Raw genomic sequence first — 115,343 nt, 5'->3', positions numbered from 1 at the left:
ACTGACACCTATTCGGCGGAGGTGTCTCTTTTCATTTGCAGCCGATATGAAGTGCCTCTTTCAGGCACATTCAATCTTTGACACTACACACTCAACACCATTCCCTTGTATCAGGCTGCTTTAGCAGTCTTTTACTCTACATACTTCAAAAAAAAGAGAGCTCAGCTCCCTTTTCCCGCCTTATAAAATACCCCTTTTTCAGCATAGCGATATTCATCATCAGCTAAAGTAATTTTCCCATCCAGTTTGAGTTCATCTAATAGTCTTGATAAATAAAATTGATGTAACATTTTTTTAGTGAATTTTCCTTCATGATGCGAAACGATATGTTCTTGAATATCTAACAATGATATTGGCTTATCTTGCTCTATCATATATTCATAAACTGTACTACGCAGTTTTACGTATTTTTCGAGTGTCACAGTACTTCGCAACCCCTTTCTTCTTATTATATGTTTTCGTAATCGGTTTTTTTGCAACAAAAAAACCTCTCCGATAAGAAGAAGTTACGTATATCTTCGTCTTATCTCCCAGAACAAATATGTTCTGCTGGAATTAGCACCTGCATCGCGGTTGCTGGGTTTCATCGGGCCAGTCCCTCCACCTCTCTGGATAAGAAAATATTCACTTTAAATTTAACTATACGTAATTTTATTATAATTGTCAAATAAATATAAAAAATTATATTTTCTTCTTTATTGTTCATACTACAAAAAGATGTACAAAAGGAGGCTACTACTTTGAAAAAGAATGCTCGTGGATACGTACAAGATTCTTTTCATTCCTTACAAGAAGCGAAACATTGTTTAGAAGATGCATTACAAACTGTTGAAGAAGATTTTAATCGCGCACGTATTGAACAATCCCTTTACGCTGTAGAGCAAGCTCTTCAACGTTGCGATTACACCGTTCACATTTTAGAACAAGAATGAAAACTTCCCATCAAAAGATGGGAAGTTTTTTTCAAATGGCATACTTCATCATTATTACCGTTATTATTAAAAAATATACAGAATTAACAATTTCTAAAATCCCTACTTTTAATATAGAAATCTTTTTGCCATACAACATAATGGCCCGAATTACACTTGGTACCAATATGAGTGAACACCATGGATTTATAGCAAATACAATTACCGTTAATACAATATGGTATCCCCAAGATATAAAACGATACTTCGGATTATTTTTTTCACGAATCATCGTTTTTACATAAAACGTACTTCCTAAAAAATATAGAAATGAAATAAGCGCAATGAATAATGCTGTTTTATCTATGAATTTCACGGAGAAATAATAACTGATTAAACCACCTATACAAAACACTATAATCGCACAAACATCATTTAGTAATGCTCGTTCATTTTTTTGACGAGCGTAATACATATTTACAATAAACAATGGAATCATTAATACTGCGAATAAAAGAATTCGCCATTCATATAATAAAGAAATCATCCCAAATACAAATGCAATGATAAAATAAATAATTGCAGCGTGTAGAAATTCTTTTTTTCGTCTTTGCCTTATGTACATGAGAAATGGATAAGTAGCTAGATAGATAAAGAACCAGGCTAAAAACAATGGGATATGATAAAAAGTAGGTTTACCAAGTAATACACTTAATAGAAATGGTATGACAAGCATCGCCCATGCTCCATGTTGCTTCGGAATAACTAACTTCATTAACTATACACCTCCCTCTTGAAAATAGTTCTCACCTACTATTATACAAATAAACTCATATAATAACGGACATATATTGAATCTATTTTTTGACAATAAAAAATGCTCCTTACAATATGTAAGAAGCATGAAAGAGGCAAACGAATATGTAAGTCGCGACCCTACCTTATATGAGTATGCTTTTCTATGTCACGTTATGCTCATCTAATATACCGTATTTCTTTTTAAATCTTGTGAGGATCGTAATCCATGACGTACTAAATAGCAGAAGGAAAATAACATTCGATATCGCGTGACTCAGATCAAAGTAAAAACTTGCGACATAGTAAGCAATAACTGTTTCCCACGTTGCTTCCTGTATAAAACCAAGAAGACCCCAAAAATTCATAATCCAGCCAAATAGAAATCCAACGGCAAATCCGTACAACAGTCTTCCCCACAGTTTTTTCATTAAAAATGTATTACGTAATAGTCCTGCTATAAACCCGATCATGCCCCAAGAGAACATTTGCCACGGCGTCCACGGACCTTGTCCTAAAAAAATATTAGATACAATAGCCGCCGTTGCCCCAATCATAAAGCCAGTTTCACTCCCAAAAACAATTGCAGAAACGATAATGACAAAAGAAGTCGGTTGTACACTTGGTAAAATAGAAAATGGTACCCGGCTAACCGCTGCAATCGCCGCTAACACTGCAACGATAACAATTTCACGTGAAACAAACGCCTTCCTTTCAAAACGAACATAGAAAGGTAACATAATGACAGCTAATAAAAACAAACTACTTACCATGTAATACCCGTCCATAATAAAAGTCGTAAAGAGTAGTGTACATATTACAACAGCAAAAATAAATATTATGAATGCAACATATCGTTTGGACACGCTTCGTACACATCCTCCCACGTTAATGCAAATGGCAACTCTCTACGGATGAATCGATTAATAGATGTTGTATAAAAGAAGTTACCACTAAAGAACTCTTTCGGTGCATCATTCATAATGACTTTCCCGTCAAATAACATCATGCACTGATCAACGTATTTCGCTGCAAACTCAATATCATGCGTTGCCATTACAATTGTTGTACCTTCTTTTTGCAACTGTTTAAATAGCTCTCCTACTCTTTCCTTTTTCCATGGATCTAGTCCCTTTGTCGGCTCATCAAGTAATAATAAAGTTGGCTTTGATAATAACGTTGTACATAATGCGAGTAATTGTTGCTCTCCGCCGCTACAATCATGTGGATGGCGCTCTTTAAGTGAATCTAACCAGAACTTTTTCAACATTTCTTCTGCTATTGTTTTTCCCTCTTCACCATATAATTCACGCGCACGCTCATAAACCTCTTCCCATACTGTATCAAAAGTAAAATGATAGTACGGATATTGCGATACGTACCCTATACTTTTAAATCGTTCTTTCGAATCAATTTTATGTACCACTTTCCCATTCCACTTTACCTTACCTCTTCTAGCTTTTTGCAATCCTGCTAAAATCGTTAACAGTGTAGACTTCCCTGTTCCGTTTTTCCCAACTAGAGCTGTCCATTTTCCCTTTTCGATGTTCACTGTTAAATCTCGTAAAATAAGTGGACTATTTTTTTCATATTGAAAAGATATATGTTCTGCACTTAAAATTACATCTCGCTTTTCACATTGTTCTACTTGCCCATTCCTATATGATATCGCTGAAAAATCATTCATTTTCATTTGTGCTTCTCGCACTGTAAATGGAATCTCTTTCACATTCCACTCTAAAAACAATCTTGGAATTTGCGGAATGAATGGACGAAACTTTTCTACTTCCCACATGTTCACTATCACACTTTTAGAAGTACCATCATAAATGATTCTGCCATTATCCATACAAACAACGCGTGTTGCGAGCGGTATAACTTCATCTAAACGATGTTCACTTAAAATAATCGTAATTCCAAGTTCTTCATTAATACGTTTTAATAATCCTAAAAACTCTTTCGCAGCAATCGGATCTAGTTGTGCTGTCGGTTCATCCAGTAATAATAGTTTCGGCTGCATGACTAACACCGCAGCTAAATTTACAAGTTGTTTTTGACCACCAGATAAAGTATGAACAGATTGATGTAACAAATCTTGAAATCCTAAAAAGCTAATGAGTTCCGCTATTCTTTGTTGAATAATATGTGATGGTAATCCGATATTTTCTAAAGAGAATGCTAATTCTTGAATAACGGTATCCATTACGATCTGATTTTCTGGATTTTGAAATACCATACCAATTTCTTGGGCAGATAATAAATCTGGTACTTCTTCTAATAAAGCACCATCATAATATGTATGTCCAGAACGCGTGCCAATTGGAAGTAACTCCTTTTTAAAATGTTTTAATAAAGTTGTCTTCCCAGAACCTGAACCGCCAGCAAGTACTATAAATTCTCCTTTTTGAACAGAAAGAGAAATATGCTGTAACGCTTCTTCATTTTCATCAATATATATAAATGATAAATTCTTCATTTCTGCATGCGCCACCATATCCATTCCCTTCCTTCCATCATAATTGGTAAACTAACAAACATCATAAATAATATAAACATAATTCCATCGTATTGCTGGAACAGTATTGATTCCACTTTCGGATAGATAATCAATTTCCCTCCGCCATAATAACTAAATATAAATGAAGTTATTAATAGAAAAACTAAATAACTTAGCGTATACAAATCACGTCTTTCCATTCTATATCGAATATATGTCGTACGTTTCGTTACACCAAACCCACGAGCTTGCATAGAATCTGCTGTTTGTAGTGCATCATCTAACGAACAAACTAATAACACTTGCAGTAATTTCATTCCATTTTTTATACGCTCAATGAGTGAACCTGAATCTAATTGCACACCTTTCGTTTTTTGGACGAGTGTAATTTTCTTTAACCGCCTAATAAACAAAGGAACAAACCTCACTGTAATCATCGTTAACAATGCTACTTTCGGTGAAATTCTTGAAAATAAATATAAAAATTTATGACTCGAAATAATATCGTTATAAGAAGCAAACGTAAACATAATCGCAACTAATAATAAACCCATAACAAGTCCATACATACAGGCCTCAAGCTTAATCCGGCTATCTCCTAAATAAAATAACATAGTCGCTCCTCTATGCGTTAATAAAGAGTTAAATAAAATAACCATCAAAAAGAATACGATAGTACTAGGTAGCATCTTTCTTATTTTCTCACCATTTCCCTGTACTATATTTAAGATTATAATTAGTATAATCGCTCCAATTAAAAAAAGAGGATGAAGACACATCATACATAGTATCATCACCCCAATATAATAGAAAAAATTAACAAAAGGATGTAAAGAAGAAAAGCTTATTTTCATAGTCCTTTACCGAAGATCCTTTCCTATTTTAATACAAACACCCACTCGATTGTATCGCCTGGTTTTACTTTAACTACACCAGCACTATAGTTTGGAAAAGCACCGTTCACACGATATTTCCAGCCACTAGTAGCAGTAATATCTTTCTCGTATAAATTATTAATACCTTTTACATAAATATCACCTTTAGAGCCCATTGCATCAATCTCTAATCCTGTGCCCGTGAGCACACTGTAAACTGTGTCGCCTTCTTGTACATCAACCTTTTTCGCACCTAATAAGTACCCTTCATTTCCTTTTACGGAGATAGTAACTTGTTTTGCTTTAGGTACTGGTACTGGTACTGGTACTACATCTGGTGGTACCGGTGTTGGCGGAGCTGGTAGATTATTGTTCTCTTCTGGATTTTTCTTTTGCTCCTGCTTCGGTGTTTCTTTGGGCTGATTCACAACCTTTGCTTCTTCTTTTACTTCAGGTGCTTTCGGCTGCTGGGGTTTCTCTTCTTGTACTTTTTGTTGCTCTGGTTGTTTATTTGCAGCAGGCTGTTCCTTTGGTTTCTCTTCTTTCTTTACTTCAGGTTGTTCCTGCGCTTTTTCTTCTTTCGGTTTCTCTTCTACTTTTTGTTCTTGTTTATCTTTCTGCTCTTCTTGTTGTTTCTGTTCCGGTTCAGCTTGCTTCTCTTCTGGTTTCGGTACATCTTTTTGTTCTTCCTGTTTCGCTACTTCTTTTTGCTCTTCTTGCTTCGGTTCTGCCTTCTTCTCAGGTTTTACAGCCGTTTCTTCACATCCGGCTAATAATCCCAATGAAAGAACTAAAGAAATGAACCATTTCATCTTACTCATGCTGTCCCTCACCTTTCATATTAAAGTGAAACTTTAATGAGTGGAGATTTTGTTCATCCCCACTCATTATTAGCCCTCACTTTTATAATAAAATTAGGAGCAAATGATTGCTCCTAATTTTTGTTAAGCTGCTTTACGTCTCCATAATACATATGCAGAAGCGATACATAATACACCCATACCTACTTGTGTAGCTGCACTATGAGAAGACGCTCCTGTTTGTGGTAATTGATTCTTATTCTTGTTTGTTTCTTTATTAACTCGTTCGTTATCTACAACAACTTTTAGATTTTCATCTTTTGGTTGTTTTTGTAACTCTTCTTGTTGTTTCGGCTGTTCTACAACTTCTTTTTCTTCTACAGTTGTCTCTGGCTCTACAATTGGTTTCGTATCAATTTCATTCTCTACTACATTTGACCAATCATAAATCGATTTCCCAAGATCTTTAAACTGAAGTAAAGCTAAAAATGCTTGCTCTGTAGCCATTCCGCTACCTTTTTGATCACTTGGTAACCATTTGAACTCACCATTTGGAAGTTGGTATGACATTAAATTTTGTACTGCTTTATTAAGACGAGCTTGATCTACATCTTTAACTAGCGATAGTCCAATAATTGCTTGTGCAGTACTATTAGAATTCTCTTGTCCATCAGCGACAAAACCACCATTACCTAGCTGCTGCTTGTATAAATAATCAACAGCTTTTTGAATAGCTGGCTTTACATCTGCTTGATCTTGATAAGGAGCTAACGCTGCTAATACCATACTTGTTACATCAACGTTACTAGCACTTTCTTTACTACTTGAACTATCATATGTCCAGCCACCGTCTGTATGCTGCGCTTGTAAAAGTGCTTGTACTAAAGCAGCTCGGTTCCATTTTGCTTCGGCCGGAATCTCATATTTCTTTGTATCTAATGCAAGTAATGTAAATGCGTATCCTGTAACGGAATTCACTTTATCTGATTCAAATAAATTTTGTACTAAATTTTGTCCCTCTACCTTTGTAGGATCGACATTCATTGCATTCATCATAATAATCGTTCTAGCTAAATCTGTTGCTGAAAAACGATTTAAACGCTTCTTAACCTTTTCAGCTACTGGCTTAACATAGTTTATTTTCGTTTCAAGCGGAACATTTACACCTGAACGAGCAAGTCCAATCGCAACCCAATCACTACCAATTCCATCTTGTAACATCTTTTCTGACGTTTTAGAAATCGCTTCGTTTAATTGTGCTGCTGGAATTTCGACTTTCTCTTGCTTTGGTTGTTCTGTTACTTTATCTTCTCGTTTACCATCTGGTTTTTCTGTTTTCGGTTCCTCTGGTTTACCATCTGGCTTTTCTGTTTTCGGTTCTTCTGGCTTACCATCTGGTTTTTCTGTTTTCGATTCCTCTGGTTTACCATCTGGCTTTTCTGTTTTCGGTTCCTCTGGTTTTGGCTCTTCTACAGTTTTACAAGTGCCAAATTTATCTAACGTTTGTTGCAACGTTTGTTGACTCATATTGCTCCAGTCTGCAACGTAACGAAATGCAACAACATCCCCAGACTCTAATTTATAACTATCCGCCCCAACTTCTGCAGATTTATCATTTACATCATACAACCAACCGCTCGTTGCTCCGGCCATTAATCCATCGATGCCCTTTATATACGTTCCAAATGACATACTTTCAGATGTTACTTTGTCACCCATAACTTTTTGTAGCAAACTAAAAGCTGTTTCTCCATCTTCAATGGAAACTTCTTTCGGACATAACATAATTCCTTTTTGTGATTCACCAATAATTGCAAGTTTCGCTGTCTTTCCTTCAGCAAACGTAATATGTACTGTATTCGCAAAAGAAACAAATACAAGTGCCACTGCCATTAATGATGTAAGCAGCCATTTCTTTAACATTGCCATCCCAAAATTCCCTCCCTTTACTAACATTCACACAAAAAAAGACCCTTTAAGGGTATGCGGTTGACACTCTCTTTTTGTAAGTGTCGAACAAAAATGTACAACACCTCCTACCCGCATTAACGAGCAGTAAGACCCCCACCTCAAATTCAACGAAAGCAAAGAAGTTAGGTAGGGATCAACTGCCCGTAAATGCCCGATTGGTGAAGGCTAATAATCAGTGGGATGAACAAAATCCCCACTGATTAAAATTTCACTTTATCGTAAATACGATAAACCTATACATTCTACAAATTTTGATTTTCTGTATTATTTTACTATTGACAAAGAATTTTGTCCATGCTTTATCGGATTTATTTTCTAAGAATAATAGCTTAATAGCCTTCCATTATTAGAAGTCATCCCTCACTATGTAAGCTTTTATCACTAACAATAATTCCATCTTCATCTACATAAACATATTCATTCGGTTTCCATTCAACTTCACCAAATTGCACCGGAATATTTCGCTCTCCTTTTCCTTCTTTTACACTTCTATTTGGCATCGTCCCTAACGCTAAAATACCAATATTAATATTTTTTAATTCACTAGAATCACGAACATATCCATTTACAATAATTCCTGCTAAGTTTCTTTCTTCCGCAATAGCTGCTAAATTATCACCGAGTAACGCGCAATTTTTAGAAGCTCCGCTATCAACAACTAATACTGTTCCTTCTGGCAGTGTTTGTAACCCCTCTTTTACTAGTACATTATCATCCTTCACTTTTACCGTTGCGATTTTTCCATAGAATTGTTCTTTCTTCCCATAAGATTGAAAAGACTGGCGACATATTTGTAATTCCTTTTCAAATTCATCACATAGATCCGTAGTTTTCCACATCTCTTTCCCTCTTTTCTTTTCCTTTTATATTACATATTCTTGGATTTTTTTCGTTTCCCTGTCTAATGTTGCAACAATTTGTATGTGTAAGAAAAGGACAGAAAAACTATTGCCTTAAGAAGCCACCTTTATTATAATCTATTTCACAGATAAATTTCAGAATATTAAAAATTAACCAAGTGAAAAAGGAGGGGTTTTATGCAATTACAGACCGAGGCAAAAAAACAGCCTAGTAAACGAAAGTTTAAAATGCCTGACGCGTACGTACTACTATTTTTTATTGCTTTACTTTGTGCAATAGCTACATATTTCGTTCCTGCTGGAGAATTTAAAAGAGTCACAAACGGTACTGTTACAACGACAATACCAGGAAGTTATCATTCTGTTCCACAATCGCCGGTAGGGTTTGTTTCTTTTTTTACCGCTATTGAAAAAGGAATGACACTTGCTGCTCCTATCATCTTCTTAATTTTATTTACAGGTGGAGCCATTGCAATTCTTGAAAAAACAGGTGCTCTTGACGGTTTAATCTATCATGTAATTAACAAATTTCGGAATCAGCAATTACTTTTCATTTGTATTGTCGCCGCACTCTTTTCTATTCTCGGAACGACTGGTATTATCGTGAACTCAGTTATCGGCTTTATCCCCATCGGCATCATCGTTGCACGCACATTAAAATGGGACGCTATCGTCGGCGTAGCAATTATTTATTTAGGCACTTATGCTGGTTTTAATGCTACTATTTTATCTCCCTCACCTTTAGGCATTTCACAAAAAATCGCAGAACTCCCGATGTTTTCAGGAATTGGTTTACGTACGGCAATTTATATCTCTTTTTTAATTGCTACCATTTTGTATATTAATTGGTATGTAAAACGCTTAAAAAAATCGAATAAAGGAAGCATACTCGGAGATAACTGGTTTCCAAGTAATGCTCTTTCAAGTGAGAAAGAAACAGAGAAAACAGAAGTTCCTTGGACAATACGTCATAAATTAATTTTACTCGTTTCAGCTTTATCATTAATTGCATTTTTAATAGGCGCTTTTCGTCTACATTGGACGGACGCAGAAATGACCGCTACTTTTATATTCATAGCAATTACAGCGGGAATAATAGGTGGTATGAAAGCAAACGATATCGCTTCTACTTTTCTAGCAGGCTGCCAAAATCTCATATACGGTGCTTTGATCGTCGGAATGGCTCGTTGTATTTCAGTCATTTTAGAACAAGGCAAATTACTTGATACAATCGTTAATCAACTCGCACAGTCTCTCGAAGGACATAGCCCTGTATTTGGCGTTCTCGGCATGTATGTAAGTAGTGCCGCATTACATTTCCTCATTTCATCCGGGACAGGAGAATCTGTTATTTTCATTCCGATATTAGCTCCATTAGCCGATTTCATGCATATTACACGCCAAGTTACAGTACAGGCTGTTATGCTTGGAGAAGGTGTAGTGAACTGCCTCAATCCAACTTCCGGTGTTTTAATGGGCGTTCTCGCAGCGAGCGGCATTTCTTATGGAAAATGGATTCGCTTCATGGCTCCACTTGCATTCATTTGGTTTATCATTGGACTTATTTTTCTTATTGTTGGCGTGAATATTGAGTGGGGACCGTATTAAAAGACTCATATTATACTTAACTTAATAAAATATCTATTCTATTCTCCAATCCTATAAAAATCACTTATTCTAGTATAGATATAAACAGGGATTGATCATAGTGATCAATCCCTTCTCTCAAAGCAAAATACCTTTAAATATTTTAATTCCAAATTTTATTTACCCATTCTGGATGATCAATAAAAGGATTACGATTATGTTGATATTTCGTAAAAATCACTTCATTACGCTTTCGCTCTAAATCATCTACCGGATCTTGTTCATTCCATTTTAGTAAAACGGATAGTTTACCCATGTATGGATCTTTATTGTTATTCACCTTTTCATTTAATTCTAAGTCTATTTCGCCGTTGTCTCCTTCATAACGAACAGCCATGTAAAATAGCATTCTAGCGATATCTCCTTTTACACTATCACGAGGTTCCCAAGAATCACTATCGTACTTACATTCTGTCGCTTCTGAATGATTCACACCACCATTATCAAAATCCAGATTTCCACGTGAGCTATTTACAGATACATCCGTCGCTCTTAAATGATGCAAATCTGTTCCAGCTCCTGCAGTCGTTCCAAAATCACCGTGAGATTTTGCCCAAACATGCTCTCGGTTCCAATTATCAACTCCTGAACCATTCGTAAGTTTCCCTTGCGAACGCCCAGTATATAAGAGTAGCACATTGTTTTTATTATTTGGATCTTCATCAGTATCTCTTAGTGCTTCCCAAACCGCACTGTATGATAACTTTGTATGATCATCAATAATATTATGAAGTTCCTTCTTTAATTCTAAACCCATTTTTCCTATTGCATTATTATAATATGTATCGTCATAGCTTTTTACAATAATCTCTTGTGGTGATGCAGAAGCTACTTCACCGTGTATGATATCTGTGAATGATAGAGATGCAGTACCTAAAATAAAAAATGAAGATAGTGTAACCATAGCAAGCCTTGTATTTCTAAACTTCATATACCCATTTCCCCTTTAAAATATAATTTGAAGCTATTAACTAAAAAATGCTTTCTAGCCCCCAAAAACTTTTAGAAAGCCATACCCATCCTTTTCTTTTTATTTAATACAAAACTCTATTGAGTCTGTATTATTTCCACACTTTTTGTTTATCTACTTTTCACAAGGAATATCCTTCTCTAGTAAAGATTATTAAAATATTCTTTACAATTAAAAAGTAGTTTAATGTTAACTTATAAATTTCAATTTTTTTATGCAATTATGCATATTTGATAAATCGTTCGACTTTTCTTTTTTCTATAACTGTCTTTATTTTTTGTGTAAAACCCTTCTTCCTCTGTAGAATAAGTACAAAAATAGATTGGATACCATGTAAGGCACCAATCTATTTTAATTAAAGAAACTTTGGTAATTCTGAGTTCACAACACATTGTGCAGTAATGATAACATTTTTATATTGAGACAGAACTACTACTATTTATTTGGTATCGAATCTATATACTTTTTAACTACTTCATATACATATTCTTGATTTGCCGCTGCGGTATTTGGGTTGTATTTTCCGCCGTTTGTTTTATTGTTAGATAATACGCGAATCCCTAAGAATGGTACGTCATAAGCTTTTGCGATTTGCGCTGCTGCTGCACCTTCCATTTCTTCTACAGATGTACCGTATTTTGTATGGAACCATTTAATTCTATCAACTTCATTATTCCAAACGTCTGCTGAACCTATAGTACCTTCCACCACTTTACCTTTTGTATATTTATCTTTCACTGCATTAGCTGCTGCAAGTAAATCCTTATCTCCCTCATAGTATCGGATTTTCTCAGCATTTGGATCTTCTCCTGCACTTCCTTCAGAAGCCATTAAGTCCATAGATATCCATTTTGCCGGTTCAATCCCTTGGTTCTCATCCATATTTGTTGTTTTTAATGACCCTATATTCGCGACTTGTTTTCCTAAAACAATATCAAATACGTTTAAATTAGGATCATGTCCACCTGATGTTCCTTGGTTAATAATCGCTATAGGCTTATATTTTTCAATAGCCACTGCTGTAGCGGCTGCTGTATTTTCCATTCCTTTACCTGTTTTCGCAACGATTACAGGATAATTGTCTACAGTTCCTTTATAAAAGGTAAAAGTTCCAGATTTTTCTTCTTTCACATTTTTTAACCTTTTTGCAAATTTTTCAGCTTCTATTGGCATTGGACCTTGAATTAAGATTGGTTTTTGATTACTTTTTGCCTCAACTTGTTTTGGACCCGCATTACATCCCGCAAGTATTGAGAATGACAATGCAACAGTAGTTACTAGGGCAGCACATTTTTTCAACGTATTCTTCTTCATAAATAATCTCCTCTTTCTCTTGTTGTTTTCTATACTCGATGTTTTGGTCCAAAGAAAAAAGCTCTAGAAATTGTAGAAAAATCTCTACTTTCTAGAACTACGGTAGTCAAAGTTAATTAAGCAAAAGATAAGGCCATTGCTAAATTATAGAACGGTAGCGGCTCAATACACCGAATGACCGAATACTTTAACCCGTAGTCCAGTTCTTTCATTGGGAACTAGGTAGAAACGCTCGGACCATATTACCGAGTATATACGAGTGATGTTATTTAAAATTATTATATTGATAATATAACAAACTTTTAGTGTATACACAATCTAAAAGTGAACACTTTTAATAAAAATAATAAAAATGTTCGTTTTTACAACTTAAATAGTTAGGATTCATCATTCCTAAATGGATAACGACGCTAAAAAACTCATAACCCATATACTAAACTAGATTAACCTACAACAACCGATCTTTTACAGACAATTACTCTACCTTTTCAGCGTTTGAGGCATTTACTACTACATAATTCGGTATTGTCGCAACGAGTTGTATTAAATGTTGGTACATACTAATTTGCATCATTTCATTCGCCTTCTCAGTATTTCCAAGCATTTGATACGCTTGTGCGATTAAATCTTCCTCTGGAAAATTAGGTCGTATCGTTTCGCCAAGTAATTGAAGCACCTCATTTGGTCTATTGAGTATAAGATAGCAAGTTGCTTGAAAAGATGCCGCCTCTTTCACAAGAGAAACATCTTCACTTTCTCCCTGCACTCGGCTAAAGAGATACATTGCCTCTTCTAAAATTTCAATTCTTCTATCCATATCCTCTGTTAACATGTGGTGATTAATAAAAAGTAGCCCCATTTGAATTAATAATGGAAAACAAGAATAATATTTTTTTGTCACTTCCCTGCACTCCATCATTACTTCATCAAACGGTTCTTCACTAAAAGCTTCCGCTAGTCTATGATATAAATTTTTAATATCTTCCTGTTCCATTTGCGGTGTATAACAGATTAATTCATCTATACTTATGTTAAAGTACGATGCTAACAGTGGCAAAAATGTAATATCCGGATAACTCTGCCCAGTCTCCCATTTGGAAACAGATGCTTTCGTAATACCGATATACGCCACTAACTCTTCCTGTGTAATTCCTTTTTCTTTTCTCTTATCCGCAATGATTTTATGAATATGAATTTCTCTCACTGTATCACCTCATACTTTTATTATATGTACTTTATTTCACACAAAATATAGATTTAAAGTCGACTTTCGTTAACAAAATCAACTGTTAGGAAACATCTCTCTAAAATAAAAGAAGCTCCAAATTTTATTATATTTAGGTCATAGATATTAAACTTAATAAAATCAAAGGCAGGAACATATTTGATATGTTCCTGCCTTTTTATTGTGGGGTACCGATACATAGCCATCTAGCTAAGATTTTGAAGTGCTTCAAAATCAAAAATTTCATCTCACCACAGTTTTCTATGAGAATCCAGTGAACAACTTATTTGCATAGTTTTCGAAAGTGGAAGTAAATTTAAGTTATTTTTAAAGTAGGTATACCTAGTACAAATTCTTGAATTGCGCCCGTTTGTTGAATATTAATTTTCATTATACTTTTTGTACTGAGTCCAGTGCTTTTTTTAATTCGTCTGGTTTTTGAGTGCCGATTACTACTGTGTTATATTGCAACTTTAACTCTATACCTTTATTTCCATTCATGTTATAGGCTTTTTCATTCTTAAGGTTAAAACGAATTCCCCATCCCCCAAATCGTTTTAGTGGACTGTAAGTAATGCATTCATAATGATGTATATTTTTGAAAAGGTACTGCTTATATTGAAAATGAAAAGGAACAAAACGAACATAAAGACCTTTTTCACGGACCTCAATGATCAGTTTCAATACTCCAAGCATTAATACAGGAAAGGCAATCCCGAAAAACAACCACATAACAATTAATACACCATTAGGAGCCGGTTTATCTCCAAACGGGATATCAAGAATAATTTGTTGAATAAATCCATACCACATCAGTATGGAAATCCCTAATATGAGTATCCATACCCAAATTTGGGATCGCTGAACCTCACGAAAGATAACTTGTTCTTGTTGTTTCATTAATGATTGTCACCTCCTAAATGGTTTATTTTTTCTCACTAATTTTAAGCCGTTTTGCACTTCCGAAAAATGCGCTCCCAATTATGAATATAATGGAAGAAAGATACATTGTTATCCCTGAATATTTATTTTCAAATATTGTAGTATTAAGTAAATTAATAAACATTATTAATATAAGTGATATGTATAATCCATTAATATATTTCATTTATACCCCTCCCTTATTTTTTCTTCCATCTCCTTTTTCCCTATTTTACCATATGAGAGAAGTGATATATTGTTTGATTTTGGTTGTATATTGTATGCATACTTGGTTAACATAACGTCTCATTATCAGTAGCAAGGAAAAAGAAGAACCCTGCTCTCACAAGGGAACCTTCTTTTTTAGTTCTATGAATCTATACATTTTTTTATACATTCCTATCCTGGCACGGTTTTAGGGTTCTTGTTTGTTACTGGATTAGCCAAAAAACTGTATAAAATCTTGCATACTCTTAGCGTGGGGTTTTCCAAAATACTGGCATCCCCCAATATGTGCTTTCTTATGGGTATTTCTTGAACCCTCATTAAAACACTTTCCCGTCCTTTGTCTATCTTTAAAAGTAACTCTGCTTGTTTATTTAAAGTCCTTGAAACGAGGCATTGTACTCCTCCTAAAGCCAAACAAATGATTAAAATTACACATCCATATTATACTTATTAAACTAAAAATTCAATCTCTTTTTATTTCATTCATTATGTAAATAAAAAAGGATAATCCGCCCTCATAATGGACTAATTATCCTATAAATCTTTATCTAAATTTAATAAAATTAGAACTTCTTTTCCTATGTATACTTATTTCGTTATCTCACCAAACTGCGCTCTCGTCACTTTCATCAAATCTTCAACTTTAAGCTCAATTTGCACGCCGATTTTCCCGCCGCTTACAATGATTGTTTCAAGTGATTGGGCACTTTCATCAATACATGTAGAAAATAATTTCTTCATTCCTACTGGTGAACAACCACCGCGAATATACCCTGAAACTTTCGTAATATCTTTAACAGGAATCATTTCTATCTTCTTTTCACCGACCGCCTTTGCGGCTGCTTTTAAATTTAGTTCCTCATCTACTGGGATAATGAACACATGATAATCCTTACTATTCCCTTGAGCGACAAGTGTTTTATATACTTCTCTCACTTCTCTACCAATTTTCCCAGCAACTGATACGCCATCAATTTTCCCATCGTCCGGATCATATGACATCATCGAATATTCAATTTTTTCTTTTTTTAATATTCGCATCGCATTTGTTTTATCTTTTTTCATAGTGTTCTCCTTAAAAAGTTATTTCATATTATTAAATTTTCTTTTATTATACACTCTTTTCAATTTCTCCTACATAACTTCACGTATTCTTCAAAACTGAAAATATTGATATTTCCAAATTCATCTGATATAATTTGGAAAAACTTATGTTAAGGAGAGATTTTAATGCGAACTTTTAATACGTCTTTCCAACTTCATCATCATACGTAACGCCGTGTATCCGAAGAAAAATTTTTCTTCGTGGGTACAGGGCTTTTCCTGTTGACCCACGAAGCGTTCATAAAGCTATGTGGGTATTTTTATACCCGCATAGCTTTTTTTAATTTAAAAGAGGAGTGATTATGGTGGAAATGAAAAATGTAAAAGGGACAAAAGACTATTTACCAGAGGAACAAGTACTACGAAATAAAATTAAAAGAGCTTGTGAAGATACGTTTGAACGTTATGGCTGTAAACCGTTAGAGACACCAACGTTAAATATGTATGAGCTTATGTCTTACAAGTACGGTGGTGGCGATGAAATTTTAAAAGAAATATATACACTTAAGGATCAAGGAAAACGCGATCTTGCCTTACGTTATGATTTAACAATTCCATTCGCAAAAGTCGTGGCGATGAATCCGAACATCCGCCTACCCTTTAAACGCTATGAAATTGGGAAAGTATTTCGAGATGGGCCAATTAAACAAGGAAGATTCCGTGAGTTCATTCAATGTGACGTTGATATAGTCGGTGTAGAATCAGTCATGGCGGAAGCTGAACTCATGAGCATGGCGTTTGAGCTGTTCCGAACGTTAAACTTAGAAGTAACGATCCAATATAATAACCGAAAATTGTTAAACGGTATTCTCCAGTCTATTAACATCCCTACTGAACTAACGAGTGACGTAATTTTATCATTGGATAAAATCGAAAAGATTGGGATTGATGGTGTACGAAAAGATGTATTGGAGCGCGGGATTACTGTAGAAATGGCCGATACAATATGTAATACTGTTTTATCTTGCCTAAAGCTCCCTATAGCCGACTTTAAAGACACTTTCAATAATACACTTGTCGCCGATGGAGTAGAGGAACTACAACAACTACAGCAATACTTACTCGCTCTCGGAATAAATGAAAATACGATATTCAATCCGTTTTTAGCAAGAGGACTCACAATGTATACAGGCACTGTGTATGAAATCTTTCTAAAAGATGGCACGATTACATCTAGCATCGGTAGCGGTGGTCGATACGATAATATTATCGGAGCATTCCGTGGTGATAATATGAACTATCCAACAGTCGGTATTTCATTCGGTTTAGACGTTATTTATACAGCACTATCACAGAAAGAAACCATATCATCTACAGCGGATTTATTTATCATCCCACTCGGGACAGAATTACAATGCTTACAAATTGCCCAGCAATTGCGCTCTACTACTTCTTTAAAAGTCGAACTTGAACTAGCCGGACGTAAATTGAAACGTGCCCTTAATTATGCAAATAAAGAAAATATCCCGTATGTGCTAATAATTGGTGAAGAGGAACTATCTACAGAAACAGTTGTATTGCGTAATATGAAGGAAGGTACTGAAGTGAAGATTCCCCTCTCTTCCTTGGAAAATAACACATTTAATAACTATATATAATAAGCGCCACCCTCATTCGGGTGGTTTTTCTAGTGCATAAATAAAGCGTCATTCAGTTTACATAATATAATTATTGATTTCTATAAATGTAATTTTCAACCATATAAAAAAAAGAGGGCAGATATGCATCTCCCTCTTTTTTCTAACTCTTTTTATTATTATTCTTGTTCTTGCTCGTCCATAATCTTCTCGAACGCCGCAGATACTTTTTCAAATTCCTCGTCATTCTCTATGTATGAGAATTCATTATCTTCTTCTACTTTTAAAAAGAAGATATCAATGTCTTCCTCAGTTTCTGTTTGAATGTCTTCTACAAAGGCAACCGCAATGTATTCTGCACCTTCGACATCCATCGCTCCAAGTACTTCAACTTCCTGTTCTTCATTATTCTCATCGGTAAGACTAAAAATTTCGCCTACTTCAATTGCTTCCATATTCATTCTCCTCCTATCATACTCTAAAAAATAAAACGTTCAAATTGCACACTTACTAACATATCTTTCCATAAAAAAGTTGAATTCATACAGAAAGAACAACAAATTCTTGCTGATTCAGCAAAAGTATTCAACTATAAGGATATCATTTATGAATAGGAATGAACATATTTTAAATGAGATAATTGGATTAATTAATTTAAAATCCTTCTTTAGATTTCCGAAAGACCTCCATGTTCCATAATGGTTCTTTCATATAGGCAGCTGGAATGCCACCTTTCAATCTGTAAGTAAATACTAAAATAGCACCTCCTATCCTGATTCCTTTCCGTACGTTTTTAGGATGAGAGATAAATCCTTCTATATAAACTAAAGAGACTTATGCAGCAATTCCAATACATCTTTCATCGCAAAAGGACCGTCTTTTTTTACATGCTCAGCGAATTCAGAAACGAGACGTAACGTTTTCACACTTTCGATTGGATGATCTCCTGACGCACTTTCAGCAGAAAGCATAACAGCATTCGTCCCGTCCAATACAGCTTGAAATACATCTGTCACCTCAGCTCTTGTAGGAATAGAATGATCTACCATAGATTGAAGCATTTGTGTCGCTGTAATGACATATGTATTCGTTCGATTGCACTCACGAATCATCATTTTTTGTAACAGTGGAATAAATTGATACGGCAATTCCACACCTAAATCTCCCCTTGCGATCATAATGCCATCCGCTTCTTTGCATATGTCTTGAAAATTCTCGATTGCTTCCATCGTTTCTATTTTTGCAATTAAATTTGGGGAAGTTTCTTTATGTTCATGTATAAAACTTCGTATTTCCTTTATATGACTAGGTTTTCGAACGAAAGAACACGCAATAAAATCAACTTCCTCTTCTAGAAGAAATTGAATATCTTTTTTATCTTTCTCCGTAATAGCTGGCAAACTAACAATTGTACCTGGTAAGTTCACCCCTTTATGAGAGGAAATATTGCCACCTGTTTTTATTCTCGTTTCTATTTTTTCCGAACTTATCTTTTCAACGATTAACTCAACTTCTCCATCATTAATAAGAATTCTACTTCCAACTTTTACGTCATTCGCAATCCCCACATAATCAACACTTGCTTCTTCTTTATTCCCTTGCACTGGATTGGTATATAAAGTAAATAACTCCCCTGCTTCAAGTGTAATTTGTTCTTCTTTCATTTCACCCAATCTTATTTTAGGACCTTGTACATCCCCTAGAATTTTAATAGAATCGTCTAACGATTTTACTAAACGAATGATGTCTTTATGACTTTCATGCGTACCATGTGATAAATTTAACCGAACAATTTTCATACCATTGTTTATTAACTGCGCTAACGTTTCTTCATTATTACTCGCTGGCCCAATTGTACAAACTCGATCAATTGTCATGTCCCCACCATCCTTTTTTAAATGTTTCCCATAAAATAAAGAGAAGATTCTTTTTATAGGAAAGACCGTGTAACTAAGGGTGCAAAGAGGTTTTATATGAAGAGAATATTTTGCTGAAGAAATAGCTTTAATTTAACTTTTTGTGCCCAACATTTTGACTCAATCGTTATTGTTAGTTTCGTTGCAATGGGGTACTACTAATAATAAATCTTGTTTACATACGAACGTTAGATTGGGATATCGAAAACGACCTATGGAGGAACCACAATGAATACTCTTCGAAAAAAAATAATGGGACTAACATTAGCGGGAACGGTAGCACTATTTACATTAGCAACAGGAATCATAATGAACGATAATGAGGTAAAAGCTGAGGTAAAAAAAGCAGGAAAGCAACCTAAAAATGTGATTTTCATGGTTATAGATGGGACAAGTTCTTCTGCTACAACATTAGCCCGGTGGTACAAAGGTTCACCTCTTGCGCTAGATCAAATTGTATCCGGAGGTGTTCGTACATACTCAGCAGAATCGGCTATTACGGACTCTGCACCAGCAGCCACAGCTTTAGCGACAGGAAATAAATCAAATTCAGGCTACGTGGGCGTATTACCTTCTGTTGTGAATTCACCTGGCTTAGAACCAGTGAAAGAAGAATGCAAGTTTCGTCCAGTTGCCAACGTCTTAGAAGGCGCAAAACGTTCCGGCCGCGCGACAGGAATCATTGCTACATCAGAAATTCAACATGCTACTCCGGCTAGTTTCTCTGCCCACCACGTTAACCGTAAAGATTTCGAAGTACTTGGTGAACAGCAAGTGTATCAAAATATAGAAGTTGTATTAGGTGGTGGAAAAGCAGCACTTCAGCCTATGACAAGCAACGGAATTCGTAAAGACAACGAAGATTTAGTAAAAGTGATTCAAGACAAAGGGTACGACTTTGTCGAAACAAAAGATGCGTTATTAAACTCCAAATCAAATAAAATCTGGGGTTCTTTCTCTAATACTGCCCTTGCGTTCGATATGGATCGTAGAATAACCAATCCTAAGCAGCCAACTCTTTCCCAGATGACGAGAAAAGCAATTCAAACATTATCAAAAGATAAAGATGGTTTCTTCTTATTTGTAGAAGGTAGTAAGGCAGATTGGGCAGCACATGCAAATGATCCAATCGGGATGATTAGCGATGTATTGGCATTTGATGTTGCAGTTACAGAAGCATTAGAATTTGCGAAGAAAGACGGTAACACTATGGTCATTGCTTTAGCGGATCATGGTAATAGCGGTATTTCCATTGGTAACAGCAATACCACAAAAGGCTATGATACTACACCAGTATCAGCTTACATTGCCCCACTGAAAAAGGCGAAAATGACACTTGAAGGTGCTACAAATAAACTAAAAGATGATTTATCTAATATAAAAGAGGTCGCTGCACTTTACGGTTTAGACGACCTAACTGATAATGAAAAAGAGCTGTTAAAAGCTGCACAAAAGAAAACTGATGTAGGTCCAATCCTTACTAAATTATTGGCCAACCGTGCGAACATCGGTTTTACAACTGGTGGTCATACGGGTGAAGATGTATTCTTATACTCTTACGGTCCTCAAAAGCCATACGGTTTAGTCCAAAATACAGACATTGCGAAAATAATGGCCAAAGCAATGGGCTTTCAATTAGGAGAATTATCTAAGAAATTATTCTTAGATGCTGAAACATCCTTTAAACAAATTGGTGCAACTGTAACGATTGACAAAAAAGATGCACGAAACCCGGTGCTTGTAGTAAAACGCAATAATACGGAGGCCAAATTGTTTGTTAATAAAAGCATTATATATATTGGTGGGAAAGATTATGAATTAGGAGGCATCGTTGTAGAAAGCAACGAGAAATTCTATGTACCTGAAAAAGCACTTCAACTATTCACAAAGCATTCTCGCTAAATTTAAAAACAGACATAAAAAAACGCTATCCTTTCTATAGAAAGGGTAGCGTTTTTTTCGTTATATGGATACAAATTTATCTTATTAAATCCATTCAACAATAGTATCCATAGTTTGTCTTGTTTTATTAAATTTTGGTTCTCCTTTACGGTATCCAAATGCAACCATAACTGATACCTCAAGATTATCATCTTTTAAAATTCCTTCTTGACGAAGTAAAGAATCTACTTTTTCTTTATCGAATCCTTCCATTGGACAAGAATCAATACCGATTTGAGCTGCACTAGTCATCATATTAGCTAAAGCAATATAAGATTGCTTTGATGACCAATCAAATACAGCACGTTCGGAGTCTAACAATTTAAAATCCGATTCTTGGAATTTTTTGAAGAATTCATATCTCATTTGTTGGGCTTCTTCAGGCAATCCAATAATATCTTTCATCATGTGCTGAATATATTCTGCATCATAGTGCATATCTTTGATGTTTCTTGAAAGAACAATGACAAAATGACTTGCTGTTGAAAGTTGCCCACCTGCTCCCCATGAATATGGTAATAGTTTTTCTCTTAATTCTTTATTTTGTACCACAATAAATTTCCAAGGCTCATATCCAAAAGAAGAAGGAGATAATCTTCCTGTTTCTAAAATAAATTTAAAATCATCTTCTGAAATTTTCTTCATAGGATCAAATTCTTTACATGCATGTCTAAAGTTAAAAGCCTCAATAATTTTTTGTTTTGTATTTTGTTTTATGTTAGTCATAAAAGATCCCCTTTTCATTAAATTATTATTTAACCAAATTATATTTTTAAAGTAACAATGATACAAGTACGCACATTTATGTGCTATAGTATCAAAAAAGATACTATTGTTAAGGGAGAGTCTTTTTATGATTAGTTCAAAAGAAGATGATGTAAATTATCCATTTTTAAATAAATATTCTTGTCCAGTAGAAGCTATGGTCGAGGTTATTGGCGGAAAATGGAAAGGTGTTATTCTTTATCATTTATTAGATGGTAAGAAACGATTTAATGAATTAAAAAGATTAAAACCTAATATCACCCAAAGAATGTTAACACTTCAACTTAGAGAACTTGAAGCAGATGGCATCGTACATCGGGAGGTATATCGTGAAGTGCCCCCTAAAGTAGAATATTCGTTAACTGAACTTGGCGAGTCATTACGTCCAATTATCCTTTTAATGATGGAATGGGCGACTAATAATATGGAGCAGGTTTTGGAAAGTAGAAATAACACTAAATAGTATTTAAAACCTGTAATTAGCCATTACAAACAACTCAAAAAAGATTGCCTCTTAGTATACAGGCGATTTTTTTTTGAGTAAAAGGATTATTTGGGTCAGATTCTGGAAAAGTGTTAATATTCTTCATAAAGGAGGTCTACTGATGAAAAATTTATGGAAGAAAGTTTCTTTAATTGCTTTCATAGTAATTGTCCTTTTAATAATTTTATATTTTTGTGGTATGTCACTTTTCTGGAACCAACCCTAAATTACATTTAAAAATAAGCCCCCCTTGAATAAAATTCAATATTCCGTCAATGCTATACATGACATTAGATTTTCTCCTTGTTCCCCCTTGGAGAGTCGGGCAGCTAGCTTTTGTTAGCTGCTTTTTTATTTTCGAATCATTGCCGTCATTACTACTGGTGGTCCATTTGTTCCGTATTTCATAATTTGAGCAATTGATTGTAACTGCTGAATGCCTTCTTCTTCATTATGTTCTCCCTGAACAATTGCTGACGAACAATATAATGGTTGAACAGCCACTGTATGGAGACTCTTCCGCTAAATAAAATTGTGCGACCATTGGAAGTTCTTCTCGTTTTACATATTTCTAGGATTTTCTGCGATACTGGTGCAATTTCTTCATCATAAACTTCCTCTTTATCGTACATATCAATCCATTCCCCTTTTCTACAAAATGAAATTTTTGTAGAAAATAATGAACTTTAAAAACTACTAAATTGCAAATATAAATACAAGGGAGCGTTTTATATGACTTCCTATCAAAAAATATCTTTAATAGTTATCACTCTTTTTTATCATTGTGATGTTCCTTTTAAATGAAGTCTTTATTTCTTAACACCCAACAAGAATGTACAACAAACTAAAAAGGCCTACTCACACGAGTAGGCTTTTGAAACTATGAAAGCTTCGTTAATAATTGATTTAAATCTTTTTTCGTTTTCGTCGTTAATGACTTCATTTTATTAATATCGATCTTTTCTTTCTCCGCTCCTACAATTAACGGATACATACTTTGGCCAATTGTTTTATATTCAGTCGGATGTGATGCTTCTAACTCTTTTTCAATGACATCCCACTTCTCATTAATTTGTTTTCCAAGTTTATTAACTGTTTCTAATTTAGGATTTGCAGCTAATTGCTTGTCCAAGCTTTCAATTAATGTAACGACTTCTTTTACATTTGTTTTCACAGCGACGCTTTTCTTCGGATCTTTCGTTGTTTTTCCGTTATTGTTTGTACTTGTACTTTGATCTGTTGTTTTTCCGTTGTTGTTTGTACTTGTACTTTGATCTGTTGTTTTCCCGCTAGTAGTTTGATCATTCGTTTTTCCTGTCGTTTCTTTTTCTTTTGTTGTTTTACCGTTACTTTCTGTTCCTGATGATTCCTTTGTATTTTTTGCATCCTTATCTGTTTTTTCATTCGAAGAAGTATTTGTGTCTTTTTCAGTATCTTTCGTTGTTTTTGACGCTTCATCTGCACTTGTCGTTTTCGATTGCTCTTCATTTTGTGCAGTTGCCTGATCCTTCTTCGCTGCATCTTTATCTGTGGAGGTACTACAAGCTGCCATTGTAAGCATTGTACCAATTGCTACTGATGCGATAGCGACCTTTTTCATTTTCATAAAAATCCCCCTATGTTTACAATTTTATCCTTCTCTTTACGATTCTATTTCCCCTTAAAAAATCCCTTTTCATACGAATCACCATCTTTCCGACAGTAATCTTCATAATAATACGTACAAAAAACGATAAATTCATTTTAATATTCGAGTTTTTTCTACTACATTTTCCTCCTCTGTAGCAAAAGAAAAAGAGTATGTTGTCACATGAAGATTTACAATCTACAAATGACAACATACTCCCCTATCAATTTTTTATCTTTCTTGACATTTTATTTATACAAAAAACAAAATAATTACTAATTTTTTTATTTCTCAACAATTGTTAACATAATATTTTTATGAATAACCACCGTTCGAATGAATGACTTGCCCAGTAACCCACTTCGCTTCTTCACTTACTAAAAAAGCAATTAAGCGTGCCGCATCCACCGGTTCTCCAACTCTTCCTTGCGGGAATTTCCATACTAAATGATGCTGTAATTCCTCTGTAATCCATCCTGTATTCGTCGGTCCTGGATCAACAGCATTGACTGTAATCCCCTTCTCCATAGCAACTGGTGCAACTGACTTTGTAAATGCTTCTATTGCTCCTTTCGTTGCTACGTATGCTAGTTCATCTGGCATCGGACCTAATGACTGCCCAGAAGTAAGATTTATAATACTTCCACTCGTTTTAAGTGAAAAATGTTTAATAAATAATGAACTTAATAGCATAGGAGCACGAACATTAACCGTATAATGTTTATCTAGCTGTTCTACATCTAACTCTTCAATTTTCGTAGGAGTAGAATACGCCGCATTATTAATAAGAATAGATGGATCCCCTAAACGTTCTGATACCATATACAATACACGATTAGGCGAATAAGACTGCGATAAGTTTATTTCTGCCATTTCACATCGAACGCCGTAACTTTCAATTTCCTTTTTCAACAAAAAGGGCTCTTGATCATTCATTCCCCATGGCATCGCTTTATCATACCGAGGCCAATACGTGAAAAAAATGTCTATCCCATTTTGAGCAAGCACCTTGCATACAGCTGCACCAATTCCATTCAGACGAGTTGCCCCTGTTACAATTGCTATTTTCTTCACCTTTTCTCCTCCATCTATGGATAAATCCCCTGCACGAATACAGAGGATCTACCTTTTTAATTAATATTTGACAATATACGCTCAGCGCCTAATTTTAAAATTTTAATAAAGATATAATTTACAATCGTAAACATTACAAATAAAACGATAAACATAATCCAAAGTCCTACTTGAAGGAAGAAGTATAATACACTTACACCCGCTACAATAACTAAAGCTATTAAAATATTAGCTAAAAAATTCCACAAAGTTGTATATCGACTTTTAAATAATTTCTGTTCTGTATCCCAATGAATATCTGCAGTTTGTGCATCCCAGCGTGTACCGATTAAATTGATTAACAATAAACCGTTCGCACTTAGTAAGAACCAAAGTATCATGAAGACTGGCGAAATACCTGCTACAAATGCCATTGTAATACCGAATACTCCTAAAATGACTACATTAATTAACCAGGCCGTTATCGCTTTCGCAAAAAAGATATCCGAAGCCTTTACTGGTAAGTAACGATTCACAAACCAAGAGCTTCCATCTCGTGAGAATGACGTTGTTGCAATAACGTTACTCCCCATTAAAAATAAGGATGCACAAAGGCCCACACCAATTGCGAAACCTGCTGATTCTGGATTATCAATATACCCTGTAATCCATTTTAAATTTCCATCTTGTACAAACAACACAAAGAACAGCATAATTGGCATAACGAAAGTTTGCACAATACAATTTAAGAAAAATTGTGGCGTACGGAATAACGTTTTAAATTCTTTTTTCACATATGCTTTTAAATGAGAACTTTGTACTGTTGATTTCTGTAAACCTTCTGCTGAAATTACCTCTTTCTTTGCTGTACTCGTTGAAAGTCCAATAACCCCTTTTAAATATGTACGCTCTGCAATGTAATAAAACAAACCGAAAAATGCGATAGAAATAAGAATATATATTAGTACGTATAATATTCCTTTCCACGATGCATTTTCTACTAATCCCATTGCACCAAAATATGTAGTCGGAAAATAATTTGTCATTTGTATAAAAAGGGAGGATTGATTATTTGTAAGATAATTCGCAACCGAATCTCCAGCTCCAGATACTGCACTTTTATTTCTCCATTGCATAAATACATTGATTCCGACGATAAATAGTATACTTACGATTCCAATAAATATACTTCCTCGATCTTTATTTTTCGCTATATTCGTATACCTCATAATAATTGTCATAATTAACGAAGCTAAAACTAGCGGAATGATCGGGAAGAATAAGTAAATGACAATCATATAAATGTAATATGTAATGAAAGCCCCACTCTTTAAACCGTAAGTAATAAAGATAGGCAATAAAATAAACGAGCTCATTACGTATTGTGTAATTAACACTGTAAAGAACTTTGCCGAAATAATTTGCGCTGGTTTTAACGGTAACGGTAGCAACATTTCAACATCATTACTATAGTAAAACACTGTTAAAATGTTCATAATACTCATCAAAAATACCCATATACTAGCAACTGCTAATCCCATCGCAATAACAATTCCTGGATCCTGTCCGAGGTGTATCATTCCTTCATATATTCCATGGGTCATCGAACCAAATATTAAAAAACCTACAAATAAAATGGCTGCAAATGAAAATAAATACGCCCATCTTTTCTTTTTATCTGTTATGAAATCTGCATAATTTAATTTCAATAATACTTTCGTTAACGTCCAAATTTTACTCATTGCCCGTCATCTCCAAGAACATTTTTTCAAGTGATTCATTGGATTCAAAATGATCTCTCATTTCATTTAAATTCCCTTTAAACTGAAGATTTCCCTTATTAATAATCGCGACGCGGTCACATATTTTTTCAGCTACTTCTAATACGTGTGTCGAGAAAAATACAATCTTCCCTTTATCAGCATGTTCTCTCATCATTTCTTTTAAAATATATGCAGATTTCGGATCAAGACCTGTTAACGGTTCATCTAAAATCCATACATCTGGTTCATGTACGAGCACACCGATAATAACAATCTTTTGTCTCATACCGTGTGAATAACTTTGAATTTGATCAGATAAAGCATTGTACAGATCAAACTTCTTCGCTAATGACTCTATTCGTTCTTGTCTTACTTCCTTCGGTACTTCATACATATCAGCCATAAAGTTTAAATATTCAATCCCTTTTAATCGTAAAAACATATCCGGGCTATCTGGAACATAGCCAAATGTTTTCTTCGCTTCCATCGGATTTTTCATAATATCTTTACCGTTGATTGTAATGGTTCCTTTGTCCACCCCATGAATACCAGTAATCATCTTAATTGTCGTTGATTTACCCGCACCATTCGGTCCTAAAAACCCAAAGATTTCTCCGCTCGGTACAGATAAACTTAAATCTTTTACTGCATAGGTAGATCCATTATAACTTTTTGACACATTCAAAATTTCGATCATTACATCCAATCCTTTCCTTAATTACCAATTAACTATATTAACATTATAGCATACTTATATTTATAGATTTTTACATTTTTCAGTTTTTTTAACCTTTAAAATAAATATAAACTCCTAATCCAACAATTAAAACAACAGCTAGTATTATATAAATCATCGTAAGTCGTTTAATATTTCCTTTTGTCGCTTTACTATAATTCGCATCACCATTTCGCCCAATTAACACCGTTCCAATTACAGTAATAACTACAAGTAATATAACGATCATTATCCCAGTTAACATTTCGTCCTCCCCCTCCTTACATCCATTTTACGATATTTCCCTTTTTATTTTACAGAATATTTAACCTTTTTTACTATTATTATGAAATAAATTGCAAAACTATTATTACTATGAATTTCCATATGTGATATATTTATAACATATAGTGATTTATCCCGCATTAACTGGCAGTAAGACTCCCACCTCAAATTTCGGCTGGAGCAAAGAAGTTAGGTGGGAGCCCTGCTGCCCGTAAACGCCCGATTGGTGAAGGCTAATAATCAGTGGGGGATGAACACCCCCCACTGATTAAAGTTTCACTTTATTTCTAACATCGAAAGGAGAATCTATCATGAAAACGACTTGGATAAAATATTTAGGATTTCTCGGTTTCTTTGGGTTTCTCGGATTTTTTTATGAAAAAGGATTGTTTACTATGTTTTGTTTCTTCTCCTTTTTCACGACGTATAGAAAAGTTCAACACGATGAACTATTTGAACAAATCGTCAATAAATCTTGCCGCAACGCCTTTATCATTACGTTATTAACTACCGCTATCATTATCTTTATTGAAATGTTATTTCCGAATCCTACACTACAAGAGATTGATATTGCTCTTATTTTCAGCACACTCATTCTTACATTCGGATTCTCTACCTTCTTTTACGATAAACCAGTTGATGAAATGGAAGATGGACCATGGCGTTCGTAACGAAGATAAAAGAATACCGTGCCAAAGTACATATGACGCAGGAAGATTTAGCGAAAAAGGTTGGTGTACGTCGTGAAACGATTAGCCATCTTGAAAAAGGAAAGTATAACCCTTCTTTACAGCTTGCTCATGATATAGCGAGGGCACTACATAGTACGATTGATGAGGTTTTTATTTTTGAGGATTAATAAAGGGCACCAAGTTTAATATATAATACTGAATCGTGAGCGGAAAACATATCAACAAAACCACAGCCTAGATGCATAGTGCTCTCCTTTCAAATTTGATAGGTTCTTCTCTTATCTAGTTTACTTTTTACACATTAAAAAAGAGCGAATCTACATTCGCTCTTTTCCACATATTTATGGCGTAAAGCTTATCATCCAACCTAACATAAATCCAAATACAGCAAACAGTAACATAAAAACAAATAAACTACATGCCCACAATGCATATTTTCGACTTTTGCTTTTTGTGAGCATGCCTACGACTGAACACATCAATCCAGCTCCAACTATTTCTCGAAAACCTTCGCCTATAAATGTTTCTTGAATAAGCAATGTAATGTTCAAATACAATAACGCTAGAAAGGCAATAATTAATGAAATAATACCCATCCACGTTTCCTGTTTATAAATACGATTCTTTCTTTTTTTTAAGAATGCCAATTCCATAACCTCGCTTCACCTACTTTCAATTTTCTAACTTTTTCGTGTCTCATCAATTTTTCAACTTCTACTTTAGGCCCAGTTACAACCATCCCGTATGTTTTTACCCCATTTTTTTCAAGGAAAGATATACGCTTTGACAACTCTAATACTTTTGCTCTAGATAGCTTCACTGCTAAATTTTCATGCTTCTGTAATGACTTTAAAACATCAATAAATTGTTCCTCATGAGGTGAATCACTTAAAAAAGGACCACTTGGACTTGAAATCATATCTGCTGGAAAGCCAATCGGGGCAACATACATACCCTCATCATTCATTTGCTTCTCCTCTAATCCTGTATTAACTGCATACCAAACGATATCAATAGTAGGAAACGTATCCGTTACCTCTTGCACACTTAATAATTCCCTAAAAGATACAAATGCTTCTACAACAGATTCTTGTGGAAGACCCTTTAATATCTGCGCTTCTTCGCCACTATTATAGGACGCATTATAATTATTAGGATGAGACAACACTTCGTTATCTATATACGGGATTTCTGGGATTTTTTCATCTGTTGTATATTCACGGCTTACTTTCGTTGCTTTACTTAATAAATAATCTGTTTTCTCTTCTCCTATTCGAATATCTTTCTTTCCTACCCTTTTATACAAATCAAAATGCAATTGTAAACTAAGCGGTAACAATGTTTGCTCCATGTCCCTTTCTTTCATAAATACATTAGGTTCTGTTACACTTAATGTTTGATTTACTACATTCCGTATCTCCATCGCGTTTGTAGGTGCCAATGTATAATATAAAAGTGTAGATATATATAAAATAGGTTGAATAAGTAATAAAAAAGTAAATACAATCAACACATTCGTAATTCGAGCTCTTTTTTTACCTATTTTCAACACTTGCTGCTGTTTTCCATCAGGAAGTGAATCTGGTCTTTGATGAAGAGCTTCTTGTAACAATTCTTTATAATCATCTTGTTCAGAATGAGGTTTATCATTTGTCATTTTGACTCTTTTCCTCCTTTAACAATTCTTTTAATCTCTTTCTCCCACGAAATATGTGACTTTTATAAGTATTTACCTTTAAATCTAATACAGTAGCACCCTCTTCGTACGTTAATTGATGTACGTCACATAATAAAATAGCTTGTGCCTCTACCACTGGTAAAGTATGAATAATCTGAATTAATTTTTCATAACTATTTTTTGCGACTACATACTCTTCTGTAGATTCCCCTGCTTGTATTGTCTCTAATTCCTCCGTTCCTACAAAAGCTACTTTTTTCTCTTTCCTTACAAAATCAATAAACGTATGATATGCCACTTTAAAAAGCCATGATTTTACCTTTTGGTTTTCATAGTCTTCTAGATAAAGATACGCCCGATAAAAAGTCTCCTGCATCAAGTCCTCCGCTACGTGATGGCTACGAGAAAGGGAAAATAAATACCGGTACACATCGTTTATATAAACCTTATATATTTCTTCAATTTCCATCCCCTCCTCCTTTCATATATAACACGAATAAGCGTGTTATAAAGTTGCATTATTTTTCCTTTTTATATTTTTTATTTATTAAAAAAGAAATAACATTTATACATTTTAATAACTATTTACAATTATAAACAAAATATGAGATGTTATAACTGTAAATTCCTAAAAAAAGAAAAGCGACAAAATGCAATCTTCACACCAGAACCACATAAAAAATACCGGTATCCTTCCCATGAAGAATACCAGTACTTTTCATTTATCACCCATATAAAACAGCATGAAATACACCTAACAGTAAGTATTGATCCTCTATATAATCCTCATCATATACATCCATCTCGATATAATACATATCTTCCTCAAGACGAATATTCCAATCTGCGATTACATAGCCGTTTCGTAATAATTTTCCAAGCCCAATTGAAGTTTTGTGAACAACATATTCTTCTGTCTTATATGTAAAAGTAAATAAGAAATTTGCATCTAATAACTTTCCGTCACATACAAGTATTTCATGCTCTGCATCATTATTATCGATGTACGTTACTAAAATCCTTCTTTGACGCTGCCTACTTACATCCTTTGCAATGACGCGAATATTGTTCTTACTATCCTTTATTTCATAAATGATATTACTACCGACTTTCGGAATGAAGTCTAGCACTTTCATCAACGTATTTTTATAATAGCCCCGTACTGCGCCTACTCCTTCGCTTCCATTGTAAACCTCTATCGAAGTCGTATCCGCTTTACTATCACACAGTCGTTTATAAGAAAGCTGCATCATTCGCTCTCCTCTTAAGTACTGATCAAACGTCACAGGATATCCTATCGCGCGCAGTTCCTTATTTAGCTCATATAAATAGCGTTGAACGCTCTCTACTAATGTTGTAGTTGATATACGCTCTTGAAGTTCAAATTGCTGCCAACTGGAAAAAACTCTCCACTGATCTTCCTCTTCATATACGAATCCGAGAATTACTTCCTCACGGTCACTCGTTTCATAATTCAATTGTTCTTTCTGCCCATGTTGCACTTGTTCCATCCACTGTCCTAAATAAATGCCAAGCTCTGCAACCTTCATGCATGACTTCTGAAAAAATACGCTGTCACTCACGCGAATTGTTAAATCCCCTTCAATAAAGCCATTTGCATAAGCGGCATACCGTGGCTCATCCTTCTGCGGGATAGCCTTGTCTAACTCAAATAAAAACGTTAACACCTTTCACTCACCTCTAGTTGTTACACAGCTCATACATGACATCGCATCACTCTGAGAAACTATGTATATATGAACATTTAATTATCGCATTATAACACGTGAAAGACCTTAGTATAGTAGCGCTATTTTTGCTTCGCGAACTCCCTCATAATAGAATAACTATCCTTTTATTATTTTTTTCTTGACTTAGAGTTCACTCTAATTATTATAATCAACTCATAGTTCATTCACAATAAAATCAATTGGATAAAATTCAGGAGGGATCGGAAAAGCTAAAATCAAAAGTGGCTGACATTAACGCAGACCTGAATGTTGTCATTCGAACCTTTGATTTATCTGTTAATACAATTGTACATTAAGGTACTAATCAAATAAAAACCTACGATTTCCTGTACGTTAAGAAGTCAGTGATTCTTGCCTTATTTTACTTTCTCTTAATAGTCGTAAAGCTTCTATAATTTATTTAGTACATATAAAAAAGACGGAATCATAAAATCAGCAAATTAGAAAATAAAACAAGATGGGAGTCAGTTATTATGGAGCAATCAAATAAAGCGTTTAGCCAGGCATTAGTAAAATCGTTAAGAGGAGAACGAGGACATCTTCCCATCAAGAATGCTTTGTCGGATATAGACGTGGCGCTTGCGGGAAAACGCAGAGAGGTACTGCCTTATTCTATTTATCAATTAGTGAAACACATGACCTATTGGCAAGATTTTCTCTTATTATCCGCTCAGGGGAAGAAGCCTGCATTGCCTGCCCATGTAAAAGAGAGCTGGCCTGAAGAAGAATGCCCTGGCAGTGAGGAAGAGTGGCAACAGATTATTCAGTATTTTCTTCAAGGGATTGAACAGGCATGCACGATCGCCCAAACTGTTCAATTGGACAAAACATTGGAGGAATGGCCTGGTGAAACCCCTGGCGGTGTTCTACGGAATATTGCATCTCATAACTCCTACCATTTAGGAGAAATTGTGCTGATTCGCAGATTATTTAGTGCTTGGCCACCGCCAACAGGCGGATATCCGGTCTAAACAAGGAAAGGGTTCCACCCCATGCCCATTAACTTAAGATTTTGAATTACACCCAAAACGAAATTTTTACCACTTTACAGTTATTTATGAGAATTAAATTCATTTTTTTCATTACTGGGGAACAAGCATTTTTTAAACTTGATGGAGATAGGGTATAAAAATACAAATTTCATCTCCGAAAAAAATAAAAAAACGATTGCTTGGATCCTAAGAGGCAATCGTTTTTTTTAGCTGTTTGTAATGACCAATTACAAACAGCTAAATATATTATTTAGTGTTATTTCTGTTTTCTTTCAGTAAAATTTTTTTGACTTGGTACCATCTTTTTTTGTTCCATACCTTAGTATATGAAATTATATGAACGATTTTTCAAATATATCTACCGTAACTTAATATATATCAATTAATCGAAAAATCTTAACTCTATTAAAATGAAGCTACCTTTTCTTCCGCCACTTCCGCAATTTCTAAAATTTGTAGCAGGCTCTCCACTTCATAGGTCGGCTTAACACCTGCCGTATTTTCTTTCAGACTCGGATTATACCAACACGTATCAATACCGTAATCTTCTCCGCCTTTCATATCAGAAGTTAGCGAATCTCCAACCATTAGTACACTTGATTTATCAGTAATCCCAAACTTCTCAAAAGCATAATCAAAAATCTCACGCGCTGGTTTTTGATGGCCGACTTCTTCAGAAATAATAATATGATCAAAGAAGTTACATAAAGGCGAATTTCCAATTCTAGATTGTTGCACTTTTGTATATCCATTCGTAATGATACCTAACTTACAATCTTGAAGATTCTCACATAGTTTCACTGCACCATCTATAAGATGTACTTCTTTTCCTAAGTTTTCAAGGTATACGTCACTAAAATGCTGCGCGTCTACTTCTATATTATGAAGAGCAAATAATTGTCTAAATCGATCTACCGCTAATTCACTTAGCGTAATCATTTTATTCTCTAAATCTCTCCATAATCCATTACTAATCTCTTTATAACTTGCAAGATAATCATTATATCCTGTAGGCATGCCAAATTGTACAAACGCGTTATGTAATGCGTTTCTTTCTGTTTCAGGGAAATCTAATAATGTATCGTCTACGTCGAATAGTATTACTTTGTATTTCATGATGTTCGCCTCAATTCCTATATTCTCATAGCTTAATTATAGCAACAATAATAAAAGGAGGCTAATCCAATCAGCCTCCCTCCTCATTATTTATCCCGCATTAACGGGCAGTCCGATTGGTGAAGGCTAATAATCAGTGGGGATGCCCCCACACTGATTAAAGTTTCACTTTATCTTCTAGCAATAACACTTTCATTTCCTCTAACGATTCTTTCGTAAAGCCAAGAGCTTTTTCAGCGTATGCTTCCACTGATCCATATTGCTTTTTAACTTCATCAATCGCAGCTTGTAAATACTCAGCACGTGCTTCAAACATTGCACCTAATATTGCTCTACTTTCGTCGTTCTGTAATTTCGCACCTAAAAAGGCCATCATTTTTTCATTTAACTTTTCACGGAAACCGTTACTTAGTAAGTAGTCTTCCATTACTGTTTTTTCCGGTACACCTAGTAAAAGTAATAATAATGCAGAGCCAAATCCTGTACGGTCTTTTCCAGCTGTACAGTGGTTTACTAACGGTAAGTTTTCCGGGTTTTGCGCCAGTTTTAAGAAGCTCACGAATGCTTCATTACCACTTACGAAATCTTGATTCATTTTCACAAGATACTCGCCTGGTTTCCCTAACATAGAAAGGTCACCAACTTGGAAAAATTCATTTATATTCAAGTCTTTCGCCAAGTCTTGCATAACTGGTAAGCACACTTGACGAGCACCTGTAACACTTGGGTTCGGCTTATGCTTCACTTCAAAATCTGTACGGTAGTCACAAATTAATTTTAAGCTAGACTTCTGTAAATACTCGATATCCCATTCTGTTAATCCTGCTAATTCTTCAGAACGATACAATTTACCCCATTTTACTTTACGGCCTTCAGTCGTTTCATATCCTCCCATATCACGGAAGTTAAACGCACCTTGTAATGGTAATCTACGCTCAGCTACTGTCACTGCTTGTCCATTACTTCCTACTAACCTAAAATATGGACGCTCATTTTCACTCGGGTTTTCAATTGTACATGCTGAATCCCCACTTACTGTTACAAGTAATTCTCCATTTTCTTCAATATGATTTGGTGAAGTACTCCAATAAATACGAACTTCTTCTATATTATTTTCCCACTTTATATGTAACGTATTATCTTCATTTCGTTCTACAGTTGCTTGTAGCCAATTTCTTTGTTGCTTCATACTTTCACCAACGCTTTCTTCGTATAGTCTAATCCTTCTCTATTGTATTATAGGAACGCTTACTTTGTCGTTTCGATTTTTCTTTTTATCTTACAAACATGCAAAAAGTTCTTTTACTTGTTCATAAGTTGTACACGGATTCCCGCTAAATGAGTTCGAGAGAGTAAGCCATCCATCCTTCTAAAACCTTCTCACATATCGCTCAGTAGAGCTCAGCTGCTGACATCCGTTCTTTTCAAAGACATCCTTCATCCACTCGTTTTGTACATTTGTCTCGCCAATATAATAAGATGCGCCTATTTCTTTTAAGACAAACATTGCCCCTGTAAAGAATGCTGCTTCATACCCTTTATTTCGCATATTTGGAGCGACTGCGAAATACATAAGTTTTCCTTCTTCTAACGTACCTCTTTCAATATGCGGGATTACAATTCCTATTGGCTCTTCATCGATACTTGCTGTTAAACAATGTTCTTTCCATTGCCCACCTATTTCTTGTAGCATCGTATTTACAAATTGATCATAATCGATTTGTTCTCCCGTCACTTCATTCCACAGTGAATAAAAAGCGTCTTCGCCCATCTCTTCAATAAGCTTAAAATCAATATCACTTTTTATATCTTCCACTTCATATATATCCTTAAATACAATCATGTTTTCAGTAATATATTCAAATGAATACGTTTCGAAACATTTCTTATACACATCATAATTTGGGCTTTTTGAAGAAATCTCAAATTGAAATTCTTCTATTCCATCTTTTTCAGCTTCAGCAACGCAATATTGCATTATCTCTTCTAATTGCTCTTCTGTAAAAACCTCTGCATCATTTTCTTTTATCATTATAGAAGAAGCATTTTTTCTTATTTTAAAATGTTTTTCTAACTGTTCTATAGTCATCATATACTTCCCTCATCTATGTCATACTCGAATTTCTACTTGTTCTCCTTGCATGAGCAGGATTGTCCTTGAATATATAGAATACTAGAAAACATCGCATCTTTAAAGTGCGGAGGAGGTTCTCCATTGGATATTACAGCGCTGCAACAACAGTTAGAGCTTATACAACAAAATGACTATACGCAACTGCAACATATAGATATTAATGAGTTAACGCTCAATATGCTTCAGTATATCGGAACAACTGATAGTTACGTTCGTTACCAACTTATATATAAATGTTTTGCACATTTCATTCATCATGAATTCCTTATGGATGATCAGTTGAAATTACTTCTACAAACTTGTTTAAGTGATGAGTATTTATATTGTGACATTCACTCCCCACTTACAGATGGGGTTTTCACACGTTCTTATACTGTTTCGTTACTTGCATTAATACTCCAATTCGCTAACTCGCACTACTTTTTTACAGAGGAGGATATCGAAGAAATAAAAAACAAACTCATTACATACACAAACTTAGAAATGGATTTTCGAGGCTATATTGAAAATAAAGGATGGGCTCATTGTCTTGCCCACGTATCTGATGCCTTTTCTGAAATTGTTCACAATTCCTATACGACCTTTGAATGGTACGAGGAATTAATTCATTGTTTATTAAATAAAATTTTCATCCCATCGGATCTTTTTCATAATAATGAAGATGAACGAATTGTTACACCGTTACTATCTATGCTATATCATGACTTCCCGCAAGATGAGTTAATTTCAATTATTTATAAAAAAATAAAAAGGCTTCCTCAAATTAGAAAACGCCTTTCCCTTAATGAGTATTGTATTTTATGCGCAAACATTAAAATCTTTTTACGCACATTATTTTTTAGAACAAAAGATGATCATAACTTAGCATTTACAGCACGTAAAACAGAAAAAATGTTAAAAGAACTGCCTAATTATTATTAAATATAAGGAGAAGAATTATGGGCTATATTGAAGACATGAGAAATCTAGTAGGAAATCATCCACTCATTTTAATCGGATCACACGCCATTATATTAAATGAGAAAAATGAAATATTATTGCAGCTCCGTACAGATTTTAATCGCTGGGGCATTATTGGTGGCGCCTTAGAATATAACGAAACGTTAGAAGACGCTTTACAACGAGAAGTATATGAAGAAACTGGACTTATCATTAAAAATCCAGAACTATTCCGTACATACTCAGGACCTGATTTCTTTCAAATCTATCCAAACGGCGATCAAGTACATGGTGTACTCGTTGTTTATATTTGCCGAGAATTCCACGGTCAGCTTATATGTGATCAAACTGAGTCAAAAGAATTACGCTTCTTTCCGCTTGATGAGTTACCTATTACTCTTCATCCAGTTATTGAACGTATTATTAGGGAGTTTCAGCACTCCAATTAAAAAACATTACATATTGTATATAGAAATAAAACAACCTCATTTCCCGTCATGATAACGCGAAATGAGGTTGTTATCGTTCAGCATAAATCCCTATTCCCCCAAAAATAACCAAATGATATTAACGTTCACTTTCTACAGCTGTATATCCCCTTACAAATAAGAGTGTTATATAAGAAGTAATGAATGAAAAAATAGTATACATGCCCACCCAAAAGAAAAATGATGGATCATACAATGTAACATTTAACATAAGAAAAATAAGAAATATTACCATTGGCATCACATAAAATGCACCTAATTTATATGTCCCAGCTATTGAAAAAATAAAAATAAGCAATGGATATATACAGAAAATAAAAATGAATTTACTCACTGTTATGTCCCCCTTTCTGAAGAAATAATAGGTTTCTCGTAAACATTTTGGGGAACAACAAAGTTTTATTTTTTATCAGTTATTAATAAATATAATGTTAGATTGTTATCTCAATCTGATTTCCTTCAGGATCACTTACTACACTTTCATAGTAACCATCCCCTGTAGTACGCGGGCCGTTTAACACAGGGTATCCTGCTTCTCTTAATGTATTAGTTAATTCGTTCACTTTTTCTTTACTACCTACAGAAAAAGCAATATGCACATATCCTATTGTTTGTACTTGTGTTTTACCGTCTATCCCTACTTGTCTCATAAGTTCTAGACGCGCTCCACCTTCAAAAGTTATAAAATAAGATTCAAACTGCTTTTTCGAATTGTGATATAAGCTATTTTCTTCACCACCAAAGTACTGTTTATAGAAATCACGCATTCCTTCTAAATCATTTACCCAAATTGCTACATGTTCAATTTTCATAATCGACACCTTTTCTTTTACAGTATTCAACCAACAATTTGATATTTAATTTTCTTTGCTTGTTCTTGTTATCATCAGATCAAGTCCAAGACTTTTTAATCCATATAAATAATCTTCTTTCCAATCGCTCACTGTTATTTTCGGAATATGTTCTGCCGGAATGTACTTCGGACAAGTTTTTACAATTTGATCTATTACGAATTGATTCAATTCATCATCACAGAAGATAAAGGCATGAGGGTTAATAATAGCTATACATGTAGCTATTAAACGAGTAATGGCATCTATATTATATTGCTCTGGATTATTTGAATCTCTTACTGCATCTTCACTTCTCAAAGATTGTAAGAAGTTTTTATTATCATACTGTGGAACGAAAGATATCTCCCCTGAGAAAAAGGTACTCCCTCGTACCACATCTCCATTTATCATAATTCCCGCCCCTGGGCCGTTTTGACCTGAATACAAATATACAAGAGATGATTTATCATTATTTCCAGTATTTTTATAATAGCCAAGGACTGCGGCATTCATATCATTTTCTATTACTACAGGTATAGAAAACAGATCCTCCAAATGACTTTTCAAATTAAAATTTTGGAACTTTTCATAACCAGGTATATAAAAAATACGACCATTATCAACCGAACCAGGCACACCAATTGATATAGAGCTTATTTTCGGGAATGTAGCTATAAGACTTTCAATATGTTTAGATAATAGATTTACGCCAGTATCAATTAATACACTTGAAGTACTTCCTTGTTCTTTTACTTCCCCTAAACAGTTGAAAATTGTATAGTTTGTCTCATTTTTTTCTAAAAATATCGCTAGACCTAACATATATTCCGGATTATACGCATATCGTTTCGCTCTTCTTCCGCCACTTGAATCATCTAAACCGACTAGAGTGATTTCTCCGTCTTGTTTCATTTTTTCTATAAATTTACTCACAGTTGGAAAACTGATTTCTAATGTATTACTAAGTTCAACTTTCGTTGCACTACCTTGCTCTAGAAGAGCTGTACGAATGCCGCGAAGGATCGTCTCTTTAATCGATTTTTGAGTAACAAATTGTTCACTCAAATCGCTCACCACCTTAATCAACATACTTATTAAACACTTTTAATAAGTTGCGTTGACAATATATCATACATCATTTTCTAAAGCAATAGAGATGATACATTTCCGCTGGCATGCACTCCTTATTTAGCTCGATTTATTCTCTCTCGTAACAGACGATACAATTCCAGACAAGAGAACAAATAATAAAACAGCTAACAAGGCATTGCGTATCCCGAATGCTTCCCCCAGTATACCTAAGAATGGTGGTCCGACTAAAAATGCTGTATAACCGATTATAGAAACTGCAGCAACATTAGAAGTCGCATTTTCACGGTCATCTCCAGCAGCTGACAGACCAATTGGGAACCCTAGCGCTGCACCAATCCCCCACAGTACTACACCAAATGCTAGAAAATACGAATTACTCCCAAATATTACGATTGAAATTCCTAGAATCGCCATCATAATGGTGGCACGTACGACAGCGACACGACCGAATCGATCAAGGAAATAGCTGCTACACATACGAGTTAACGTCATTGCTAATACAAAAATTGTGTACATAATAGAACCTGCCACTATACTTTGCTCGTGTCCATCTACCATCACGATAGGTAGCCAATCATTTGCACTACCTTCTGCAAATGCCATTCCGAGTACAAAAAGACCAATTAAAAGCACCTTTTTTTCCATACGTAAGGTCGTATGCTTCTCTCTCCTTTTGTTCCACGATTTCTCCTTCTTTCCTGTTCCATGCGGAAGAAAACGATACACCATACATACAAGTAATACAAACACGACCGAAATCGCAAGAAACTGATACAGAATCGGGATGTGAAGCGACGCTGCGACAGAACCACTGAGCGCGCCTACTAAAGTTCCTACACTAAAAAAGCCATGGAATTTCGGAAGAAGAGTTGTTCCTACTTTCTGCTCAATGGAAGAACCTTCTACATTCAATGCGACTTCCGCCAATCCGTAGCCTACTCCAAATACTAGTAAGCTACTAAAAGCCCCCATACTAGAAACAAAATAAATATTTATACCTAAACAAATCAATCCAACAATCATAAAAAACATACTGCCTATAATAACGTCTCTAGCTCCCTTACAGTCAATAAAGCGGCTTGCACTCAGTAAACCAATTATTGAACCGACAGATAGTCCGAATAAAATCCAGCCCATTTCTGCATTTGACACTGCTAACATATCTCGAGTAGCTGCTGTTCTTGAAATCCATGTAGCAAACGCGACACCTGGCAAAGCAAATAAGAGAAAAAGAGCATTTCGAGAGGCAAGTAATGTCTTTGTATGATTATACGCACTATTTTTCTTCATATGAAACACCTTTCACATTGTCTATACGATACGACACCAGTTTATTCATGCATCCGTGAAAAATGATTTCTATAAGTCTATCATTTTCATAACTTTGGCTGGATTACCACCAACTACTACATTATTAGGTACATCTTTTGTCACAACTGCCCCTGAAGCAATTACAGCGTTGTCTCCAATTGAAATACCAGGGTTAATAATAGCTCCCCCACCAACCCAAACATTGTTACCAATCTTTACAGGCTTTCCATATTCTTTTCCAGAATTCCGCTCTACCGGATGTAAAGGATGAGTGGCCGTATAAATATGGACACCAGGTGCAAACATACAATTATCACCGATTCGAACTTCACAAACGTCCAAAATAACACAATTGAAATTTGCGAAAAAGCTCTTTCCAATGTGGATATTGTAGCCGTAATCACAACGAAAATCAGGATTAATGTGGGTTTTTCCGTCAGCTGAAGAACCTAAAAGCTGCTCTAACAAGGTAAAGCGGCTTTCATCACCAGTCTCCATCGCCTCGTTATAAAGGCGTGTTAAACGTTTTGCCTCAATCCTATCAGCTACTAATTCTTCGTCATCCGCAATATACATTTCTCCCGCCAACATCTTTTCTTTCTCAGTTTTCATCTAATCATCTCCTTCGTTATCGAATGAATCAAACTTATTAAATTAGTTTAATAAGTGACTTTAATGTTACTTATTAAACATGTTTAATAAGTAACCCTATATTAACATATTTTTATTAATATGCAATTAATAAATTCAGTAAAAAATGCGAATCCCTCATTTTACATGCAGATAAAACGAATAAATAATTAAGATTCACATAGAAAAAAACAAGGGAGCGCTCAGCGTCCCCTCTCAAATCCAATCTGTTTTTTAATTTCCACCAAATTCACCTTCGCAATAGCCCGCGCCCTCTCAGCACCTTTTTCTAATGCTTCATATAGTAAATGTGGATCATTCATATAATTTCCGTATTTTCCCCTAGGTCCTGAGAGTTCACGATTTACAACGCGGAATAACTCTTTTTTCACATCGCCCCATCCGATTCCAGTCTCATACTTTTCGCGTAACGCCTGAATTTCGTCTTCCTTCGCAAATTCTTTATATATCATAAATAACGTTTCTAGTTCTTTCGGTACATTCGGAAGTGAGGAATCTGTTTTTATTTTAAATATTAACTTTCTAAGTTTTTCTTGCTCTGCAAATAATGGGATAACATTTCCGTAACTTTTACTCATCTTTCTTCCATCAAGTCCCGGTAAAATTGCCCCTTCTTCTTGTATGACATACTCTGGAAGCGTAAATGTCATACAAAATGTATGATTAAAGTACGTCGCAATGTCACGAGCAATTTCAATATGCTGAATTTGATCTTTTCCGACAGGTACATGAGTAGCTTGAAATAATAATATATCAGCCGCCATTAAAATCGGGTACGTATATAATCCCATATTCACACCTGCATCAATTTCTAATCCCGCTTCTTTATTTTGCTCTACCTTCGCTTTATATGCATGGGCACGATTCATAAGTCCTTTCGGAGTTAGACAAGCTAATATCCAAGCTAATTCTAGAATCTCTGGCACTTCTGTTTGTCGATAGAAAATAACATCTTCTCCAAGTCCGAGTGATAACCATGTAGCTGCTACCTCTTTCGTGTAACTACTGAACTTTGCTGGATCATGCACAGCATTTAACGCATGATAGTCTGCTATGAAATATAACGCTTTTCCTTCTTTGTTTTTTGACATTTGTAATGCAGGTTTAATCGCACCAATATAATTGCCTAAATGCGGGTAACCTGTTGGTTTAATTCCTGTTAACATAATTTTCTCGCTCATCCTAACTCCTCCTTTCTCAAAATAAAAAGAGCACCTCATCCTAAAAAAAGGACGAGAGACTCCCGCGGTACCACCTTAATTAGCTATATTATAGCTCACTTCAACTTCTTAACGTGAAGTAACCGTCTTCGCCTACTCATTTAAGCTAGAAGCTCCAGAGCCCATTCCATATTCATCACTTACTGATTCCCACCAAATATCAGCTCTCTGAAAAGTTTTGAATATGTACTCTTCTCTTTCATTGCTTTTTAGTTTTTTTTACAGTTTATCACATTTCCTTTCCAATTAAACCCTAATTTTCTGTTTTATATAGCAGGAATTTCCACCTTAATTGTCTAATAATATATAGGTTTGCAGAAATACTCGAAACAACTTTGGAGGTTTTTTCATGGTAAAATATATATCCATTTTAGGTTCAACAGGATCCATTGGCACATCTGCATTAGATGTCGTTTCCGCTCATCCTGAACATTTTAAAATCGTCGGTTTAACCGCAAATTATAATATCGATCTTCTCGAAAAACAAATCGAATCTTTTCAGCCTCGTATTGTAAGCGTAGCGACAAAAGAATTAGCGGACACATTACGTTCTCGTATTTCAACAAATACAAAAATTACATATGGAACTGATGGTTTACTTGAAGTATCTACCCATCCTGATACAAATCTTGTATTAATTTCAGTTGTCGGTGTTTCAGGTTTACTCCCAACAATTGAAGCATTAAAGGCGAAGAAAGATATCGCTATCGCTAACAAAGAAACTTTAGTTGCAGCTGGACATATCGTCACCGAACTAGCGAAACAAAACGGATGCCGCCTAATTCCAGTTGATAGTGAACATTCAGCCATTTTCCAATGTTTAAATGGGGAAAATAATAAGGAAATCGAAAAATTAATTGTTACAGCTTCTGGCGGCGCTTTTCGTGATAAAACACGTGAAGAAATGAAAATATTACAAGCGAAGGATGCTTTAAAACACCCAAACTGGTTAATGGGCGCAAAACTAACGATAGATTCTGCCACGTTAATGAATAAAGGGTTTGAAGTGATGGAAGCTAAGTGGCTATTCGATATTCCTTATGAAAAAATTGATGTTATGATTCATAAAGAAAGCATCATTCACTCTTTAGTGGAATTTATTGATGGATCAGTCATGGCACAGCTCGGTGCTCCTGATATGAGAATGCCGATTCAATATGCGTTTCACTACCCTACTCGACTACCTTCATCCTATGAAAAATTAAATTTATTAGAAATTGGTAGTTTGCATTTTGAAAAACCAAATTTAGAGAAGTTCCCCTGTCTACAATATGCATTTGAATGTGGAAAAATCGGCGGTACAACTCCAGCCGTATTAAATGCAGCGAACGAAATTGCAAATGCACTATTTCTTAAAAATGAAATTGCATTTTTCGATATCGAAAAAACAATTTACAATACAGTTGAAGCTCATCATAACGTAAAAGATCCTTCACTCGATGATATATTAGAAGCTGATCAATGGGCACGCCAATACACAAATCAATTGTTAATGAAAAAGAGCTAAAACAGGTTTCTCTGTTTTAGCTCTTTTTTCACGTATTCAACTTCACAAATCTATAACCGTGCGTAACTAAAACTTTTAATATCGCATACCCTGGAATTGCTAAAATAATCCCCATAATTCCAAATAAATTCCCCGCAGTTAAAATGATAAATATAATAGTAATCGGGTGAATATCTAACTTTTTCCCCATGACTTGCGGAGAAATAAATTTACCTTCTGCTAATTGTACAATCATCATAACGATAATTACTTTTAACACCATTGATGGCGAGTCGATAAATGCGATAATTAAAGCTGGTGTAATTGCAATGATTGGTCCTACGTACGGAACGATATTTACAATCATCGCTAAAATAGCAAGTAGTACCGCATATTTAATACCAATAATAAGATAACCGATTAATAGCATAATACCGATAAATAAACTAACAATAATTTGTCCTCTAATATACGAACTAATCGCATAATGCATATCATCTAGTATTCTCTTCGCAGCTGGTTGTCTTTGCTCAGATATAAACTTTAAAAAATGATTCGGTAATTGCTCACCATCTTTTAAAAGATAGAACAAAATAAATGGAACCATTACAAATGTTAAAACAACTTCAGTAATTGTACTTAAAAATCCAGTTACATTTCCTGTTACTGATGATAATGATTTTGTAAAGTTCATTGTAGAATCTTTTACAATATTAGCAAAATCAACATTTAAACTTTCCTGCATTCTACCAATTACATTACTTTCTCCAAATTTACGTGCTGCCCTTTCGATTTCATGCCCGAAATATGGCAAGTTATCTATTAAAGCATTTACTTGATCTTTAATAATTGGAATAACCGTGACCGCAAGAAAAACAAATAATCCAAGAACAATTATATATATCGAGGCAATTGACACAATTCTCGACACACCTTTTCTTTCTAAAAGAGAAACGAATGGATGCAATATATAAAATAGTACTCCCGCTAATAATACTGGGAAAAAGATTGTTTTTAAAAATACGACGAACGGTGTAAAGACGAATGATATTTTTGTAAGTAATAATATATTTACAAACAGCAACGCGAATCCAAGTAGTACAGCTAAATAATTTTGTTCTTTAAAAAACTTTTTCAACTTATCTCTTTTTCTTATATTTACTTTCTCCAAATGTACCACCTCTCTAATTAGGAAAAGCCCTAAAAGGGCTTTATAAAACAATCAGTAATAACCTTTATTTTCTTGCAACTTTTACTACAAATGATACAATAAGAATTAACACAATTGCACCTAATAATGCTGGCACGACATGAATCCCACCAAATGATGGCCCAAAAGATCCAAATAATCTACTACCTAACCAAGCTCCTAGTAAACCAGCAATTATATTTCCAAACATACCAGCCGGAAAATTTTTACCCGTTATAGAACTAGCAATTATACCTATAATAGCACCAACTATTAATGTAATAATCCATCCCATTTTTAGTCCCTCATTTCTATTATAGTTTGTATTATCAAATACAAGAGTAGCTAAACTCTTATATAAGATTACGTATTTATCTACGCTAACCATATCCTACTATAGAAATATACCTACGAACATTTTATGTATGGAGATACATATATTATATGCAAAAAAGAAAAAAATTGTCAAACTTACCCACAAATCAATTATATTAATATATCATATTTAAAGGAGGCGTTATTATCTATGATTCATAAATTACTTCCCACTTCTTATGAAGTAGCAACATCCATTTTAAATGTTCAACTTCCAGCTTATAAAATTGAAGCAGACTTTTTAAACAGTACTGCAATACCTCGTTTATATGATACTGTAAACGATATTCAAAATTGTGATGAAACATTCTATGGATATTTCTCTGAAAATAAACTCGTCGGCTTTATTTCTTTTATACAAGAAGAAGAACTAATCGATATCCACAGATTAGTTGTATCGCCCAATTTTTTTCAAAAAGGAATCGCAACGAAACTGCTACTTTATATATTTAACATGTTCTCGTCTTCAATGACATACATTGTACAAACAGGTAAAGCCAATACTCCAGCTCTCGCATTATATAAAAAACACAGCTTCATTGAAGTAACAGATACAACACTACCTGATGGCATGATCCTTACGCAACTAAAAAGACAGAAAACACAAAATAGTTTGACTTAATTATTTATTTATGTTATTTTTTACTTTATACAACCTTTTGCTGAATCCAAATTTTGGAGCGGGGGAACCATTTTTGTAGCTATGCTACTTGGGGCGAATCTTTTTTAAGTAGGGAAACTCTCACTTCCCGAGTCCGACAGCTAACCTCGTAAGCGTAATGGGAGAGGAAGGTGCTTTTTGCCTATGTTACACACTTTGCCTCCTTAGTTATAAATATGGAATCGATATCAATCAGAAAACTATATTTATAGAAAAGGAGACTGGTACAATGTTACGTTTATCAGATCACGCAATAAAAATGATGGAGCAAAGACTTCGACTCGAACAACACCGCACATATCAAGCAAATAAAGTTGTAGATAACTTACATCACAAATACTTCTTTCAGCATATTTTTCAACCGAAAAGATAAAGAAAATGTTTATTTAATATTAAAAAACACAAGGTGTGTCTATAAAGACATTCCTTGTGTTTTTTATATTCCCTATACTTTTTATAATATCCTCACTACATTTAAACTTGCTGTAATCGTGCCTGCTATAGTGGTCACATGCCCAACACCTAATGGGCCATTTTGTAATATTAACGTTGAATTTGCGCTCGCGACATTCACAAGAAGTGTATTTGAAATAGCTGGTTCGATTACTACAGTTGATGTCGTTACATTTTGTATAAAACTCCCTGTTACTTGAGTTCCATTTAATAGCAATCTGACAGATACTGTCTCATTCCCACCACTTGCATCCCCTTGGAAATAGTAGCTTACTAAATATATTCCTGGTGTGGATACTGTGACAGTTGTAGCACTAGTTAAAGATACACCAGTTCCATATACAGTAGATCCTGAATTAATTGGAATGTTGGCATTTGCTACAATTGTACTTGTTGATGTAGAAAAGAAATACCCACCACCTGTTGATATAGCAGATGATCCAGTTGCTCCGGTTGAGCCCGTTAGGCCAGTCGCACCTGTTGGACCCGTTACTCCGGTTGAACCGGTTGCACCGGTTACTCCGGTTACTCCTCTTATTCCTTGTATCCCTGTCGGTCCAGTCGCACCTGTTGAACCAGTCGATCCAGTTGCTCCAGTCGATCCGGTCACTCCTTGTGGACCTTGCACTCCTTGAATTCCTTGAGAACCTGTTACTCCAGTTGCCCCGGTTGTTCCGGTTGCTCCCGTGGCACCTTGTGGACCTTGAATTCCTTGTGGACCTGTTACTCCCGTCGATCCAGTTGCTCCTGCCTGCCCCGTTATCCCTTGTGGACCTTGGATTCCTTGAATACCTTGAGGACCTTGTGGACCAGTTGCTCCTCTAGGTCCAGTGATTCCCGGAGGCCCGACCGGACCTTCATGCCCTCCAGTTGGGCCTGTTGGACCACTGTTACCAGTAGGGCCAGTTGCTCCTTCAAGCGGAAGAGGCAGTGCCACTCCAAATTTTTTGCACTTTCTATGATGACGCACAACAATCCCCCTTCCCCAAAATAATTACACTTTTTATATGAAATGCATTTTTATATGAAAAGTACATCTTTGACCTCATTTTTTAAAAATAAAGAAGCCTATCATTTCATTTATTTGAAATGATAGGCTTCTTTTTATAAAGCATTTTACTTCCTCGCCTTAATAATAAAAGTAGTTGGTACCATTCTAGCTTTATATAAAGAATAATATTTCGTAGAAGGTGTAGCTACTTCTTCATCAAATACACGAGACGGTTCAGGCTCTTCTATTCTCTCAATTGTAAATCCCACTCTATTTAACTCATTTATGTATGTACTTATTTTTCTCTTATATAATGTCGCTTGTACATTTTCTCCTTTAAATGTTTCAAACGTAATAGGAGTTTCCTCATGATAAGAAGACTTAAAAGCAATTTCTTCTGTACCATATTGTAAATTTGAATATACCGGATGCTCCCAACTAAAAACAAAGCTTCCTCCTGGCTTTACATATGAATGAATCAGTTCCAACGTTTTTCCTAAATCTGAAGTCCAACCTAATGCATAAATGGAATATACAATATCAAAATACCCTTTCGGAATATCCACTTCCTCTTCCATTGCTTCCTCATATTCATTTTGTTCAAACATTTCAATTGCCTTCTTGTTAATGTTCAAGTAACTACCTCCGAAGTGAATGAATTCATCTATTCCCTATCATTATTTTAATATGTAAAAATTGTAATTTCTATAAAAATAAGATTGCTTCGTATTAAGCTCTTTCTCCTGTCTACATTTCATCATATATTTGGATATCCAATTCGTAATGATTTTATCAACACCGCTTTGTAAAGAAAATAAATACCTACTGTAAAAATACTGATTCTCAACAATAAGTAAACTTTTCAATCTCCCTTAAATTGGATATATAACCTATATTAATTTACATATTATGGTACAATAAAAAGTGCTAGCTAAACATTTACGTTCCACACTAGCAGTCTAGCAATACCAAAATCAAAAATCACTTGAAATTGGGGGATGTTATGAAAAAAAAATTAATTGTTCTTCTATTCATCGGAATCATTTTATCCGGATGTTCAACTATAGTAGAAAATTCTTTAGAAACCGGAAGCGGCAGTATTGAATTATTAACACCAACGATTACAACAAAAGATAATGAATTAGAAATTAAGACTGAAGGTATTGATGAAAATAAAGTAACTTTTATTTATGTTGCCAATAAAAAAGTATTGGAAAAAAAAATAAATAATGGTGAATCCTACAAACTTAACATTAAAGATATCGAGCACGCTCATAGGACAGACTACAAGCCAAGAGTTCAACTTTTGCAAACGAAAGATGATAACGAAGATGGAGACATGGCAACCTTTAAACAAGTTAGATATACAGTTGAAAAAAAGTAGTTTTATAGTTATTTCATTTAAATATAACAACCGAAAATATACTTTTAACAGAGGGTAAATATAAGAGGTGCTAATATGAAAAGACGATGGATTTTTTGGTGGATTGGTAACATATTTTGGATTACCATTTTTGGGATATTGGCAGCTATCATTTGGCTAAGAGAGGTTGATGGTGCTGCTGTTACTCAAACACCAGAGCTTAAATTAGTGGCATTTATCGTTTTATTAATTGCATTTATATTACCACTAATTATTCAAGTTGTATGGTTAATTGTTAATCTGAGAAAAAGCAGAAAAAAGAGAGGAATCTTTTTCAATATAGATTCCTCTCTTTTTTCTATGGGGATTATGCCGTGCTTTTAAAGCTGCACTACTCCCTTTTCTTTACGATGCATGTTCATCTTTCTTCTTCTTCAACAATGCTCTCTTTTTCATCGCCTTCGTTAAATATCCACCTTTAAACGAACGGATTTCATAAGAAGACATAAACGCTTTCGGTGCAATTTCATTAATAATTTCTAACAGTTCTTTTTCTCTAGAACGCTTTGCAACGATATCTAAGCGATAACGTATAGAATTTATTCCTTCACCTTCAAATACTGTAACGCCAAATCCAAAATGGCGTAATTCATTTACTAATTCATTACAACGGTCTAGCAAACTAACTTGATACGTAATATATCCAATTGCTAATTTATTTTCTATATAACCGCCTAATAATAGTCCCGCACTAAAGCCGATGACATAGGCAACAATGTTCATCCAATTTGATAAATCTTGAAACACAATACCTAAACTGACAATGTAAATAGCCCCTTCTAACAATCCTACACCTGCAGCGGATCTTGTTTGATTCTTTACAAGCAAAATCGTACGGATTGTTAAAGTTGGAACGTAAATAATTTGAAGCACAAAAATAAGTAAAGCTTGTAACATTGGTATCCACCTCTTTCGCAAATTCTTTTGTCATGATAACATACATAAGCTTTAGAAATCGATGGGTTTTTTAATTTTTTTTAATTTTTTTTCATACTATTGAAATGCCCCAAAAATAAGCGTATTATGTTTGGCATAAATTCGATAAGTACCAGTAAATCATTCGTATTATATCATTTATTTTTAAAAGCAAAAAAGGAACCTGATTAGGTCCCTTTCATCAGAGTTCTATGTTTTTCGAAGCATTTTCCTTTTGCTTCTCTTCTTCTTTTACTAGCTGCATATTTGCATAGGCTAAATTCGCAATCATTAAAAAGTGTCCACCCAATATTCCAGTACCGAATGCCCACATTTCCATTTCATGCTCAATTTCAAACATAATGATAGCCCCTAATATTGCGGCTGCAAATCGGTTTAGAACTCCTAATCCAGGAGCCTTTTCTTTCATCACGATACTTCTTCCTAATTTCTCCACTCTGCGAGCTAATAGCCAAAGACAATATGCGCTAACTGCTAAACCGATACCGAACCCTGTCACTTGTTTCCCAAACGGAGTAACCGCCCACATTAGTAGTAAACCACTAAAGATCGTATACAATTGTAATCGATATACACGTAAGGCTACTTGAATCAAAATATCCGCTCCTAATTTCACATTTTATTATGTGTCAGAAGAAAAGCAGCAACTTACACAGTTGCTGCTTTCTCTTGTTCTTGTTCCATTTTTTGAATTTCAACACGTTTAATTTGATAAGCATCTTTTTCTAACACTTTAAATTCATAGCCTTCTGCTTCAACGTATTGTCCTTCTTCGATTTCATGATTTTGCATCATAATCCATCCACCGATTGTATCCACATCGTCTTCTTCAATGTGTAATCCAAACAAATCTTTTACTTCTGAGATAAGCACTTTTCCATCAACAATTTTATGATACTCGTTCACATGTTGAATTGGTGGTGCTTCATCTTCATCATATTCATCACGAATTTCGCCGACGATTTCCTCCAATATATCTTCAAGCGTTACAATTCCAGCTGTTCCTCCGTACTCATCATATAAAACAGCCATTGGAATTCGCTTCTTCTGCATTTGCAGTAATAAATCATGAATTGGAGTCGTTTCCATAACTTCAATAATCGGACGCATATACGTGCGAATCGATGATAAATCTTCTTGATCGTTGTTCATATATCGAATAAAGAAATCTTTTACGTTGACCATACCGATAATATCATCTTTATCTTCTCCAAAAATCGGATAACGTGTGTATCGTTCATTTTGGATTACTTTCATGTGTTCTTCTACTGAATCTTCAAGATAGAAACCAACGATTTCTGTACGCGGTACCATGATTTCTTTCGCAATGCGATTATCAAATTCAAAGATATTATTTACATACTTGTATTCAGCTTGATTAATTTCGCCACTTTCATAGCTATCCGAAAGAATAAGACGTAATTCTTCTTCTGTATGAGCTACTTCATGTTCAGAAGCTGGTTTCAAACCGAATAAACCAGTTATAACACGAGCTGAACCGTTCAATACCCAAATAAATGGATACATGATTTTATAGAACATCATTAACGGAGTTGCCAATAACAACGTTACTTTTTCAGCCTTTTGAATTGCCAGCGTTTTCGGAGCTAATTCCCCTACTACAACGTGTAAATATGTCATTAGCATAAAAGCAAGACCAAAAGTTAATACTGATGAAATAGAAGGATTTATGTTCCATTTCTCAAATAACGGGTGTAATAACTTTTCGATTGTCGGTTCACCTAACCAACCTAATCCCATAGCTGTAACTGTAATACCTAATTGACAAGCAGATAAATATTCATCTAAATTTGTTGTTACCTTTTTCGCTGCTAACGCACCGCGTTTCCCTTCCGCAACAAGCTGATCAATGCGACTTGAACGTATCTTAACAATCGCAAACTCTGCTGCTACGAAAAATCCAGTAAATGCGATTAAAATCGCAACCATGACTAAATTAAATATTTCCAATGAATCCCCTTAGTTAAAAAACTAAGGTGTCCACCTCCTGTATACTATAATGTTTTCTTATTTGTTCGTTAGAAAACATAGCCCGATACAAAAATTAAAGAGGTCGGATTTCACTTATTCTATAATAATAGAGCAAGTGTCTGTATTAAAGCTGTCGTTTGACCAGATAAAGATTTCGATATTTTTTCACGTTGTGAATCAGTCAATTCATCTAAAAGAGGCTTTAACTCTGTTAGTTCTGCTTCTAATCTATGAATATGGTCTGTCACTTCATTCACATGTTTCGAAACGTGTTCATTGATACCGAGCAGCTTCTTCTCCTCGATCTTCTCTTTAATCTCACAAAGCGGCATATGCATTTCTTTGCACTTCTCAATAAATTGTAATGTCTCAAATGCTGTTTCGTCGTAATAGCGATAATTAGATTGAGATCGCTCCGCTTTTAAGATACCTAGATTCGTATAATAATCAATCGTTCGTTTCGACACGTGAGCCATGAGAGCCAACTGTCCGATTCGATACACCTTCCCAACGATCTTCCCCCCTTGTTTATATTACTATTATCATACAATACATAAACTGTACAGTCAAACGTGATGGTTATCATTCACAAATTTCTAAATTTCATCCTTTATTAATAAAAACAATTAATCTATAACTATACAGCTTTTTCCTTTCAACCTTTCTTATTTAACAGCATACCTTACTAATAACGATTGCTTGTATAGGAGGAGATTAATATTAAAAAAACTATCATTTCTCATTTTTATAATGAAGAATACCTACTTCCATGGTGGCTTATGCATCATACAAAAATATTTGATCACGGCATATTAATTAATAGAGGTTCTACTGATCGTTCCGTAGAGATTTGTAAATTATTCGCACCCCACTGGGAAGTGCGAGATTCCAGATTTCTTGAGTTTGATCCAACAAATACTGATATTGAAGTGATGGGAATTGAAAGAGAAATTTCAGGTTGGAAAATCGTTTTAAATACTACTGAATTCTTTTGTTGTAATAATACAGAAGAGTTTTTCTCATCTCTTCATGCACTAGGACAAAATATGTATGCGATTAGAATGATTTTAATGATAGATAGCCATAAGTACAATTATTCAAAGCCAAGATACTCTATCCCATTAGTAGAACAACGATACCACGGCGTCTTCCCTTATAACCCAAAACTCGGATGTGCCTGGAGATTTATTCACAATCATCTAGATGGTGCATATTTACCTGGTAGACATTATTCGCGGCACGGGAATATAGTTTATGACTATCCTTCATTTATTTTAAAATTTTATTTTAGCCCTTGGAATGAACAGTCAAAGGCAAGAAAATTACAAATTACACCTACCCTTTCAAAAATAGGTGTTCAAATGGGACTCCAAACACATTACGGTCAATCTCCTGAAGAACTGGAAACACGTTTTTTAGAGCTTAGTAACGTAACTCAAGACCTCCGTAATAATCCTGAATATCAAGAATTATTTCCAAAGTTTAAACCATAATGTTTTTTGCATGGTCATCACCTCACACCATTTCATCCGCTTAATCAAAAACAATCTCATTTGCATAAAATATGAATACTGTATATATTATAAATTTTTATTTTAGGAGGAAAAAATGAAAGCTGTTATTCTTGCTGGTGGATACGGTACAAGAATTGGGGAAGAAACACATTTAAAACCAAAACCTATGATTGAGATTGGAACAAAACCTATTCTATGGCACATTATGAGTTTGTTTAGCCATTATGGGATCACTGAGTTTATTATTTGCTTAGGCTATAAAGGATATGCAATTAAAGAGTTTTTTCTAAATTACAACTTACACATGTCAGATTTCACAATACATTTAAGCGATAACACAATTACTAGCCATTCTCATCCTATAGAACCATGGAAAGTTACATTAATTGATACTGGTCTAAATACCGAAACAGGTGGACGAGTTAAAAAGATAAAAAATTATGTTGGAGACGAACCTTTCTGTCTCACTTATGGTGATGGATTAAGTAATGTAAATATAAAAGAACTTATTGCATTTCATAAAAAACACGGAAAAATGGCTACTGTTACAGCCGTACAACCTCCTGGTAGATTTGGTTCTCTCGTTTTAGATAAACAATCTGTCACATCCTTTCAAGAAAAACCACTAGGTGATGGTGGATGGGTTAACGGTGGATTTTTTGTTTTAAATCATGATATTTTCAATTACATTAGTGGAGATAAGTCTGTTTTGGAAACCGAAACTTTAGTTCAGTTAGTAAACAAAAATGAACTGGCAGCATTTCAGCATACTGGTTTTTGGCATCCCATGGATACATTGCGCGATAAAAATAAATTAGTCGAGCTATGGGAAAATAATGACGCTCCATGGAAGGTCTGGTAATATGACTTCATCATCTTTTTGGAATAAGAAAAAAGTATTTATTACAGGACATACTGGCTTTAAAGGCTCATGGCTCACCCTTTTTTTAACTTCTTTAGGTGTAGAAGTAATCGGCTACTCTTCTCACCCTCCCTCAACTCCTAACCTTTTTGAACAATGTAACGCAGCAAAAGAGTGCATTACAATTGAAGGAGACATTACAGATTACGATTCTTTATTCCATGCCATAAAACAGCACAAACCTGATATGATATTTCATTTAGCAGCTCAACCAATCGTCACCACTTCATACAAAGATCCTATTGATACATTTAAAACAAACGTCTTAGGCACTGTTCACGTATTAGAAGCAGCAAAGTACGTCGAAAGCGTACGTCTCATTATTAATGTTACGAGTGATAAATGTTATGCGAATGATGGGAGCGGTAATCGAGCATTTGTAGAATCCGACCGTTTAGGGGGCTATGATCCATACAGTGCTAGTAAGGCTTGCGCTGAATTAGTTGCAACATCATATCAAAAATCTTTTTTTCACACGAACACCCTTTCACTCGCCTCAGTAAGAGCAGGCAATGTCATCGGTGGTGGTGATTGGGCAGAAAATCGCTTATTCCCAGATATCATTCGTGCATATTTACAAGACCGTCCTTTAAGTATTCGAAACAAAAATGCTATCCGACCGTGGCAACATGTTTTGGATCCTTTACATGGATATATCCTTTTAGCTGAGAAACTTTGGAAGCATAAAGAGTATGCAGAAGCATGGAATTTCGGACCAATTAACGAGGCTAACAGAACCGTCCATGATGTCATTCAATCTGTAATAAAATTATGGAATAAACCATTAACAATACTTTCTCCCACTATAAATACTCCTTATGAATCACCTATTTTAACACTCGATAGTACAAAAGCAGTAAATAAACTGGACTGGACTCCTAAGCTATCCACAGAAAATGCTATCGCTTGGACCGTTGAATGGTACGAAAAATATGCATCCGGTGAAAATATAGAATCATTCACACGACAACAAATCGATGCATTCAAAAATTTATAAGGGGGCTATAAAATGGAACAGAAAAAATGCCGTTTTTGCCATTCATTACTCACAAATACTTTTTTAGATTTAGGCGTTTCTCCTCTCGCTAACTCATTTGTAGCTCCAGAACACTCATATAAAATGGAGCCATTTTATCCGCTGCACACGTTTGTTTGTAACTCTTGTTTACTTGTACAATTAGATGAATTTGAATCTCCGCACAATATTTTTCATGACTATTTATACTTTAGCTCTTATTCCTCCAGTTGGCTACTACACGCTAAGCAATATGTAGAAATGGCGATTAAGCGTTTCAACTTAACAAACCATTCGAAAGTGATTGAAATCGCAAGTAACGATGGATACTTATTACAATACTTCCAAAAAGAAAACATCAATACTACTGGAATTGAACCAGCGAAAAACGTAGCAGAAATCGCTATCCAAAAAGGAATTCCTACTGAAGTGAATTTTTTCAGCAATGACTTAGCAAAAAAGTTACCACAAGCTGATTTAATCGTCGCAAATAACGTATTAGCACATGTTCCAAACTTGCATGATTTTGTCGCCGGTTTAAAAACGTTATTAAAGCAAGATGGCACGATAACAATTGAATTCCCTCACTTATTAAACCTCATATCCTTTAAACAGTTTGACACAATCTATCATGAGCACTTCTCTTACTTCTCTCTTATAAGTCTTCAAAAAGTTTTAGCTTATCATCATTTGAAAATTGTTGATGTAGAAGAGCTTTCAACGCACGGTGGTTCCTTGCGTATTTTTATAAACCATCATAATGCCTCATCCACTATCCATTGCAATGTTACAAAATTAATCCAAAAAGAAGTAGATCACGGGCTAGATACATTAGATTGCTATCTCCTTTTTTCTGAACGCATAGAACAATTGAAAATAAGTATTTTAAAGTTTTTTATCGAAACAAAAGCTTTAAACAAACAAATTATCGGTTACGGCGCTCCCGCTAAAGGAAACACCCTTTTAAATTATTGTGGAATCGGAAAAGAATTTCTATCTTATACGGTAGACAAAAATCCTTATAAACAAAATCTCCTTTTGCCAGGAACTCGTATTCCTATAAAATCCCCAGAAGAAATTAAACGGACAAAACCTGATTATATTCTCATATTACCTTGGAATTTAAAGGAGGAAATTATGAAAGAATGCTCCTTCATCCGTGAATGGGGCGGCAAATTTTTAGTGATGATCCCAGAAGTAGACGTGATCGAACCATGAAAAAAATCCTTGTAACAGGCGGTAGTGGATGGATTGGTAAATATGTTGTACATTCACTTATACAAAAGGGTTATGAAGTTCACGCCACTTACAATAAAAATAAGCCTTCTCACCTTTCCTGCCATTGGCATAAAGTAAACTTACTTCGCGATGAAGAAATAAAAAAACTCATTTACGAAATTAAACCTACTTACCTTTTTCATTTAGCTTGGGAAGCAGTGCCGCCCAAATGCTATGTATCCATCAATAATTATTATTGGCTCCAGTCCAGTATTTCTTTAATCCAACACTTCACAACATGTGGTGGAAAACGAGTAGTTGTAGCAGGTACCGGTGCTGAGTACGAGTGGTTTAACGGTGTATTATTTGAAGATTCACCGCTTCTTTCCTATAAAACACCTTATTCATTATGTAAAAATGCATTGCACTCCTGGTTACAATCGTACGCAAAACAAACCGGCCTCAGCATGTGTTGGGGCCGAATTTTTCATATGTATGGCCCTTACGAACATGGTAATCGACTTGTATCTAACATTATCACTTCATTATTAAAAAACGAGGAAGCACTATGTACACATGGAAATCAATCTCGAGATTTTCTCCATGTGAGTGATGTCGCTGACGCTCTTGTGACCTTATTACAGTGTAACGTTACAGGTACGATAAATATCGCTTCTGGTCACTCTGTACAAATTAAAGAATTAGCTTCTATCATTGCCAAAAAGATAGGAAAAGAAAATTTAATTAAACTAGGTGCTATCCCTTTTCCTAAAGATGAACCTTTATTTGTCGGCGTTAATGTGGAACGTTTAAAAACTGAAGTAAAGTGGCTACCAACTTACGATCTAAACACAGGAATTGAGGAAACTATTTTTTGGTGGGAATCATTTATAAAAAAGCATAACGATATGCATCACTGAAACGCAGATCCTTTGTTCCTCCCGCTAGTTCTCTATACCATGTTTCTAATCTTTCAGGTGTAATAATATGATGCGTCCCCATTCCCGCATGTATACTACCTTGAGAAAGAGTTGGCCCGATTTGTAATTTGCGCCTTTTGATCGCATCATTCCACGGACTAAATCCAAACCATACAATACATGCAAGAGGTGGGTAATTCATAGACTCATGCATAGTTAAATGTCTTCCAGCCGTATAACTTCCATATTCGTGATTGTGAATGAACCTCCCTCTTCTCCACAGCTCCCAATCTCCAGGCAAGTAACCGTGAAATCGCTGTTTCATTAGAGAAATACTATACCTAAGTTTTGGATAATTATAGTTTGGATTTTCTACCATTATAAGGCCTTCTAACCAGTACATCCTCCCTCCTAAGTCTTTTAGTGATTTCCAGAACTGCTCTTTATCTTGTACACAAAGAAACTCAGTCGTATTTAAAATTATTTTCCACCCTTCTACCTCTTGTTCAACCCCCATTACTTCACGATCTGTTGCTAGTGCATCAAATTCTGGATTTTCAGAATCTCGCACTTCCCAATGCGGTGCGAACTTTTTGCAAATTTCCACAGAGCGATCTGTAGAACCTTTATTAATTAAAATACCATGATCAAACAGTTTCGTATGATGCATAAGCCACCACGGTAATAAATACTCTTCATTGTAAAAATGAGAAATAACGGTTGTAGTTATAATAATCTCCTCCTCTTTCTCTATTAATCTACTTTTTCATCCTACTCTTAATATACTTATCAGTTATGTAATTGGTTTCTTTTATTTTTAAAATATGTTTTTCTACCATATACTATGCTTTCTTCGACAACCACCATTTTCTAAAGAATCAACTCCGTACAATTAACATCCCAATAAACTGAAAATTAAGTTATAATATCATTATAAAATTATGAAGGAGGAATGCGCTCATGTACTACAACACTTCATTCGAAAACGATCAACCTGTAGTCCGTCTATAATCTAAGACGGGCATTCATATAACAAGTGCACCATGCCTCGTCTTAGGGAATAAATCATAACCCTAAAAATAGACGGAGGTCATTCAAATGAAACAAACCATTTTAGGAGCTATATGTTTATCACTAGCAGCAAGTATTTGGGGCGGTATGTACGTCGTTAGTAAATACGTACTCGACTTTATCCCGCCGCTTACACTCGTTTGGCTACGCTTTATTATCGCTTTTGTTGTTTTATATGTGATTTTGAAAACAACTGAAAAAAAGCAAAAGAAAAACGTAACCATACACAAAAAAGATTGGCTATTATTCGCTTGGATCGGATTCGTAGGTTATTTCATTTCGATCACATGTCAATTTATCGGAACGAAATTATCCGATGCTCATACAGGCTCCTTAGTGACATCAGCTACACCTGCATTTATGGTTATATTTGCAGCGCTCATTTTAAAAGAGAAACTAACTGCTCGTAGACTTTTATCAACTATAATAGCGACAATCGGTGTCGTTATCGTTATCGGATGGGATTTTGAAATCGGCTCCTATTTTATCGGTACAATCATTTTAGTTGGGGCCGCTATTACGTGGGCTTTACTGTCCATTTATGTAAAAATCGCTTCCGCTCGATTTTCATCTTTAGTTATTACAACGTACGCAATATTTTTTTCACTCTTTTTCATTACACCTTTTATGGTATGGGAATTCCAAACAAATCCTATTGAACATATGAACATGTATGTAGTATTAGGCGTACTCTATTTAGGAATCATCTCAACCGCAGGTGCATTTTTTCTTTGGAATAAAGGATTAGAATTAATGGATGCTAGCATCGGCTCATTATTTTTCTTCTTTCAACCTATCGTTGGATCATTACTTGGTTGGTTCTTATTAAATGAGACGTTAAGCAGTAACTTTTTTATTGGTGGTATCCTTATTATATGTAGTGTTATAATTACTACTTTTGAAAAGCGAAAATAGTATAAAAAACAGGCAGAGACTTAGTCTCTGCCTGTTCGTATAATTGGGTCTTGATCATGGAACCCTATACAAATTGGTATATTACTTTGTACTCCACTACATGCAATTTACGCAGTCCAATGTGCTGGACGAGACAACACTTTCGGCAATTTCGTATGTTTGTCCCCTCTCGCCGCATTAATTTGAACTTGCGTAAGAAAAACACTATTTGTAAAATCTGTCCCGCGAATGTCTGCATCTCGCAAGTCTGCTCCGATGAGATCCGCTCCCCTTAAATTTGCATCTCGTAAATTAGCCGCAATAAGGTACGCCCCTCTTAAATTTGCTCCTTGTAAATCTTTCTTTTTCAGATTCGCTCCCATAAGGTCTGCTCCGCGGTGACTGATTCGTTTTTTACGTGCAACATTCATTTCCTTCCATACTAATTCACTCGTCTCTAAAAGGAGAATGTTCACTTCTGCACGGTGTAATGGCACATTTACTTCCATTAACTCATCTGGACTTAAATTAGAAAGACGCTCTGTCTCTTCAATTGCTTCCTTCAGCTCTTTATGAATTGTTTGCGTCGACTTTAATAGAATAGCCTCATTCAAATACCACAGCATTTCATGAAGCTGATGCATAACTGGAAAAGCATCATACATTTTTCTCGCATGCTGAGCATCTTTCCGCCAATCAATTCCTTTAAACGTAACTTGAGAAATCTTTTGTCCAGCACCGAAACATTCAAATACTGTACAACCTTTATACCCTTTTCCTCTAAGATCTCTATGTATACTACATTTATAATCTGATTGTAAATTTGTACAAGGTTTACCACCATCTTTATTCACCGCAAAATCTATTGATGCTGCAAACGGTAATGCTACACAACATAATCCAAAACATTTTTCACAATCCGCTTTTAAACTATTGTAATTTACATCCTCTTCTACACGAAAATAGTCGTTATGATTAGTCAAAATATATACCCCCTGTTGTCTTTTGACTATTTCATAATATTCCAACTGCACTAAATAATCAATTTTAAAACAAATGGACCTATTTCATTTCAAACAACAACATAATCCGTCTATTTCTTTTCATTTAAAAAGGACACCCACTACAACATTAATTATAATTAAATTAAGAACTTTCAAATAACGAGGAGGATTACGATGGCATTAGAAATGAAAACAAACTGTCAAATTTGCGACCATTCCCTTCAGCCTGATTCTGAAGCATACATATGCGTGTATGAATGTACATTTTGTGCACCATGTACAGAGGAAAGACAAAACGTTTGCCCAAATTGTGGCGGCGAGTTAGTACGTAGACCGAAGAAGAAATAGAAAAAAGCAAAGCGATATCGCTTTGCTTTTTTCTGTTTCTGGGGTATATAGAAATTCTACCAATCACAAATTAAACATTTAAAAACTTAACACAAACAGGCTCTGGTACAACAACATCAGATTGTAACAGTGTTAACTTCCCTGTCGTTTCATTTCTTGAAAATAGCACAAGATTATGTGACTTTTCATTTGTAGCAATAAGAAATTTTCCAGTAGGATCTAACACAAAGTCCCTCGGCCAATTTCCTTCTGTAGATGTATGTGCAACAAATGTAAGTTCACCTGAGTTTTGATTTACACTGAAAACAGCGATACTATTATACCCACGATTCGCCGCATATACAAAACGGCCATCAGAAGAAATATGAATAGCACTTCCTTGACTATTTCCATCAAATTCTTTTGGAACTGTAGAAATATACTGCAACTCTGTAAAGGATCCTTCTTCCGGATAATATGTTAACACAATGACTTCCGAACTAAGTTCAGTCATCACATAAGCGTACTTTCCATTTGGATGAAAAGCAATATGTCTCGGACCGCTTCCTGGGTTCACAGACAAGCTATTCACTTCTTTTAATGTACTATCTTTTATTCCATATGTAATTATTTTATCAATCCCTAAATCAACACCTACCACATATTTTTCATCAGGAGTATATCCCGCGTAATGTGCATGTGGTTTTTCTTGTCTTTCTTTATTTGGACCTAAACCTTCATGTGCCATAATAGATGAAGCAGGATTTACAGTTCCATTTTCTTCATCTACTTCAAAAGACTCAATCGTTCCTTTATGGTAATTCGCTGTAACTACCGTTTGATTTCCACTATCCACACTAATATGACAAGGAGAAGCCCCTTCTACTACTTGTCTATTTTGTTCCTCTAGCTCTCCAGTATGACTATTAATCAAATAAGCAGCTACACCACCAGCTTCTCCTTCTTTTACAACAGAATAGAGATATTGATTATTTTTGCTAATCGTTACATATGTAGGGTTATCCAGCTTAGCCGCAAGTGTTACATTACTAACTTTTTGCGCTTCCGTATGTAAAGTAAAAGTATATATTCCTTCACTATTTTCTTTCGTGTAAGTTCCAACATATCCAATAAACTCTTTGTTATCCGTCATTTTCATAACCCTCTCCCTATAGTTTTTGTTCATCACACTTCTTACTAAGCAACCTAAAACTATTATTCATTGAAAGAATATCCTAAAAAATCGGAGTACCTCTTTATACGCTACCATATTTTTCTGCCAAATAGCCTCTAAACCCACTTTTTCTGAAAAGCTGCTATACTTTCATATTCTTCTTCCAAGTGACGGGCCAAACGAATATAGATCGGTGTTAAATCTTTATATTTCTCCACACTTTCCATGTTTGGCTCATGATAAAAATTGGCACCTACCATATTAGAAACTACATGTAATGTATCTACTTCACCTAAGCTATATAAACCGAGGATTGCCGCTCCTAGGCAAGAGCTTTCGAAACTTTCAGGAACGTATACGTCTTGATGAAAAATATCTGCCATCATCTGTCTCCAAAGTTCTGACCTTGCAAAACCACCTGTCGCTTGAATTTTTTTCGGTTCGCCAATTAGTTCTTTTAACGCAAGAAGAACTGTATACAAGTTATAAATGATTCCCTCTAAAACAGCACGTATAAGATGCTCTTTCTTATGATGTAGTCCAAGCCCAAAGAAAGATCCCCGCGCATTTGCATTCCATAAAGGAGCTCTTTCGCCTGCTAAATACGGATGAAATAATAAACCATCAGATCCAGGATTCACTTTTGCCGCTATTTCCGTAAGCACTTCATATGGATCTTTTCCTAAACGCTTCCCATGCTCAACTTCTAACGTACATAATTGGTCGCGAACCCACCTAAAAATCATACCACCATTATTAACCGGTCCACCAATTACCCAAAGGTCCTCAGTTAACGCATAACAAAAAGTCCTACCTTTCGGATCCGTTACAGGATGATTTGTGACAACTCGCACTGCACCGCTCGTACCAATTGTAATAGCAACTACTCCAGGTTCTATTGCATTTACACCTAAATTCGATAGTACCCCATCACTCGCACCGATTATAAAAGGAGTAGTAACAAGTACATTCATCTCTCTTGCAAGTTCTTCATTTATCCCTATTAAACTGTGCGTCGTTGGAACAACTGTAGATAGCTTTTTATCGGTAATTCCTGCGACACGAAGAGCTGCCTCATCCCATTTTAAAAATTTCAAATTGAACATTCCTGTTGCTGATGCAATAGAATAATCAATTACATATTCCTTAAATAACTTATAGAAAACATACTCTTTAATAGAGATGAATTTATAGCTTTTTGCAAACAACTCATCATGTTCATTCTTAAGCCAAACTAATTTCGAAAGTGGTGACATAGGATGGATTGGTGTTCCAGTACGAAGGTAAATTTCATGACCATTCATATCATTCTTTATTTTTTCTGCCCAGCTTGCGCTTCTATTATCTGCCCAAGTGATACATCTCGTTAACGGCTTCCCTGCTTCGTCTACAGCAATGACACTATGCATTGCCGAACTAAAAGAAATACAAAGAATATCAACTGGCTGCACATTACTTGATTGTATAGTTTCTTTAATCGTATGTATGACCGCTTGAAAAATCTCTTCTGGATCTTGTTCTGCTGTTTCTGGTGCGGGAGAATATAAAGGATATTCAATCCCATGACTTGCAATAACTGATCCATCAATCGAAAACAAAACTGATTTTGTACTAGTTGTCCCAATATCTACACCAATCATATATTTCGAGCTCACTATGTAACCCCTTTCAAATTATTCCTATAACAAAAGAGCACCATGATGTATACAAAAAAGACGCTCCCTTATGAGAGCTACGTTTTAATAAACTTCTCTCTCATAAGGAGGTCCTTTTCATAACTATAGTGCTATTTTGAAAAGTGAAATCTTCATTTCATTATAACTTAGGCGCTTTCGCCCAATCCGCAGCAAACTTTTCAATACCTTGATCTGTTAATGGGTGCATAGCAAGTTGTTCAATGACTTTATAAGGAATTGTTGCAATGTGAGCACCTGCCATCGCTACACGAGTGACATGGTCTGGGTGTCTGACAGAAGCCGCAATAATTTGTGTATCTAATTGATGAACATCGAATAATTCAGCAATTTTAGCAACTAATAATACGCCATCTTCAGAAATATCATCTAAGCGTCCTAAAAATGGAGAGACGTACGTTGCACCTGCTCGAGCAGCTAAAAGAGCTTGGTTCACAGTGAAAATAAGTGTAACGTTCGTTTTCACACCTTTTTCAGTAAGGTAGCGGCAAGCTTCTAATCCTGCTAGTGTCATCGGAAGTTTTATCGTGATGTTTTTATCACCACCGTTAATTTTAATTAGTTCTTCTGCTTGAGAGATCATTTCTTCAGCTGCAACAACATCTGGAGTTACTTCTGCCGAAACAGATTCAACGTTAGGTACTGCCTGACAAATTTCTGCAATACGGTCTTCAAACTTAATGCCCTCTTTCGCTACTAAAGAAGGATTCGTTGTAACGCCAGCTAAAACCCCTAGTTTATATGCCTTTTTTATGTCCTCAAGATTTGCAGTATCAATAAAAAACTTCATGATTCATTCCCTCCATTTTTTAAACGCTAACGAGTTATAATTTTAAAATTTTTATTTCTTTTCTACTGCATGTCCGCCAAATTCATTGCGCAGTGCTGCTACAACTTTTCCTGTAAATGTATCATTGTCTAATGAGCGGTAGCGCATTAATAGAGACATTGCGATAACAGGAGTTGCTGTTTGAAGGTCTAATGCTGTTTCTACTGTCCATTTTCCTTCACCAGAAGAATGCATAACGCCCTTAATTTCATCCAGTTTTGCATCTTTAGAAAATGCATTTTCAGTTAATTCCATTAACCATGAACGAATGACTGAACCGTTGTTCCATACTCTTGATACTTTTTCATAATCGTAGTCAAATTCACTCTTCTCTAAAACCTCAAATCCTTCACCAATGGCAGCCATCATTCCGTATTCAATTCCGTTGTGAATCATTTTTAAAAAGTGACCACTACCAGCTTTTCCTGCATATAAGAATCCATTTTCTACAGCTGTATCTCGGAAAATAGGTTCAACGATGTCCCAAGCTTCTTGATCTCCTCCGATCATGTAACAAGCACCATTACGAGCACCTTCCATTCCGCCAGAAGTTCCTGCATCCATAAAGTGAATGCCATCTGTCTTTAGTTGCTCATATCGGCGAATAGACTCTTTATAATGTGAATTCCCAGCTTCAATTAAAATATCTCCTTTTGATAACAGCGGTGTAACCTCATTAATAACAGAATCAACAACAGCGTGCGGAACCATAACCCATAGAATTCTTGGTGATTCTAATGATTGAACAAGTTCGTTTAAACTAGACGTACCTGTAGCCCCATACGCTTTCATTTCTTCCACTGCACTCGTATTTAAATCGAATGCAGCTACTTCATGTTTATGATCAATTAAATTCTTCCCTAAATTTAATCCCATTTTACCTAAACCAATTAATCCTACTCTCATAATACAATTCCTCCTTGAATTACCTTTCATCATAAATACATGTTAATAAAATGATGAATATCTTTTGTCATATTGCTTTACTTATAAGAATGTACTTATTTTTTCAATCCCTCATCTAACCACCATTTAAATTCACTTTCTTGTAATAGAGCATGAGCAGCATCCGGACCATACGAGCCAGACTCATATTCATGAAAAGGTAACAAGTTTTCTTCGAACGCTTCAAGGATTGGCTGCACCCATTCCCATGACAATTCAACCTCTCTCCAGTGTGCAAAGAATGTAGAATCTCCACATACAGCATCATAGATAAGCCTTTCGTAGGCTTCAGGTATTCCCACTCCTGTTTGCTCACAAGTAAAATGAATACGGATCGGTTCTAGCTCTCCATTGTTCAATGGATTTTTACTATTTAATTGGAGTGAAACATTTTCATTTGGGCTAATTTCAATGATTAACAAATTAGACTCTGCATTTGGATTACTATCTTGATATTGCTGTTTTAATGTATTTTTAAACTCAATTACAATACGAGTAGACTTTTCTTTCATTCTTTTTCCTGTTCGTATGTAAAAAGGAACATCAGTCCAAAATGGGTTATCAATCCATAAGCGAGCCGCAACATATGTATCTGTTTGAGAAGAAGGATTTACTCCTGGTTCCTCTCTATACGCTACAACTTGTTGTCCTTTTATCTCTCCTGAAGCATACTGTCCGCGAATGATATGGTTCTGAACGTCTTCTTTTTTCACTTTACGAAGAGTTTCCATTACCTTTCGTTTTTCCTCACGAATTTCACATGCATTTATCTTTTCCGGCAGATTCATAGCAGTCATCATTAATATTTGCAACATATGATTTTGAACCATATCGCGAATGGCTCCTGCATGATCATAATATGCTGCCCTTTCTTCTACCCCAACCGTTTCACTAGCTGTTATTTGTACATTCGCTATATGTTCTTTATTCCAAATCGATTGGAGAACAGGATTTGCAAATTCAAGTGCTTCAATGTTTTGAATCATCGGTTTACCTAAATAATGATCAATACGGTATATTTCGTCTTCTTCAAACGTTCGACTAAGCTTATCATTCAGCTCTCGGGCAGATGTAAGATCATGACCAAACGGTTTCTCAATCATCAGGCGCTTCCATCCATCCGTTCCATCGAGTCCACTTTCCTTAATATTTAAAGCAATGGTCTCAAAGAAGTCAGGAGTAACTGAAAGGTAGAACATTCTATTCCCTTGTATATTTTGTTCTTCTTCCCTTTCACGAACTACTTGTAATAACCTTTTATAATCTTCTGGCTTATTCACATCTAAGGGACAATAACGAAAATACTCTAAAAAATCTTCTATTTTCGGAGTACCTTCATCTTTGCGACGAGAAAAAGTGTCTATGGATTCTTTTACTCTTTTTTGAAAATCTAAATGAGATACTTCACGTCTTCCAAGCCCAATAACGGATATTGGCTTTGGAATCTTTTGATCTCTATATAAGTTATATAGCGCGGGGTAAATTTTTCTTTTAGCTAAATCTCCTGTTGCTCCAAATAAAACAAAGGTCATTGATTCCAATTTCAGTCCCCCTCGTGATGTATAGTCATTGTCACCTTAGTAAAAATGCATTGTACAGAAGCTACTATTATTTTTGATCCAACCTTACTTCTTAACTTCTAATTTTTTATATTTGTCGCTTTCTAATTGTCCCCAATATTAATAGTGGCAATTCAAAGCATTTTTACCACATGCTACTTACTTATTTTAACTTATATAAAATAACTTAATTACTTTTAGTAATTTAATTACGTTACGTCTATCATATTAACTACATAGATTATAATCGTCAAGAAAAGTGTCTCGAATTAAAAATTTTAATTCCGTAACATCTTATTAGAAATATGTTCATGAACTGAATAATAAAAAGGCAAGACCGAACATATTCTTGTTCGATTTTGCCTTTTTACTATTGTTTCAAATGATTTTTAACTGCCCTTATAACTAATTCATGATCCTCTTCTGGTGGTAATCCTGAAACTGTTATCATTCCAATAACTCCTACATCTTTTATTTGGACAGGAACACAGCCACCAAACGCAGCATAATCCGACCTATCTAAAAGATACTTTTCATTATATGGAACGCCCGTTATTTCACTTTGTATCTGCATATAATACGAGCTATGATTATGCAAAGAAACAACTCGTTTTTTACGCTCAATCCATTGCGTATTTTCCGCAGTTGTCCCTGTCATCTTGAAATGAAATAGTTGCACACCATTTTTCGCTATATCAACAGCAATCAATTTCCCTTCTTGCCTCGCCGTTTCAACGATAAATAAACCTATTTGCAGTGCATCTTCATTTGTAAAAGAGGAAAATTGAAGTGTTTCCTCCTCTATTAAAATTTGCTTACTTATTTCATTCAAATTTGAAGCGCTCATATGTTTATCCCCCTTACTCACTTTATGCCACATTGATATTTTTGAATTTCTGTGACTCTATCGTACGGCCTTTCCATATAACTAATACCGTAAAGCGTATTCTTTTCTTCTTGGTGCTATTATGAATTATATTTAACGCCTTAAAAAAGTATGTCCTTTCGTACTAAACATCTCGTATAGAAGTTTTCTTCCGGATATTTCTTACAAGCATAAAAAAACCAGTTACTTAGGCAACTGGTTCGCTAACAATTTCATATGGGATATCCATTCAACCAAACTAATGCTTGTTCATAATCATCAAAAAATTTCACAGATTCTTTTGTATTGGACTGTTGTAAATAATTCAGTATCTCCCCTTCTTCAAGGAGAAAAGCAATTGCCTTACTGTGATTCAAAATCGTTTCATTGAAAAACTTATCTTTCCATGCTTTTTGAACAGAAAAATGATCTGGCGTGTACCCTTTTCTATCTACCAGCAATTTGTATTTCCGACCCTCGGAAATGAATTGCTGACAAACCTGCTCGAAGCCATTAAACCATTCATAAACATCATCTGTTTTAATCTTGCCAATAAGATGGGTAACAATTATATCTCCTGAAACTGTTGTGCTTATATTCAGCTTACTCAACTTGGAATCATCTCCCTTAGTTACAATTATGCGGAAATATCTCATAAAATCAATAAGATAAAATTGTTACGCATTAAAAAAGGACAAACTCTCCAAACGGAGAAGTCTGTCCCAAAATCGTTCTATTTTATTTTGCATTAGAACTAACAATCGTGAATTAGAATAATGATTTAATACTTGCTAAAACAGTAAGTACACCTACAATAATAACAAATACGTTACTCATTTTCCCTTTGTATTTAGCTAGTACTGGTACTTTATTGATTGCATACATCGGTAATAGACATAAGATAGCAGCAACTAATGGACCGCTCAGAGAATCAATAATTCCAAGAATACTTGGATTTGTATAAGCAACAAACCAACATGTTAATACAACAAAAGTAAGGATCATTGTCTTAATTGTTTTTTCTTCAATAACTTTTCCACGTGTTTTACCGAACTTCATAATCACGTCACGCATTACCTCAAATACTCCTATATAATGGCCAAGGAAAGACTTTGTAATAGCCACAAAAGCAATGATTGGAGCTGCAATAGTGATTACAGGCGAATTAAGCTCATTAGCAAGATATGAAAGGATTGATAAGTTTTGCTCTTTTGCCATTTTTAAATCCTCTGGAGTCAAACTCAATGTACTGCTCCAGACGAAGAACATAACAACCACGAATGTCATGATATAACAAACTTTTTGTATTTGCGCACATTTAGCATCAGTAGCTTCTATTCCATACGTAGCTCTCTGTTTTACAACAAATGATGAAATCATAGGTGAATGATTAAATGAGAATACGATGATTGGTAGAATCAACAGTATCGTTCCAAAATATCCTGTTCCTGTTGAAGCAGTAGAAACAGTTGAAAAGCTAAGCATTGACGTATTCCACTGTGGAATTAAAGATATTGCGATAAAAAGTAGAGAAGCTATGAAAGGATACACTAGCATACTCATGATCTTTACAGTAATATCTTGACCAAAATTTAGTATAGCGATAAGACCAAGCACTAATACAAGCGATAAAATGGCCCTTGGAGGCTCTGGCATGTGCAATTGATGCACGATAAAACTACTTGCAGTATTTGTAAGCGCAACCGAATACATTAGCACGATTGTATAAATTGAACCGAAATATACGATGTTAAAAATGATACTTGCTTTATTTCCGAAATACTCTCTAATTGTACCTGTGATCCCCTCATCAGCAGAATTAGAAGCGTATATCATTTTAGCAAGTGCCCTATGTGAGTAATACATAACTGGATATGCAAGCAATGTAATTAGTAGTAATGATAATAAACCACCTGAACCTGCATTAATCGGTAAAAAGAGCACCCCTGCTCCAATTGCAGTTCCAAATAGGCTCAATGCCCATGTAGTATCCTGCTTATGCCACTTTTTCGGATCTGCATATTGCTCATTTTCTAGTGCGATATTTTCAGCTTGAACTTCTATTTTCTTTGCAGTATTCCCGTTCATATAATAACTCCCCCTTGTATCCTATTCTTGCGTATCTCTTTATAGCTAACGAACATTCCCTTTTTTCGGAAAATAAATTCCTTACAAGTTGCCCCACATTGTATGTCCTTCATCATAATGAATCCAAATTGAAACATTCGCTAGTTAGCGTCCTAACATAAATGTTAGCGTTCACAAAAAAGTTTACTCGTACTATCCGCTCTTTATATAAAGACCGCTTAAGAGAACAATATTGAATAGACTTCATAAATACGTTGCAACATTTCTAATAACAGTGTGTTACTTTAATGGTTTCTCTTACTTACTTGTAACAGTAATTTTAGATAAACCGGCCTCTCTTCATTTATGAGGCATTTCTTTCTCAATTCTATACATCACTTTCATAACTTCGGCAGCATTTATGGTATTGATTACACAAGCCACTGAAGCACTTTACATACATTTCGCCTCTAATCACACGCCTTTCTTTCTATTAATCGCATTTTTTATATTTTCTCCAGAGATCATAAAATTTCTCTCGACGCCCTCATTATAACGTGTATATTTATAAAATTAACATTTTTATATTTCCAGAAATATTTAATGGATATAATTTTACATGGATAATAACTTACAGTTAGCATGCAACCCTTGTTCCTATCGCTTATAACGGAATTAATCAGCAAAAAACACAGTAAAATATTGTTTATTCAAGCTACTCATTTTAAAAATATTTATATTCTTCTTTATCTAAAAATTTTATTTTGACTTAAAAAAGATATTCTAATAAATAATTAACGTGGTTAAAAAGAAATTTCTTTTTAAATACATAAACCAATTTTTAGGTTATATATTATCAATATTGCATTCATATACATTTTTAGGAAAATACATATTTTAACTTGATGACAATAAGAGAACCGCTAACATTTTGCAAAAATCTTCGCTAAACGAAAAAATAAAATAAGCTGCCCATATGGACAGCTTATTTACATCATTATCATTGTTAGGAGTGGGCAAACGAATCACTTCAATGTCATCTTAATTTTAGTTTTTTCAACTCTTCTTCAGGGATATTTCTATGTTTGTATTGAATGGGTTTTATTTCATTTCCTTTTAGATGATATTATTGCTTATTGCACGATCCAACCTATTAAAAACGAATAATGTAATCTTTAAAACCCCTCATTAACTAGCTCTTTTATCAATTTTAATTTTGCAGAGAGCTCAATAAACCATTCTTCATCCCCTGTTAATAATGCAAGGTCTATAAGATAAAGGATTTGCTCCTTATTTATTACCTTTGATTCAGGGAGTTTATTAACATGTTTACTAAAGAGTAAAATCGCTTCGTTCATTGTGTACTTGTCGTCACGTTTCACAATGCTAACTGTAACTACACCTTCCACTTCATCAAGTGATACAATGTAACCAACTATGAATTCACCCTCATTTGATATTCCACGAACCCAATCTCCCACTTTTAAAACATGATTATTATTTGACATCATACTTTTTCACCTGCTTATAAATATTTTTTGTAACGATAAAAAAGATATAAAAACCAATTTAAACTGTAATGTTTTTTATTACATTTATTTTTTAAGAACTCACGGCTACATAATAATTAAGCCGCTTAACGTTCTTGATTAATAAGATCAACAACTTCTTTCATTGTATAATTCTTTAAATATTCACCTAGATGTTCTTCCGCACCTAAGAAAATAGCAAAAAGAACTTTCCGCATGTTCGAACCTACAATACACTGATCATTTGATTCTGGACACTTCGGCTGCAATGCCCCTTCAGAGGTTATTTGATACATATTCCAAAGATTAATTTCACTTAAATCACGGGCAAAAATAAAACCTCCACCCGTTCCCTCTTTTGATTGTATAAACTTATGTTTTTTTAACAAACTTAGCACTTTGCGAATGCGTACTGGATGAACACCTGCACTTTCGGAAATAGCATTACTTGTTGACATCCGATCTGGCTGTAAAGCTAAATAAGTTAAACTGTGAATGGCCAAGGTAAAGTCGCTGTTCATTGTTGTCCTCCTACGATAAAAAATATGATTTCTCGTTTAGTAACATACTGTAGCCATAAATATTACAGATAGGTTAGTCAAACGTTAAAATATATAAGAAGCATGCTTAGCATGAAAAAATAAATTCCTTTATATTCTATCAGAACTCCCCTATATCTCCTAACTTCATTTAGCTTTTTAAGTTGCAAATAAATTTAAACAGTCCACTGTTTCTTAACTTGTTCTTCTGCCAATTGATTAATTTTTGTCCAAATCGTATCTTTACTCACAATAACATTTGTGTGATAGTTTCTATCTTTATAATTAACTGTAACACATACTTCAATCACTTCTGTTTCCTCCTTTCAAAATATTACTTATTAATTAGCCATTTTTTGCAATTCTATATTCAAAAATGTTCGAACGCTACGCGGTAAAAATTTGCGAATTTCTTCCTCATTAAAACCAACCTGTAATCTTTTTTCATCCAGCATAATTGGACGACGTAACATTTGAGGATACTCAATTATTAATTTATAAAACTCATTAAGCGAAAGCGCCTCAATATTTATATTTAATTCCTGAAAAGTTTTAGATCTAGTTGAAATAATTTCAGTAGCACCATCTTCAGTTAAACGAAGAATGGATTTAAGTTCATCGACTGTAAGAGAATTTGATACGATATTTTTTTCGGTATAATCAATTTGATGTTCTTCAAGCCATGCTTTTGCTTTTCGGCATGAACTACAGCTTGCTGTCGTATATAAAATCACCATATTTTACACACTCCTTTACTTTTTAAATTATTATATAGATTATTGAAATGTATTAAAAAAAATTACAGTTCAGAATGAAATACACGTTATATTATTCATTCGAGAATATTTAATTTATCTGTTTTTCACAAAAAATAGCAACTCACTTCTAAAAACTATACTGTAATTTTAAACTTAACAGTTCAATTAATCAACTGTTAAGTCTTGGATACATTCCATTAGCGGAACAAATCATTTTCTTTTGTACGAATGTCTCATAGTGTTACGGCTAACCACCTCTTTAAAGTACATTTTATCCCGCTATTTGAGTGCACCGCCTCAAAATTTGGCAAGAGCAAAAAAGTTAGGTCGAAGTCGGGCTCCCCTTAATAACCCAATTGGTAAGGTCTAATTATATTTCACTTTATTCATTTCATTCTTACATGTGCTACTATGAAATATAATTAGCATAATAAAAGCTACTGCATTGTAGGAGGAAATACGCGAACAAAAAAACAAAGCGCCCACGCTTTGCTTCCTACAAAATCCCTTTTAACTTTTCACAAATTAACTTCGCTAAATATTCATAACCTTGTGGTCCGAAGTGTAAACCGTCCTTTTCATCATCTTCTACAAATCTCTTATAATCCTTTTCTTGAATCATTTCAGCGTACAAATTTAGAAAATGACTTCCTGTTTCTTTCGCCACTTCCTCAACCACATTTGCATATTGACCGAGTACTTCATTCGTTCTATTATGTTGCCTTGCTTCATCAACTGGTGCAGGACTAATAAGTAATACTTTTTCTTATGAAATCGCACTTACAATTTTCTCTAAATTTTCTTTGTAAGATTGTAATGGCACTGGATCAAATAACACCGAATCATTCGTACCAAGAAAAACTGTTACAAAGTCTGGTTTATGTGATAGTACATCATCTTCAACCCTATGTAACGCATCGAACGTATTATCGCCCGGACCCCCCGCATTTACCACCTTCCAATTTGGAAACATCTCTTGCAGACGCGGTGTTAACCTTGGCGTTCCATCAAAAAACGTTTCATCAGCTGTAATACTATCACCGAAGCATACTAACGTTTTCATAGAGCTAATTCTCCTTTCACGTACGAAATAACTTTCCTTCTACCGCCTTAATATATCTTTCAGCAGAACGTTCCACTGCCTCATTTGCATTCTCTTTCACTACTCCGTGAAAAGCATTATATAAACGATTAAACTGTAATGGCTTCACTCGATTCGCCATTTCCTCCACTTTTCTCGCTGGCAATGGAATTAAGTTTGGATAGCTGTACATGAAACTCACCCACTGCTGATCCGCTACGACTTGAATAATATCACCTGTTAATAAAATACCTTTCCCATCATTTCCTTCTTCCCAATGTAATACAGAACCGCCGCTAAAATGTCCTCCGAGACGATGAATAGTAATTCCGTCCGCTAATTGTAAAGACTCACCAGACCAATAAATAATACGACTACTCGGGCGTACTACCCACTCTTTATCGTCTTCATGTATATAAATTGGTACATCAAACGTTTCTGCCCATTCTACTTGTATCGAATAATAATGAGGATGAGATAGTGCAATCGCATCTAACCCGCCCCACTCTTTTATCTTCCCAATTGTCGTTTCATCTAAATAAGTAATACAATCCCATAATAAACGATAGGAATCTGTTTTTATGACAAATGCTGTTTGACCGATCGCAAATTTAGGTTTTGTCGTAATGCTATAAAGTCTATGCTCTTCTTCTATTATTTCATTTTTATATGTATCACTCGTTCGCAAGTTTTCTAAAGTCGTCCAAGACTGCCCTTTCGGATTCACATATTGTCTCTCCTCATCACAAATAACACAACTTACCGGTTCTTCCACACTCGCTGCATACTGTACGCCGCACGTTGTACAAACGAAATTTTTCATAATAATTCCCCCTATCCATATATTTTTATTAAGCTGATTTTTGTTGATAATGATCTATTTTTTTATTTTCAATTAATAAACCTATTAGAGTTAGTAAGTAGACAGCTGTAACTGACAATGGAATTACAGTAAATCCATTGTCAGCAAAAAGAATCCCGCAAACTGACGTTACGAATACGGTCCCTACTGACAGTAAACCATAACTTTTACTTTCATAAATCCATACGTACGGTACAAAATGAACACCTATTAACATCGCTACTACAAAAGGTAACCACTCTGGAAATTGAAAATAGGCAAGTAACACAAACGGAATATTTAATACATTTATCCCGCCAATTACTCCTGCTAAAGTCCCGAGCGGATTTTCTTTCGCAAACATATCAATTTTTAATATGGCAGCTATCATTAGGCCGCAAGGAAACACACACCCCATACCAATTAAATACACCCACACAACTTGCTTTTCTGAAAGAAGAACACCCGTTATACTCGCTACAACCCAAAATAAAATACCAGCTATTATAACTGGAAATCCTTTTTTCGTTCTTTGTGCTAAATCTCGTTTTGCTTCTGCTATGTTCATTTCACTATCTCCCCCAAACTATTTGTACTATAAAGCCGGCTCAATTTCGCCCATCCAATAACGCCAAGCTATTAAGTAATCTTCTAAATCTTTCGGGTGGTGTCTTACACATGTATCTATACGCAAATATAATCCTATTACTATTTCTTCGTATAAATCTCGTTCTGTTTTATGAAATATACATTGCTTCATCACATAATCAATCGTTTCTTTCGTTACATCTTCCGGAGTTGAACAGAACGCATAAATTAAATCATATAAAGGATCTCCTAAAATAGGTAACGGATCAATTACCCCATGTAACCTATTCTGCCGAAATATAAAATTATGAAATCCGAAATCACCATGTAATAAAAATGGCTGATTTACTCCGGCATCCCTATTTGCTAGTTTAAGAACAATTCTATAATCTTCCTCACTTATGTAACGTCTTACATTTTCATAAGCTTCCATCACATTTGCCGTTAAAAATTCATTCCAACATTGAACCGGACTTTCTTTCCATCCCCAGCCTTCTGCCTCTGGAACCATTTTATACTTATTGATAACTTCTTTTACAAGTGTACGAAGCGTACTTCGTTTATATCCTTGTTTACACGAAGTATTACCTTCAAGGAAAGAATACACGAAATATGTATGTAAAGGTTCCTTATACAAAAGCTTTGAAAATAAACTATTCTCCTCATAAAATGAGAGAAAATTAGCTTCTTCACGTATTACTTCCGCTTCATTCAACTTTACTACATATTTTTCGTCCAACAAATATACAGTACTTGTCGTTCCTCCGTTCAACGCTTTTACGCTATTTGGATAATTTGAAATAACTTTCTCCTTAACTAGTTGTGCAGCAATTATTGAAATGTCCATTCTCTCACCCTTTAATTCCGAAGATTGCCTCAATTCAAAAGACAACTTTACTATTATTTGACAATCGCAAGAGAATCCCTTCTAACATCTTAATATTGCAGAAATTAATTTTCATTTTATCAAAACGGCTTCCTTCAAGATTTCATCATATAATTCATTCCATTTATAATGATACGCTGCACTCTCTTCTACTCTAACAAACATCCTTTTATCGGATTCATACTCACCGTCAAACTTATGCACTTCATTAATCTCCATCCGGTAGAACGGCTGATACCCTACTTTTGGATACGGACTATTTTCATTCCAATTTGGATTATCACTATGGTCAACGATAATATATCCAAATAAAGTACATTCTCCTTTTACATAACCTTCTTCCCACGCTTCTCTTTTAAAACATTCTTCTGGTAGTTCCCCTTCTTCTATATGCCCACCAGGAAAGTCCCAACCACGCTGCTCATGGTCTATCAGTAAAACCTTATTATTATGAAAACAAAAACCGTGAACACTCGTGATTCTTTCGTATTCTGGCAATATACAATCTTTTTTCCACGTTAACCTCACTTTTGATTCCCCATAATTTGCGCATATAGTTACCATTTCCCTCACTCCAAATGCTCTTCATTTAATCTAATAATCTCTATTGCACGATCTCTTTCTTTTAACTTACGAGCCAAACTTTCTACACCAAATACTTCTGTAAATGTGTGGCTTCCTACAATCAAATTGATGCCTTTAAATTTCGCATGTTGCACTGTATATAATGTTTTTTCTCCCGTTATGTACGTATCACAACCTTTTTCTAGCGCACGCTCAATAAGGTTTGTATTGTTTCCTGCACCTGTTAATATCGCAATCCGTTTTACTGGCCTGTCATGATTTTTCCAGCTCTTCACTTTCTCTTCCATTCTCTCTTCAAGTTTTTCAACTAAATTTGAAAACGGAATCGCTTCTTTATATTCTCCTATTCCCGGTAGCTCTTCTTCCTCATACGTGGAATATTCCAGTATTGTATCTATCCCAATTTCATTAAATAACGACGTACACGTGCCAAACTTTACAAAATCTAACGGCAAATGAATCCAAAAATGATTCATTTCATATTCTTTTAATTTCTCAATACAAGCCTCTTCCATGCCGAATAGAAAACTCCACGGTGCATGATGTGTAACTATCATATCGACACCATTTCTATACGCTTCTTCAATTGTTTCTAGCGTCAAATTTGTCGTGTAACCTATTTTGTGAAATTCCTCTTTACTAATGTGAGTGAAGCCATACTCGTCATCACCGTATTTATTAAGATGCTCTTCAAAAAGTGATGTAATATGTTCTTTGAACTGCGTTATATTCATTTTCATTTCTCCTTTCATTTACTTTTATATTTCAAAAATAAGGAAATACTATTTAACGACGTTACATACATATAGGAGGACAATATGAAACCTGAATTTTTAAAAGCTATACATGAAGCGATTGGAAATGTTGAGCATATTCATATAGAAGAAAGTGGTGCAGATAGTTTAATTATTCATCACGATGATGCACAGCAATTAAAACAAGTTGCTGAAACGTTAGAAAACAATAATTTCCGCTCTACTATTAGAACAGCTGGGGATGCTTCGTATATTGAAGTGTTGAACAGGTAAGAAGAAGTCCAGTTTATATACTGGGCTTCATTCTTTTATATTGAAATTTCAAACTCTTTTACATACACCGCTGTTCCAGCAATATCAATTTGTAAGTTATCATTTTCTACATCTTTCGTTACATAAACCGTTACACGACCATCTTTATTTATTTCCTGTCCTTGCTCAACGATTAACTCCAATTCACGGTCAAAATCTTTCTCCAAATACGTCGCATAATACGCTCCCATTACCCCTGAAGCTGTTCCTGTCACTGGATCTTCAATCATTCCAGAATAAGGTGATGAAAAATGACGACCGTGCATTTGCACCTGTTCATCATAAGTTTCTAGACAAACTGGATGGATAGAAGCCTTAGGTATTTCTTTTAATACCGATGGAAACGCCTCATTTTTAGGTTTCATTCTTTCACATGCATCTAGATTTTTAATCGGTACAATTACAGTCCAGTTCCCCGTACTTCCATATACAATTGGTACACTTGCATCTAAATCAGTTACTTCTAACCCGATACTATGAGCTAATTCTTCTTTTGAACCTGCAAAATCTTTAAACTGAGGTGCTGCCTGCCTCATTTTAATAAAGGTTTCTCCATTTTCATTTGCACCTATTTGTATTGGTAAAATACCTGCCTTCGTCTCAATCGTAAGGTTTGTTTTTTCTTCTAATAAACCTCTTTCACGCAAGGCATATATAGTTCCAACTGTCCCATGACCACATAAATCCATTTCAAACCCTGGTGTAAAATAGCGCATTCTTATATCTGCTACTTCTGAAGAAAGAACGAAAGATGTTTCGTTAAATCCAACTTTTTCAGCAATACGCTGCATGTCCTCTTCCGTTAATCCATCCGCCTCTAATACAATACCTGCTGGATTTCCCATATTTGGTTTATTCGTAAATGCGTCGTAATGAAATACGTTTATAGTCTTCATTTTTTATCCCCTTATTTGTTCGTTTCATTATTTTTATAATAAATAAGAAAATCTACCCACTTACCATTCCCCATAGAAAATGCCTCTCTCGTACATTCAAATGAAAAACCAGCTCTTTCTGCAAGACGAATAGATGGCTCATTATCGATATGTATATGTAATTCGATTCTATGAAATTGAAGGCCATTAAAAAATAACGGCAGCGCAGCTATTACACTTTCTGCTCCGTATCCATTTTTCCAATGTTGATTATGAATAGAGTAACCCATCATCGCCCATTGATAGTCCATACGTAAAATTTTTATAAGTTCTAGCTTTCCAATATTGGCGCCATCTTCTTTCTGAAAAATACCTAGAACGTACATTTCATCCCGTCTTGCCGCCTCATCAAATCCTCTTATCCATTCCGTAAACCATTCTTTCGTTGAAGACGACATGTCATGATAGCCATCATCGTATTTATATTGAGATGGTAACCTCTTATTGAATCCATCTAACCAACTTTCATAATCCTCTTTTTGAAATGGACGAATAATCAGTCTCTCTGTCTCTACTTGTAATAGTGGCAGCTTCATTTATATCTCTTCCTTTAATTGTTAATTGAATATTCTTTATTATCTTACACAAAATACAAAATCTAGTAAATCATTATGTTTTTTATAAACAAAAATCCAGTTATGCTTTTTACATAACTGGATTCTTCATTATTTAATAACCTTTTATTTCACAAGAAAAACATCCCTTAATTCCCTCTTCAACACTTTCCCTAAAGCGTTTTTCGGTAATTCGTCCATAAATACAACTTCTGGTATTTTATAGCTTGCTAGTTTTTCTTTACAATGCTGAATAATCTCTTCTTCTGTTAAAGACGTTTGAATGTCCTTTACAATGTAAGCTGTTGGAACCTCCCCCCAAAAGTCATTTGGAATCCCAACTACTGCAACTTCTAAAACGCCATTTATTTCATGAATTACATCTTCTACTTGATCTGGATATACGTTGTCACCACCGCGTACGATAACGTCTTTATATCTTCCCATAATATGTAGAAATCCATCATCATCTATCATACCGGCATCACCCATGTTAAACCAATTATCTTTTACTACCTTCTTTGTTGCCTCTTCATTATTCCAATATCCTTTAAACATGTACGGGCTTTTCACGTGAATCTCTCCAACTTTATTTGTTGTTAGCTCATCACCTGTTTCTGGATGAACAATTTTCAGCTCTACATGTTTCAAAGTTTTCCCTACAGAAGACATTTTTTCTTTTCCCATATTTGGATGCCAAGAAGTTACTACCCAACCTTCTGTACTCCCATAACCTTGCACCATATAAATGCCTTTTTCCATATATTTTTGAATGAGTGTTTCTGGCACCTTTGTACCACCACTTTGCGCTACTTTAAAGGCCGAAATGTTGCGCTCTTTTTTATCTAATTCATCAAGCATGTAACTATAAACAGCTGGGAACGCAAGCATCGTAGTAATTTTCTCTTCTTCAATCTTATCCCAAATAAGAGTAGGATTCGAATCAGCTAAAAAGACCATCGTAACGCCATGATAAATACAATTTAAAATAGAAAGCACGCCACTCATATGAAACAATGGGTGCACTGATAAAAAGCGTTCACCTGCTGGAATTTCTCTTTGCCCCGCAATTTCAGTAAAATAATGGTGTAAGTTTTTATGACCAATTACACATGCTTTTGCCTGTCCAGTCGTTCCTGAAGTAAATAAGTAAATGGCATCATCATCTTCATGAACTTCCACATTCGGCTCTGTTATTGGCTGTTCCTTTAATTTTAATTCAAATGAGCCAAATCCTTCTTTTGTCGTCTCAATTACATAAGGAATTTCTTTAACTCCATTAATCTTTAATACAACTTCACTAAATTCATCATCAATAACTAATACTTTTAATCTCGCTTCTTTTACAATCGATTCTAATTCATAAGCAGTAAGCTGATGATTAAGCGGAATAAATACCGCTCCAATTTTTAAGCTTGCCATCATAACGCTTGGAAACGGATGATTATTTTTGCATAGAATTCCTATACGATCCCCTCTTTCCATACCGGTATGTAACAAATAATGTGCAAGCTGATTTACTCGTTCATTATACTGCTGAAACGAATACCTTTTCTCTCCACCGATAAGCGCTTCCAAATTTGGTGACTGCATTGCTCTTTTTTGTAATAATTGTCGCATCGTTCTCAAGTAAAACTCCCCTTTATATGTGTTAGGGTTTTTATTTTACCAGATTAATTATTAATTTACTAAAGATTAAACTTAGTGAATTTAAATGAAGTGAATCTTTAGTCGATGTGAGGTGTTCATCCCCACTGATTATTAGTCCACACCTTACGGACGGTTAATGCGGGATAAACAAAAATAGCCATCTACTTAACAAGTAAATGGCTATTTCTCCTTATATATTAGAAAACTCCTTATTCATCACATATTTCACATACTCAGGTGCACTTTTGTCAATCTCTTCATCACTGATTTCATATTCCGCACCATATAAATAAAATGATGGTATAAATTCCATTCCTGTATATAAGCTCGTAGCGTGGAATGGTTTCGTTAATTCATCCATTGTAATTCCGCTATTTTTATAGTCTTTTTCTAACCCACCTATAGAAATAGCTACACCAAATTCTTTCCCCTTCACTTTATCCCCTTTTGATCCGTAGGCAAATCCATATGTTAATACATCATCGAACCATTTTTTTAATAATGGTGGTGAACTGTACCAATAAAGCGGAAATTGAAATATATATCTGTCATGTTCTACTAATAGCTTTTGCTCTTCTTCAATATTAAACTCCCAATTTGGTGCCGCTTTATATAATTCATGCACCGTTATTTCATCCGAATGTTTCTCAAGTTCTTCGATCCATCTTTTATTAATTTTTGATTTTTCAATATCAGGGTGTGCTACAATTACAAGTGTTCTCATCATCTTCCATCCCCTTTTTAAATTATTCAATCCTTTACGTATTAGTATGAGTGAGTCACATATAATTGAAAAGTACGTACTTTAAAGTGCTATAGGAACCTTAAAGTACCTTTGGAGGTGTTATATGAATCAAAATGATAATTGCCCAATCGCAACGACACTCGACGTGATCGGTGGAAAATGGAAAATTCATATTTTATGTGTTTTGGCGGATGGAAAAATGCGAACAAATGAAATAAAACGAGAAATTCCAAACATTACACAAAAAGTTCTCACACAGCAACTTCGGCAACTTGAGGCTGATGGGATTATCCATCGTACTGTATATCAAGAAGTACCACCAAAGGTTGAGTACACAATAAGCGAACATGGAAAATCTTTAATGCAAATTATGGATGAACTATTTGAATGGGGAAAAGACCATCAGATCAAAAGATTACATGACTAAAAAAACTACCAAATTCTTTACATACTAGTGGGAATGGCACATCACTATCAAGCTAACAAAAAGACCCTAATAAGAAAACTTTCATTTTTATAATCCATTTAAACTTTAGCTTGATAGTGATACGGCAAGACCCTAATAAAGAAATGTATTAAACAAATTAAAAACAACAACACATACGACTAATGTTAATAAGAAAATTATAGTCGCTGAATTGCTTACTTAATTTTGAAATCTAAACAGTTACCCTTTAAGCCAAGCTTAATAATATCGCTTTTGTACGATTATCTGTTACCTCATAATAAATTTCTAATCCTTTCCGAGTACCTGTAACGACTTTAGTAGCTTTTAGTTTAGATAAATGTTGACTAATTGTACTTTGAGGCATTTGTAATGTTTCATACATTGTCGTTACGTTAATAGGACCTTTTGCAAGCATTATTTTTACTAATGATAAACGGACAGGATGCGCCAACACCTTTAATACTTCAGTGATTTCTTCATACATTTCTTTCATATTTTTTCTCCCCTTTTATATAAATATTAATGATATCCATATATATAATTCGAAAGGATATACGATTTTATGTCCGTCATTTTAAAAAATATTAAGAAATTCCTTCAGATGGAAGGAATCCCTCTGTTCAATATTCTATAGATTTTTCTTTCACTCGATATTATGTGGTAGGAGCTTTCCTTACTGAGACCCTCTACCATTGTTCCCTTGCTGGTGCCCATTATTCCCTTGCGATCCTCTACCGTTGTTTTCTTGCTGATGCCCATTATTCCCTTGCGATTCTCTTCCGTTGTTCCCTTGACCATTCCCATTATTCCCTTGCGATTCTCTTCCGTTGTTTCCTTGACCATTCCCATTATTCCCTTGCGATTCTCTTCCGTTGTTTCTCCTTTGTTTCCTTGCCCATTTCCATTATTTCCTTGTGACTCTCTGCCGTTGTTTCCTTGCCCATTTCCATTATTTCCTTGTGACTCTCTGCCGTTGTTTCCTTTCCATTATTTCCTTGTGACCCTCTGCCGTTGTTTCCTTGCCCATTCCCATTATTTCCTTGTGATCCTCTTCCGTTGTTCTCTTGCTGATTCCCATTATTTTCTTTTATTTGCTTCGGTTGTTGTTCCTTAGATTGCTTTTGTTCTATATGCTCTTTCTTCTCGTTGCTTTCTTCTTTTACAGGAGATGCGTCCGATGATGCATCAGAAGATGACTTTTGTTGTTCTTGATTAGACGGAGGTGCAGGTGGAGTAAGCGATTTTTGCTTCTCATTCTCTTGTTTTATATAAACGCCCGTTCCAACCCCTGCTTTCTTGGCATCCTCCCGCATTTGCATCGTACTGCTTTGATATTCAACTGTAATATGTTTTATCTCATACTCTTTCTTTAATTCCTGCATAACCTTTTCCAACTGTGGTTCTAACGACTTGTCCTTTGTAACAGCTGTTAGCATAACTTGCTTATCATTCGTTAAGTACTTATCCCCTTGACTCTGCTTTATAATAGTACGTATTACGTCTTGCAGATACTTATTTTCCCACCCTTTCATTTCTTTTAAAATACGCCTTCCATCATCATTACAAGCTCGCAAATCTATAACACGAAGATCCTTTGTTACGCTCACCTCTAAACTTGGATTTATATCAACTGAGACATAAGCAAATACTTTTTCTTCCGGTTGGTTGTAGAAAAACAGCAACACACATAGAAAACAAGTAACAAGTAATGATGCAGGCTTTAAGAAAGAAGGGATTGAAAAACGCGGTGCTCTTTGCTCTTGTTCGTTAAACGAGATTTCCTCTCCAATCATGTAAGAGTGTACTTTTCTTTTAAACGTAATAAACTCTCCATTTGGAGTTAAAACAACTACGTTATGTTTCTTTATATCCATCACAATTCCTTTATTCATCATGCTTCTCCCCTCTTATATAATCCAGAATATATGTATAGTTGTTTGCAAAGATAATACACATCGCAATAATGTATTTTCGATGTCGCTCCAACGTTTTACGACTTACCCTAACACGTGGTTCAATATGTTTAAGGGGTAACTTTTTCTTTCGGAACAGCTCTTCCATCATTTTCTCGTCTTTTATAATAATCTTTACAATTTCTATTAAGTGCTCACGCGTATCACGATGCTTAGGGGATTCCTTAGCAAGCTCTGAAAATGTGATTTTAAACTCAGCTAGCACACTTTGAAAATGAAGAATTTCCTCCTTACGGTTACTATTTTCCATCTCTTTCATATACTCCGTAAGCGATACTTGTATTTCTAATATTTCCTCTTGCTTATCTTCTTTTAAAAAGACAAGATTATGCTTAGACTCCTTGCGTATATAGTCAATTACATCTCTTTTTATAAGAAGATCAGCAAACGCTAGAAAAGATTTTCCTTTTTTATATGAATACTGTTCAATTGCTTCGTTAAACGCAAACAATCCAATACTATATTCATCATCCTGTTCTGTAATGTACCTGCGGCAGACAGACGAGATTGATTTTCTAATAAACGGCTGATACTGTACGATAAAAGCTTCCTTATCTCCTCCGTTGTTTTGTATGTTAAATACGATATCTTCTATTTTCGTTTTTTTTAAGATTTTCATTACTAAACTCAACACTAGTAATCTCCCTGCCTCCTTCTGCTTCAAATAGCAAAATGGCCACTAAACAAGTGACCATTTAACCACATTTTCTTAGTACTTTTCTTTGGGCTTGTCTTCTTGCTGGTGCTCATATTTTTCGAGGCCGATTTTTTATATGACTATTTTTTCCACTTGTACTAAAGTGAAGTCTGTATTTTGTATTACTTTCTTGTTTTCTTTTGCAATACCACTTGTTCTTCTTGCTCTTTTCTATTTTAGCTGCAATCTTCGAATAACTCTTCGCTATATTTTTGGTAATTTTAGCTTTTTCTTCTACTTATATATATTCGAAGGAACAAATAATTTTATGGGGGTCAAAAAAATATTTTTTATAAAATAGTTATTTTTTCAAAAATAAAAACCATCAATTGGAAGAAACTCGTTATAACTCCTCCTTATGGTAATTCCTTTGTAAACCTTTTTATTTAAATGTATAATTGTATTAAAAGTCTAAAATTTCAGAATCGGAGGGCAGCGTCATGAAAAGTTTTGGTACGTTAGTAATCTCTACCGTCATTTCAGCAGGCTTAGTGTATTATAATATCGATTCCTTTTATAATAAATTTACATCCGGGAATACATATTACTGGGTAAACGGTATCCTAGCTGCTGGATTCCTTATATCCTTAATTATCAACATAAAAGATATCATCAAGAAAAACTACACAACTTCTGAATCAAATTAAGGAGCCTATTATGGTTCCTTTTTCTATGCAAAATAAAAAAGCAGCTGTTAAGCTACTTTGAATTCTTCTTATCCCCAAATGAAATGATATATATATTCTCCCGTTACACGTTCATTAATTCCAGCGATCCTAGCGAATCTCATTAAGTCCGCCCCTTGAAGAAAATACACCGAGATCGTAACTGGTACTTGTGACCACATGAATTGATAAAGCTCATTCACTCTCTGATTCGTCGAAACGATTAAATCATTTACAGGTCCATGATTCCATGCAGAGGTTTGAACTGAAGTGAACGGAAGGTCTTTCCCATTAACCACTATTCTTACCACACTTTGAGTTATGTCCACAACAATCCCCTCCACCATTACAAAATTTAAGCCTGTTTCTATACTCATATTCTTGATTAATAATAAATGTTTAAGGCAAACCCCTATTTTCATTTCTACTCAAAAACAATTTAAATGATTCTTCTTTATTTCTCAATATAAGGAGCCTTGGATTTTCATTAAAACTCCTGTAGTATATGAACAAAGAGTAAGGTAAGAGTTACTCTTTGCCATTTTAGGAAAGGTTCTGTTGGAAACAACAGGACCTTTTTTCGTAAAGAGATGGTTTTGTTTAATTTCTCACCACTAACCACAAAAAATATCTTATAATCGTTATATACTAAATTAAAATAATGGATTAGGAGTAGATCAAATGCCAGTTACACTAGAACTTATTCTTTTCATTCTTCTAGCAATTAGCGCTATTGGCTATTTAGTAAAAGAATTTCAAAAAACTAGGAAAAGAACACTTGGAATTTCACTAGAATTCTTGGTTCTTTTCTGGTCAATATGGAGAATATCGACTATCATAATCTGATTTGTAAAACATGAATTCCTTCGAATAAAAATCAATATTATGTCCATAATGTTGATAGGCTGTATGCCAAAATCCATTTAGTTTTCTCTGTATCTCCTTGTATTGAGCAGTTAGTTTTTGCTAGCTGCTCTTTTATTTATGAAAAAAGATAAAATTTTTTATAATGATTCTTCTTTATTTCTCAATATAAGGAGCCTTGGATTTTCATTAAAACTCCTGTAGTATATGAACAAAGAGTAAGGTAAGAGTTACTCTTTGCCATTTTAGGAAAGGTTCTGTTGGAAACAGCAGAACCTTTTTTCGTGATTTAAAGGTACTAAGACAAAATGAAATATTTACCATGAAGGTAATTATTAAATATTTTACGCTTATATAGTATAATGGGATAGTTATTGTGTATTGGCATTAAGAGGAGCGTCCTGATTAAGCGCTTCTCTTTTTTTATAAAATAGCTCCAAATTACTTGGACACATTTACCAGTTTATTCAACACAAATATCATGTTAAAATCCCTTGTGAATACGACATAACTCAACTTGGTGAAGCCCTGTAATATTTCCTGTAGGGCTTCTTTTTTTACAAGCAGTTATTTCATTAAGCTGACTACCTTGTTGTGCAAAATAACGATTTTGTTCACTTTTTTGATACATTTATAAAACATTCATATGTTATCTTCAGTAAGTTCTATTTCCTTTATAATATTGTGTGAAGTATACCAACGAACGAAGCCTAAAAAACTCTAATGAAGTGATGAAAAAAACCTAATTTCTCTACAAAACATTGAGAAATTAGGCTTTTTAATAGAAAAAGTAGCATTCATAAACAATGAATACAGTTTAACTCTTCAATTCTATTTTCACAGATTCATATATTCTTCTAAAGTCAGTTTTTCCTTATATATATTTTCAGCAATATCTCCTACATAGCGAATATGCCAAGGTTCATATGCATAACCCGTAATACTTTCCTTCCCCTTAGGATAACGAATGATAAACCCTGCACGATGCGCGTTTTCTTTCAGCCATTTTCCTTCCTTCGTATTCGCAAAGGATAGCTCTAGTTCATTGTTCGCACTTTTAGAAGAAACATCCATCGTTAACCCTGTTTGATGTTCGCTATGCCCTGGCTTTGCAGAGAAGCGATCCGTATGCTCTTGCCCTTTCTTTTTAACATTGTTGGCATACAGACCTTTTTGATACTCATAGGAACGAAATCCTGAAACAGCATTCAACTGGATCCCATCTTGCTTAGCTAAAAGGAATAGTTTTTCTAACGCTTCCGCTGCTTCTTTACGAAGATGACTCTTTTCTACCGTTCCACTAAATGAGAACGGTACATTTGGTACAACTAAATCCTCTGGCATATAGTCTTCGGGTAAACCATATTCCTTATTTACTACAGCCTGTATACTAGCAAAGGAACTTGCTATCTTATTTGAAGTCCCATTTTGCTTACTATTTTTTTCTTTATTTATGGAGTTTTCACTAGTTTCATGGTTTGTCTTATATGGTTCTTTACCAATAGATATATTGGTGTAAATGATAAAGATACCTAGCATTACTACTATACAAGTTAAGGTTCCTACTAATTTAAGTCTCATCATTCATTTCCTTCCTGCAACTCCTACAGTTACTCATTCATCATACTTCAACCATATCAAATCCATATTAATTCCTTGTGAACTTTTCTTCATAACGCATTCCTTAATAGATTGATAGTATATCTTCCCGTTCTTTTGATACCCTTAAAATATCAGCTCTATTTATACATGTAGAAAAATAATCTAAAAATTTGTATAATAAGATAAAAAGTGTAGCATTCTGTTATAGAAAGGTCTTGGTATAATGCTAGGCATTGATGTCAAAAAAACAAAAGAAGAGTTAATTATTTCATGGCAATTTGCGGAGGTCACGATTCCATTACGTGATGTGATTGAGGTTACCGAAGATGCTACCTATGCGGGTGTTGAAGAACCAAGTGCAATCCGTATCGGAACAGCATATGGGACAACTGATCGTATATTAATTAAAACTGTAAAACAAAATTATGTATTATTTACTACGAATAAAGTGTCGATTTTAAACGCAATTCACGCGTAACAATGAGTAGATAAACGCGCTTAAACAAAGTTCAAGTGAAATAAAAAGGTGCAAAGTCATAGAATTGACTTCGCACCTTTTTCTATATTTGTGAGGGTAGCATGTAATTGATGCCGCAGAAATTGGGATGCAAAATTGCATCTTTAATTCAGATATATTAATAATAAAGATGAACTGCTCAACATTTTTCTTTTAAGTTAGTATTTCAAACCCTAGCTACCTAAAGAACTCAAGTAAACGTATCTTAAATCCTTTTAAGTGGCACAAAAAGCGTCTATGTAGGCGCTTTTTGTATAAGAAAACACCTTATATGCATAAGGTGTTTTCTTATTTCATCTATCTAGAACTTCTCTATTTGAACTGTAAAATGTGGCTTGAATTTTACTTCGATTGTTTTGTTTTCTACGCCGCCTTGGACATATAATGAGTCATTACGGGTATAGATTCGTTTCGCCGAATGTATCTTGGTTTCAAATATGCATTTATTTTTGTAATACAATTGTAATTCAACAGTTTCCTCGTAATAACACATAATCATTACTAATTCAAATCCTAATTTATCTATTTTATTATATATATATGCACCTGCACCAGGAATAAAATAATCTTCTGGTTCACTCTCGAATATTTCTAATAATTCGTATTCATCATATTGAATATTCATTTTAACAACTCCTTTCGTGAATGGTCTCAATCTACTTTATTTATAATATTCACGATTTATTAGGTACAACGGAAACAACATCGCCACTATCATTCAATACGACTCTAACATCTTTCCCATCGTATTGCCATAGACCAGGTTTATTTCCTGGTTTTTTAGTATCATGCTTAATTGTTTCTTCTACTACGCTTGGTGTTACACCTCGCGGATCAACTTTTTTTAATTCCTCCATATATTCTTTTGATCCGAATGTGTAACCATTCCTTTCAGCTCTTTCACGTGCACGCTTCGTAAGTTCTGCCCGAACCTGAATTGTATCAGGTGCCATTCTTTCAAGAGCATGTTCAGTATACTTACGCCCATCAATGACCCCTCCGCCTCTTGGCATACTCCATCCAATCTCTTCAGTTACCTTTGATACTTTTCCTAAATCCTTCGCTTTTTGTTCTAACTCACCATATTTACCGAATACACGTCCAATAACTTTAGGAGCCCCACCAAAAACAGTAGAAACGGTTCCCCATACATAGTCATTTTTGTCATACTCTCTATTAGTGAAATATTCTTTGCCGTTAATGAGTTGTAGCCCTTGTTTGATTTGCCCAATAACTGGAATGAAATCAAGTGACATCGATCCAAGTTCATTTGTACGCTTCTGTTCTGCCAAAAACTCTTCCATTTTTTCAGGTGGTACACCAAAATCTTTGAGGCGAGTAGATAAACCATCCATGTTTCCAACATTTTTAGCTATATTAGACGTATCTATTTTATAGCCTGAAATCTTATAGCAGAGTCCATAATGTTATTGGCAGCATCTAATCCAGACATGATATCTGTATGCAAGGTTGGGAATGCTTGTTGAGCTTCTGCAACATGCGTTGAGACACTATTAATTAGTCCATCAGCCATTACCGCTTGTTTATGAAGTGATGCCCCAGCTTTTTGTATGGTAGAAAACTTGGCTTGGAGCAACGGAATTAACGATTAAACACCGAGCAGCTGCTGACTGTTTTGCTGTCCTGGAATTATTACAACAACTCAAAAATAAGCAAATAGATTAAAATACTGTAAATAGGACTAAATTATTAACATAAAAAATAAGCACATCTTGTAAAAAAACAGATGTGCTTATTTTTTAATTTTTATGCATTTTTACGTTTTAGGAAAATCACTCCACCAACAATTAACAATAATGCACCTGCAGCCATAGAGATCCAACTTGTAAGGTCAGCGCCTGTTTGGGGTAACCATCCAATTTTAGATTGAATTTCTTTCTTAGGTTGTGGTTGCTCTTTTACTTGCTCTTTAGGTTGCTCTGATGTTGGAGTATTTTTATCTTGATTCGGCTGTTCTGGTTTAGGTTGTTCCGGTTTTACCTCTTTGAATTTCACTGTTTGTCCCTTATCTTCAAATTCAGCGTGAATAGCTACTAAAATATTATCTTGATACAGTTCTTCAAATACTACTACTTCTTTACCTTGTAATGCAGAAGCATTAAATGTGAAATCTAATGTGATAGAACCATTTTTTTCTTTTGCAGTAAACTTAGATTCTACTGTTACTTCTTTATCATCAACTAATAATGGTTTGTTTGTTGCTTTATCCATTAGTTTGCCTTTTACAACGTACTCTTTACCCACGATTAAGTCTTTGTATTCCACTTTATCTTGGATTGTTACAGATTTAGAAGCGTCTAACTCTTTAGAACCATCAGCTTTGTTTGTAGCTGTTGTTTTAATGGAAGGCTCTACAAATCGAACTGTTTGACCTACATCGTTAATGTCAGCGTGAGTTGCAATTACTTGACCTTCATGCAATAAGTCTTCAAACACAACTACTTCTCTTCCTTGCTGTTCAGCACCAACGAAAGTAAAGTCTAATGTTACAAAACCATTCTTTTCTTTTGCAATGAACTTAGTCTCTGCTGTTATTTCTTTACCATCAATTAATAATGGCTTGTTAATAGCTTTGTTCATTAATTTACCTTTTACAGTGTACTCTTTACCAACAACTAAGTTAGTATACTCTACTTTATCTTGAATAGTGATAGAATCCTTTGAATGAATCTCTTTTCCACCATCAGCTTTGTTTGTAGCAGTTGTTTTTACTGATGGCTTAACGAACTTAACTGTTTGACCTTTATCATTGATATCAGCATGTGTAGTAACAACTTTTCCGTCTTTCAGTAACTCTTCGAATACTACTACTTCTTTTTCTTCTAAACCAGTTGCATCAAAAGTGAAATCTAGTGTAATAGAACCGTTTGCTTCTTTTGGTGTAAACTTAGTTTCAGCAGTTACTTCTTTACCATTTACAACTAATGGTTTATTAGTCTCTTTATCCATTAATTTACCTTTTAAAGTGTACTCTTTACCTACTTGTAGGTCTTTGTATTCCACTTTATCTTGGATTGTTACAGACTTAGAAGTGTGCATTTCTTTTGTACCATCGGTTTTATCAGTAGCTGTTGTTTTTACTGATGGAATCTTTTCATCTTTGACAATATGTTTAATGATTTGACCATTCTCTTTGATCTCAAAAGAGAATATTTCTTCATTCAATACATAACCTTTTGGTGCAACAGTTTCTTTATATGTGTATTTTCCAAATGGTAACTTTTCAAACTTCGCGATACCTTTATCGTCTGTTTTCCCTTTAACTACTTCTTTTCCTGCTTCATTATAAATAGTAAACTCTGCATTCGGAAGCTTATTGTTTCCATCAGCTACATCAACTTTTGTAATTTCTAGATTACCTTTGATAAGATGATTAACTGCTAATAGCTCAATAATTTTTCCGTGTTCCTTTATTTCGAACACAATCGGTTCTGTAATAAGAACATAACCATTTGGAGAAGCCTTTTCTACAAATGAATATTTACCATACGCTAAATCTTTGACGTTAACTTCACCATTTTTATCTGTCTTATATTCCCCAATTACTTTCCCGCTTGCATCTTTTAGCTCGAATACTGCACCTTCTAATTTTTTACTGATATCTTCATTATCTACTTTTAGTAATTTCACACTACCTTTCACTTCTGTATTTTCCACTGTAAAAGTAAGTGTTTTATTGTGCTCTTTAATTTCAAAAGGATACTTTGTTTTATTTCCAATATATCCATTAGGTGTTTTTGTCTCTAAGAAATAATATTTACCATACGTAAGACCATCAACATTTGCAATTCCATTTTCTTTTGTTACTACTTTTTTCACTTCTTTTCCATCTTCAGTAAAGACCGTGAATTCAACATTAGGTAACATCTTACCTGAATCACTAAGTTTTTTTATTTCGATGTTACCTTTTACTTTGTTGTTTACTACTTGAACAGCTCCTATTTCCCCTGTCTTAACTTCAATAGTTTGTGGTTTATCACCTGAAACATAACCTGTTGGTGCTTTAATTTCTTTTACTATGTAGGTACCAATTGGTAGGTTATTTAATTCTGCAGTACCATCAGCACCCGTCGTGATTTTTCCAACTGATTCATTATTTGCATTAAAGACTTCAAATACTGCACCAGCTAATATTTCTCCATTTTCCCCAACCTTTTTAATTTTTAAAGAACCAGCAGCTTCCCAATTTACTGCAAGGTCACTACTAAGCTTTTCCTCATTTCTTTCTAGTAGCACTGTAGCATTCTGAACAGTATCAGTACCGCGATAAGCAATTGCTTGAACTTTAGTTAAATTTGTAGCAACACTTAGATTAAATTCACCTGTTTTTGTATCTTTAGGAATTTGGATACGGAATTTTTCCCCAAGTGAAAGCTGATCTTTCACTTCTCCATTTTCACTAACAATTTTAACTCCATTAGGTGCATTTTTCGCTACTACTTTATAAGAACCACTCTTAGCATTTGTTTGTACTGTGTATAGGTTTGTTTCAAAAAACTCACCCTTTAATTCTGCCTTTTGCTTTTCAGCAGGAATCACATTCATAAAAATATCTTGAGTATCTTCACTTGTATTTGCAGCATTAATAATTGTCTTAGCCGCTTTTTCAACATTTTTATTTTCATGCTTTAATTCATTTACATCAAGTTGACCTAATGCATTCCAAACCGCAAGCTGAGTTGCATAATGTGCTTCATTCTTATTAGCTACTCCCAGTTGTTCTATACTTTTTTGTGGGAAACCATTTAATAGAACCCTATATACTACATTATCTGTTTTCCCCATTTCAGGAAGATCTTCACCATTTGGTGATTTTAAGCCAAGAGTTAAACAATAAGCAATTTGACCGCTTGAATTTTTGATAATTTCAGTTCGGATATCCTTTCCTAAACTGTTGCTATAACTCCAGTTCATTGAATACTTTTCATGCGTCATAACCTCGGCATTTGCCTTCGGTAGAAACACATTAAAGAATAATGCTAGTACTGATAATAATGCAAAAACTCTTTTAACAACTCTTCTCCCCAATTTTAAAACCTCCCTAGATAAAATGAATCCGATGTATTATTCAAATATTTAAAATAATCACAACGAAGATATTTCATATTATAAGACATAAAGTTACAAATATTATATTATTTTTACAAATTATTTATTTTCTCAACAACCACTATAAATTACAATATTAAAACATTACATTTCGCAAAAGTAACAATATTAGGATACCTTAGCAAAATAAGAAACTTGGTAAAATACTAGAATAACGGTAGTTGGAGTACGGAAACGATTCTTGGCATGAAGGACCACTACAAAGATATTTTAATATGTAAACAGATATTTTCAGATTGAATATATGTATTAATAATGAAATTTTATTGCATTTACACCTGCAATGTTTATATAAAAGATAGTAAATTATGTTTTTATAGGATTTTTTCTATTAGTTTACTGGAAATTTGCATTATTATGTGACAATAAATATCATTGTATTTAATATAAAATGATATAAAAAAAGGGGCACGTAGATAATTACTAGAACTTTCAATCAATTAATTATACTAAAATTAGTATTAAGAATATTAGTAAAAAAGTAACAACGTTATTACTAAGTTCGAATATTGGTCTAAGTACCCTAGCATCTCAATGGTAACCTCTTGAATACTTTTACGTTTTTAAATAAATTAAAATAACAAAAAAATAATAATTTTTAATTTTTTTCTTTGTAATTTAATAAGTTACATGTTAATATGGCGAAGGTTATAAAATGGATTTCGCCATACACAATGTTTTTTCGGAATATTCACTCCAGAGAAACGTAACTATTTCTGTAATTTGCTTTATCTTTTACCTATACAAGGGCTACTTTCAATTTTTTTGTTCATAAGTAAAAGTAACTTTTTATTTCTATCTTCCTCATCGATTTTAATATAAATGGTAAAAAAGCACTTTTTCAAGTGCCCTTCCTTTTCTTTTTTAAAGATAGAAAATCTAATAAAATCAAACACCTAGATTAAACACATACATAATCCTACTTACAAACTCTCAGAGAGGTATAAACTATGGGAATTCCTACACTATTATTAAATACATTTATTATTATTATTTGTATCCTTAGTTACCAAGTATTTTGGCTAGAACATAAAGAAAAAATGGCATGTAATAATATATTAATTTCTGTACTTTCCTCCATTGCAATTATTTTTTGTATGACTTTTCCTTTTCATTTACACGCTGGGTTCATTTATGATTTACGTTTTATTCCCATTATATTAGTTTTTCTATATGGAAATACAAAGAGCATTATTTGTATTGGAGTTTTATATCTTTCTTATAGATTTTACTTAGGTGGAAGCGGAGTCTTCCCATCATTTATTATCTTTACTATTATTTCTGTTATTACAATCATGTTTCGTTACTTGTCACCTACTTATTTCAAGGAAAAGAAGATATTATTAAGTATTCTACTTATTTTGATATGTACAACTTCCCTTTCTATCTGCGGTATTGTAACGCAAATAAATACAGGTGTTAAAATTGACTCTACTCTCATTGAATTTTTATTCAATTATATAATCATAAATATTTTCACAGTATTATTATCAGTTTATTTAATAGAAGGAATGATCGAGAAATATAAAATAAAAGAAAGAATGCAAAGAGCAGAAAAATTTTATATAGCTAGCGAACTAGCTGCATCGATCGCGCATGAAATTCATAATCCACTGACCACGGTACGTGGATTCACTCAATTACTAAATGAAGATGAGAGTGCTAAGATGTCTCAAGATAAGTACTTAGAAATTATGTTACTTGAAATGCAGCAAATACAATCTACTATTAATAACTATTTATCTTTAACCAAACCACAAAACATTATAAAAGAGGAACTAGATATTAATTACATATTAAATCAAGTGAAAGATAATATTTCACCACTCGCTCTTTCATATAATGTTGAAATAAAACAGCATATTACAACAGATTCCCTTTACATAAATGCTAATACTGAAAAATTAAAAATATGTCTAACCAACATCATACAAAATGGAATTGAGGCTATGAAAAATGGTGGCGTATTACAAATAAATATACAAAAAATAAAAGATAATATTGTAATTGATATTATTGATACAGGAATAGGAATGTCTTCCCAACAAATAAAACGTATTGCCTTGCCATTTTATTCAACAACAGAAAAAGGTACTGGGCTTGGTACTATGATTGCGTACAGTATTATTAAAGAATTAAACGGAGATATAGAGATAGAAAGTGAACTAGGAAAAGGAACACACTTCTCTATCACTATCCCCTGCTAATATAATAGAAGATTTATTTAAATGATATTATTTTGTAGCTAATATAACCATATAAAAAGAAGACGTAACTATTCGTCCTCTTTTTATATGGTTCTGGTGCAAAAATGTTAGTTAGAAACATAGAGCAGCAATTTCACAATTTATTCACAAGTACCGTTAAGCGCAAGTTTACGTTAAGTATGCTATTTGCATAATAATGTTTTCAAGAAAAAAGTAGCTGTACTTTTGTGCAGCTACTTTTTTATGCAATAAATCAGTAATAGATATTCGAGCTGCAATAAATGCCCCTTTTATACTTTGAAATGTAATTTGCAAACTACAATTTGACATAATTCTAATAGTATGAGATGTATATTTCTCCATAAAAGTAACTTATTTTTATCTCTTTTAAACAATTTATTATATTATTTTCATCTAATTAGGCACAGAAACGTTTTGCAAAATCTTACTACTTTTTAGGAAAAACGTTTTTAGGGTACATTTTAAAATAGCTCTTTTTCTTTGAAATGTTTCTGTGCTTAATATTTAAAATATCTTATGTCAAAATTTTCCGCAACAAATATGTTAAATGATTCATAATTATATATAATTTGGAACATTAAAGTTAAATATTCCGTATTATACTCTATTAAATATAGCGTATTTAATTTATTAGTAATTAATTTATTGGTCTAAGTATGAATTATAAAGTATGTTCGTTTAAAATTGTCACAATATAATTTTATATTCGACGTTTTTAATTACTCGTGAAACATTTGCAAATGTTTTAACCGTTATGTATAAGGTAAATATCCCCTCTAAATATAAGATTTACTTAATTTAGATTCTTTCTCTCATAGTAATAATGTCGAAAAAAGTCGAATTTTTATATTTTTTCTTTATTTTCTAGTTGTAAACGTTTTATTTTCATGTTACCATCTTAATCAAACATTAGATGGTAATAAAACTTAAAGTATTTCTTTCCCTTAGAGACATATAAACGTTCGGTAATACCATGAAAATAAGGCCAAAGAAATATGAGTTACCTGATAAAAGATTTAATAGGATTTTTACCGTCTTAATTTTCTGTTAATTCAGAATGTAACACTTTAACATTTTGTCCCTAAACAAAATTTAAATTTTAGTGTGGTAAACTCAAAAAGCTAAATCACCCACCAAAATTAATAAATGATATATCCTGTTATATCTAGCGATCAGTCATGAGAAATAGATTTCTTCCTAAGAAAACTTAGCCCATTAATAAAAAGTGTCTAAATTTCTATCTTTATTACCATCTATTGTTGATAACATATTTACCAACTATAAAAAAGAACCTATTGAAGGTTCTTTTTATTATAATCATTAGCACTTCAATTATTGATAATCATTGGTGTTGAATCTTTATTCCCTCACCTTATATAGTTTTCTTTTATTAACACTTGAAGACTTATTGAGGTACGGTTCTGATTTTAATTTTTTTTTTATTTTTAAGCGACTAATTTCCGAATGATGGGCCATCCACAGTTTTATATCTAATAAAGAAAGAATTATGTCTGTTTCAAGTGACATTTTGCTTACCTCCTTCTCTCTTATGGGTTATGTAGATAATATATCTCTTGAATCTGGAGCCTTTAGAACACATAATGGATACCCTAAAAAATTGACTTTATTTTATCTTTATCTTATCTTTACCTTATCTTTAAATTTTTCTATTAAACTTAGCATTTAGAAAAAAATTTTCGAGTCTAAAAAAGCTGGGAAATAGAGAATTATTGAATTTTTTTAATAACCAGCCACCATTGAAAATAGGGTTTCTTGTAAAAGGAGGAGTAATATTTGAAGAATAAGAGAAAAGTACAAACTATTATATTATTCTTTATTAGTATTTTAGGGTTAGGAACAATAATCGGGATACTATATTTTAATGACAAAACCAATACTCAAAAAAATAAAGCGTTTGCTACCGAGGAACGTTTATTGCAATATGAGCCCATCATGAAAAAAGAATTAGAAAAATATAATTTGGGAGAAAAAACAGCAATTTTACTAGGAATTATGTACCACGAGAGTAGGGGTGAGGGCAACGACCCTATGCAATCTTCCGAATCACTTGGATTAAAGCCAAATGAAATCCAAGAGATAAACTTGAGCATTAAACAAGGGGTAAAGCACTTTGTTCAAATGTATAGATATGGAGAAGAAAAAGGTGTTAGCATGGATACAATTATTCAAAGCTATAATATGGGGCCAGGCTATATTGATTTTATTGCCAATCAAGAAGCTAAACAACACTCGGAAGATACAGCTAAACAGTTTTCTAAGTTGAAAGTTGATCAGAATCCAGCTACATACACTTGTGGTGGAAATAAACAAAATTTTAGATATCCATATTGTTACGGTGATTTCACATATACAACAAAAGTGAATGAAAAAGCAAAACTTATTGAAGAACGCCTCCAAAAAAATTAAAATTGTATATATTTGTTTGAAGGAGTTTTCCATTTACTTTTATATGGTTTTTCATCAACTTTTATCCCCTCTTACCATCTAAATGTATATATACAACTATCGTATCATATTTCAATTTAAATACGGCTCTAGTTACATATTTCGCAAGAAATCTATCCAGAATATAAATAAAATCACCATTTTACATGAAATAGTATCCACTTAGCGAATTCATTAGGCATAAAAATAAATGTAGATTCAATAAAAAGAGAGCACCCTCGCTATTGGTGCTCTCAATGTGAATTGGGGTTTATCCTGAGCATTGAATAGGACACGAAGAACTCGTCCTGTTACATAATATTATGCTTGTCCATATTATAATGTACAATAAAAAAAGCACCCTCGCCCAGGCGCCAAGAGATACATATACGTTGAGGTAACTAACACGTTAGAAAAGGCCCTTCCATATCATTGTATGATTATCAATTATCTTTATACCTAGCAGACTCATTAAATACGTTTAATGTATCATTTCTATTAGTTTAACCATGCCTAATGCCCTCCAATTCATGGTTAGTATTCTAAATAGACCAACGATGTATTATAATCCTTTATATACCCAAGGAGGTTTACCATGCTTAATTTTCATAAAACATTCCCCATCTTAGGATTCTTTTGGTTTTTATATAGTTTTATCGGCATCATCTTTTTATTACTATTCCTTAGCGTATAGTAACAACGCGTATAAATAGTAGAAGATTTAATCAACCATCCAGGTATGTTTTCAATTACTTTCCAGTCGCTACGATATAATTGTAAAAACACTTCTTGTGCTAACTCTTCAGCGATAGATTGATCTTTAACAATCCATATAATCTGTTTCACAGCATAAGCATAGTACTGCTTAAATAAATCTTCAAAAGGTATATCAGAAGCATGACTTTCTTCATTTTCTATGGTTAACATGTTAGTTTAAACCTCACTTTCAATTTGATGCCTGTATTATAGAGAAACCAGAAAAACGGATTTTGTGACAGTTTTTCTGGTTATTTTTTTATTATGTACTAAAAAAAGCATTCATCTGATTAAAAGATAAATGCCAAAAGGGAAATGAAAACATAAAACTATAACTCTTGCAGTAGTTTTCTATTAATGGGATACCGCCACATCGCTATCAAGCTAATAAAAAAGAAATGCCCCCTAGAATGAAAAAAACGCCATCCTTTCCTATGATTCTACAGAAAGAATACCGTATTTTTTCATTTTAGGGGAATAATTAATCTCTTAAGTTGATGAGCATGCAGCAAGCCCCTTTAAAGGTAATATTGTGGTACCAGGCTGCCCTCTATACTGAAAAGGTAATATCACAACTCAAACTGCTATATTTATTTCCTGTCGAATACACTCTTTTTTATTAGCACGTTTCCATAAATATATGGTGTAGAAGAATAAAATTGCAATAATAATATATGCAAAAAGCGACGAGGCTTGAACATTCCCCATAAAATTAAAGAAATTATTAAAAGCGTGGAAAGTAATGGTGATAATAATTGATTGCTTATTTACGATAAGTAAGGACAGACAAGTCCAACTAAAAATGCATATATGATTTGTAAAATGGTATCTTTAATAGACTGCCCACCAATTAGTTGTAATAAATGGGTGATACCAAACAAAAAACTTGAAATCAAAACTGATTTTTTTATCCCCTTTGAAAACAACATTTTGAGCATAAATCCACGAAAAAAGATTTCCTCAATAAATGCAACAACAAAAAATTGCATGATAAACATAAAAAATAAGTCAGATACCGATGTGGTGAGACCCCATAAAGAAAAGACACCCTAAGGTGCCTTCCTCCGACTTGAACCACTTTAATTTAATAATATGTATTGGACATTAAGTAAACACGTCCTATAAAACAGAATCATTTATTTTCAACAGATTGTTAGTGTACAAATACAAGAGAATCGAGATCGTTTGTTTGGCTAGATTAAAGCAACGCCACACCACACCTATATGGTTGAGATGTGTTACGCCTTCTAATCGGAGAATCAGCTTTATAGAACGTGTCCACAATTTATATTTTACTACATGTAATATTTATTTTATGTAATTTTTACAAATATGTATAATTACATAAAATTCACGAGAAAAAGAGAGTATACTTTGATATTGTGTAATAAAGATAAGGCCCACCTACGGAAATAGGTGGGTTTTTTGTTAGGCATTACTATCTCATTGCACAAAAGGGAATTTGCATTAAAATAATATCATATTCTTAGAGTTCTTATATTGAGAAAAAAGACACTCTTATGAGTGCCCCTTTTTTTAGTAACCGAATCCGCCGCTACCGCCGCCCCAACAACTACATCCTATAATGATTAACAGGATGAATAGAACGATCAGTAAAGCAAATCCGCCACCTAACTGTCTACGCTTAAAGACTAAAGTTACCTTTAGCCCTCCAAGACTCGCTACGAGCGAATGGCTAGTTCTTACTCGACGGGAATCCCACCCGTTATATGATACGACCTAGGATCGGCCGCACACCTGCCTCGTTAGTTAATATGAAAATGAAACCCAATGTCTTTCAGGCGAAAGTATAATCTTGGTTTGGAAATATACAACTGTTTGGACATAAAAAAGACCATCGAAATGATGGTCTTGCAGACTGTAGACAAATGCATAAAATAACGAATGAACCTTTCTCTGAACACTTACTTTACTTCTTTCATAAATAGTCTAACGTTTTCAGCGATTTCTTTGAATTTGGTATGGTGTAAATAATGTGATCCATCCATGGTTACTACTTTTCCATGTACCGAGTCTTTGATCTGCCCTTCATGCAGAGGTATCCATCCTGCTACATCTTCATTATTCGCTTGTACAAAGAGAAGAAGTGGAAGATATTTAGGGAAGATTAAACCTTGAGCCCCTTTAAAATTAGACGAAATATGATCCATCTCATTCAAGGTTGTGTCATTATACATGTTTTTATTCGAAATCATTTTCATTTGCTCTACGGTTTTTTCATCAAATGCCAGTCCAGCATAGGGGTCAGCACTGATTTTCATAGCCAATCTTAAGAGACCTGATTTTTTGAGATATGCAAACGTTTTTAATGGGAAATTGATATCCATACCCGGTTGTGTTGCAACACTGCTATCGATTCCGACAAATGCAGTCACCTCGTTTGGATATTTGTTCACATAATCAATTCCATAAATGCCTGTAATGGAGTGGCCCATGAGCATGTATCTGTTAATATTAAGCTGCTGTAGAGCTTCATGAACTTCACTTACCATATTCTCCGTGGTTCGCTCTTTTACAGTTTCATCACTTAATCCATAACCGAAAGGCTCTACCGCAACAACTTTGTAAAATGGAGATAATTCATCGATAAGAAGCTTAAAATCAAGCCCTGGAGTAGCTGTTCCATAACCAGGCAGGAGCACGATCGTTTCCTCGCCCTCGCCTTGAATTAACACATTCATGTTTTTCCCGTCTACAGATACGTGCTGCCCGTAGGGCACTATTCGTTTTTGCTCCGAATGACTACTCATCACATTTACGATATAAACAATACCTAAAAAAAGTACAATGACTAGAACGATTGCTCCTATGATTTTAAGTAAGATGTTTCGCACTTTCTTTATTTTCATTCCCCTCAGCGTTTTCTTTTCCTCTTGTTGTGTCACTTTCATCTTCTCCTGTCCTGATCTGTTTGCCTTCCTTCATGTGCCTGTAATGAAAACTTAACCAATGAAGATGTACTCACCATGACGACAATATGAACTGAATATGAACTGCCAAAAAAAATGCTACGGCTCTATATGCAAGTAAGCTTGCATATGAGTCGTAGCATAGAGAATGAATCTAACTAATCTGTTGGTGTAGTGATTGGCAAGGTGACAATGAAGGTCGTTCCTTGACCAAGTTCACTTTTCACTCGGATGTCACCTTGATGAAGCGACACGATCTGTTTAACGATAGCGAGTCCCATACCACTTCCGTCATACTTACGACTGTGGGAACGATCGGCCTTAAAAAAACGATCGAATATACGCTTCTGGTCGTCAAGGTGAATACCAATACCAGTGTCGGATATTAGGATTGTCACGTTTTTGATATCTTGTTTGATGCTTACGTTAATCACGCCGGCATCCTCGGAAAATTTGATGCTATTTCTGAGGATATTCGTCCATACCTGATTTAACAGGTCATGATCAGCCGTTACTTTAACTGTCTGTAAATCAAGCTCGAAATGTATATCGCGAGCAGACCATTGTGGCTGGAGCGCCACGATTATCCGTCGGATTTGTTCATCGAGGCTGAGTGTGACGAGCCGCAGTTGCTTTGACTGCGATTCAAGAAAACTCAGCTTTAGCAGGTTATCGCTCATTTTGGACATCCTTTTCGCTTCAGCGATGATAATATCAAGATAACGGCTTCGTTCGTATTCTGAAAGGTCAACTTGCTTAAGCACTAGAGCATAACCGGATATCGAAGTGAGCGGAGACTGAACCTCGTGCGACACGTTCGTTACGAATTCCCTGCGCATCTGCTCAAGTTGCTGCAGATCGTGCATCATTTCTTCGAAGCTGCGAGCCAAAGTACCCAGCTCACTCGTTTGCTTAATATTCAACTTGACGTTGAAATCTCCAGATGCTATCCGCTTGGTCGCTTTTGTCAGCTTTTTTATCGGTCTTACCAGGAATACAGAGGCAACTAGAATCAATAAGCTTCCTGCAATCAACGAACATGTTGCAAAGACCAATGCCCACTTTGTGACAAAAGAGGCTGAAGGAGGGGCGAGCGCTTCCAAAAATATCGCTTTCGTTCCCATTTCCGTTTTCAACGGCAACCCTAAGAGGACCGTGGCAATACCATTAGGAGTGTCCTGAACAACACCTCCATCTAATACTTTCTTTAGTTGCTCCATCGTCACAGGCGCAGGTTTGTGTCCGTGAAGTTTACCGTAAGACTTGAACTGACCCGTTGCTTCGTAGATTCGAATATAATAAGAATCGAGCTGCTTCATTTCACTTACGAACAAGTCCGCTTCACGTAACGGAAAGGTCTTGTAAATCCGGACGATGTCTTGGCCAAAGTTACGTAAGTTGATTTGAGCATTTTCGTTCAATTTATCTTCGAATATCCAAGTTGACACCAAAAAAGAAATGATCGTGCCCCCGATGATGGAGACTAAAAATGTCAGGACAACACGTATATATAAGGATCTGATCATTCATAAACCTCAAGCCGATACCCAAGCCCGCGCACCGTTTCGATCCGAAAATCGGGTGTTGTCGCGAACCGTTCACGCAGCCGTTTAATATGTACGTCTACCGTTCGATCATCTCCGGCGTAATCGATACCCCAAATCTGATCGATCAACTGTACGCGCGTATAGACTTGTCCGGGTGTTCCAGCGAGCTTATACAGCAATTCGAACTCCTTTAGCGGCAACGTAAGCGACTCCGTCCCTTTCATCACTTTATAGGTCTGTCGATCAAGGATGACGTTCCCTAAATGGATCGTCTGCGTGGAGCCAATCTTGTATCGTTTGAGTAGTGCCCTAACACGAACCGTCAACTCTAACGGATCGAATGGTTTGGTTAAATAATCGTCCGTCCCAAGTTCGAAACCTTTCACTTTCTCCCATGTTTCTCCTCTCGCAGTCAGCATAAGTAAAGGTAGATCAGGATTGGCTCTTCGGAGCTCCTTGCTTAACGTCCAACCATCCATAATCGGCATCATAATGTCAAGTACGACAAGATCGACATTCGTTGAGATGTAGACGGCCAGTGCTTCCTTGCCGTCCGCTGCTTCAGCTGTTGCGAATCCGTCGTTGCGTAGAAATAAACAGACGAGTTCGCGAATGTTCGCATCGTCGTCAGCAACTAGTATAGTAGGCATCGGTTCCCTCTTTTCCCTGTTTTCCACCGCATTATTTCAAGCAATCATTATACTATAAATTAACACGTATGTTGATTAACCAAAGTAATACAGTTTCTTGATTTATCGACCTGTAGAATTCAAGTGTTTCTTTCAAACTAATTTGCCACTCAATTGACAAGGCTTCACAAAGAAACAGGCGTGTGAAACCTGCAAATGACAAACGTTTATTTTGTCTTTTGGCCTTGTGCACGAAGAAATTTCAGCAAAGCATAGGCAATTATAGCTGTGAATAACTGATTGAACAACGCATTGGATATTGTGCCAAACAATACGGGAACGTTCAAATTCAGCTAAATCCAGCGGAAAAATGATTCAATTGCCCAGCGCGATTTGTACATGGCGGCGATTCCTTCGGACAGATAGATTGATAGAACGCATATTCCCCAAACTACTCCAGTAATTACACCATCTGAAATAACACGTCCCATACCCACTAATTATTTTTCATCAAATGTGTATGGCGTATCAACTTTGATTGCACATTCGTTCCAAATCATTACTTGTTAATTTAAGTGAATTCCATCATAAAGATTCATATAGGTTTAGTAATTAGTCAAAGTTATTAGGGTGTTCTGTCGTACAATTTATATATTACTATATAATCACCTCCTGATTTTTGTATATTATAGTTCTACATCGACACATAATATATAACTTTTTCTCATTGCTTATTGAATTAATCTGCTCCGTTCAAGAAGAACCATATCAGTTTAAATAACTCAGATTTTGGCAAAATTAAATTGATTCAAATGATACCCACCTTTTAGTAATCTCAGAAAATTTCTTAGTCGCGAGTGAGGTTGGTTTTCTTATAGCTAATCCAATAGTTCGATAGCTATCACTTTCAAGTGGAATTGCTGCAAAAGAAATTTTTGATGTCGGTATAATCATTTCTGGCAATATACTAATTCCTAGATTATTCTCCACCATGGAGATCACTGAGTATTCATTCATATTTTCGAATCGAATATTGGGGCTAACTTTATTCTCCCTAAATATTTTTTGAATATCATCATAACACTGATATGTTGGCATAATAAAAGGTACATTTTCTATTTGTTGCATTGATACTTGGTTTTCCTTACATAATGGGGATTGGTTAGATACAACACATAAAAGTCGATCCCTCTTCAATTGTACGATTTCAAAGGATTTTTCAAAGGATTCAAAGTAAGTATCATTATTAATAAATCCACAATCTAATCTCCCGTTTTGTAACCAATTCTCAACTTCAGCATAGTTTCCTTCCAGTAATTCGATTTCAATATTTGGAAACTTTCCCTCCATTTTTTTAAGAATACCAGGAATCCAGTTTTTAGAAATACTCGAAAAAACCCCCACTCTTACTGTTCCTTTTTGGAACCCATTGATAGCGGCTACTTCCTGCTTCAGCATGTTGTTATAGTATAAAATTTTCCGAACGGTAATTAAAAGCTCCTCTGCATTTTTGGTCAATGTTAAAGTAGAGTGATTACGAATAAATAAAGGAAAGGAAAACTCTTTTTCCAAACTGCTAATTGCATGACTTACAGCAGATTGGGTGAAACCTAACACTTCTGCAGCTTTTGTAAAACTATTGAGTTCTGCCACTTTGTTAAATATTTCATATTTTGTTAAAGTCACTATGGTCCTCCTCATGAATTTTATTCATGTCTCCATTATATTTCTTCGTTTTATTTAATGCCATTACCAACATACAATAAGTGCATGCTCTATTATATGACCCTTGACAAGGGATGTATTTTTTATGGAAGGATGAAGTGAAATGCAAAAAATTTTAGTTACAGGTGCTGCAGGTAAGATTGGCCAAGATGTTACAAGATTCCTAGATAAGCAAGGGAATTACCAGTTACGGCTAGCAGATATTAACTTATCTGCTTTAGAAACTTTTAAAGATACAAATCACGAAATCATATATTTAGATGTTTCTGATTTAGCTGCTTGTCAAGAATTTACGAAAGGTATAGATATAGTTATACACTTGGCAGGTAATCCTTCACCAAATGCTGATTTTTATGGCTCCTTATTAGAAAATCATATAAAGGGAACCTATAATATTTTTAGAGCTGCTAGTGATAATAATGTATCCAAAGTGATAGTTGCTTCCAGTGCTCAAACAATTGAAGGCTATCCTTTGGATTATCAACCACATGCTTATTCACCCACGAGGCCCAAAAATATGTACGGGGTAAGTAAGTGTTTTGCAGAGGCTGTTGCTTCTTATTTTGCTTATGAAGAAGGGTTACAAAGTCTTGCTATTCGTATAGGTGCATATGATGATTATAATCCATATGGTAAACCACTAACAGCTAGAGATATGAGTGCATACTTAAGCCCAGAAGATTTTATGGACCTTCTCTTAAAGTCGATGACGGCAAAGAACTTACCTCCATTTTCAATTTTACATGGTGTATCTAACAACAGGTTTAAACGAATTGATATTGAAGGAACAAGAAAGTTAGTTGGTTATAGCCCAAGTTCTGATGCTTTTGTACTAAGTGGTATTAAGTTTTTTGATGCTTGATAAAGGCATATCTAGAAAAGAGATTATATTATAGTAGGCGCTACCATGATCTGGTTGGCGTCTTGTTTGTTGTTAAGGAAAGATAACAAAACAAAATTTCCTTAATCATAAGGCTTTAAAAGTAACCTATCCATAGTGATATTAAAGTTACTACTAACAAGGCAAGAAGAAATGTGATATTTCGAATCCACTTTTGTATATCATCAAAATACCGTTCTATAAATGCAACGTTGATATAAAACATGAGAAATACAACAAAGAAGGTAAAGTTACCAAATTTATCATTCAATTTTTCATTAGTAAATGTGCTTACATGAAGGAATAGTAAAGCAAAAGTTACTAAGAATAACTCAAATAGCCTTTTTTTGCTCACGCCACCACCACCCTACAGTAATTTCCTTTCGTTCTATTTTATCTGAACGTAGTGTGTAGCAGACTATGAATATTATACTTATGTAAAAAAAGGCTAACAATTTAAGATTGTTAGCCTTAATCGCGCCTTTTAAAAAATAACTCAATATAACAAATGAATGATTCTTCAACTTACACTATATTCTCCTTTTATTACAAAAAACGAACCTCGAATTGTTCCAGCAAGTTTAGACTTCTGTCTAGCAAACTTAAACTTCTCTACTAACTCCGTTGGTATCTCCATTCCCTCAGAAAGCTTAAATCCAACGGCCCGCTTCTTTGGGTTATCCAACGTATACATGACGTTGACTGCAAGACCATCCTCATAGAAGACATAGGCAAATTTAATATTTTCCACTTGAAAACACGATGTTTCTAAAGGTTTTGCCGCAAACTCAATATCACGTTCTTCTTTCAAAATGCGGTTCACATAATCAAGAGTCTTCTCGCTTTCACTAGCTGGTACAACCGTAAATTCATGCTTGTATTTATTCATAAAGTAACGTGCTTCATGGGCACGTAAACCAGCAAGTGCTTCTGCTACAGGTGAAGACTCCATGCCAGCTGTAGTTACGTTTTTAAAATCAACTATATTGGACAATTCCATCTCTCCTTTTAACACTTTACTTCCTAACAACTGGAATCCATATTTCACCAAATACTAAGCCGTTTCGCTGCCCCATCTCAACTGTTGTATTTGGCCCACCAACATAGGAAAAATCTTTTACTTCTGCTAATGCTTGACCAAATGCAATACCAGTAAGCTTATTACTTAGCTCCTCAGCTGTATTGCCTTCCCCTTTAACTACTAGGTATTCTCCCCTCGGAAACTGGATAACTCTAGATTCTTCTTGTATCGTTGCCTCTGTCATGACACCAGCGTAATACATCATCTTGTTATTCACCGCTTCACTCACAGAAAAAATGTAATCATTTGTAGCTAAAGCTTTTAAAGTGTCCAACCTTCCATCTTGTTCGACGGACAGCCAAAAGTCTGCCTTTTCCTTGTTTATGCCCGCAAAGTCTGTATAGTGACTCTTAAGTTCAGTTCCAATACCTAACACGATAAAGCTATCTTTTTCTTCTATTGTATAATTTTTCATATTTAAAACCTTCCTCACTTTTAAATTAATCAAACGATTTATCTTTTCACTTGATGAGTTTATAATATCTTTAAATCATGTCAAAAAATGATACTGTTTAGGAGACCAACATGAAAAAAGTTGAACGGATTAATACGATCATGCGGTACATTAACAACCGCTCCCACTTTACAATTTCTGAAATCATACGAGAATTTAACATCTCACGATCGACAGCTATTAGAGACATTAGAGAAATTGAAGCCATGGGGATGCCGCTCGTCGCTGAAGTTGGAAGGGATGGAGGCTATTTTGTCATGCATAACTCTATCCTACCCGTTGTTCGCTTTACTGATAATGAGGTCAAAGCTCTTTTTATTGCCTTTATGGCCACCAGAAATCAACAACTTCCCTATCTAAAGAGTCGTCAGTCTTTAGCCGAAAAACTACTAGGACTCATCTCAGAAATCCAGCAGGATGACCTTGTTCTTTTAAATCAAATCTTGCTTTTTGAAGGAACTAACCCTCATAATCCTGACCTACTTGAGCTTTCTGACCTCCCCCATCCTATGTTAGAAAAACTCATCCAAATCCTTCTTTTGGATAGTCATTTATTGATTACCGTAAAAGAAGAGGAAGAAATCAAGTCTTATCCAATTTATCTACTACACCTTTATCAAGAAAAAAGCCATTGGATAATTGAAGCCTTTGACATAAAAGAAGAAAAAAAGAAGATGCTCCCTGTCGATCATCTCATCAATGTCGAACCCTATACGACGAAAAAGAGATTAAGTAAGAAAAAAATTTTAGAAAAACTAAGTAAGAAGGACGAGGCAATCAACCTTGTACTTGAACTTGGTCCAAAAGCGATTGCCCAGTTCAAAAAATACCATCCTATAAAAATTTCTATTTCCTATACTAATCCTTACCAATCCACAGCCATTCTAAAGACTTTTATCAATGTTAACAATCTCGATGAATTAACAGAAATAACAAATTGGCTACTTTTCCTAGGTAAAGATATCAAAATCAAGGAAGTGCCTGAAGAAGTGTTAGAAGGTTTAAAAGAGAGATTATGTTTATACTGCCCATAAGCAGTGACCAGTTAAACCCAAAATAATATTGAGTTTGACTAGATGCCAGTTACTTCTATTCAAATACCTAGTAAAAACATTTTATTTACTACCGCTACTTTAAACGCTCTTCTAGTAATAACGCCAACACAAAAAAGACATGAACTAATCTTTGTTCATGTCTTTTTATATTAGAGTTTAACCCTCATTAAATTACTTGTTTAAAATTCGAATGTGGATTTATCTTATCCATAATCTCTTTCATTCTTTATTCATATCCCACTATTTTAGCACTTGAACTAACAATAACGAATTAGAATAATGACTTAATACTTGCTAGGACAGTAAGTATACCTACAACAATGACAAACACATTGCTCATTTTTCCTCTGTATTTAGCTAGTACTGGTACTTTACGAATCGCATACATTGGTAATAGACATAAGATAGCTGCAACTAACGGACCGCTAAGGGAATCAATGATTCCAAGAATACTTGGATTTGCATAAGCAACATACCAGCATGTTAATACGACAAAAGAAAGAATCATTGTCTTAACTGTTTTTTCTTCGATAGCTTTTCCGCGTGTTTTTCCAAACTTGATAATTACGTCACGCATTACCTCATATGCCCCTATATAATGGCCAAGGAAAGACTTTGTAATAGCCACAAAAGCAATGATAGGAGCTGCAATAGTGATTACAGGCGAATTAAGCTCATTAGCAAGATATGAAAGGATCGATAAGTTCTGCTCTTTTGCCATTTTAAGATCCTCTGGAGTCAAACTCAATGTACTGCTCCAGACGAAGAACATAACAACCACGAATGTCATGATATAACAAACCTTTTGTATTTGTGCACATTTGGCATCAGTAGCTTCTATTCCATACGTAGCCCTCTGTTTCACAACGAATGATGAAATCATAGGTGAATGATTAAATGAGAATACGATGATTGGTAGTATCATCAATATCGTTCCAAAATATCCTGTTCCTGTTGAAGCAGTAGAAACACTTGAAAAACTAAGCATTGACGTATTCCACTGCGGGATCAAAGATATTGCGATAAAAAGTAAAGAAGCTATGAAAGGATACACTAGCATACTCATGATCTTTACAGTAATATCTTGACCAAAATTTAGTATAGCGATAAGACCAAGCACTAATACAAGCGATAAAATGGCCCTTGGAGGCTCCGGCATGTGCAATTGATGCACGATAAAACTACTTGCAGTATTTGTAAGCGCAACCGAATACATCAGTACGATTGTATAAATTGAGCCGAAATATACTATGTTAAAAATGATACTTGCCTTATTTCCGAAATACTCTCTAATTGTACCTGTAATCCCCTGATCAGCAGAATTAGAAGCGTATATCATTTTAGCAAGCGCCCTATGTGAGTAATACATAACAGGAAATGCAAGTATCGTAATTAACAGTAATGATAATAAACCACCTGAACCTGCATTAATAGGTAAAAAGAGTACTCCTGCTCCAATTGCTGTTCCAAAAAGGCTCAATGCCCAAGTAGTATCTTGTTTATGCCACTTTTTAGGATCTAGATAGTTCTCATTTTTCACTGCATTATTTTCAGCTTGAAATTCTATTTTTTTTGCAGTATTCCCATTCATATAATAAATCCCCCTTGTATCCTATTCTTACGTCTCTTTTTAGGCTTAAGAATATAGACCATTCTTAAAAAATGAACCGCTTACTAGATGCGCCATATTGTAAACGATTCCACCTAAAGCTGTCTCTCTTAATGTGCGAGGCATTTATCCTCCAACCCTATACTTCCATTGATGATATTGTTTACACCAGCTAATACGATGTCCGCTGCTACTAAACTATTTTGAAGAAATTCCCCTTCTGGTCACACACCTTTCTGTAATTAATCGTTTCAGTCTGTCCAATTTTAAAATGTTTGATATTTTCTTCGTAGGTAATCGGTTACCTCTCGACGCCCTCATTATAACGTTTATATTTGCGAGTCTAATATTTTTTTATTTTTAGAAAGACAGAATAAACAGAATTATGAATAGATAATAAATTACAATTGGTATGTAACAATTGTGTCTATTTTTTGAAGCTGTATTAGTTAATAGAAAAGCAAACATAATACAGAGTTCCTTTCGTTAACACATTGATTATATTAGGAACTCGTTATAAAGATACTTATATTTCCCTTTGCTTTCACATCTTATCTTTGACATGAAAGCTGTTGTAATAAATAATACACATTGATGTAAAGGAATAAATTTAGAAAACATAAAATTATTATCATGAATTTTTATTACATATAACGAATTAATATTCATTTTTCAGAAAAGAAGAACTTTTTCAAAGGAGCCTACGCACCTTATATAATGGTTATCATGTTAAGCCTGTTAAAAGAATTACACCATAAGTTTCCATTTACTATATGTAATATTTATTAAGTGTAGTTTTTTCTAAATATGGATAATTACATATTCAGAAAAAGAGAGTATCCTTTCGAATTGTGTAGTAAAGATATAGCCCACCTACGGAAATAGGTGGGCTTTTCATGTATAAAAATTGCATTTATTATATGGCAATTAGAATTGAGGTCAAAATATTATCTCTTCCCTTTTAACTCTCTCAGTCTGCTTTTTCTCAACGTCTGAGCCTACTTACGTACCAACTGCATAACCAGTAAGAATACTAACAATTATAGCAATAACTAAGATTAATGTGATTTAAATCCATTTTCCCATATATATATATATTATTCCAGAAGATTTAGTTGCCATTGTGCACCGAACTGGTGGTGTTACCCTAACTGACGTTTAAATGCTTTGCCGGCGAAGAAGTAAGCGATAACCATAATGCCCACACACCAAGCAAGTGCAATCCAAATATCGTTGCCAACAGTCCCTTCATATAAGAGGGCACGAATCGCATTCACGATTGAAGTCACAGGCTGGTTTTCAGCGAACGCACGAACAATTTTTGGCATAGTTTCGGTAGGAACAAAGGCCGAACTAATAAAGGGCAGAAAAATTAGTGGGTACGAGTAGGCTGTCGCCCCTTCCATAGACTTCGCTGTCAACCCAGGAATGATAGCCAACCATGTCAGCGCCAGCGTAAACATCCCGAGTATTCCAGCTACCGCGAGCCAATCCAGAATATTAGCACTGGAACGGAAGCCCATTAAGAGCGCAACAAGGATAACCACCACGATAGTAAGCACATTAGCAACAAGTGATGTTAATACGTGAGCCCATAATACCGACGAACGCTTGATAGGCATAGTAATGAAACGTGCCATCAGCCCGCTCTTTACATCCGTAAACAACCGTACGGAAGTGTAAGCGACACCGGATGCGATAGCCATCAGCAAGATTCCCGGCAATAAATAATTGACGTAGTTATCCGTTCCTGTCTTTATGGCGCCGCCAAATACGTAGACAAACAACAGCATCATCATAATCGGCGTAATCGCTACCGTAATAATTGTATCCGGACTGCGCATAATGTTGCGCATTAAACGCCCTAATAATACCCCTGTTTTGCTCTTCATTTACATCTCCTCCTTTTTGCCAATGATCGCAAGGAAAATTTCTTCCAATGTCGGCTGCTTCTCGATATACTCCACTTTTGTTGGCGGGAACATCTCTTTAAGTTCTGTAAGAGTACCAGTCGTGATAATTTTCCCGCCATGCAAGATAGCGATACGGTCCGCCAGTTGTTCGGCTTCCTCGAGGTACTGGGTCGTGAGCAAGATAGTCGTGCCGCCGCCGGCAAGTTCCTTGACTGTATCCCACACTTCAATACGCGCTTCAGGGTCAAGCCCTGTCGTCGGTTCATCGAGAAAAATGACTGCTGGCGTTCCGATCAAACTCATCGCGATGTCAAGCCGGCGCTTCATCCCACCTGAATACTGGTCTGCCCTCTGGTTGGCTGCATCAGTCAGGCTAAATCTTGCAAGCAAATTATCAGCGACTTGAGCAGGACTAGAAACTCCACGCAAATTGGCAATCATTATCAAGTTTTCTCTCCCCGTGAGCATTCCGTCTAAAGCTGCAAACTGCCCTGTCAGACTGATACTTTGACGAACATGATCCGGTTGACGCTGAACGTCAAAACCACAAATACCTACTTCGCCGCCATCTTGCTTCATCAGCGTCGAGAGGATATTGACTATCGTCGTCTTGCCCGCTCCATTTGAGCCCAGCAGTGCGAAAATGGAGCCACGCTGCACTTCAAAATCTACCCCTTTTAACACTTCCTTATCTTTAAAGGATTTTTTTAATCCTTTTACAGAAATCGCTGTATTGGTCATGCTTTTTTCCTCCTTAAAAAATGTTTTGTAAAGATAGACTGCCTACACCCTCTATTTAGTATTACTGATAATCTGTATTACTTAGTACTGATTTAAAAATATAACTGAATAGCAATGGCGTCAATTCACATTTGTAACCAGCTAATCAGTCGGTATTACCTGTTGCATTTATTTTTTTCTCAATTGCTTCATGATACTTTCATTCAAATCTTCACGATACTTGGAAACATAAGTTTTAGCGTTTGCCACTAGTTCGTCAGCAAAGGATGCCACGTCCTCCCCAGTGATTTCTAGCACTTGTCTGCCTTCCGCCGCACCGGCTTCAAACAAATCGATTAGTTCATACTGTATGTGTAGCATATCCATCCCGTTACCAGCTGAGAAATTCCACATGTAGTTTTGAATTTTCTTAAACACAAACTGATAGTCCTCTGGCAGAGCTCCAACCCGTGCCATCATCATTTTGTACTCTTTTTTATCACCAATTAATTTTTTGAACATTTCCAACATATTATTTTTCCTCCTTTTTTATAAAGCAGAACAAGAAACTCCCAAAATATCGGCCGAATATTTAATCTTATGAGGCTAGTTTGACTTCAAGACGTTAATTTTTGATGATACAAAATCCCATTTTCTCCAAAATAATTCAAGCTCCTGACGGCCATCCTCATTTAGTGAATAAAACTTGCGAGGCGGCCCCATGTCTGACGGTTTCTTTTCAATATTCACAAGTTTTTTCTTCTCTAATCGCACAAGGATGGTATAGACCGTTCCTTCCACGACTTCAGTAAACCCAAGCTCATTCAGGTGGCGGGTAATCTCATAGCCATAAGTTTCACGGCGGCTAATGATTTCCAGAACACATCCTTCCAGCGAACCTTTCAGCATTTCAGTTAAATTTTCCATATTCTGACCCTCCTTTACCCCCTATTCTGTCTGACTTATATTCAGTATCACAGAGTACTAAGGCTAATTTTTACTGAATAGCTTTTGAGAAGCCTCACTATTCAGTATTACTTATTACTTATTAC

Annotated in this window: 118 protein-coding genes, 9 pseudogenes, 3 riboswitches and 1 other annotated feature; of the genes and pseudogenes, 31 read left to right on the top strand and 96 right to left on the bottom strand. The window is 34.7% G+C overall.

Annotation, left to right across the window (positions count from 1 at the left end; translation table 11 throughout):
* Positions 1-161 precede the first annotated feature (161 nt).
* Positions 162-482 carry a hypothetical protein gene (locus tag DN408_RS13960; RefSeq protein WP_002110869.1) on the bottom strand — a complete coding sequence of 107 codons (321 nt, stop codon included), beginning with the start codon at positions 480-482 and terminating at the stop codon, positions 162-164.
* Positions 483-520: 38 nt separating this feature from the next.
* Positions 521-619: riboswitch (SAM riboswitch) on the bottom strand.
* 121 nt (positions 620-740) lie between these two features.
* On the opposite strand from DN408_RS13960, the gene DN408_RS13955 reads away from it, so the two are divergent.
* On the top strand, positions 741-932 hold the full coding sequence (locus DN408_RS13955; RefSeq protein WP_002084448.1) for a hypothetical protein: 192 nt from the start codon (positions 741-743) through the stop codon (positions 930-932).
* 31 nt (positions 933-963) lie between these two features.
* On the opposite strand, the gene DN408_RS13950 is transcribed toward DN408_RS13955, so the two are convergent.
* From DN408_RS13950 to rraA, 7 genes are all read right to left on the bottom strand, one after another.
* Entirely contained in the window at positions 964-1,686 is a 723-nt protein-coding gene (locus DN408_RS13950) for a YwiC-like family protein (protein WP_147740219.1), read from the bottom strand.
* A gap of 184 nt (positions 1,687-1,870) precedes the next feature.
* Complete coding sequence (locus DN408_RS13945; RefSeq protein ID WP_002167975.1) at positions 1,871-2,572, bottom strand: ECF transporter S component; 702 nt, start codon at positions 2,570-2,572, stop codon at positions 1,871-1,873.
* A complete protein-coding gene (locus DN408_RS13940) occupies positions 2,545-4,206 on the bottom strand; it encodes an ABC transporter ATP-binding protein (RefSeq protein WP_078422363.1) in 1,662 nt (553 codons plus the stop codon). Before DN408_RS13940 ends, DN408_RS13945 begins: the two co-directional genes overlap by 28 nt.
* Positions 4,179-5,057 carry an energy-coupling factor transporter transmembrane component T gene (locus DN408_RS13935; protein WP_147740218.1) on the bottom strand — a complete coding sequence of 293 codons (879 nt, stop codon included), beginning with the start codon at positions 5,055-5,057 and terminating at the stop codon, positions 4,179-4,181. The genes DN408_RS13940 and DN408_RS13935 overlap by 28 nt, the downstream gene beginning before the upstream one ends.
* A 23-nt stretch (positions 5,058-5,080) precedes the next feature.
* Entirely contained in the window at positions 5,081-5,899 is an 819-nt protein-coding gene (locus DN408_RS13930) for a DUF4430 domain-containing protein (protein ID WP_016127302.1), read from the bottom strand.
* A gap of 123 nt (positions 5,900-6,022) precedes the next feature.
* Positions 6,023-7,807: a DUF4430 domain-containing protein gene (locus tag DN408_RS13925; RefSeq protein WP_016127303.1), complete on the bottom strand. Its 1,785-nt coding sequence runs from the start codon at positions 7,805-7,807 to the stop codon at positions 6,023-6,025.
* Positions 7,808-8,202: 395 nt separating this feature from the next.
* Positions 8,203-8,688 (bottom strand): ribonuclease E activity regulator RraA, encoded by a 486-nt coding sequence (rraA, locus tag DN408_RS13920; protein WP_002185379.1) that lies wholly within the window; start codon positions 8,686-8,688, stop codon positions 8,203-8,205.
* 198 nt (positions 8,689-8,886) lie between these two features.
* Here rraA and DN408_RS13915 point away from each other — a divergent pair, with 198 nt between their 5' ends.
* A complete protein-coding gene (locus tag DN408_RS13915; RefSeq protein WP_002013955.1) occupies positions 8,887-10,317 on the top strand; it encodes a YfcC family protein in 1,431 nt (476 codons plus the stop codon).
* A gap of 142 nt (positions 10,318-10,459) precedes the next feature.
* Here DN408_RS13915 and DN408_RS13910 read toward each other — a convergent pair whose 3' ends face one another.
* From DN408_RS13910 to ybaK, 6 genes and pseudogenes are all read right to left on the bottom strand, one after another.
* Entirely contained in the window at positions 10,460-11,287 is an 828-nt protein-coding gene (locus DN408_RS13910; protein WP_002033283.1) for an endonuclease I family protein, read from the bottom strand.
* 474 nt (positions 11,288-11,761) lie between these two features.
* Positions 11,762-12,640, bottom strand: a complete 879-nt coding sequence (locus DN408_RS13905; protein WP_002128267.1) for a 5'-methylthioadenosine/S-adenosylhomocysteine nucleosidase — start codon at positions 12,638-12,640, stop codon at positions 11,762-11,764.
* A 175-nt stretch (positions 12,641-12,815) separates the two neighbouring features.
* A riboswitch (purine riboswitch) is annotated at positions 12,816-12,919 on the bottom strand.
* Between the two features lie 199 nt (positions 12,920-13,118).
* Positions 13,119-13,844 (bottom strand): annotated as a pseudogene (locus DN408_RS13900) (helix-turn-helix domain-containing protein); the annotation flags it as partial.
* A 411-nt stretch (positions 13,845-14,255) separates the two neighbouring features.
* Entirely contained in the window at positions 14,256-14,765 is a 510-nt protein-coding gene (locus DN408_RS13895) for a DUF6141 family protein (protein ID WP_002128269.1), read from the bottom strand.
* Positions 14,766-14,790: 25 nt separating this feature from the next.
* Positions 14,791-14,973: a hypothetical protein gene (locus tag DN408_RS13890; RefSeq protein ID WP_002128270.1), complete on the bottom strand. Its 183-nt coding sequence runs from the start codon at positions 14,971-14,973 to the stop codon at positions 14,791-14,793.
* A gap of 629 nt (positions 14,974-15,602) precedes the next feature.
* Positions 15,603-16,079 carry a Cys-tRNA(Pro) deacylase gene (gene ybaK / locus DN408_RS13880; protein ID WP_147740217.1) on the bottom strand — a complete coding sequence of 159 codons (477 nt, stop codon included), beginning with the start codon at positions 16,077-16,079 and terminating at the stop codon, positions 15,603-15,605.
* A gap of 341 nt (positions 16,080-16,420) precedes the next feature.
* On the opposite strand from ybaK, the gene DN408_RS13875 reads away from it, so the two are divergent.
* Complete coding sequence (locus DN408_RS13875) at positions 16,421-17,716, top strand: histidine--tRNA ligase (RefSeq protein ID WP_078422365.1); 1,296 nt, start codon at positions 16,421-16,423, stop codon at positions 17,714-17,716.
* A 158-nt stretch (positions 17,717-17,874) separates the two neighbouring features.
* Here the strand turns inward: DN408_RS13875 and DN408_RS13870 are convergent, their stop codons facing one another.
* Together DN408_RS13870 and DN408_RS13865 are read right to left on the bottom strand one after the other, a co-directional pair.
* Positions 17,875-18,156 carry a DUF1292 domain-containing protein gene (locus tag DN408_RS13870; protein WP_002013967.1) on the bottom strand — a complete coding sequence of 94 codons (282 nt, stop codon included), beginning with the start codon at positions 18,154-18,156 and terminating at the stop codon, positions 17,875-17,877.
* A 363-nt stretch (positions 18,157-18,519) separates the two neighbouring features.
* A complete protein-coding gene (locus tag DN408_RS13865) occupies positions 18,520-19,572 on the bottom strand; it encodes a pyruvate kinase (protein ID WP_078203903.1) in 1,053 nt (350 codons plus the stop codon).
* A gap of 267 nt (positions 19,573-19,839) precedes the next feature.
* Between DN408_RS13865 and DN408_RS13860 the strand changes: the two genes are divergently transcribed.
* The gene (locus DN408_RS13860; RefSeq protein WP_078422366.1) at positions 19,840-21,513 is read left to right on the top strand and encodes an alkaline phosphatase; all 1,674 of its coding nucleotides are present in this window, start codon (positions 19,840-19,842) and stop codon (positions 21,511-21,513) included.
* 84 nt (positions 21,514-21,597) lie between these two features.
* On the opposite strand, the gene DN408_RS13855 is transcribed toward DN408_RS13860, so the two are convergent.
* A complete protein-coding gene (locus tag DN408_RS13855) occupies positions 21,598-22,278 on the bottom strand; it encodes an NAD(P)H-dependent oxidoreductase (protein ID WP_002013971.1) in 681 nt (226 codons plus the stop codon).
* Between the two features lie 127 nt (positions 22,279-22,405).
* Here DN408_RS13855 and DN408_RS13850 point away from each other — a divergent pair, with 127 nt between their 5' ends.
* On the top strand, positions 22,406-22,780 hold the full coding sequence (locus tag DN408_RS13850) for a winged helix-turn-helix transcriptional regulator (RefSeq protein ID WP_002013973.1): 375 nt from the start codon (positions 22,406-22,408) through the stop codon (positions 22,778-22,780).
* 372 nt (positions 22,781-23,152) lie between these two features.
* Here DN408_RS13850 and DN408_RS31435 read toward each other — a convergent pair whose 3' ends face one another.
* The 6 genes from DN408_RS31435 to DN408_RS13815 form a co-directional block, all read right to left on the bottom strand.
* Positions 23,153-23,305, bottom strand: a complete 153-nt coding sequence (locus tag DN408_RS31435; protein WP_002128281.1) for a hypothetical protein — start codon at positions 23,303-23,305, stop codon at positions 23,153-23,155.
* A gap of 376 nt (positions 23,306-23,681) precedes the next feature.
* Entirely contained in the window at positions 23,682-24,407 is a 726-nt protein-coding gene (locus DN408_RS13835) for a hypothetical protein (RefSeq protein WP_002185367.1), read from the bottom strand.
* 336 nt (positions 24,408-24,743) lie between these two features.
* Positions 24,744-25,502 carry an SDR family oxidoreductase gene (locus tag DN408_RS13830; RefSeq protein ID WP_002013978.1) on the bottom strand — a complete coding sequence of 253 codons (759 nt, stop codon included), beginning with the start codon at positions 25,500-25,502 and terminating at the stop codon, positions 24,744-24,746.
* 56 nt (positions 25,503-25,558) lie between these two features.
* On the bottom strand, positions 25,559-27,223 hold the full coding sequence (locus tag DN408_RS13825) for a putative ABC transporter permease subunit (protein ID WP_002167957.1): 1,665 nt from the start codon (positions 27,221-27,223) through the stop codon (positions 25,559-25,561).
* Positions 27,216-27,941 carry an ABC transporter ATP-binding protein gene (locus tag DN408_RS13820; protein WP_002033261.1) on the bottom strand — a complete coding sequence of 242 codons (726 nt, stop codon included), beginning with the start codon at positions 27,939-27,941 and terminating at the stop codon, positions 27,216-27,218. The genes DN408_RS13825 and DN408_RS13820 overlap by 8 nt, the downstream gene beginning before the upstream one ends.
* Positions 27,942-28,029: 88 nt before the next feature.
* Positions 28,030-28,224: a hypothetical protein gene (locus DN408_RS13815; RefSeq protein ID WP_002142517.1), complete on the bottom strand. Its 195-nt coding sequence runs from the start codon at positions 28,222-28,224 to the stop codon at positions 28,030-28,032.
* Positions 28,225-28,555: 331 nt separating this feature from the next.
* On the opposite strand from DN408_RS13815, the gene DN408_RS13810 reads away from it, so the two are divergent.
* The gene (locus DN408_RS13810; RefSeq protein ID WP_078178987.1) at positions 28,556-28,915 is read left to right on the top strand and encodes a DUF3796 domain-containing protein; all 360 of its coding nucleotides are present in this window, start codon (positions 28,556-28,558) and stop codon (positions 28,913-28,915) included.
* Positions 28,903-29,103, top strand: coding sequence for a helix-turn-helix transcriptional regulator (locus tag DN408_RS13805; protein WP_002084410.1), 201 nt, complete (start codon positions 28,903-28,905; stop codon positions 29,101-29,103). Before DN408_RS13810 ends, DN408_RS13805 begins: the two co-directional genes overlap by 13 nt.
* A 174-nt stretch (positions 29,104-29,277) precedes the next feature.
* Here the strand turns inward: DN408_RS13805 and DN408_RS13800 are convergent, their stop codons facing one another.
* The 4 genes from DN408_RS13800 to DN408_RS13785 all read right to left on the bottom strand — a co-directional run bounded on the left by DN408_RS13800 (position 29,278) and on the right by DN408_RS13785 (position 32,302).
* Positions 29,278-29,589, bottom strand: a complete 312-nt coding sequence (locus DN408_RS13800; RefSeq protein WP_002084409.1) for a hypothetical protein — start codon at positions 29,587-29,589, stop codon at positions 29,278-29,280.
* Positions 29,571-30,593, bottom strand: a complete 1,023-nt coding sequence (locus DN408_RS13795; protein ID WP_147740216.1) for an anti-sigma factor — start codon at positions 30,591-30,593, stop codon at positions 29,571-29,573. Before DN408_RS13795 ends, DN408_RS13800 begins: the two co-directional genes overlap by 19 nt.
* Positions 30,583-31,083, bottom strand: a complete 501-nt coding sequence (locus DN408_RS13790; RefSeq protein ID WP_002066381.1) for a sigma-70 family RNA polymerase sigma factor — start codon at positions 31,081-31,083, stop codon at positions 30,583-30,585. Before DN408_RS13790 ends, DN408_RS13795 begins: the two co-directional genes overlap by 11 nt.
* A 256-nt stretch (positions 31,084-31,339) precedes the next feature.
* A complete protein-coding gene (locus DN408_RS13785) occupies positions 31,340-32,302 on the bottom strand; it encodes a tubby C-terminal domain-like protein (RefSeq protein ID WP_002185363.1) in 963 nt (320 codons plus the stop codon).
* 536 nt (positions 32,303-32,838) lie between these two features.
* Between DN408_RS13785 and DN408_RS13780 the strand changes: the two genes are divergently transcribed.
* Positions 32,839-33,336: a DinB family protein gene (locus DN408_RS13780; RefSeq protein ID WP_078178989.1), complete on the top strand. Its 498-nt coding sequence runs from the start codon at positions 32,839-32,841 to the stop codon at positions 33,334-33,336.
* Between the two features lie 426 nt (positions 33,337-33,762).
* Here the strand turns inward: DN408_RS13780 and DN408_RS13775 are convergent, their stop codons facing one another.
* From DN408_RS13775 to DN408_RS13765, 3 genes are all read right to left on the bottom strand, one after another.
* Positions 33,763-34,473 carry a YjjG family noncanonical pyrimidine nucleotidase gene (locus tag DN408_RS13775; protein WP_002185361.1) on the bottom strand — a complete coding sequence of 237 codons (711 nt, stop codon included), beginning with the start codon at positions 34,471-34,473 and terminating at the stop codon, positions 33,763-33,765.
* A 157-nt stretch (positions 34,474-34,630) separates the two neighbouring features.
* Positions 34,631-35,662 carry a tyrosine-protein phosphatase gene (locus DN408_RS13770; protein WP_002128296.1) on the bottom strand — a complete coding sequence of 344 codons (1,032 nt, stop codon included), beginning with the start codon at positions 35,660-35,662 and terminating at the stop codon, positions 34,631-34,633.
* Positions 35,663-35,842: 180 nt separating this feature from the next.
* The gene (locus DN408_RS13765; RefSeq protein WP_002128297.1) at positions 35,843-36,565 is read right to left on the bottom strand and encodes a GNAT family N-acetyltransferase; all 723 of its coding nucleotides are present in this window, start codon (positions 36,563-36,565) and stop codon (positions 35,843-35,845) included.
* 123 nt (positions 36,566-36,688) lie between these two features.
* Here DN408_RS13765 and DN408_RS13760 point away from each other — a divergent pair, with 123 nt between their 5' ends.
* Together DN408_RS13760 and DN408_RS13755 are read left to right on the top strand one after the other, a co-directional pair.
* Positions 36,689-37,528 (top strand): DUF2785 domain-containing protein, encoded by an 840-nt coding sequence (locus tag DN408_RS13760; protein ID WP_002013997.1) that lies wholly within the window; start codon positions 36,689-36,691, stop codon positions 37,526-37,528.
* A 17-nt stretch (positions 37,529-37,545) separates the two neighbouring features.
* Positions 37,546-37,995 (top strand): NUDIX hydrolase, encoded by a 450-nt coding sequence (locus DN408_RS13755; RefSeq protein WP_002128299.1) that lies wholly within the window; start codon positions 37,546-37,548, stop codon positions 37,993-37,995.
* 118 nt (positions 37,996-38,113) lie between these two features.
* Here DN408_RS13755 and DN408_RS13750 read toward each other — a convergent pair whose 3' ends face one another.
* The 6 genes from DN408_RS13750 to DN408_RS13725 all read right to left on the bottom strand — a co-directional run bounded on the left by DN408_RS13750 (position 38,114) and on the right by DN408_RS13725 (position 43,141).
* The gene (locus DN408_RS13750; RefSeq protein ID WP_078179078.1) at positions 38,114-38,368 is read right to left on the bottom strand and encodes a YbeF family protein; all 255 of its coding nucleotides are present in this window, start codon (positions 38,366-38,368) and stop codon (positions 38,114-38,116) included.
* Between the two features lie 97 nt (positions 38,369-38,465).
* Positions 38,466-38,846 carry a VOC family protein gene (locus DN408_RS13745; RefSeq protein WP_078179077.1) on the bottom strand — a complete coding sequence of 127 codons (381 nt, stop codon included), beginning with the start codon at positions 38,844-38,846 and terminating at the stop codon, positions 38,466-38,468.
* Positions 38,847-38,891: 45 nt separating this feature from the next.
* On the bottom strand, positions 38,892-39,932 hold the full coding sequence (locus DN408_RS13740; RefSeq protein ID WP_002128302.1) for an ROK family transcriptional regulator: 1,041 nt from the start codon (positions 39,930-39,932) through the stop codon (positions 38,892-38,894).
* 123 nt (positions 39,933-40,055) lie between these two features.
* On the bottom strand, positions 40,056-41,249 hold the full coding sequence (locus DN408_RS13735; RefSeq protein ID WP_078179076.1) for an MFS transporter: 1,194 nt from the start codon (positions 41,247-41,249) through the stop codon (positions 40,056-40,058).
* 69 nt (positions 41,250-41,318) lie between these two features.
* Positions 41,319-41,882 carry a maltose acetyltransferase domain-containing protein gene (locus DN408_RS13730; protein WP_002033363.1) on the bottom strand — a complete coding sequence of 188 codons (564 nt, stop codon included), beginning with the start codon at positions 41,880-41,882 and terminating at the stop codon, positions 41,319-41,321.
* Positions 41,883-42,103: 221 nt separating this feature from the next.
* Positions 42,104-43,141, bottom strand: coding sequence for a tryptophan--tRNA ligase (locus tag DN408_RS13725; protein ID WP_147740215.1), 1,038 nt, complete (start codon positions 43,139-43,141; stop codon positions 42,104-42,106).
* 5 nt (positions 43,142-43,146) lie between these two features.
* Positions 43,147-43,353: a binding site (T-box leader), on the bottom strand.
* A gap of 137 nt (positions 43,354-43,490) precedes the next feature.
* Between DN408_RS13725 and DN408_RS13720 the strand changes: the two genes are divergently transcribed.
* Positions 43,491-44,648: a 1-deoxy-D-xylulose-5-phosphate reductoisomerase gene (locus tag DN408_RS13720; protein ID WP_078179131.1), complete on the top strand. Its 1,158-nt coding sequence runs from the start codon at positions 43,491-43,493 to the stop codon at positions 44,646-44,648.
* Between the two features lie 28 nt (positions 44,649-44,676).
* On the opposite strand, the gene DN408_RS13715 is transcribed toward DN408_RS13720, so the two are convergent.
* Positions 44,677-45,798, bottom strand: a complete 1,122-nt coding sequence (locus tag DN408_RS13715) for an AI-2E family transporter (RefSeq protein WP_002128308.1) — start codon at positions 45,796-45,798, stop codon at positions 44,677-44,679.
* A 64-nt stretch (positions 45,799-45,862) separates the two neighbouring features.
* On the bottom strand, positions 45,863-46,111 hold the full coding sequence (locus tag DN408_RS13710) for a GlsB/YeaQ/YmgE family stress response membrane protein (RefSeq protein ID WP_002014007.1): 249 nt from the start codon (positions 46,109-46,111) through the stop codon (positions 45,863-45,865).
* A 231-nt stretch (positions 46,112-46,342) separates the two neighbouring features.
* Here DN408_RS13710 and DN408_RS13705 point away from each other — a divergent pair, with 231 nt between their 5' ends.
* Entirely contained in the window at positions 46,343-46,813 is a 471-nt protein-coding gene (locus DN408_RS13705; RefSeq protein WP_002128309.1) for a GNAT family N-acetyltransferase, read from the top strand.
* Positions 46,814-46,841: 28 nt separating this feature from the next.
* A riboswitch (cyclic di-AMP (ydaO/yuaA leader) is annotated at positions 46,842-46,984 on the top strand.
* A 97-nt stretch (positions 46,985-47,081) separates the two neighbouring features.
* The gene (locus DN408_RS31430; protein WP_000945246.1) at positions 47,082-47,225 is read left to right on the top strand and encodes a hypothetical protein; all 144 of its coding nucleotides are present in this window, start codon (positions 47,082-47,084) and stop codon (positions 47,223-47,225) included.
* Positions 47,226-47,306: 81 nt separating this feature from the next.
* Here DN408_RS31430 and DN408_RS13700 read toward each other — a convergent pair whose 3' ends face one another.
* Both DN408_RS13700 and DN408_RS13695 read right to left on the bottom strand, forming a co-directional pair.
* The gene (locus DN408_RS13700) at positions 47,307-48,275 is read right to left on the bottom strand and encodes a collagen-like domain-containing protein (protein WP_002165367.1); all 969 of its coding nucleotides are present in this window, start codon (positions 48,273-48,275) and stop codon (positions 47,307-47,309) included.
* A gap of 146 nt (positions 48,276-48,421) precedes the next feature.
* Positions 48,422-48,880, bottom strand: a pseudogene (locus DN408_RS13695) (methyltransferase domain-containing protein); the annotation flags it as partial.
* A gap of 419 nt (positions 48,881-49,299) precedes the next feature.
* On the opposite strand from DN408_RS13695, the gene DN408_RS13690 reads away from it, so the two are divergent.
* The gene (locus DN408_RS13690; protein WP_002128312.1) at positions 49,300-49,680 is read left to right on the top strand and encodes a hypothetical protein; all 381 of its coding nucleotides are present in this window, start codon (positions 49,300-49,302) and stop codon (positions 49,678-49,680) included.
* A 75-nt stretch (positions 49,681-49,755) separates the two neighbouring features.
* Positions 49,756-50,043, top strand: a complete 288-nt coding sequence (locus DN408_RS13685; protein ID WP_002014013.1) for a DUF3923 family protein — start codon at positions 49,756-49,758, stop codon at positions 50,041-50,043.
* Positions 50,044-50,064: 21 nt separating this feature from the next.
* Here the strand turns inward: DN408_RS13685 and DN408_RS13680 are convergent, their stop codons facing one another.
* From DN408_RS13680 to DN408_RS13665, 4 genes are all read right to left on the bottom strand, one after another.
* Positions 50,065-50,616: a DUF2179 domain-containing protein gene (locus DN408_RS13680; protein WP_002014015.1), complete on the bottom strand. Its 552-nt coding sequence runs from the start codon at positions 50,614-50,616 to the stop codon at positions 50,065-50,067.
* Positions 50,617-50,836: 220 nt separating this feature from the next.
* Positions 50,837-51,250 carry an ATP synthase subunit I gene (locus DN408_RS13675; protein WP_002084378.1) on the bottom strand — a complete coding sequence of 138 codons (414 nt, stop codon included), beginning with the start codon at positions 51,248-51,250 and terminating at the stop codon, positions 50,837-50,839.
* A gap of 53 nt (positions 51,251-51,303) precedes the next feature.
* Positions 51,304-52,626, bottom strand: coding sequence for a hemolysin family protein (locus tag DN408_RS13670; RefSeq protein ID WP_002128314.1), 1,323 nt, complete (start codon positions 52,624-52,626; stop codon positions 51,304-51,306).
* A gap of 119 nt (positions 52,627-52,745) precedes the next feature.
* A complete protein-coding gene (locus DN408_RS13665) occupies positions 52,746-53,150 on the bottom strand; it encodes a MerR family transcriptional regulator (RefSeq protein ID WP_078178706.1) in 405 nt (134 codons plus the stop codon).
* Between the two features lie 216 nt (positions 53,151-53,366).
* On the opposite strand from DN408_RS13665, the gene DN408_RS13660 reads away from it, so the two are divergent.
* The 5 genes from DN408_RS13660 to DN408_RS13640 all read left to right on the top strand — a co-directional run bounded on the left by DN408_RS13660 (position 53,367) and on the right by DN408_RS13640 (position 58,236).
* Positions 53,367-54,140: a glycosyltransferase family 2 protein gene (locus DN408_RS13660; RefSeq protein WP_078176817.1), complete on the top strand. Its 774-nt coding sequence runs from the start codon at positions 53,367-53,369 to the stop codon at positions 54,138-54,140.
* A 115-nt stretch (positions 54,141-54,255) separates the two neighbouring features.
* Positions 54,256-55,023 (top strand): glucose-1-phosphate cytidylyltransferase, encoded by a 768-nt coding sequence (gene rfbF / locus DN408_RS13655; protein ID WP_002014025.1) that lies wholly within the window; start codon positions 54,256-54,258, stop codon positions 55,021-55,023.
* A gap of 1 nt (position 55,024) precedes the next feature.
* Positions 55,025-56,080 (top strand): CDP-glucose 4,6-dehydratase, encoded by a 1,056-nt coding sequence (rfbG, locus tag DN408_RS13650; protein ID WP_033708046.1) that lies wholly within the window; start codon positions 55,025-55,027, stop codon positions 56,078-56,080.
* 12 nt (positions 56,081-56,092) lie between these two features.
* Entirely contained in the window at positions 56,093-57,316 is a 1,224-nt protein-coding gene (locus tag DN408_RS13645; protein WP_002128316.1) for a class I SAM-dependent methyltransferase, read from the top strand.
* On the top strand, positions 57,313-58,236 hold the full coding sequence (locus tag DN408_RS13640) for an NAD-dependent epimerase/dehydratase family protein (RefSeq protein WP_078178707.1): 924 nt from the start codon (positions 57,313-57,315) through the stop codon (positions 58,234-58,236). The genes DN408_RS13645 and DN408_RS13640 overlap by 4 nt, the downstream gene beginning before the upstream one ends.
* Here DN408_RS13640 and DN408_RS13635 read toward each other — a convergent pair.
* A complete protein-coding gene (locus DN408_RS13635) occupies positions 58,205-58,966 on the bottom strand; it encodes a glycosyltransferase family 2 protein (RefSeq protein ID WP_255449081.1) in 762 nt (253 codons plus the stop codon). The two genes, DN408_RS13640 and DN408_RS13635, sit on opposite strands and share 32 nt — an antisense overlap.
* 368 nt (positions 58,967-59,334) lie before the next feature.
* On the opposite strand from DN408_RS13635, the gene DN408_RS13630 reads away from it, so the two are divergent.
* Positions 59,335-60,222, top strand: a complete 888-nt coding sequence (locus DN408_RS13630) for a DMT family transporter (RefSeq protein WP_033729983.1) — start codon at positions 59,335-59,337, stop codon at positions 60,220-60,222.
* A 107-nt stretch (positions 60,223-60,329) separates the two neighbouring features.
* Here DN408_RS13630 and DN408_RS13625 read toward each other — a convergent pair whose 3' ends face one another.
* On the bottom strand, positions 60,330-61,184 hold the full coding sequence (locus DN408_RS13625; protein ID WP_002128319.1) for a pentapeptide repeat-containing protein: 855 nt from the start codon (positions 61,182-61,184) through the stop codon (positions 60,330-60,332).
* 195 nt (positions 61,185-61,379) lie between these two features.
* On the opposite strand from DN408_RS13625, the gene DN408_RS13620 reads away from it, so the two are divergent.
* Positions 61,380-61,553: a DUF1272 domain-containing protein gene (locus DN408_RS13620; RefSeq protein ID WP_001162783.1), complete on the top strand. Its 174-nt coding sequence runs from the start codon at positions 61,380-61,382 to the stop codon at positions 61,551-61,553.
* Positions 61,554-61,623: 70 nt separating this feature from the next.
* Here the strand turns inward: DN408_RS13620 and DN408_RS13615 are convergent, their stop codons facing one another.
* From DN408_RS13615 to DN408_RS13530, 18 genes and pseudogenes are all read right to left on the bottom strand, one after another.
* Entirely contained in the window at positions 61,624-62,685 is a 1,062-nt protein-coding gene (locus DN408_RS13615; RefSeq protein ID WP_002165362.1) for a lactonase family protein, read from the bottom strand.
* A 137-nt stretch (positions 62,686-62,822) separates the two neighbouring features.
* Complete coding sequence (gene gntK, locus DN408_RS13610) at positions 62,823-64,364, bottom strand: gluconokinase (RefSeq protein WP_078178709.1); 1,542 nt, start codon at positions 64,362-64,364, stop codon at positions 62,823-62,825.
* 157 nt (positions 64,365-64,521) lie between these two features.
* Positions 64,522-65,190 carry a fructose-6-phosphate aldolase gene (gene fsa, locus DN408_RS13605; protein ID WP_000667685.1) on the bottom strand — a complete coding sequence of 223 codons (669 nt, stop codon included), beginning with the start codon at positions 65,188-65,190 and terminating at the stop codon, positions 64,522-64,524.
* A gap of 51 nt (positions 65,191-65,241) precedes the next feature.
* Positions 65,242-66,135: a phosphogluconate dehydrogenase (NAD(+)-dependent, decarboxylating) gene (gene gnd, locus DN408_RS13600; RefSeq protein ID WP_002014034.1), complete on the bottom strand. Its 894-nt coding sequence runs from the start codon at positions 66,133-66,135 to the stop codon at positions 65,242-65,244.
* Positions 66,136-66,230: 95 nt separating this feature from the next.
* Complete coding sequence (zwf, locus tag DN408_RS13595) at positions 66,231-67,715, bottom strand: glucose-6-phosphate dehydrogenase (RefSeq protein WP_147740214.1); 1,485 nt, start codon at positions 67,713-67,715, stop codon at positions 66,231-66,233.
* Positions 67,716-68,103: 388 nt separating this feature from the next.
* Positions 68,104-68,613, bottom strand: a complete 510-nt coding sequence (locus tag DN408_RS13590) for a heme-degrading domain-containing protein (RefSeq protein ID WP_002014036.1) — start codon at positions 68,611-68,613, stop codon at positions 68,104-68,106.
* Between the two features lie 218 nt (positions 68,614-68,831).
* Positions 68,832-69,254: a SpoIIAA family protein gene (locus tag DN408_RS13585; protein ID WP_078178710.1), complete on the bottom strand. Its 423-nt coding sequence runs from the start codon at positions 69,252-69,254 to the stop codon at positions 68,832-68,834.
* A 112-nt stretch (positions 69,255-69,366) separates the two neighbouring features.
* Positions 69,367-70,686: an aromatic amino acid transport family protein gene (locus DN408_RS13580; RefSeq protein WP_147740213.1), complete on the bottom strand. Its 1,320-nt coding sequence runs from the start codon at positions 70,684-70,686 to the stop codon at positions 69,367-69,369.
* A gap of 1,154 nt (positions 70,687-71,840) precedes the next feature.
* Entirely contained in the window at positions 71,841-72,176 is a 336-nt protein-coding gene (locus DN408_RS13575; protein ID WP_078179275.1) for an IDEAL domain-containing protein, read from the bottom strand.
* Between the two features lie 125 nt (positions 72,177-72,301).
* Positions 72,302-72,715 carry an Rrf2-family transcriptional regulator SaiR gene (saiR, locus tag DN408_RS13570; RefSeq protein ID WP_001083471.1) on the bottom strand — a complete coding sequence of 138 codons (414 nt, stop codon included), beginning with the start codon at positions 72,713-72,715 and terminating at the stop codon, positions 72,302-72,304.
* Between the two features lie 194 nt (positions 72,716-72,909).
* Positions 72,910-73,044 (bottom strand): BA3454 family stress response protein, encoded by a 135-nt coding sequence (locus DN408_RS13565; RefSeq protein ID WP_033729972.1) that lies wholly within the window; start codon positions 73,042-73,044, stop codon positions 72,910-72,912.
* Between the two features lie 30 nt (positions 73,045-73,074).
* Entirely contained in the window at positions 73,075-73,470 is a 396-nt protein-coding gene (gene spxA / locus DN408_RS13560; RefSeq protein ID WP_000236196.1) for a transcriptional regulator SpxA, read from the bottom strand.
* 517 nt (positions 73,471-73,987) lie between these two features.
* Positions 73,988-74,554 (bottom strand): annotated as a pseudogene (locus DN408_RS13555) (SGNH/GDSL hydrolase family protein).
* Positions 74,555-74,570: 16 nt separating this feature from the next.
* On the bottom strand, positions 74,571-75,395 hold the full coding sequence (locus tag DN408_RS13550) for an MBL fold metallo-hydrolase (RefSeq protein WP_002167930.1): 825 nt from the start codon (positions 75,393-75,395) through the stop codon (positions 74,571-74,573).
* Between the two features lie 28 nt (positions 75,396-75,423).
* Positions 75,424-75,981 carry a DUF7010 family protein gene (locus DN408_RS13545; RefSeq protein WP_078178950.1) on the bottom strand — a complete coding sequence of 186 codons (558 nt, stop codon included), beginning with the start codon at positions 75,979-75,981 and terminating at the stop codon, positions 75,424-75,426.
* Between the two features lie 27 nt (positions 75,982-76,008).
* Complete coding sequence (locus tag DN408_RS13540; RefSeq protein ID WP_147740212.1) at positions 76,009-76,848, bottom strand: phosphotransferase family protein; 840 nt, start codon at positions 76,846-76,848, stop codon at positions 76,009-76,011.
* 111 nt (positions 76,849-76,959) lie between these two features.
* A complete protein-coding gene (locus tag DN408_RS13535; protein WP_002014049.1) occupies positions 76,960-77,451 on the bottom strand; it encodes an NUDIX hydrolase in 492 nt (163 codons plus the stop codon).
* A gap of 5 nt (positions 77,452-77,456) precedes the next feature.
* A complete protein-coding gene (locus tag DN408_RS13530) occupies positions 77,457-78,206 on the bottom strand; it encodes a Nif3-like dinuclear metal center hexameric protein (protein ID WP_002137368.1) in 750 nt (249 codons plus the stop codon).
* A gap of 84 nt (positions 78,207-78,290) precedes the next feature.
* Here DN408_RS13530 and DN408_RS13525 point away from each other — a divergent pair, with 84 nt between their 5' ends.
* The gene (locus tag DN408_RS13525) at positions 78,291-78,500 is read left to right on the top strand and encodes a hypothetical protein (RefSeq protein ID WP_002014052.1); all 210 of its coding nucleotides are present in this window, start codon (positions 78,291-78,293) and stop codon (positions 78,498-78,500) included.
* Positions 78,501-78,535: 35 nt separating this feature from the next.
* On the opposite strand, the gene DN408_RS13520 is transcribed toward DN408_RS13525, so the two are convergent.
* The 4 genes from DN408_RS13520 to DN408_RS13505 form a co-directional block, all read right to left on the bottom strand.
* Entirely contained in the window at positions 78,536-79,435 is a 900-nt protein-coding gene (locus tag DN408_RS13520) for a PhzF family phenazine biosynthesis protein (RefSeq protein WP_002165358.1), read from the bottom strand.
* 11 nt (positions 79,436-79,446) lie between these two features.
* On the bottom strand, positions 79,447-80,010 hold the full coding sequence (locus DN408_RS13515) for a GNAT family N-acetyltransferase (protein WP_002128332.1): 564 nt from the start codon (positions 80,008-80,010) through the stop codon (positions 79,447-79,449).
* Positions 80,011-80,154: 144 nt separating this feature from the next.
* Entirely contained in the window at positions 80,155-81,657 is a 1,503-nt protein-coding gene (locus DN408_RS13510) for a class I adenylate-forming enzyme family protein (RefSeq protein WP_050001051.1), read from the bottom strand.
* A 211-nt stretch (positions 81,658-81,868) separates the two neighbouring features.
* On the bottom strand, positions 81,869-82,402 hold the full coding sequence (locus DN408_RS13505; protein WP_002128335.1) for an NAD(P)H-dependent oxidoreductase: 534 nt from the start codon (positions 82,400-82,402) through the stop codon (positions 81,869-81,871).
* Between the two features lie 124 nt (positions 82,403-82,526).
* Between DN408_RS13505 and DN408_RS13500 the strand changes: the two genes are divergently transcribed.
* Complete coding sequence (locus DN408_RS13500; protein ID WP_002033301.1) at positions 82,527-82,850, top strand: winged helix-turn-helix transcriptional regulator; 324 nt, start codon at positions 82,527-82,529, stop codon at positions 82,848-82,850.
* A 247-nt stretch (positions 82,851-83,097) separates the two neighbouring features.
* Here DN408_RS13500 and DN408_RS13495 read toward each other — a convergent pair whose 3' ends face one another.
* From DN408_RS13495 to sigI, 3 genes and pseudogenes are all read right to left on the bottom strand, one after another.
* Entirely contained in the window at positions 83,098-83,364 is a 267-nt protein-coding gene (locus DN408_RS13495; RefSeq protein ID WP_000661861.1) for an ArsR/SmtB family transcription factor, read from the bottom strand.
* A 180-nt stretch (positions 83,365-83,544) separates the two neighbouring features.
* Positions 83,545-84,763, bottom strand: a pseudogene (locus DN408_RS13490) (anti-sigma factor domain-containing protein).
* On the bottom strand, positions 84,756-85,478 hold the full coding sequence (gene sigI / locus DN408_RS13485; protein WP_002128341.1) for an RNA polymerase sigma factor SigI: 723 nt from the start codon (positions 85,476-85,478) through the stop codon (positions 84,756-84,758). The pseudogene DN408_RS13490 and the gene sigI overlap by 8 nt, the downstream one beginning before the upstream one ends.
* A 503-nt stretch (positions 85,479-85,981) precedes the next feature.
* Here sigI and DN408_RS13480 point away from each other — a divergent pair.
* Positions 85,982-86,188 (top strand): hypothetical protein, encoded by a 207-nt coding sequence (locus tag DN408_RS13480; RefSeq protein ID WP_000834521.1) that lies wholly within the window; start codon positions 85,982-85,984, stop codon positions 86,186-86,188.
* 68 nt (positions 86,189-86,256) lie between these two features.
* Here the strand turns inward: DN408_RS13480 and DN408_RS13475 are convergent, their stop codons facing one another.
* From DN408_RS13475 to DN408_RS13470, 3 genes are all read right to left on the bottom strand, one after another.
* Complete coding sequence (locus DN408_RS13475) at positions 86,257-86,628, bottom strand: hypothetical protein (RefSeq protein WP_002084333.1); 372 nt, start codon at positions 86,626-86,628, stop codon at positions 86,257-86,259.
* Between the two features lie 926 nt (positions 86,629-87,554).
* Entirely contained in the window at positions 87,555-87,701 is a 147-nt protein-coding gene (locus DN408_RS31425; protein ID WP_003193688.1) for a hypothetical protein, read from the bottom strand.
* A 206-nt stretch (positions 87,702-87,907) separates the two neighbouring features.
* Complete coding sequence (locus DN408_RS13470; protein ID WP_033709884.1) at positions 87,908-88,651, bottom strand: M15 family metallopeptidase; 744 nt, start codon at positions 88,649-88,651, stop codon at positions 87,908-87,910.
* 244 nt (positions 88,652-88,895) lie between these two features.
* On the opposite strand from DN408_RS13470, the gene DN408_RS13465 reads away from it, so the two are divergent.
* The gene (locus DN408_RS13465; protein ID WP_002128348.1) at positions 88,896-89,150 is read left to right on the top strand and encodes a SunI/YnzG family protein; all 255 of its coding nucleotides are present in this window, start codon (positions 88,896-88,898) and stop codon (positions 89,148-89,150) included.
* A 340-nt stretch (positions 89,151-89,490) separates the two neighbouring features.
* Here DN408_RS13465 and DN408_RS13460 read toward each other — a convergent pair whose 3' ends face one another.
* From DN408_RS13460 to DN408_RS31420, 3 genes are read right to left on the bottom strand one after another with little or no spacing between them, the layout of a single operon-like run.
* On the bottom strand, positions 89,491-89,814 hold the full coding sequence (locus DN408_RS13460) for a hypothetical protein (RefSeq protein ID WP_002167914.1): 324 nt from the start codon (positions 89,812-89,814) through the stop codon (positions 89,491-89,493).
* 49 nt (positions 89,815-89,863) lie between these two features.
* Positions 89,864-90,544: a hypothetical protein gene (locus DN408_RS13455; protein WP_002128350.1), complete on the bottom strand. Its 681-nt coding sequence runs from the start codon at positions 90,542-90,544 to the stop codon at positions 89,864-89,866.
* Between the two features lie 32 nt (positions 90,545-90,576).
* Positions 90,577-90,786: a hypothetical protein gene (locus DN408_RS31420; protein WP_033708038.1), complete on the bottom strand. Its 210-nt coding sequence runs from the start codon at positions 90,784-90,786 to the stop codon at positions 90,577-90,579.
* On the opposite strand from DN408_RS31420, the pseudogene DN408_RS31995 reads away from it, so the two are divergent.
* Positions 90,777-90,875: pseudogene (locus DN408_RS31995) on the top strand (3'-5' exonuclease); the annotation flags it as partial. The gene DN408_RS31420 and the pseudogene DN408_RS31995 sit on opposite strands and share 10 nt — an antisense overlap.
* Positions 90,876-90,956: 81 nt before the next feature.
* On the opposite strand, the gene DN408_RS13445 reads toward DN408_RS31995, so the two are convergent.
* Positions 90,957-94,238: a VaFE repeat-containing surface-anchored protein gene (locus DN408_RS13445; protein WP_078179211.1), complete on the bottom strand. Its 3,282-nt coding sequence runs from the start codon at positions 94,236-94,238 to the stop codon at positions 90,957-90,959.
* 1,031 nt (positions 94,239-95,269) lie between these two features.
* Here DN408_RS13445 and DN408_RS13440 point away from each other — a divergent pair.
* Complete coding sequence (locus DN408_RS13440; protein WP_002066319.1) at positions 95,270-96,526, top strand: ATP-binding protein; 1,257 nt, start codon at positions 95,270-95,272, stop codon at positions 96,524-96,526.
* Between the two features lie 168 nt (positions 96,527-96,694).
* Here DN408_RS13440 and DN408_RS13435 read toward each other — a convergent pair whose 3' ends face one another.
* Both DN408_RS13435 and DN408_RS31415 read right to left on the bottom strand, forming a co-directional pair.
* Positions 96,695-96,889 (bottom strand): hypothetical protein, encoded by a 195-nt coding sequence (locus DN408_RS13435; protein WP_033732005.1) that lies wholly within the window; start codon positions 96,887-96,889, stop codon positions 96,695-96,697.
* 1,017 nt (positions 96,890-97,906) lie between these two features.
* Positions 97,907-98,074, bottom strand: a complete 168-nt coding sequence (locus DN408_RS31415) for a hypothetical protein (protein WP_002137499.1) — start codon at positions 98,072-98,074, stop codon at positions 97,907-97,909.
* Between the two features lie 267 nt (positions 98,075-98,341).
* On the opposite strand from DN408_RS31415, the gene DN408_RS13430 reads away from it, so the two are divergent.
* The gene (locus tag DN408_RS13430; RefSeq protein WP_002035240.1) at positions 98,342-98,974 is read left to right on the top strand and encodes a lysozyme family protein; all 633 of its coding nucleotides are present in this window, start codon (positions 98,342-98,344) and stop codon (positions 98,972-98,974) included.
* 729 nt (positions 98,975-99,703) lie between these two features.
* Here DN408_RS13430 and DN408_RS13425 read toward each other — a convergent pair.
* The 8 genes and pseudogenes from DN408_RS13425 to DN408_RS13390 form a co-directional block, all read right to left on the bottom strand.
* Positions 99,704-99,919, bottom strand: a pseudogene (locus DN408_RS13425) (hypothetical protein); the annotation flags it as partial.
* A gap of 405 nt (positions 99,920-100,324) precedes the next feature.
* Positions 100,325-100,773, bottom strand: a pseudogene (locus DN408_RS13420) (CPBP family intramembrane glutamic endopeptidase); the annotation flags it as partial.
* Positions 100,774-101,284: 511 nt separating this feature from the next.
* A pseudogene (locus DN408_RS13415) lies at positions 101,285-101,380 on the bottom strand (YjcZ family sporulation protein); the annotation flags it as partial.
* Positions 101,381-101,673: 293 nt separating this feature from the next.
* Complete coding sequence (locus tag DN408_RS13410) at positions 101,674-102,654, bottom strand: alpha/beta hydrolase (protein ID WP_002128358.1); 981 nt, start codon at positions 102,652-102,654, stop codon at positions 101,674-101,676.
* Between the two features lie 182 nt (positions 102,655-102,836).
* The gene (locus DN408_RS13405) at positions 102,837-104,204 is read right to left on the bottom strand and encodes a sensor histidine kinase (protein ID WP_002128359.1); all 1,368 of its coding nucleotides are present in this window, start codon (positions 104,202-104,204) and stop codon (positions 102,837-102,839) included.
* Positions 104,201-104,875 carry a response regulator transcription factor gene (locus DN408_RS13400; protein WP_001142154.1) on the bottom strand — a complete coding sequence of 225 codons (675 nt, stop codon included), beginning with the start codon at positions 104,873-104,875 and terminating at the stop codon, positions 104,201-104,203. The genes DN408_RS13405 and DN408_RS13400 overlap by 4 nt, the downstream gene beginning before the upstream one ends.
* A 386-nt stretch (positions 104,876-105,261) precedes the next feature.
* Positions 105,262-105,505: pseudogene (locus DN408_RS31990) on the bottom strand (GNAT family N-acetyltransferase); the annotation flags it as partial.
* Between the two features lie 147 nt (positions 105,506-105,652).
* Positions 105,653-106,540, bottom strand: coding sequence for a LysR substrate-binding domain-containing protein (locus tag DN408_RS13390; protein WP_002128361.1), 888 nt, complete (start codon positions 106,538-106,540; stop codon positions 105,653-105,655).
* 142 nt (positions 106,541-106,682) lie between these two features.
* Between DN408_RS13390 and DN408_RS13385 the strand changes: the two genes are divergently transcribed.
* On the top strand, positions 106,683-107,441 hold the full coding sequence (locus tag DN408_RS13385; RefSeq protein ID WP_002128362.1) for an NAD-dependent epimerase/dehydratase family protein: 759 nt from the start codon (positions 106,683-106,685) through the stop codon (positions 107,439-107,441).
* Positions 107,442-107,556: 115 nt separating this feature from the next.
* Here DN408_RS13385 and DN408_RS13380 read toward each other — a convergent pair whose 3' ends face one another.
* The 3 genes from DN408_RS13380 to DN408_RS13365 all read right to left on the bottom strand — a co-directional run bounded on the left by DN408_RS13380 (position 107,557) and on the right by DN408_RS13365 (position 108,955).
* Positions 107,557-107,814: a DUF3963 domain-containing protein gene (locus DN408_RS13380; protein ID WP_002128363.1), complete on the bottom strand. Its 258-nt coding sequence runs from the start codon at positions 107,812-107,814 to the stop codon at positions 107,557-107,559.
* Positions 107,815-107,979: 165 nt separating this feature from the next.
* Complete coding sequence (locus tag DN408_RS13370) at positions 107,980-108,489, bottom strand: phage tail protein (RefSeq protein WP_078178994.1); 510 nt, start codon at positions 108,487-108,489, stop codon at positions 107,980-107,982.
* Complete coding sequence (locus DN408_RS13365; protein WP_078178993.1) at positions 108,476-108,955, bottom strand: GyrI-like domain-containing protein; 480 nt, start codon at positions 108,953-108,955, stop codon at positions 108,476-108,478. Before DN408_RS13365 ends, DN408_RS13370 begins: the two co-directional genes overlap by 14 nt.
* A 110-nt stretch (positions 108,956-109,065) precedes the next feature.
* On the opposite strand from DN408_RS13365, the gene DN408_RS13360 reads away from it, so the two are divergent.
* Positions 109,066-110,028 (top strand): helix-turn-helix transcriptional regulator, encoded by a 963-nt coding sequence (locus tag DN408_RS13360; RefSeq protein ID WP_002128365.1) that lies wholly within the window; start codon positions 109,066-109,068, stop codon positions 110,026-110,028.
* 292 nt (positions 110,029-110,320) lie between these two features.
* Here the strand turns inward: DN408_RS13360 and DN408_RS13355 are convergent, their stop codons facing one another.
* From DN408_RS13355 to DN408_RS13335, 5 genes are all read right to left on the bottom strand, one after another.
* Positions 110,321-111,640, bottom strand: a complete 1,320-nt coding sequence (locus DN408_RS13355) for an aromatic amino acid transport family protein (protein WP_002128366.1) — start codon at positions 111,638-111,640, stop codon at positions 110,321-110,323.
* A 1,160-nt stretch (positions 111,641-112,800) separates the two neighbouring features.
* Positions 112,801-113,550: an ABC transporter permease gene (locus DN408_RS13350; protein WP_002014105.1), complete on the bottom strand. Its 750-nt coding sequence runs from the start codon at positions 113,548-113,550 to the stop codon at positions 112,801-112,803.
* Positions 113,551-114,312: an ABC transporter ATP-binding protein gene (locus tag DN408_RS13345; RefSeq protein WP_002167904.1), complete on the bottom strand. Its 762-nt coding sequence runs from the start codon at positions 114,310-114,312 to the stop codon at positions 113,551-113,553.
* A gap of 168 nt (positions 114,313-114,480) precedes the next feature.
* Complete coding sequence (locus DN408_RS13340) at positions 114,481-114,822, bottom strand: DUF1048 domain-containing protein (protein WP_002014108.1); 342 nt, start codon at positions 114,820-114,822, stop codon at positions 114,481-114,483.
* 75 nt (positions 114,823-114,897) lie between these two features.
* Positions 114,898-115,218 (bottom strand): PadR family transcriptional regulator, encoded by a 321-nt coding sequence (locus DN408_RS13335; RefSeq protein ID WP_002128372.1) that lies wholly within the window; start codon positions 115,216-115,218, stop codon positions 114,898-114,900.
* Positions 115,219-115,343: the final 125 nt, after the last annotated feature.

It is taken from the genome of Bacillus sp. AR13-1, from assembly GCF_008042285.1.
GTDB lineage: Bacteria > Bacillota > Bacilli > Bacillales > Bacillaceae_G > Bacillus_A > Bacillus_A mycoides.
Note: the sequence above shows the minus strand (reverse complement) of the source record. Positions and strands in the feature narration are given on the sequence as shown.

Excerpts from the sequence above, each read along its gene's own strand:
- DN408_RS13950 (WP_147740219.1), bottom strand. The coding sequence starts at position 1,686 with ATGAAGTTAGTTATTCCGAAGCAACATGGAGCATGGGCGATGCTTGTC.
- DN408_RS13940 (WP_078422363.1), bottom strand. The coding sequence starts at position 4,206 with ATGGATATGGTGGCGCATGCAGAAATGAAGAATTTATCATTTATATAT.
- DN408_RS13935 (WP_147740218.1), bottom strand. The coding sequence starts at position 5,057 with ATGAAAATAAGCTTTTCTTCTTTACATCCTTTTGTTAATTTTTTCTAT.
- DN408_RS13930 (WP_016127302.1), bottom strand. The coding sequence starts at position 5,899 with ATGAGTAAGATGAAATGGTTCATTTCTTTAGTTCTTTCATTGGGATTA.
- DN408_RS13925 (WP_016127303.1), bottom strand. The coding sequence starts at position 7,807 with ATGGCAATGTTAAAGAAATGGCTGCTTACATCATTAATGGCAGTGGCA.
- rraA (WP_002185379.1), bottom strand. The coding sequence starts at position 8,688 with ATGTGGAAAACTACGGATCTATGTGATGAATTTGAAAAGGAATTACAA.
- DN408_RS13915 (WP_002013955.1), top strand. The coding sequence starts at position 8,887 with ATGCAATTACAGACCGAGGCAAAAAAACAGCCTAGTAAACGAAAGTTT.
- DN408_RS13910 (WP_002033283.1), bottom strand. The coding sequence starts at position 11,287 with ATGAAGTTTAGAAATACAAGGCTTGCTATGGTTACACTATCTTCATTT.
- DN408_RS13905 (WP_002128267.1), bottom strand. The coding sequence starts at position 12,640 with ATGAAGAAGAATACGTTGAAAAAATGTGCTGCCCTAGTAACTACTGTT.
- DN408_RS13895 (WP_002128269.1), bottom strand. The coding sequence starts at position 14,765 with ATGAAACAACAAGAACAAGTTATCTTTCGTGAGGTTCAGCGATCCCAA.
- DN408_RS13890 (WP_002128270.1), bottom strand. The coding sequence starts at position 14,973 with ATGAAATATATTAATGGATTATACATATCACTTATATTAATAATGTTT.
- ybaK (WP_147740217.1), bottom strand. The coding sequence starts at position 16,079 with ATGAAAAAAGATAAAACAAATGCGATGCGAATATTAAAAAAAGAAAAA.
- DN408_RS13875 (WP_078422365.1), top strand. The coding sequence starts at position 16,421 with ATGGTGGAAATGAAAAATGTAAAAGGGACAAAAGACTATTTACCAGAG.
- DN408_RS13870 (WP_002013967.1), bottom strand. The coding sequence starts at position 18,156 with ATGAATATGGAAGCAATTGAAGTAGGCGAAATTTTTAGTCTTACCGAT.
- DN408_RS13865 (WP_078203903.1), bottom strand. The coding sequence starts at position 19,572 with ATGACAATTGATCGAGTTTGTACAATTGGGCCAGCGAGTAATAATGAA.
- DN408_RS13860 (WP_078422366.1), top strand. The coding sequence starts at position 19,840 with ATGAATACTCTTCGAAAAAAAATAATGGGACTAACATTAGCGGGAACG.
- DN408_RS13855 (WP_002013971.1), bottom strand. The coding sequence starts at position 22,278 with ATGACTAACATAAAACAAAATACAAAACAAAAAATTATTGAGGCTTTT.
- DN408_RS13850 (WP_002013973.1), top strand. The coding sequence starts at position 22,406 with ATGATTAGTTCAAAAGAAGATGATGTAAATTATCCATTTTTAAATAAA.
- DN408_RS13835 (WP_002185367.1), bottom strand. The coding sequence starts at position 24,407 with ATGAAAATGAAAAAGGTCGCTATCGCATCAGTAGCAATTGGTACAATG.
- DN408_RS13825 (WP_002167957.1), bottom strand. The coding sequence starts at position 27,223 with ATGAGTAAAATTTGGACGTTAACGAAAGTATTATTGAAATTAAATTAT.
- DN408_RS13820 (WP_002033261.1), bottom strand. The coding sequence starts at position 27,941 with ATGATCGAAATTTTGAATGTGTCAAAAAGTTATAATGGATCTACCTAT.
- DN408_RS13815 (WP_002142517.1), bottom strand. The coding sequence starts at position 28,224 with ATGTTAACTGGGATAATGATCGTTATATTACTTGTAGTTATTACTGTA.
- DN408_RS13810 (WP_078178987.1), top strand. The coding sequence starts at position 28,556 with ATGAAAACGACTTGGATAAAATATTTAGGATTTCTCGGTTTCTTTGGG.
- DN408_RS13805 (WP_002084410.1), top strand. The coding sequence starts at position 28,903 with ATGGCGTTCGTAACGAAGATAAAAGAATACCGTGCCAAAGTACATATG.
- DN408_RS13800 (WP_002084409.1), bottom strand. The coding sequence starts at position 29,589 with ATGGAATTGGCATTCTTAAAAAAAAGAAAGAATCGTATTTATAAACAG.
- DN408_RS13795 (WP_147740216.1), bottom strand. The coding sequence starts at position 30,593 with ATGACAAATGATAAACCTCATTCTGAACAAGATGATTATAAAGAATTG.
- DN408_RS13790 (WP_002066381.1), bottom strand. The coding sequence starts at position 31,083 with ATGGAAATTGAAGAAATATATAAGGTTTATATAAACGATGTGTACCGG.
- DN408_RS13780 (WP_078178989.1), top strand. The coding sequence starts at position 32,839 with ATGGAGCAATCAAATAAAGCGTTTAGCCAGGCATTAGTAAAATCGTTA.
- DN408_RS13775 (WP_002185361.1), bottom strand. The coding sequence starts at position 34,473 with ATGAAATACAAAGTAATACTATTCGACGTAGACGATACATTATTAGAT.
- DN408_RS13770 (WP_002128296.1), bottom strand. The coding sequence starts at position 35,662 with ATGAAGCAACAAAGAAATTGGCTACAAGCAACTGTAGAACGAAATGAA.
- DN408_RS13765 (WP_002128297.1), bottom strand. The coding sequence starts at position 36,565 with ATGATGACTATAGAACAGTTAGAAAAACATTTTAAAATAAGAAAAAAT.
- DN408_RS13755 (WP_002128299.1), top strand. The coding sequence starts at position 37,546 with ATGGGCTATATTGAAGACATGAGAAATCTAGTAGGAAATCATCCACTC.
- DN408_RS13745 (WP_078179077.1), bottom strand. The coding sequence starts at position 38,846 with ATGAAAATTGAACATGTAGCAATTTGGGTAAATGATTTAGAAGGAATG.
- DN408_RS13735 (WP_078179076.1), bottom strand. The coding sequence starts at position 41,249 with ATGAAGAAAAATAGTGCGTATAATCATACAAAGACATTACTTGCCTCT.
- DN408_RS13730 (WP_002033363.1), bottom strand. The coding sequence starts at position 41,882 with ATGAAAACTGAGAAAGAAAAGATGTTGGCGGGAGAAATGTATATTGCG.
- DN408_RS13725 (WP_147740215.1), bottom strand. The coding sequence starts at position 43,141 with ATGAGGTGCTCTTTTTATTTTGAGAAAGGAGGAGTTAGGATGAGCGAG.
- DN408_RS13720 (WP_078179131.1), top strand. The coding sequence starts at position 43,491 with ATGGTAAAATATATATCCATTTTAGGTTCAACAGGATCCATTGGCACA.
- DN408_RS13710 (WP_002014007.1), bottom strand. The coding sequence starts at position 46,111 with ATGGGATGGATTATTACATTAATAGTTGGTGCTATTATAGGTATAATT.
- DN408_RS13705 (WP_002128309.1), top strand. The coding sequence starts at position 46,343 with ATGATTCATAAATTACTTCCCACTTCTTATGAAGTAGCAACATCCATT.
- DN408_RS31430 (WP_000945246.1), top strand. The coding sequence starts at position 47,082 with ATGTTACGTTTATCAGATCACGCAATAAAAATGATGGAGCAAAGACTT.
- DN408_RS13690 (WP_002128312.1), top strand. The coding sequence starts at position 49,300 with ATGAAAAAAAAATTAATTGTTCTTCTATTCATCGGAATCATTTTATCC.
- DN408_RS13685 (WP_002014013.1), top strand. The coding sequence starts at position 49,756 with ATGAAAAGACGATGGATTTTTTGGTGGATTGGTAACATATTTTGGATT.
- DN408_RS13680 (WP_002014015.1), bottom strand. The coding sequence starts at position 50,616 with ATGTTACAAGCTTTACTTATTTTTGTGCTTCAAATTATTTACGTTCCA.
- rfbF (WP_002014025.1), top strand. The coding sequence starts at position 54,256 with ATGAAAGCTGTTATTCTTGCTGGTGGATACGGTACAAGAATTGGGGAA.
- rfbG (WP_033708046.1), top strand. The coding sequence starts at position 55,025 with ATGACTTCATCATCTTTTTGGAATAAGAAAAAAGTATTTATTACAGGA.
- DN408_RS13645 (WP_002128316.1), top strand. The coding sequence starts at position 56,093 with ATGGAACAGAAAAAATGCCGTTTTTGCCATTCATTACTCACAAATACT.
- DN408_RS13640 (WP_078178707.1), top strand. The coding sequence starts at position 57,313 with ATGAAAAAAATCCTTGTAACAGGCGGTAGTGGATGGATTGGTAAATAT.
- DN408_RS13630 (WP_033729983.1), top strand. The coding sequence starts at position 59,335 with ATGAAACAAACCATTTTAGGAGCTATATGTTTATCACTAGCAGCAAGT.
- DN408_RS13620 (WP_001162783.1), top strand. The coding sequence starts at position 61,380 with ATGGCATTAGAAATGAAAACAAACTGTCAAATTTGCGACCATTCCCTT.
- DN408_RS13615 (WP_002165362.1), bottom strand. The coding sequence starts at position 62,685 with ATGACGGATAACAAAGAGTTTATTGGATATGTTGGAACTTACACGAAA.
- fsa (WP_000667685.1), bottom strand. The coding sequence starts at position 65,190 with ATGAAGTTTTTTATTGATACTGCAAATCTTGAGGACATAAAAAAGGCA.
- gnd (WP_002014034.1), bottom strand. The coding sequence starts at position 66,135 with ATGAGAGTAGGATTAATTGGTTTAGGTAAAATGGGATTAAATTTAGGG.
- DN408_RS13590 (WP_002014036.1), bottom strand. The coding sequence starts at position 68,613 with ATGTGGCATAAAGTGAGTAAGGGGGATAAACATATGAGCGCTTCAAAT.
- DN408_RS13585 (WP_078178710.1), bottom strand. The coding sequence starts at position 69,254 with ATGAGATATTTCCGCATAATTGTAACTAAGGGAGATGATTCCAAGTTG.
- DN408_RS13580 (WP_147740213.1), bottom strand. The coding sequence starts at position 70,686 with ATGAACGGGAATACTGCAAAGAAAATAGAAGTTCAAGCTGAAAATATC.
- DN408_RS13575 (WP_078179275.1), bottom strand. The coding sequence starts at position 72,176 with ATGATGTCAAATAATAATCATGTTTTAAAAGTGGGAGATTGGGTTCGT.
- saiR (WP_001083471.1), bottom strand. The coding sequence starts at position 72,715 with ATGAACAGCGACTTTACCTTGGCCATTCACAGTTTAACTTATTTAGCT.
- spxA (WP_000236196.1), bottom strand. The coding sequence starts at position 73,470 with ATGGTGATTTTATATACGACAGCAAGCTGTAGTTCATGCCGAAAAGCA.
- DN408_RS13550 (WP_002167930.1), bottom strand. The coding sequence starts at position 75,395 with ATGAAAAATTTCGTTTGTACAACGTGCGGCGTACAGTATGCAGCGAGT.
- DN408_RS13545 (WP_078178950.1), bottom strand. The coding sequence starts at position 75,981 with ATGAACATAGCAGAAGCAAAACGAGATTTAGCACAAAGAACGAAAAAA.
- DN408_RS13540 (WP_147740212.1), bottom strand. The coding sequence starts at position 76,848 with ATGGACATTTCAATAATTGCTGCACAACTAGTTAAGGAGAAAGTTATT.
- DN408_RS13535 (WP_002014049.1), bottom strand. The coding sequence starts at position 77,451 with ATGGTAACTATATGCGCAAATTATGGGGAATCAAAAGTGAGGTTAACG.
- DN408_RS13530 (WP_002137368.1), bottom strand. The coding sequence starts at position 78,206 with ATGAATATAACGCAGTTCAAAGAACATATTACATCACTTTTTGAAGAG.
- DN408_RS13525 (WP_002014052.1), top strand. The coding sequence starts at position 78,291 with ATGAAACCTGAATTTTTAAAAGCTATACATGAAGCGATTGGAAATGTT.
- DN408_RS13520 (WP_002165358.1), bottom strand. The coding sequence starts at position 79,435 with ATGAAGACTATAAACGTATTTCATTACGACGCATTTACGAATAAACCA.
- DN408_RS13515 (WP_002128332.1), bottom strand. The coding sequence starts at position 80,010 with ATGAAGCTGCCACTATTACAAGTAGAGACAGAGAGACTGATTATTCGT.
- DN408_RS13505 (WP_002128335.1), bottom strand. The coding sequence starts at position 82,402 with ATGAGAACACTTGTAATTGTAGCACACCCTGATATTGAAAAATCAAAA.
- DN408_RS13500 (WP_002033301.1), top strand. The coding sequence starts at position 82,527 with ATGAATCAAAATGATAATTGCCCAATCGCAACGACACTCGACGTGATC.
- DN408_RS13495 (WP_000661861.1), bottom strand. The coding sequence starts at position 83,364 with ATGAAAGAAATGTATGAAGAAATCACTGAAGTATTAAAGGTGTTGGCG.
- DN408_RS13480 (WP_000834521.1), top strand. The coding sequence starts at position 85,982 with ATGAAAAGTTTTGGTACGTTAGTAATCTCTACCGTCATTTCAGCAGGC.
- DN408_RS13475 (WP_002084333.1), bottom strand. The coding sequence starts at position 86,628 with ATGAAAATAGGGGTTTGCCTTAAACATTTATTATTAATCAAGAATATG.
- DN408_RS31425 (WP_003193688.1), bottom strand. The coding sequence starts at position 87,701 with ATGTATCAAAAAAGTGAACAAAATCGTTATTTTGCACAACAAGGTAGT.
- DN408_RS13470 (WP_033709884.1), bottom strand. The coding sequence starts at position 88,651 with ATGAGACTTAAATTAGTAGGAACCTTAACTTGTATAGTAGTAATGCTA.
- DN408_RS13465 (WP_002128348.1), top strand. The coding sequence starts at position 88,896 with ATGCTAGGCATTGATGTCAAAAAAACAAAAGAAGAGTTAATTATTTCA.
- DN408_RS13460 (WP_002167914.1), bottom strand. The coding sequence starts at position 89,814 with ATGAATATTCAATATGATGAATACGAATTATTAGAAATATTCGAGAGT.
- DN408_RS13455 (WP_002128350.1), bottom strand. The coding sequence starts at position 90,544 with ATGGATGGTTTATCTACTCGCCTCAAAGATTTTGGTGTACCACCTGAA.
- DN408_RS13440 (WP_002066319.1), top strand. The coding sequence starts at position 95,270 with ATGGGAATTCCTACACTATTATTAAATACATTTATTATTATTATTTGT.
- DN408_RS13435 (WP_033732005.1), bottom strand. The coding sequence starts at position 96,889 with ATGGAGAAATATACATCTCATACTATTAGAATTATGTCAAATTGTAGT.
- DN408_RS31415 (WP_002137499.1), bottom strand. The coding sequence starts at position 98,074 with ATGTCACTTGAAACAGACATAATTCTTTCTTTATTAGATATAAAACTG.
- DN408_RS13405 (WP_002128359.1), bottom strand. The coding sequence starts at position 104,204 with ATGATCAGATCCTTATATATACGTGTTGTCCTGACATTTTTAGTCTCC.
- DN408_RS13400 (WP_001142154.1), bottom strand. The coding sequence starts at position 104,875 with ATGCCTACTATACTAGTTGCTGACGACGATGCGAACATTCGCGAACTC.
- DN408_RS13385 (WP_002128362.1), top strand. The coding sequence starts at position 106,683 with ATGCAAAAAATTTTAGTTACAGGTGCTGCAGGTAAGATTGGCCAAGAT.
- DN408_RS13365 (WP_078178993.1), bottom strand. The coding sequence starts at position 108,955 with ATGAAAAATTATACAATAGAAGAAAAAGATAGCTTTATCGTGTTAGGT.
- DN408_RS13360 (WP_002128365.1), top strand. The coding sequence starts at position 109,066 with ATGAAAAAAGTTGAACGGATTAATACGATCATGCGGTACATTAACAAC.
- DN408_RS13355 (WP_002128366.1), bottom strand. The coding sequence starts at position 111,640 with ATGAATGGGAATACTGCAAAAAAAATAGAATTTCAAGCTGAAAATAAT.
- DN408_RS13350 (WP_002014105.1), bottom strand. The coding sequence starts at position 113,550 with ATGAAGAGCAAAACAGGGGTATTATTAGGGCGTTTAATGCGCAACATT.
- DN408_RS13345 (WP_002167904.1), bottom strand. The coding sequence starts at position 114,312 with ATGACCAATACAGCGATTTCTGTAAAAGGATTAAAAAAATCCTTTAAA.
- DN408_RS13340 (WP_002014108.1), bottom strand. The coding sequence starts at position 114,822 with ATGTTGGAAATGTTCAAAAAATTAATTGGTGATAAAAAAGAGTACAAA.
- DN408_RS13335 (WP_002128372.1), bottom strand. The coding sequence starts at position 115,218 with ATGGAAAATTTAACTGAAATGCTGAAAGGTTCGCTGGAAGGATGTGTT.